We start from the raw sequence: 115,343 nt of genomic DNA, 5'->3' as shown, positions 1-115,343 counted from the left end.
CATGAAATCAGTCGGCGTCATGGGCGACGGCCGCACCTATGATTATACCATCGGCATCCGGGCCGTCACCTCAATCGACGGCATGACCGCCGATTTCGCCCGCATCCCATGGGATATTTTACAAAAAATTTCCGTGCGGATTGTCAACGAAGTCGATAATGTCAATCGAATTGTGTATGATATTACGAGTAAGCCACCGGCTACGGTGGAGTGGGAATAGTAGCAGGAGAGATTGAAACCCTTATGCACCAAGGGTTTCAGCTCTTCTTTTGTAAATCATTGCACCGGGATTGCACCAAATTTTTCTGATTTAAAAATCCTACGGTGTGTTGATTGCTTGGTGAGTGGTCGAGGTTTGTTATTGAATGGCTCATTTGAATAACACCTTTTAGTTTTGACGCTACTTCAAAATTACTGTTTGGATATAAATGTCCGTAGGTTCCTAGAGTTGTTTCAATGTCTTCATGCCCAAGTCGATCTTTAATGATTAAGGGATTCTCACCCATTTGAATCAATAGTGAAGCATGGGAATGTCTCAACGCATGAATTTTAATCCGATGAACACCGGCTAATTTTGCATAGCGAGTAATGGCATAGCTAATCGTATGCTTTTGTGTTGGCTCGCCATTGTAACTCATGACAAAACCACTTGGTGCAACATTGTTCTGTACCTCTCGCCATTCTTTTAGGATTGACAAGGTATCTTCATCCAAAACAATATGTCGGTTGCTGGCTTTTGTTTTCGGCTCCACAAATTCATAGTGTTGTAGATTCTTATAAAACAACGTCTTATCAATTTTCAAAACCGCTGTCTGAAAATTAATATCCTCCCACTGAACGGCAGTTGCTTCACCAATCCGTAATCCAGTCATAAACAAAAACCACAGAGACACATAGAGAAAGTGTTGATAATAATCTTCTTTGTAAATACATGAAATGACCTTCTCAAACTCTTCCTTCGTCCAAAAATCAATCTTAGTCTTTTGCTTCTTGACATTTCCGATGATTTTCGACGCATTCTTCTGAGCCAAACCTAATAAAATGGCTTTATCCATTGCCAAAGAAAAAATTCCTTGAACATTCCGGATATACGATGCACTCAATGTTTTAAATAGTTGAGATTGCCAATTTTGAACATGGATAGGCTCAATCTTATCCACTGGCATCTTATAAAAGTATGAGAAGTGCTTTTTGATTGAATGTAGCCGATTTTCATAGGTTCGGATTTTTACTTGTGACTTGTACCAAGGTAAAAAGATTTCTTCGATATAATCTTTAAACAGCATGCTAGTTGGTGTGCCCTCAGAGGCTGTTTCAGGCTCTTCAAGCAACAATTTGGAATAGACTTCCCTTGCTTCTTTTTGAGTCTTAAAACCGCTCCGATACTTTTGAATTTTCTTGCCATTGATATCATAGCCAAGATTCACTCTAAAATAGTACAAGCCATTTTTGTCTTTTTTAATCGCATCATTACTCATTGTTTTTACTCCTCACGAATCGTTGGCGTAAAAACTAATCGTCGTTGTCGGAATCGGCCAGCTGGATACCGAGAATTTCTTCCACGGCTCCTACAGGTACACGGTCCAGCTTTTTCGAGCTATAATAGACGTGCCCTTTTTGAATCATCAATTCTTTTGCTTTTTTAATAATATCTGCCGCAAAAGAATTCCCATATCCAAGCTGCACCAAATCTTTTTTTGTTACTGTAATCATTGGACTCCTTTCCATGCAGATTAAAACTTCAATATTCACCTCTGATTATAACAGGTCTTTTGACTCCGCCTCAATCTGCATAAAGCACCTTATTATTTTTTTAGTTATCTGATTTACGCTGTTACTACTAATTTTTAATTACACTATTGTAAAATGGCACACCAAATAAACTCTCATCCATCATTTTGCACTTCTCAAATACTTTCTTCTCGTTTGTTAGAGTCCTTAGAGCTAGTTCTAAGGAAACATAGGGATTTCACCTCTCCTCAGTCCTCGAGGAGCTTTGCAGAAGTATCATTATCACTCAAAATCATCCTGGCATTTACTAACTAGCAATTAGTATGAAGAGATCATGTATCGCTCCTTCAATCTTTTGATTAAATTCATGGCGCTGAAACTCTTATTGCTCTTAATTTAAGTGGGTTGCTCTAACAAATGTATTCAGTTTTCAAGGAACATTTTTGTTGCTCATAGATTAAATATCCACGAAGTCGGAAAATGAAACCAAAATAACGGAAATTTTTCTATTTTAACTCACCTTTTGTAAAAATCTTAAGAAAGTGATGTTAAAACTCAATCTACTGAAAAAAGAAATTTTAATAGATTAAGCTATCTTAAAATTCCCTATACTAATACCAGCAATTTAAGTAACTAAAAAAGACACAGAAAACGAAATTTTCTTTTAACTTTTTCCTAAATGTGTTGAAAAAAACGTAATAATGCGGAAATATCTCTGTTCTTTCTTAATATCATTCATATATCTGGATTAGTTTGATTGGTAATATTTCCCCTTCATCTATAACAAACAATCTGAAAGGACAAAAAAGACACAGATTTTTGAAATTTTTTTAATCCTTCGAAAAATCATTAAAATTCAATCAACATTATAGAAGATAGCCGTTTTGGAGCACACTAAAAAGGTAGTTAGCTGCTAGGCTAACTACCTTAATTTTTACCAACCATTCCTAGTCTTCACCTTTTTTCTACCTTCTCATTTTAACCAACTAAATGTAGACTGCTATCTTTTCGTTTGAATAAACCAGACATTCAAACCCGAAATGAGAAAAGGTGGTTCCATAAGAATCAGATGAATAAAATCTTCTTGTTTCATTCCGGAACTATGATAGGACATAACTTCAAGAAATAGGCTATTACAAAACTTCCTACGAAAATTGGAGTAGTTCAAACTCCAGTCCATGAAATCCGTCGCTAGTGGACTAAGCATCGAGTAAACAGCTTGATTAGTTCTACAGTAATTGACAGTCCCCAAGCTTTATTTTCGTAATCTATTACATATCTTAATAGTTCATTTGAATCCTTATCTGCCAAAAATATTACTAGTAATAATCGGTTTACCACTCCACCTACTATACTTTAAGTTGATAGATTTCCTTTTGTCCTTACATTGTACAGCTCAAAAGAATTTGGATTTTCTTATTATAACAAAATTGAGTATACTCTTTTTATTGGGAGAGCTTGATGGGTATAGAATTTTTCTCCATAAATTTTCTAATGTGTTTTTTCAATTTTAAAAACTAACCAGAAACGTAGAGTCTATGGCAAAATCTAGGAGTAAATCACCCCCCTGAGTTTGTAAATCCCCCGATTAGGTAGTTAAAATAATCGAAACTTAAAAGATTTATCAGCTTTGTACTAAATAGTAATAAAATTGATACATTACAAACTTATTTTAAAAAAGATCAAAATGTTCAAATGCTTTATAGATTCCACCTTTATTTGGAGTATCAGTGATATATGTTGCTAATTTTAATAAATTTGGATTAGAGTTTTCCATTGCTATCTTAATTTCAACTGCTGCAAAAAGATCAATATCGTTACTACCATTTCCAATTCCGACAGTATTAATTTTATCGATTTCCAGATAGCTTAGTAAAAAATCGATTCCAAGTTGTTTAGAGGTGTGTGGCGGTAATATCTCCCCGCTATTCTTCCCTAAAAAAGCTATAGTGCTTGGTGAAATTGTGTAATTATAAAATAATTCTTCTAGTATTTTGTCAAAAGGAATTTTTTTTGTATGAAATTAACCTTATAAATTTTTTCTTTCATAAAGTCAACTTCGCTTATATCCTTAAACAGGGCCCCTTTGTCATTTGGAAGAAAACGACCTATTATTTTAAACTTTTTCTTCATTGTTTCATTAACATAAAGATACTTCTCCCCAGCTAAATAGAAGGAAATTCTACTGTTATTTAAATAGCTTGATAAATAATCAATCTCTTGAGCAGAAAAAAAGTTTTCTTTTATCACCTTTTTATCTACTTCAATAAATGCTCCTCCTGCCCCGATTACTCCGTCAACATCAATTTTATCTAGTATTAAATTGTACTCAGCTTTTGAACGACCGGTACATAAAAATATCTTGTTCCCTTTCTTTCTCGATTTGGATAAAGCCTCTACAGCACTAACAGGTATTCGACCAAAGTAATCGGCCAAAGTCCCATCAATATCAATAAAAATAGCTTTGTTATACATACAATCATCCCCTTGAAATTGTGGTAAATTTAGTTTAATCTGTATAGTAACTATACAGTCAAGGAGAATTTGTTATGGATAGTACTTTATTAACCATTAGCGAGTTTGCATCATTTTCTGGAGTTCCAAGGAAGACCTTAATATTTTATGACAATCAAAATATTCTTAAACCAGCGAAAAAAACAGATAAAGGTTATCGATTTTACGAAAAAAATCAAATATATCTACTTCAATCTATAAAATTGTTACAGGCTTTGGATTATTCATTGGCAGACATTGTTAGTATTTTAGACAAGGAGGTTAAGTGGGATTATGAAGAACTTTTAGACTCACAATTGAAAGTAATTGCGAAAAAAAAAGTTCAATTAGACAAGTGGGAAAGGATGATCTATCATCAAAAAGAGCTATTTAGTTCATCAATGCCCGATTTAGATTTTCCAATAATAAGGGAAGAAACAGTTCCTATTAAATTTTCGCCTTTAAAAACTTATAATCCTAAGAAAATGAGGCTATCTGAGACATTCCATATTTTTTCTAAACACTATTCTCCCGACTTTTTTTTAGAAGACAATCGTGCCATGATTTATACGAGCAATGGTACATGGAATTTCAGCTTTTTCAATTCAGGCAAAGTGGTAGAACAACTTCGCAAAGATTGTGTTGTTGTATTCTCTGATAAAATATCATATTCCCAAGATGTATTTAATTCTTTAGAAAATACGTTTAAAGAATCTTTAAACGTATTAGTTGAAAAAAAATTCTTTATTGAACTTTTTTTTACAAACAATCGACCAGTGAATAGCAGAAGCTTTATATATAAATTTACTTTTCCTATACATGAGAAGTTAAAAAATTAGGTAGCTTTACAATTAAATAATGTATAAATACTAATTATTAGTCTGTGAAATACGTCGTTCACAGACTAATATACAACGCAGTTGGTTTTCAGTTTCACAATACATTTTGACTTTCTTTTGTTTATTTCAATTTATTATTGTTCCATTCAATGAAAACGATTATCATAGAAACTAACTTGATAATCTGAAGGGAGAAAAAAAATTATGAGTAAAATTGTTTTTTTCAATTCTTATAAGCTAAAAGAGGATGTCAATATTTCTGAATTTCTACTAGCGGTTGAAAATTTAAACGAAAATCATATCTCTAAACAACAAGGTTATATTTCATTCGAATTATTTTCAGACAATGATACATGGGCTGACGCAACTACTTTTGAGACAATGGAAGATTCAAAAAACTTCACAAAAGCTGTTGACCAAAGTGGAACCGCTAAGAAATTTTACTCATTTTTAAATCTAAACAGTTGTAAAAGTATTTTTTATAAAACTGAAAAGTCTTTCTCTTCATTAAAACCTAATTAATTGTTATCACTATACTTAACAGGCCTGCTATGTTATTGGGTAGGCTATTTTTTTGAATATTTTTAATAGCGATTCTATGGTCTCTTGGTTAAAGGTATCTATAATACCTGATTTTAACAAAATTCGTCTTTGATCCACTAAACCCTTCAAAAAAAGTAACCCACATAAAATCAACTGAATGATTGAAGCCGGAAGTACACCTACAAGGTCATACAACCAACTAATAAATCTAGAAACTTGAAAACTGTACGGTAAATTATTTGTTAAATATAAGACCATAATGAGACCAGCTCCTAAAAACCATAAAACTGAAAAAAATAATTGAACGCACTTAGTTGATGTCTTTTTATTTTTAGATTCCATCCTAAATCACTACCTTTCTTTTGAGTCAATGAATAATAAAAAAATAGATATAGCATCCTATAGATAATTTATTATGAATCATAAGTCACTTTTTTTACTTTGGCTATCTTGTACAGAGTATGGACTATCTTCATACGTCAAACCAGGGGCGTACCTTCAAATTAAAGCTGCTTTAGTCGGAACTTAATTAAATATATTTCCTTGCCAATAGTTCTCAATGTCTTGAAGCATCAATTGTGGGCTAGAAAAAAATACTCATAATCTTCAAAGATTCTAAGGAATCATTAATTCTTCTCGCTTCTATTTATTATAGTGACCTGTTTAAGAAATTGAAGCGCTTTATTAATAAAATAATTTTATAGAATGTTATGTAGTAAAAGAAATCACATTGTACAAAATCACAAATTAGAAGTATATCAGTTATTCTTTAAAAAATTATTTCTTGTATATACGAAAATTACTAATTATTATAATTCAAAAAATCTAAAGACTGAAAAATGGCCTTTTTTGAAGCTTCACTCGCCATATTCAATTGATAGCCATGGCCTACCTTTTCCTGTGAATCAAAAAACAACTCTTGAACAGGTATATTTTGCTCTTCTAGTTGATGGATATAATTTTTTGCTTGCTCAGTAAATGTCTGAGTATTACCATCAGTAATAAACATTGGCGGAAAATCATAGCTCATAAAGTTATTTAGGTTTAAGCTTTCACCTAACTCTCGATCGTTTTTCCAATTCTTTTCACCAGTCAGTCCCCATCCCAATTTTGCCATAATATAATTTTCGAAAACATTCCCTTCGAATGATTGAAATGCAGATAAATCATAGACAGCACTGTATAGAAGGATACTCTTGATATTCATATTTTTGACCGTGTCAATCTCTAGTTCTTCTGCATATCCTTTGTCATAATAGGCTGAGAGCAATTGTAAAACTAGAAAACCTCCAGCAGAAGAACCTGCAAGATTAATCTTGCTTGTATCAAATGAATACTTATCTGCGTTCTCCACAATAAATTTGAAAGCTTCATTCACTTGTTTTATTTGGTCAAAAACAGTTGCATTGGGTACAAGGTTATAGTCAATACTTACGAAAGCATATTGACTATCCGAAAGTGTGGGGCCAAAATATTTTGCCATCTCCTTTTCACCTTTAAAAAAACCTCCACCATGAACAAAAAATATCACAGGGAATTTTTCTGTAGACAGTTTTGGAAAATAGATATCCAAACTGCTATTAGGATAATTTTCAGAATATAAAATATTTTGTTCAACTGTAATGCTACTTTCTATAGTCGAATAGTTCTCCGGTTTTGTTAGATTTGCTTCAACAGGTACTAAATTTGCCAATGTAAACAATGGACCTGGCGTAAAATAAAGTATTCCAAAACAGATAACAATCAGCGTAAGAATCACTATAGTAATTCCTAATAAGATTTTTTTTACTATATTTCCCATAACGTTCTCCATAAAAACATTCTATAAAAGCACATAGGAATAGATAGTGCCTACTAGACCGCTTTTACGATAAATCCCATTAGCTTCTCTGACTATTTAGTTAGCTTTATAGGTATGTATACTAACCATTTAAAAAAAAATAATCTGATCTCTACCATTTCTTTTGGCACTATACATGGCCGAGTCTGCTCTAACCAATGTTTCACTCGAGCTCTCTAATAATTTCTTTTGAGTAACTCCTATTGAAACAGTAATTCGAATCTTCTCAATCTCCCCATAATCAATCTCTAAGTTCTTAATACTCTGCTCAATTTTATTGGCCAATGAAATAGCAGCGACGTAGTCTTCATTTTTAATAATGGCCACAAATTCTTCTCCACCAATGCGATAAAAATTAATTTGCTTATCTGAGAGGCTTATCATCACAGCAGCTGTTTCCTTCAAAATTTGGTCACCTATTTTATGACCATATGTGTCGTTGTATTTTTTAAAATAGTCAATATCAACCATGACAAGTGAATATTGAAATTTTACAACTTCTAAGCCATTAATATCCTTATGAAATTTCCGTACATTTCCCAGCTTTGTTAAATGATCTCTATCTGGTAATGAAAAAACTCTCTCGATATCCGCATAGATGAAGTATGTTATAAAACAAAGTATCAACCCAAAAACTAGAAATATCCCACTATACTGTAAAACTTGAACAATTCCATCTAAAAAAAATAGATTTGGTATCAAAAAAACTGCAATGATGTAGACTTGTAGAATAAGCAATTGAACTAAATCGGAAAAGTATTTTTTGATAAACGAAAAAAATGCTTGTAAGGAAACGATGAGAAATAGTCCAATTAAAAGAGGCATCCAAACAGACTGGTCAGCACTGTAAAAAAGTCTAGCAATCATAACTAATAAAATTGTAGGTAATGTAATTTCCCATCCCAAATATTTGATCAGAATTGCATACAATAAAAATCTAAAATCAACTCTAACATTCAGGAAAACGCTAGAGAAGTGTAGCATTACAATTCCAATGAGTGTTTCAAGTAAAATAAAAAGAACTATTTCTTTTTTTCGTGAAATAGATTCTAAATATACATAATTCTTCAAACGCATAATCAAATATATATTTAGACCAATAAGTCCTAAATTAGCAAAAATATTGACAAGCATGACAACCTCCACTTTTTGCACTACAGAATAAGCAAGGTTCTTATGCCCATAGCAGCAAAGTATTAATTGATGTTATCATCTAACACAAACAACTTCAAACAATCGATATTTTTTTGACAAAGGTCAGTAAGATTCTTTTTCATTCAGCAATTTTCTTCAATTAATCAGATAATCAAACTTGTCCTGACAATCAATATATAGAAAAATCATTAATTGGTAACAACTGCACTTTGACTATCCCAATGATTTGAGTTTCTTCAATAAATCCATAATCTCTACTATCCTCCGCCCACTCTCGATTATCCCCCAATACGAAATAGCAATTATCAGGAACGAATGGCTCCCCTGTCAGCACCTGCATTTTAAAATCTTTAGTATATTGCCCATTATTTCGCTGAGCTTCATTTATTAAGTCTATAATGTATGGCTCATCAATAATCTTATCATTTACATACAATACATCATCGGAGTATTCAATTCGATCACCTGGCAGGCCAATGACTCTTCGAACCTCTTGTTTATTCCGCCGTTCAAAAACAAGCAAGTCTAACCGCTTTATCTTATCAGTTTTTCGAGCAATTACTAAATCATCATCTCGTAAAGATGGCAACATACTGTAGCCATTAACTCGATTTATTGAAAAGAAAAAACTACTAATGACTATAGAAACAATCATCAAAATAAGGAAAATTAAACAGAAATCACAAATTTCTCGTATCATTTTTTTAAAAAAATTTTTTCTTCTAAAATTCTTTTTATGTTTGATCCCCCCCTTTTTTTTCTTTCTTAATGAGTCATGAGACAATTTTTTACAAGCTCTTTCATTTTGATTTCTTCTCTTATTTCTTGTGGTACCCGTTTTAAGACTTAAATTCCTTTTTTTAATAGTTACACTTTTCTTCTGTCTTATACTTGATGGTGCTTTTTTCTTTAAACCGCTACTTTTCCTTTTTTTTGAATGTTGTTTTTGCCGTCCTACTTTCTTAGGCAACACATTTTTCTGCAACGTTATTCTCCCTGACTAAATCCTTCAGCATCTAAAACTGTTTGATTAACTTTATAATAGTCAAATGCTGTTGTTTCATAAGTAATGGTGCGCTCGATATCATTTTTAAAATCGCCTACTAGCTGTGTATTTCCATAGAAATTATTGACTTCTAACGTTGCATTCATCCCTAACTCAGAGAGAGCAGCATAATAACGATTTAATGCACGCTGACCTTCAATCGTGTTCAAGGAACTGGCTTTTCTTGAAGAATAGCCAGCCAAATTAGTCGCTAAATAGCGAATATTTTGAACAGTCGCATCAGAATTCTCCTCTTGAGCAGCAGCCTTCTCTAGCTCTACCTGAAAATCTCGCAATAAGAAATATGCTCGCACGATGGCGTCCTCATCATCCGTTCCTAAATTAGTCGATTGATAAAAATTTGCATAAATGGTTCCAGCTCCGAGGCCACAGCCAAGCAATAAAGATAGAGCAAAAAAGAGCATCGCTCTTTTTCGTTTAAACCTAATTCTATCCCTTAGTCGTTGCCATCGTTTTCGTTTTATTCTATTTTTTGGAGGTCGTTTGGGTATTTTTTTCAATTTAAGGCTTTGTAAAATCACTTGGAATAAAAAGTAAAGTAAAATAATACTGCTAATTATCGTCGTCGCAACCCCACCAATAATCATCCACTCTAAGATTGTCATGTGTACTCCGCTCCTATAGTCACCTTATCTCGGTTTATTTTTAGTTTTCTTAGGGCGTTTCTTTTTAGTTACGACATTAATATTACGATGACTATTCTTTTTAATTTGCCTAATAACAAGAAAAATCACGATAACTGCCAATACGAAACTAACAACAATCATTGCAATTAATTTCCAATCAAGCCCTCGTTCCTGTGTAAGACCAACATCTCGTTCATTGTATTGGTTAGCATCCTCTACAGTGATTTCAAAATCCTCTGTAAACTCCCACGATTGATCGCCAACGTACACAAGCACATGAGCCGTATACATCCCTGCGGTCATAGAATCTCCTCCCATACTGATAGGATATTCAATAAAAGAGTACGGTGCCATCTGTAAAGAGGTGCTCCTAGATTCATACAGGACTTCACCACTACCCTGTTCAGAAATTTGTGCTTGTACAGTCATTCCAGTGACCATCTTCCCTTTAATATTTGAAAAATTAACAAAAATTGAATTTCTATAGTTTGCCTGCCCTGCATATGCGTTATTCCATGACATTTCAGGCAAAATCCCACTTACATCACCTTCCTGCAAAGCAATTGCAACGACATAAGCGTACCGATTTTTTACAACTGCTCCTTGGCCTGTAGTTCCTTTTGATTCATCTTCTGCTAAGATCATCTGCAAGCCACCTAAAATCAAACCTTCAAAAGTTGTCTCTGGCATTTGAACATTTAGTTCAACATCCTTAGTTTCTCCAGGAGCCAATTCAACAGAAGTGGGGCCTGTGACTAAATCAGTAAAACTAAAAGGCAAAGAAGCATCATTTTCAATTTCACTATTTGCATACTCAATAACGCCATTTCGATTCGTTTTTGCTCCATTCAATGCCATATTAACTGTAACTTTTTTTTCACCCGGATTGGATAATGTCACAATCAAAGTTTGCTGTTGGCTAGGTGCCATCATCAAATTAAAATAGCCACTATCTGCATTAATCTGATTTTCTGGCTCTTGAATTACATAAGTAAAACTCCCTCCTGAACTTTCAGAAGAGTCAGATGTTGCCAGTACTTCGTTAGACCAAATTAAGCTCGCTCCGAACAGAAATGAAATTGCCAATATCATTTTGAATAGAACCTTGCATGTGTCTTTAATCATCTCCAAAAAATCTCCTACTATAATATTTTATGTACAAAAATTGACGAAAGAAGTACAAGCTGATGAAAATGATTTCCATCAGCTTGTCAGAACTTCATTATCGTGTACCTTTAAATTTTGTTTATGCCAATTATGGATTCACGTTTGTATAGCCTGTAACAATACTCCAAGTAATTACCGCTTCATAATCACCCGTTAACATATTCGCAGCAGTTGTGTCTGGAATATTTAAAAATACAGAGTTTCCAGCAGTTGAAGTCGTAATACCTGCGTAATCTGTACTTTGACCATACTCAAGCATAAATTCGCCGCTACCTTCACCAGCATTGGCACTAGCAACATTTCTTGATACTCCGAATTCAAGATCAAAACTACCTAACATTGAGCTAGGGGCAGTTGCTTGCGTGTTACTCGGATTTGCAACAATTCCATTTGTGTAACTGATTGTAGAAGCTGTTAGTGTTTCTGTCGGCACTAATACACCATTACTATCAACTTGAGTAAATTGTTGAGTTAAATTGGCCGAGATAGTATATCCAGCACGGTTACCTCGAGCATCTTCAAATTGCACAAAATTTCCACGTTCAGTTTTTTTTGTTTCACCCGCAGGGTTTGTTGCATTTACAGCAATTGCTGCAGCCGCTTTTCTGATTCCCCTTTGGCCTGTTTTCACCTCTCCAAATTTAAGTGGAGAGACACGCTTAATTGCCAAATTTCCTGGATTAGGGTTAGGTGTAATTGGATCAACCGGGTCAATAATACCAGGGATTTCCGGATCGGGAATTGTTGGGTCTGTAGGGTCAATAGTTCCCCCTGTGATTTTTACAAATCCATCACCCGCATAAGATGGATCTGGTGTTGATGTAGCAGATGCTGCCGCCGGAAAAACTACCCCTGCCCCAATAGCTGCTACTAATGCCGCTGCACTTAACTTTCTAAGTTTCATTTTTTTTCCTCCTAAACATTTGTGTTTTTATACAAATGAGGTTTCCCTCAGTTTGCCAATATCAAAGTACTATTCGATTGGTCCGGCTGTTAATGTCCACGTTAAAGTCGTCGTATACTGAACCGGATAAATTTTTGTTGTGTCTGGAACAGACAATGAAATTGCAGAATTACTGTATGCTTGCTTATTAAAAGTAGAATCCATTACAGCATTACCAGTTGCATCAGTTAAAGCGGTCAATGTATTTTTTTGCTTAGAACCATTTTCTCCAGAAGCACCGAAGGCAATGGTCCATACTCCTGTTCCTTGACCAGCGGAAGCAGTAGCTACTGTATAAGCTGTCCTCATTTCGTTAATTGAAAGGGTTTCTCGGCTCACTGTCGGTAATCGTTCTAAATTATCTGCTGAGTTAGCCCATCCCTCATCAAAAGATAAAACAGCACCTTCCAGCTCTTTCTTATCCAAATCTTGAATAATTTTACTGTTAAACTGGCTATCTTGAGTAAGAGTCAGATTCCAACCATCTGCCGCTCTACGGCGATCTGTCACTTGGATATAATAACCTCTAGCAGAAGTCCCCTCATTGTGAAAAAGTTGTGCTAATGAAGAATAGCTTCGATTGGTTCCAGTAGTGCTGACAGAGCCAAAATTCAACTTAGACACAAAATCAATTCGAAGCTCTCCATCTGTCGATGGGCCAGGTCCAGGGTCTACCTCTTTTTCAGGGTTTTCTGGATCAACCGGATTAGTTACACCTGAATCTGTGACAGTGACACTACCTTGACCTGACCACTCGTTAGCATACGCAATATCGCTTCCAAAATAACAGCTAGTTCCTATTAGTATAAGGGTGACCTTTTTTAGAAATGATGTTATCTTCATGTATCCCCCTCCTTCTTTTTTCTTCTATATAGAAGAATCAAAAGAACAACCAATAATAGGACGCCTCCTAAAACACTAACATTGCGAATTGTTTCCCCTGTTTGCGGTAGCTTGCCTCCACCTTGAGTATTTGGTAATGTATCATTTGAACTTGAGCTAGTCGAACTAGAACTCGATGAGGTTGAGCTTGTTGAAGATGTTGTTGATTCCTCATAAAAAGTAATTTCTCCATCGTTTACGACTTGTCCACCAGCATTTGCTCCAACAAGCAAAGCACCACCAAAACTCCCGATTCCAATCACCCATAGTAAGAGGAGCACCTTTATTTTTTTTTTCATTTTTTCACTCCTCTATCCCTATGGGATTGCTTCAATTGACCAAGTAATCTCACCTGTAAAAGTACCTACATCGGTTATTTGAGTATTTGGTGGAGCATCATCAGCCAATCTGGCATTGGATGGATCTGCCAATAAAATGATTCCAGTCCGTTCAGTTGTAGTGGACCAAGTGTCAGAAAGAGCGAAAATCCCTGTCCCGGAGTCCTGTTGACGGAAAACTTCCTGAGCTTGTTCAGTTAAAACAACCTCATCAGTCGGATTATTACTAAGCCCTTTAACATATCGAACTGCATCACCTAGAATTGATCCTTCATCATTTTCCATTTCTTTTGTTAGTGTAGCTTTCACTACATAGCCATATTTGAGTCCTGCTCGAGTATCTGTAATGGTCAATCGATCACTGAGACTCGGATTCTCAACTCTCTGTGCACTTCCGTTATAAATCAAACTGCCAAAATTGATTTCTTTTGGATAAGAGCTGATAATCAATTGGCCTTTGACTTTATACTGAACCGTAACAGCCGCACTATTCAATTGAATGGCTGCTTCATTGTTTGGCGGTGTTATTGATTCATACCCAGCATTTTTGAGTTCTTGCACCTTTTCCTGAACGCCTGTATAAGCAGGATCTTTAAGATTAATCACATCTCCAATAAAAATGTCTGCTGGTATCGTTTGATTCTCACCAATCGTAATAGTATGCCCTGACATCACCTGATTCGTCTCATCCACAAACTCAACTGTCAGAATTGCTTTCGAGCCATAGTATAGATCAATGACCGTTCCATCTTTCACAGCAGTTCCAGATATATCGGTCAAAGAACCACTTATCAAATTCTTATTCACTTTAAAAAGTGCCAAATTTTGATTATTAAGCAAGTTACCTGATATTTCACTAATAATGGTTGAATAATCGTAGCCATCATCAGTATTCAAATAAAGAATAACTGGGTTGATACCATTGAAATTAGAATTAGCACTTTGGATAAAATCGTTATTTAGCGGCTGACCTTGATCATCTAAAAAGTTAAATGTTAAATCTGTTTTAATTGTCAATGAAGATCCGTTTGAAGTAGCTGGGTAACTGATCGTCCCTCTAATCCCATTCACCTTGTTGGTTGAATTAGTTGAAGCAACTCCTAGCGAGATATCCTTTTCTCCTTTAAGAAAAGTAGTCGGCTTAATTTTGTAAGTCAATGAAATCAAGTTGTTTCGAATGCTTCCTCCAAATAACTCTTTTAAGCTTGAATTATTTAAGTCATCATCAACTTTAAAATCAAGTGTATAACCCGAAGTACTTGTCCCTGTCCAAAGATCATCACTAAGTGTTTCAGACCCTTTAATCGTGTTTTTGTCATGCCCTTCGTAAACAATTAATTCTGTGCTACCAGCAACCAGTTCAAATCCAATTGGAATCGAATCTTTGATAGTATCCAAAACTGAAATCCCTGTTTGGGCAGATAAATCTATACTAATATCAATACTGTCATTTACTTTTGGATTGCTATCGCTAGCTGACTTCGCTAAGTTAATACCATCAGGAAAGACTGTAACATTCGTCTCTCCAGCATTAAATGCAGTAGAGTACGTACTCGATACTTCAACATCATTAATAAACTCCGTTGTATCTTGACCAACTTGAACTTGATAGGTATAACTAAATTTTTCTCCAACTTTAAAAGAGTTAACTGAATCAGTAAAAGTAAATTCTTCATTGGCCGTGCTTATCGTAGGTGTTGTGAAACCAGTATGGGTACTGCTGTACTTAAAACTACCATTAACATAATTTACAGTTGCCAAATCCTCTTTGATCTTCGTGTTCGTTAATGGGATTTTTTTCTTGTTAATATTTGAATTTTCGACCGTGACAGTGTATTCCAAGATTTCTCCTGGTTTCGCTACAGCAAATGTGTCAAATGAGCCACTCGTAGAAACATTGCGCACTTTGCGATCAACCACTATATCTGGTTCATTTGGCAGTTTAGTAATCATGACACCCGCTGGCGTTTGGCCAGTTCCGTTGGATCCAGTGAAGCCCCAATAGACTTCCCGATTCCCCAAACCAAATGCACCACCGCTATTAAACTCAGAGCCAAATGTTTTATCAATGTTTATATCAGACCAAGTCTGAGTGTTATACTCATACAGTGGATCACCTTCAAAGTTTGCATTATAAATTGGGCCCCAAGTGTAGCTTAAACTGCCTGTATCATCTGCTGTATACGTTCCAGAAGTGTTATTTGGCATCCAGCGAACGTTTAACTTTACCCATCTGCCAAACCAAGCATTTCCCTCAGTTCTTGTAGCAACTTGCACCGGACTCCTATGCATAAAGTCGGTAATTGTTTCGTTTATCGGCCGAGCAGTATTGCTACTACTCCAGCGGTTTCCTCTTGTAGCGGTTGTTGACATTGCTGCATGAGGCCACCCTAAATGTGTACTATCTATTGTCAATCCTCTGTTGGTCTGACCACTTGGAGCATAGGTACTATAATCCAGTCCGTACGAACCACTGTTATAGTTTGTATCCAATTCGACAGTTAAAGCATTATAAATCATGTTAACTGTCCCTCTGGCTGCGGGATATATCCCCATAGAGCCGATATTACCACTGCTAGTAAAACCACCCATGGCTTCAGTACCTTGTGGATCATTTTGTAAAACGAACGCCAAACCATCCCCAACCCCCGTTGAGGATGCACCCGTATTCGACAAGTAAACATAGGCTTCAAATTCGAAAGGCTGATTTAAATCTAGTTTTTGGTTATACCACAGTGCGGATTTCTGTCCGACTCGGGTACCATTATATAAAACAGCAACATTATCTCTAGTATTACTAATATAAGCAAAATTTGCTGCGGCCCCAGTACCCTGATAGGTACCTGGTAGATTAAAAGCATCTAGTACATTTACCCGACTGCCAACTGCATCTGGTGGTGTTACAGCCTGAGTAAAGGAATTCGGCTCAGTTCCTTTCGCTACATATGCCTTTGCGGACATAGCATTAGTAAGCATTAAACAAAGAAGAGCTGCCATCCCTAAAATATAAAATAATTTTTGCTGCCATTTTGTAAAGATTCTCATTTTATTCACTCTTCCCTCCCTAGTTTTGAATATCATTCTCCTTCCTTTGTAAAGTGAGCCCTTAAAATATCGTTGTCTTAGTTTGCCCAACAGCATCCCCCCTTCCAGCATCTTCCGTCTGTGTAAGTTCACAATCCTCATTTTGATGTGTTAAAAACTTTGAAAAAAGTCTTTCGAAAGAGCATATCCTTTCCTCCAATTTGTAATCAAATATGAGCTTTCTAAATTATTCTTTTCGATTTTTGTTCTTATTCGACTAATTATTTGTGACAATTGTGCTAGATTAGAAGCTTTGACCTCCCCCCATAGCTTGATAGATAAATCATCTCGAGTTATGAATGTCCCATTTAAAGAAGTTAAAATCTCAAAAATATCTTTTTCTTTTGCTGATAATGTAGATAAGAAAATGTCGAAATTTATAATCTTATTATTTTTTTCCAGATAAGCATCACTCGCAAAGTTATTGTCATAATTTGGATCTTTTTTTTCCGATAGTAATTCTCTTAAAATTTTGGTTGGACAATTCGCCCTGATTAAACCAGTTACTCCAACTCGTTTCCAACTTTCTGCATTTGGCTCTTCTTCATCAAAATCCTCTATTCGATAAAACTTAATTTTGTCGGAATTATCTTCTATAATAATTTTTGCTTCATCATCACAAATTGTTGAACTAATAAAGATTACTTCGAATAATGAAAAATATCTTGGCCCATATCCAAGTAAAATGCTCTCTAAAACATCTGTTGAGCAAAATACTTCATATCCTAAAGTCTTTAATTGCTGTTCTAATTGTGTTTCAGCCAATATATTCTTTGTGAGTATTAAAATTGACTTCAACCACATCTCCCCCTCCGTATTATTTAAGATTCACGAAACTATAATAAGAACCAAATTTTTATATTTTACAATTACAATTAAAAGTTATATTATAGTTGCTTGGACAGCTATGCTATTAATCCTTTGCATTAACATCTGTTATTTTTCTCAATTACCTTACAATTGAGAATTCAAAAATATTCGCCTTGATGAATCTGGCTTTCTTAATAACGACCATTTTTTTTGACGGCTTTTTTAATCAATTTGAAAAAGCTCATCGATTTTTGAGATTCCTTTGCGTCTTGTTTCCATTAGGGAACCAGCGTAGGTGTCTAATGTCATTTTTATTGAATGATGTCCTAAAATCTTACTTAAACTCGCAACGTCCATTCCCTGCTCTAAACATCTAGTAGCAAAGGTGTGTCGCAAAGAATGGAAATTAATATCTTGAAGTTTTGCCTCATTTAAACACTTTTTAAAACGATTGGTGATGGATCTCGGCTCAGTAAGGCCATTTTGTGAAGCTATCACATATTCCGATGTGGCAAAGCTTCTTTTATCCATAAGATAGTTTTTCAAATTTTTTGCAATAGGAATTTCTCGAATTGAGCTTTCTGATTTTGGACTTCCTATGATAAGTTTTGTTTTTGATTTTGTTGAATCAAGATTAAAAATTCTAGAGACCGTTCTTCTTATGTAAATTAGATCATCTTCAAAATCGATATCTGACCATCTTAGACCACTAATTTCGCCAATTCTCATACCAGAATACAAAGCAATTATGATTGGAGAATATTCCATTTTACTATGAGCGGTCTTTTCAAGTTTTTGCTGTTGTTTCGATGTTAAAGTCGGGACTTGGGTTTTCACTGTCTTAGGCAAAGGAATATCTTTGCATGGGCTTTCATGAAGATAACCTTGGCAAGCAGCATCCAATAAAGATTTTTTAACTAGATTAAAAATATTTCTAATCGTTCCTGCAGATAACTCTTTTTTTGTAATTCCACTAAAAAGGAGGTTATCATCTCGGCAGATAACTTTTTAAGGGGATAATTCCCTAATGATGGGCTAATATGTACTTCAATCAAACGAGTGTAAATTGATAAAGTTGTTTTTTTAACTCGAGTTATTTCAATATTATTAATCCAAAAAGATAACCAACTCGAATAGCTCTTGTAACTTTGTTTCAAATTGGGGCTAGCTTCTCTACTAATCTTTTCTGGTTCAGCTTTCTTTTCTATTAACTTTTTCTTTACGTCTTCATATTTTTTTCCATAAATTGAAGAATATCTTATCTTTCCAGAACTTGTTCTTGCGGAAATGTAACGTCCCTCCCAACGCCCATCTTTTCTCTTGTAGATGTTTTCTCCTTTTCTTACCATTGAAATCCTTCTTTCTATTGACGATGTTTTTGACGGCTATTTTATTAATTTAGTGCAAAAATCTTTATAAGTTGAGACTGATAAATAAAAATAGTTCAAATCCCATAATTATATTTGCATTTAAGGAAGTTTGTGCTATGATAATTATTGAAAACAGTTGTAATCAACTCGTCAAAAATTCTCAATTGTAAGGTAATTGAGAATTTAATTCTTAATATTCCACTAAAAATTTCTGATTGCCTTACTTCTTAAGTATATCGAGATTGGGCTTTTAAAGCGGTCCTTTCAAGTGCGATTTGAAGCCTTTCATTATCAAAACCAAATTTAAAACAAGCATAAAAGTTAGGACTGCTATCCTTACCTTTTATGCTTGTTTTGTTTAGAACAGTATTTATGATGAATAACCTTAACTAAAGCCAAGCTATCTCACTTGAAAATCTTCTCGAGTTATTATACTTTTTAGTCAAATAGGAGTGAAAAAAATGAAATATAACATCAATGTATTTGCCTTTGAAGATGAACTGTCTCATAAGAAAGCAATTTTTGAATCCATTTACAAATTTTCTAAAAATAGTCCCTACATTAATCTCGAAATTCAAGACAATGTTAATTACTTAAAACTTTATCACGATGATTCAAGCATAGCCTTCAAAGACAACGATATAGTTTTAATTGACATACATCTTAATACTAGTTTTACAGGAATAGAGTTGGCAAAAAAAATCAGAGAGAAAAATTCCAGACTTTTTATTCTATATTTAACCAGTGACGAAACATTGGTTTGGGATAGTATTAACACTCAAACTTATCCAACTGGCTACCTTGTAAAGGAAAGTGCTTCTCCCCCCGTATCTGACAACGTATTGTTTCCTTTTTTGAGAGATATCCAGAATATTATATTGAGAAGAATTGGAGACAAAAGCCTAGTTGAAATAAGAACGAGTAATCAAATAATACTCATAGATCCAATGAGAATTTATTATGTTGAAACCATTCCTGGCATTCCAAAAAAGACGGTGTTCGAAACGGTTGACAGTCAATTTACGGCGAATGAACGATTAAGTGATTTAAAACTGAAACTTGATTTTCCCTTTTTCTTTTTGAATCTTAAATCCTATATTATTAATACTTCTTTAATTGAATCCTTCAACAGAGTAGAAGAATCAATAACATTTAAAAATGGTAAAAAATTATTTTTAGGAAAAAAACAGATTACTAAAGTTAAAAATTCTATAAACTAAATCTTAAATCAGGAGGGATTCATTTTCTATGGCATATGCATCTATATTAAGATTAACGGTAATAATCCAACTCTTTATGTTGATTAGATGCGATTTTCAAAAAATTGTAAATAAAAGGCAAACTATTTTATTATGCCTATGCTTACTTTATGTCTTTTTGATCTCTTTTCTATCAATAGCCATTTGTCAGCTCTCTATCGTGTTATATACTTTGTTTAGATTTTGTATTATAAAACAGTCTTTTCAGTCCTGGCTTCCTTCAGCATTCTCTTTTCTTAGAAATAGCTTAACCCTTTCCATAACATGGTTATTAACTTATGATTTACCAAGATATTTTTTAGGAACAGAGTTCTATCAAAACAAGCTCATATTTTTAATTCTTGTAATTTCACAACTTATTTTGCTTACGCTCATTTCATTTTTAGCAAATTCTATTTATAAGCGGCTTAATCTAAGAAGGCTTTTTTCCGAAATCAAAAAAAAATATACTCATTTTGCGATTGGAAGTTTGCTAGTTTACGGAAGCTTATTTATGTTAAATCAATACTATCTATACACACTAGCGTATTCAGCTATTCTTTTGAGCTTTTTCCTATTGGTAGTTTGCTCTTTGTTTCTAGCCGCATTTATGGTAATCCTTGCGACCTTATATTCATCAGAACAACAAAAAAGCTACTTAAATACATCAATAGTATCAATTAATCAAAGCTATAATCAAATGCAAAATTTTAGACATGGCTACAAAAACATACTGATAAGCCTCTCCCATTATCTCGAAAAAGATGAACTGACCAACGCAAAATCTTACCTTCAAGAGATTATTCAGTATTCAAACAAAATTATTGATACAGATAATTATTCCCTTTTAACTAATCTAAATAATTATCCGTTGCAGGCTCTATTGATCTCTTTCATCAACAAGCTAGAGGAATCTCCATTTCAAATAGATTTTAACCTGAGTGTTGAAGAAGCTGACTATAAGATATTTTTCGAGCTGATTGATTTAGTAAGATGTCTATCTATTTTGCTAGATAACGCCTTCGAATCCATCGATCCAAGGGAAAAAAATTTGATCACTCTACAAATTTATCGAAAAGAAAAGAGAACTATTTTTGAACTCAAAAATACAGTTTTCGAAGATATTTCAGTCACCTCTACTCTAAAAAAAAATTTTTCGACAAAAAAAGGGCATTCTGGTAGAGGGTTATACTCATTGAATCAAATTATTTCCGATTACAGCAATATGGATTTTCAAATTGAAATTGTCGATAAAATGTTTTGTACAAAAATACTGTTAGAAACTGGCTACTAAGTATTTTTTGCTGACTTGATAATAATACAGTGATTACTGCTTTGGTCTCAACCATTCTCATTACACAGTGACATGGTATAAAAAATTACCACTAATAAAAAGAAGCTGCCTTTTTCAGGTAGCTTCTTTTTGGCGAGGTCTGTTAAGTGCATATTCTCTTATGCTTCACCCGAAAAAACTAATTTCTAATCTGCATACAACGATATAGCAACACATAGCTTCTTGAAAAAAGACATCCCCTTACCATCCACAGACTAAATTATTGTCAGCTAATGTCAGTTTTAAATAAAATTATCTTTAACTGATAGAGCGATCTATTTTTACTTCAAAAAATATTGTAATGCATAGATTACAATAAGATGAGCGGGATAAAAGTAATAAAATAGATTCTTCTCCCATTTTTTCCCTGATCCACCTTTTTTACCATTATATAAATAGATAAAAGGTAGGACCGAAAAAATCATAAACTCATTATCAAACGTTATCAAACTGTAAAATGTTCCAGGATAATCCTGCAAGTAAGTAAATACCATACTTGAGAATAGTAAGAGACTGAAGGCGATAATCCCAATAGAGATTCTCTTAAAGTTACCTCTAAAAAGGTAGAAGATGATTCCAATCACTATCTCATACGCTCCTCCTTCACTTATAAGTATTGGAATGAATAAGACAACTAGCACAAGAATATTACCAATTTTTGAGCCCGTAGAATGGAGTAGCCTGTCCAAAGCCCAGATAAAAGCAAAAAGTAACGCTAAAGTCATAAAGATGTTTTGACCTTGAAGGAGACTAAAGACATCAAAATCTCCGGTATATGGATTTTCAAAAGATGTTCCAATTAAAATATTTCTAATAATATTGATGAGGTGCATCAGTATTCCAGCTACAAAAAGTCGAATGAAATATTTCTTTTTATTCCTAGTATAAAAATAAGCTTCCACCATAAAAAAAACGAAAAGCGGTGCAACAAACCGGCCAAGTAAGGAAAACCATGCCGGAATTCCTAAGGCCGGCCCTAAATATGTAGTAACATGATCTACCACCATAAAGAAAAGAGCAATAATTTTTAATGAGAACCCTGATAACTTTTTCCCCATTTTAAAACCTTCTTTCATTTTGATTTTATAAAGAGTTAAACACAAAATTTGCAGAGATAACTCAATATTCTTAATGTAAACTATATAGCCAAATATTTTTTTGTATATAGGACTTTAGTAGGACTAGTTCGATATAGTTTATCCACACAATTATAAAAATATCGTAGTCAGTAGATTTTTTATAATACAACTAATTTGCTGTATGATGGCTCAATATTTAATAACTATTTCAAAAGAGAAACAATTTAAAAACTATTTAATCCGACCTTTTTTTGAAGGGCGGGATTCTTTTGTTTTAGGTCGAACAGGATTTTTTCTTTTACTTGGATACTTTTTCTTTTTCTTAAGTTGTCGCTTTTGTTGCTGTTTCTTTCTATTGTGCTTAATTAAGATGACTATCCCTCCGAAGAAAATCAAAGCAAAAAGAATTCCAATTATAACGTACAACATGATATTGTCTGTTTCTGTTGTGAACACTTGATTATTAACTTGCTGGGCTTGTTTGGTAGTAATATTAAAAATCTCATTAAAAACCCATTGGTTTCCTTGATTATCCTGAAGGGATAGCTCCAATAGATATTCTCCAGCCTGTAAAGGCTTTGTGGTACCAGTATCACCATTGAAAAAGAATACATCAAAAACAGATTCCGGGGCAACACTGCCATTAGTGATTTCCCTTGATAGCATCGGTGTATTAGAATTCTCTAGGTAAATATTACCCGTCATTGTGATATTTTTAATGGAAGTTGTAGTGGGATTTTCCAACTGTACCGTTATTGCTGCATTGTTTGTAACATTTTCAGGATTAATTCCTTTAAACACGATATCAGGAGTTACAGAATTATCGTTCTCAGACACTACTAAACCCAAAACATAATCATATTGACTGGATATTTGATTTTCGTTTTTATCTTCTTTGGAAAAATCTTTTTTTATATGTATACCAGCTAACTTAATACCATCAAATCCCTCTGATGGTACATTAATCTCGAAAGAAACCACACCAGCTTTTTGTGGTGGAATTTCTATCTCTTTAGGATATTGAATAAATTCTGAAATTGGCAGCTGATTTGGCGAGTTTTCAGGAATTTCTGAATTGCCATAATCAATTAACAGATTGCCATTTGTTTGTGCAGTATTCACTTCAACAAAATACTTTTGAGTTTCATCTGAAAAGTTATTCACTTGAACTTCAATGGTCTGTATTGAATTAGGTTCCATTCTCAAATCGAAATAAGAAAGCTCATTATTAACTTGATTTTCTGGTAAAATTGCTTTAATACTATAATCAACAGCGACTCCCCCAGTTGCAGCGACGGTTTGTACTGGGAGAAAAAACAAAACAAAAGCAATAATAAAAAAATGGGATTTCTTCAAATTACATCCTCCAAAAATAATTTTTCTAAATTTAAAAAAATAAGCTACGGCTAAAGTACTAAAGACTTCAGCCGTAGCTTTCGTTCAACCTACTTAAATAGCATTAATCGCTGTATAAGTGATGGTACCATTGTATGTTTTAGCTTCGATATTATTCGTAGCTAAAGTCAATTCTGGAGTCTCTAAGGTATAAGCTTTTGTTCCAACTGGAATTGTAGCTTCTTCGGTAATGACCGTTCCAGCAGCAGTTAGAACTTCAGTTGTCCCAATTTTTAAAGAACTACCAATTCCATCAAGTGTTGTCGCTTCTGCTTCAACTCTCCAAGCTGATGCCGCAATTGCTGCATCCCATTCTGCTGTAGCTGCAGCGATTTCATCATCAGTTGCTGTTTTCTCTACATCGGCTGCTACTTCGGCAATCTTGGCCTTTGCTGAAACAATACTCGCAGCACTAGGTCGAGCATCTTTGACAGTCATATCTTGATCATAAGTTCCTGTAAAAGTCGGATTCACACCAGCTAAGCTATCTAAGGTGTGTTCCCCAAAATCAATACTTGAAACCTCAACCAAATTGAAAGCTCCTGGGGAAAGTGGTAGGCCAGTTTCAGGATCAACTGCAAAATCTGTAATTCTTAATTGTGTTGTGCCATCCTGAGTACTTAAAGTTGTTTCATCAGCATGGACAGGGGTTGCCACCGCTAAGATTGCTAATCCAGCAATAAATGTAACGCCTAATTCTTTTTTCATGTTTGTTCCTCCGTGTATTTAAATATTTTTATCAAAAAAATGATAACAAGTTAAGTATCGGCATTGATTATTCGCCAATAGTATGTTGCTTGATATTTTCCAATCGCCGCATTTTCAGAAAAAGATAAGGTGATTTCTTCTTTTGGTATTCGATATTCAAGCCAGCCGCGACTATGTTCTGCTTGAGAAGTGAGAATCGTTTGATAGTCTTTTCCATTCTGATAAGAATAATTTTGAGCAATAAGACCATCTTTATTGTCTGTTTGAACTACTCCTGAACCTAACGAAAAATTTGCTAGTGGTAATGTATCAACTTGTTGATTTTCAAAATTACTGATTTTCAATTGTAAGCTCCAACTGCTAGATAATTGCCTCTGATCATAGATTTTAATTACTAAATCTTGAGCAGCTGTAAAATCTTGATTGCTTGCCCCTTGATTCTGTTTACCAAAGTCAAGATTATTGACTTCATAAATCCGTGGATTTTCCTCATCAAGTGGTAAAATTCTCAATGAGCTTTTACCTTCACTAGCGTGAGCAGTCAATGGGATAAAAAGAAGAATTAGAAAAATGATGCCATTTTTTGCTTTTTTCATTTATCACTACCTCGTTGATATTTTTTATGACCAATAAAAACGCAAAAACTTAAGGTAAATGCTCCTAAAAGTATTAGAGAATAATTTACTAGTTCATTGGTTTGAGGAAGTTTACCATGATTATCAAACAAATTATTTTTGTCATCAATTAATTCAATAGTTGCTTGGCTCTCAAAAGAATTCGAGGGATTTTCAGCTGCTGATACTTCGGCTATAGAAAATAAAATCATGACAAGGAGAAGGCCGCTGAAAACTAAATTTTTAAAATACTTCATAACTTCTCTCCTTCCCTACGGGGCATCCTGAATTGTCCAAGTGATAGTTCCACGATATTCGCCAGGTTTATCTTGATCACACAAGCTCAAGAGTAGTCCTTCGGAAGTTGAAAATTGATACTCTTGATTCATATCTAAAGCAACACTACTTAAATTTTCTATTATGTTATTTTGTTTGAATACAAATTGGTTTTCAGACAAACTATTATCATCAGAAGTAATTGCTGTAGCTTGAATTCTTATTTTGCTTGAGCTACTCTCCCTCACAGTATCTCTAGCCTTAACAGTCATCGATTGAATACGATTTTGTGGTGCTCTTTCAGACGGTAATTGCGTCAGACTATATTCCCACTGATAATCCGTTGAAATATTTTCAAATCCTTGATAACCCACAACTTGAAATCGAACCTCGTTAATTGCTGTTTCATTGTAAGCATCTGTCACTGTTACTTTTAAATGGTTTTCGCCACGAACCAACAGATTTTCTACTGCTAATAAATCAATTTTTGCTACTTGGCTCCAAGATATATCCACTCCCTTTGGGGTTGCTAGGATTTCTTCTTCAAACAGGTGTCCATTTAACTCTATCCGCATTTTCAATTCATCTGATACTGCATTATCGTCATGATAGCTCCAATTGAACTGCAATGTATCAATAAAATCAGTATAACTAGTTTTGCTTAAGTTAAGTAAATCAATCATTGGTGGAGAGTTACCTTCTTTTATCCAAAAATAATTTGATTCACTTTCAATTGTTTCAGTATCTGTTTCTGTCCCATAATGTCCAATTGCACTACTATAGAAGGAGCTCTTGGTTGTTTCTAAACCGCTCAGAGTAGGTAGACTGACTTTAACTACCAAATTCCCACCTTCTTTTGGGATTGTTTGATTAAGGTTGTTCAGCGTAATTACCCCACTATTATCAGCAGTTGCAATAGCTTCTGTTTCAGCTCCCTCCCCTAAAGAAAGTGTTACTTTAAAATTAGTTCCGTTACTTAAGTTAATCAAAGCAGGGTCAAATTTTCCTTGCAAACTAGATATTGTAAAGTCCCGATCAGATTGCTCTAAAGAAATCGTTGTTTCAATTATCAATTCATCGCCACTTATAACGTATTTTGAACTCAGTTCAGCATCTCTGGCAACTGTTATTTCATTATGCTTATTATCAAAGACTTCATTTGATATAGATACAATTTTGTCAACAGGCGTTTCACTAAAAATGAATCGGCTAGTTCCCTGTTTACTACCATTTGCTGAGGTGAATCCCCAGTATGCTTTGTTATCGTTGGTGTCTAGTTTTAGATTAGTTCGTAACGCTGTTTCTGGTATTAGGACTTGCCAAGTCTGCGTATCAGTCACTGGATTATACAGGTAATAATACAAACCAATACCTACTTCATACTTAAAATAAAACTCGTACCAAGTATCGCTTATAATTGCTGATAAAGATTGCGATCCTTGTGAAGTCTCTCCTCCATAAATATAATGTTTTAGCTTAGCGTATTCAGGAGCTAATATTCCTCCCCACTCAGTAAGTCCATTTACAAAGGGAACATAACTAGTAGAATTCCCTGGAAAAGTAAAAGCCATATGAGATTGATCATTATCCTTTAAACCTAAGTCGTAGTCAAAAATATTTGCTGCAAGAGCTTTATTGTTATACATATCAAACTCTACAGCAACTGAATTTTGAATTGCTTTCTCAACAGGGTTACGATAAGCTTGAAAAATGTTATCGCGGACACTCCTATTTGCCCCATACACACCCAGGTTTTGACCGTCTTCATTTGAAGTAGCTCTCGTAATTGCTCCAGTTTTTCTGGTGTCATTATGCAGCACAAATGCTAATCCATCGGTATTTGCTTTATCAAAATTAATAAATATTCTTCCAGCAAATTCCTTTGAAAAATCTACTCTATGTTCATCATTCGAAAAAATTGAAGCCCAATTCCTTTGTCCACTTAAGCGAATTTCGTCATAAGGTCGGTTATCATTCGTCCCATCTGTTGGATAATACTCGATAATAGCGTTTTGTGGTGATCCTGATCCGACTACGTTAGCTCCACCAAAAAAACCATCAAGTTTCTTTGCTCCATAAGGTATTTTTTCTAGACCTGCACCTGCCAAACCAATTCCTCTAGTTAAACCATTATTTTGTTCTTGATTGTTCAATGTTTCGTCAGAACTCATTGATTCATTTAGTTCTGATGTTGCTTGAACCTGTGATGAACTTTCGAAAGAAAAAAGTACCAAGCAACTAAATAAGCCGATAAAAAATTTCATTTTTCTGTTTGACAAACAATTAAACCTCCTTTCTAATAAGAAACAAACTCATTTTAATGAATTACCGTTTTTTCTAAATTAGCAAATTTCTCACACAGTTCTTTTGATAGAGCATAGCCTTTACGCCAGTTTGTTGTTATGCAATCTTCATCATCGGTTATCATTTGAAGTTTCCGTTTGATACGTGTAACTATTTGTGAAAGCTGAGCCAAATTTGATGCTGTAACATTTTTGTCCCACAAACTTCCTGCTAATTCTTCTCTTTTAAGGTAGTTCCCGTCTGATTGATATAAAATACTAAATACTTGACGTTCCTTTTTTGATAAACTTTTTATAAATCTTTGCGTATGCCGACGTTCCCAGTTAGCATCTATGTAACTAGAAACTTCTTTAGAATGTGCCTTTACTTCTTCCTTTGAAGCTAATTCTTCTCTTAAAGAGCTAAGAGACATTGATGTGTTCAAATATCCTGAAAGCGCCGATTCAAAATGAAACACTTCATTTTCAACAGATTCTTCATCTTTAACACGATAGAACCTAATGGTTGGCTGATCGATGTTTCCCAATAGGTGAGTGACCATCTGATTCGTGAGACTCTCTGAAAAAATTACAATCTCAAAAAAATTCTTCAAAATGAACTTTTCTTTATGTATTATCAAATCGATAGCTGAACTTGAGGCTAAAACTTCATAACCTAGAACTTCAATCTTCTTTTTTAACTCCGACTCAGCAAAAACACATTTTGTTAGAATCAAAACAGTTTTCATTTTTTCACTTCTTTCTTAATTAAAACTATAATTCTTACATTTATATATCGAATGATTAACAGAGAAAATTTTCTTTCTGACACTCAATTTTTTATGTTGATCAAAACGAATAAAGTACTTACAAAAACACCTAAAGATTTTATTCTATTTATCAAGGTGCAACACTCAAAATACTTATTAATGAAAACTAATATCCGTCACAACTGCTTTGTTAATAAAACAATACTATATTTTTTTTGTAGCTTCGTTCATTTGGAACCGTTTTCTGAGCATGTTGCGATCTTTTCGATTTTTTTTATTAAACATGTGCTAGTATGAATTATCAAAAATGTTAGGTTGTAAGATATATGCGTATATTTATATTAGATGATCAATTTATTGTCAGAAAAAAAATAAGCAAGATCATAATTGACCTTGCTTTACCATATGCTTCATTAAATGAGATAAACAATGAAAAAGAGTTTTACAATAGTTTGCATACTTTTGATATCCTCGATGACGATCTATTTTTCTTGGACATTGACTTAAACACATATTTTACTGGGATTGACTTAGCAGAAAAGATCCGTTTAAAAAATAAAAATTGCTTTATTGTTTTTATAACATCTTTTGATTCTAAAGGAATTGAAGTACTAAATCGAGACATTTTTTCTTTAGGTTATTTATTAAAAAATCAAGACAATTCTATTTTAAGTTCAACTATCCATAAAGTTATGAAAAAGGCGAATTTGATTTCACGAAAACGTCACAAAAGTGAGCGAATATTAATGTTTAATCAATTTGAAACTGATATCTTAATTCCAGAAAAAAATATCTATTATATTGCAACTGTTCCAGGCTTTAAACAGATGCTAACGGTTAAACACTGTAATGGTGAATGTATGGTTTATGGAAAATTAAGTACGGTTAAAAAAAAGCTTAACAACGAATTTTTTTTTAAAGGGATGAAATCATATATAATAAACATGGATTTATTAGAAAGAATTATTGTTAATGAAGGCAGTCTTCAATTTGCAAATGAAATCTTTTTGATAGTTGGAAAAACTGGAGCTCGCAAAGCGAAAAATTACTTAAAGGAGATTGGTCTGCGTGAAATTTGATTTACTTATTGCTGGCTACTCAATAAACTACTTATCTTTAATTTGGAGTATTTTTTTTAAAAGACTACTATCTCAGCGACAATGTCTTATTCTATCAGTTTTTTTGAGTCTAACTGCTTTTCTGGGAATTGTTACAACAGATCACTATTTATACTTGAATATCCTAATCTTTTTCTTCTTACAATACTTAATGATGCAACACTATACAAAAAATTGGTTATTACCTGCTATAGCGCTAATTTTAGAATATACATTAATCACATTTGTCTGGTTTTTTACCTACCATATTCCACGAAGAATCTATTTACTATTAAATTTAGCTTACAATCACAAGCTAGTCTTGATTACCTTAATCCAAATAGGCTTACTTATTTTATTTACTCATATTTTGAATCGATTGGACCTAAAGTATAATGTTTGGAATGCCTTAAACGATATTCATAAAAAGCATGTAAAATTAGGAACGGGCATCTTTATACTCTTTTTAGTCTTAATGCTGATTCATATAAATGTTGCCTTGAGAGGGAAGTTTACTACCTTACTTTTGATATTAGTATTAAATTTTGTTGTAACTACTCTGCTACTCTCTTTTTTGACCTTGTTCAAAAAAAATAACCAAAAAAAAAATTATGTTGATAATCTTATCCAATCCTTTGAAGAAGAGAAGGAAAATTTTCAGTTGGCACGTGAATATCGTCATGATTTACAGGGCATTTTGATTGCTTTTAATGAGTACTTTGAAAACGAAGACTTATTCGGAGCTAAAACATATTTGAAGGAAATAATGATTTCCTCAAAAGAACCCCTAAAAAGCTATCATTACAATCAAGTGAAAAAAATTCAAAATACTGCTATTCGAGGCTTGTTGATTGAATTTATTCGTCGTTGTGAAAATGAAAATGTAGAATTAACACTGCAATTTGAGAACTTAACAACACTACCTGCAATTTCACTGATAGATTTCATTAGAATTCTATCAATTATGATGAATAATGCCCTAGAAGCTGTCGAAAATGAATCTAATAAGGAAATTCAAATACTTTTTGAAAACAGAGAACAGCACCTGCTTATAAAAATCACAAATTATACTACAAAGAAAGTTGACATAGCAAGTGTATTGAAAAAAGGATACAGTACTAAAAATGAGCATGCTGGATTAGGATTATGGACTTTGAAAAAAATCTTAAAAAACTATCGAAATTCCAACTTTTTTTTATTCCAAGAAACTGATTACTTCATCGCAAAGATTATTTTGTCTTACTAACATACAATAAATTTAGGAATTCCACCTAGACTGTTTACCCTATTTATGATGGCCTCTAGGAGTGGTTATTCCTTCTATCCGATAATTGACAATTCAAAAAAAATTTTTCAGTCAGTATGTTTAACTTGTCATTGATTAGGTTGATTGCCGATTTGCAAAAAAAAAATAAAAGATTACTTTCCTTTCCACTGGCAATCGCAATTCTAGTGTCTCTGCACTAGGGGTATATCATAGTAAGAGCTCTACTACTTTTACGGTACAATTGGTATTAGAGTATTGATCTTATTGTTATAAATGAGTCGACTAACCCCTGAATTAGCTTACTCAAAAATCAACTGTTTTTTACAATATTTACGAAATAATTTGTATCATAAAAGAAATCGAAACAGTTTTCTTATAAGTCTTTGATACAAACTTGTAATCTCAGATGCTTATCTCTTAGACCACGTATAGAAATATCTTTTCACATCAAAAAAATCCAAAAATTAATCTTGCGACTAAAAATTAGGAAACTCTTGAAGAATTACTCTCCAAATTACTGTTGTATTCATTACAGGAATTTCGTACAGCATTGAACTTCGTCTTGTAGTTTGGAATGAAAAAAGGCTAAGAAGTTAAGCTTCTAACCCCACAGCCTTTTACTTGTTTATTAATTTGAATATTTACTTCTCCAACCCAACCAACTTCCGCTGTTTTAAATTCGCTTGGTCCGCAATATATTTCATCACTGTTTTGAATTCTTTAGCAGTGGCATTCTCTGAAAGGTCAGAAATGCTATCATTATATTTTTCAACAATCTTTTTCACTTGTTCTTTTTCAGTCATCTAGTTCATCCTCCAACTCTTCTTGAATATACTGCAGTGGTAAAACGAGAGCCACATTGTCAGCGGCATAATGGCTCTCAGAAACATTGTTCTGATAATCTTTGATAATAATATGCAACATAATCTCAGGATGTCTCAACTTAACCTTCTCAATATTTTCTCGGGATTTAAAGAAAGCATTGATAAAAATTTGCTTCGGAACATTCCGGCCTTCAGCGAGTTCTCGATCTTTCGTAAACTTCCAAGCAACTTTGGGGTCTTGGTACACATAGAAAATTGTAATGCTATAGCCTCTCTTTAAAGCTCTAGTAATATTTTTTTCAGCGCTTAATACCGCAAATGTGGCATCTAAAATAAAAGAATAGTTGTTTTCTAAAACATATTTCAGAGATTGCTCAACTAACCATGAAGCCGCTTTTTGAAAAAGACTAGAATTATTGCCATTATAGTCAGGAAATTGCGTTCTAAAGTAATCTGCATCAATCACCACATAATTAACATAATTTTCTTCTAAACCAGCCGCAACTTCGGTCTTGCCTGCTCCCGGACTGCCAGCCATGAAAATAGCATCTTTTTTATGTTTAGGTGATTTGCCATCAATAATTTTGCGAATAAAAAAATCCTTGTGTTCCTTCGCATAGTCCAAATAAATATCTTTATTCTCCAAAATTAAACCACCTTCTTTCACTGCATGTATGCTTATTATAAGGCATTTCAAAAGTAAAGTCAGTAACTTAAGTCGTGAGAGAACCCCCTACACAAACATGTGGATTATAAATCCTATCAAAGAGTCTCATTTTCTTGTCTGTAGCTGATAAGGATTCAGACTCCAGCAGCTTTTCAAATTCTCCAACAGAATCCCTTATTTCAAGTTCACCATTAGTCGCTGCAATATCCAACCGCATAAATCCATCCTCACGCTCCATGATGATGACATTCTGCCAGAATATTTCCATTGTCCTATACCAGTAGCTTTCCAAATTTTTAATTGTGTTCTCTTTCATCTCATACTCTTTTTTCTTAAAAATGAGCCACTTGACCTTTTTCTCAATCTCTAAATCCCAGATTTCACCGTAAATTGGCAGAGTATCGACGACTCCTTTTTCCCTGTAGGCTTTATCCCTAAAATTTTCGACTTTCTTTTTCGTTTCAAAAATGATATCGAGAAACCTTTTCGTTACTTTAAAATCTCCAAACAAGCTAAGCAGACGAACGGTCTCCTCTGTGAGGAACAGACGATTATATCCTTCGACGAATGAAAAGGGTAGTTTTTGCTCAGAGTGAACTTGCTGAACTCCCGTTGCATTAATGGTTGCTTTAATTGGTTGCTCTAATATCTTATTCTTTAAAAGATTCTTATTCGGGTTCGTGTCACGAGGGGGTACTCCCTCGTCGGGTGAGGGGCTCGTTTTACGAGGGGGTATTGATTGCTTACTGTCTGTATCCATAGCTACAAAAAATTTTACTTTAATAGTTCGATTATCATATTCGATAAAATCATACATAGTAGTGTAGTCTGTTTCCTCGATTAAGCCTTCAAGGTTGCGCTCGACCCACTTATCCCTGCCATCAGATGGAGTCAATCTTTCCCATAAATAGTCCACTTCATAGATATCAAATTGATTAATGAAAATTCGAGACGGTTTCCCTGGCACAGCTTCCTCTTCAATAAGTTGATTATCTAGCAACAATTTCTTTAAGGAACGGCAGCGAGTTTCTTTTACACCCAATTGGCTAGATAAACTGCCGTTAGTAAAATGAATATAGACCTCCCCTTTTTCATTATAGAGAGAATTCTTGTAGCTTAGATTTTCCCGATTATTCATCAACATATAGGCATACTTTGCCTCTAAGGGCAGTTCAAAGTATTTTGAGACTTCCCGCTGAAACTCATTAAAGAATGGTGTAAAGTTTTGTAATTCACCATCACGGACAGTTTTTCTAGCCATAATAAACACGCTCCTTCCATAAAAAAAGAGATAGGCGACGTCACCTATCTCAGAAAACTATTATTCCATTTTTAATTTATAGTTTAGTAATAAAAATGATTTTATTTATAGTGCCAATTATTTCTACTCGCAATTATTTTTGCATTCTTCTCCACGTCATATGCCTTTTCAGCATCTTTAAACAAGACTCCTTGTCCTGATTCAACAACAACATAAACACCTTGAATTTCTGCTATTGAAGCCAACATTATTTGAGACACGCCACATAATTTTTCGATTGATGTGCCAATTTTTTTCTGGATACGAACCTCAGAAAGTACCGTATCTAATTTTCTTATTAGCTCATCTTCACCGGAATAATGAGCCAACATTTTCTCCAATATTTTACCTTCAGAGGTTTTATCCAACCAAGCAAACTCCTTCACTTTGGCGATAAATTCCTCTGATACATAGTAATTCTTTTTTCGATTATTATTCATGTAAATTTTCCCCTTTCACAGAAAAATTTCTCGATGATAGAAAAGTAGTAATCGCTCCAGTAACTTGTTCAACAGTCCATTGTTGCATCTGATTATATTGACTAACGAGTAGCTGATATCTGATTTCAGTTTCAAATGAGTACTGTTCATGGGCAATCTGTTCAATCATATCCTGCATGAAATCCTGTCGACTTTCATAGCCTTTTTTCTTTGCTAAATTGGATAATTCTGCCAATGTTCCATCTTTTAATTTACGAACTTTTAATTCTTCCATAGCGATTTAATCTCCTATCATTTTTAAAATTTTAATTTTTATTTTGGTCTTGATTCTTCGTACTGTATTGTCATCCATTCCTTCTTTTTACGAGAGATATTATGTGCTAATTTGTTAATACTCTCGGTACAGTAAAGTGGCCAGATGAATCCAGAGCAAAGAAAAAAGCCGCCTAGTTTGGCGACTCATTGGTGTAACTATTTGTCTGAGGTATCTGCTTCAGTCTGTCGATACTCATCTTTGATTTTGAGTGTAATGCTGTTTATCTTTCAACTATACTAGTCGTTTTAGCTTACTTACTATATCTGTACTTGCTAGTTTAGCCATTGATAATGATCGTTTCTTTGAGCATTTTTTCTACAGTATGATTGCTGATTTTTTGCATTCGCTCTGCCGCTCCTGTTTTAGTGTAAGAGCATAAGGGAGATTGGGTCCAGACAAGCTGTCCCGCCTTGCAGCGCAAGGCATCCCCAAGGGCCCTGACTTAGCGTTTTCCCGCCCTATTTCCTACCTAAAATCATCCGGTTTTCGCTACAAGAGGGGTTGGTTTTCGACCCTATATTCTCTTACTCTTACTCCTAGATTTTTCGCTGAGAAAATTTTATAAAGATGAATAGTCAAGTACTTTTATATTCTTCTGCACTACGCAATAAGTTAGATGGTAGCTAACCTCTAAATACGTAAGATAATAAATTTTATCTGCGTCTAATTGTACTTTTTAATACATATTGGGCATTTTGACATACTCATAAGGATTGCTTTCTTTTCAGAATAGTCTTCTCCATCATAAACAAAAAGATTAATTCTTTTCAAATTAACAAGTAATTCAAATATATCTTCTAAAATTTCAATATCTGCAGCTAAACTGTGTCCCAAAATGGTTAATTCTTCCACCTCGCTATATGAAATTCCAATATCAATATATGAAGGAGAAAAATCATATTGCTCACCATAATTATTAGCTAGTTCAGAAATTTGTTTTAGTCTTTCGTTTTTTGCTACAAAGCTCAATTCTAGCGGTAGTTTTAGAGAATCAATACTCTTTATTACTCGATAACACATACTATCTCATATATTTATATCTAATAATATGCGATAATATATTTAAAATGATTATCAGGAGGAAATAATTCATGCGGATCAAAAAAATAGAATTTACCACTTCTATGAATAGTAAGGACTCTCTACCTTTCTTAACTAAATCTATTAATTTTTTTGAAACTAAAAATAAATTTGATAATAGAAATTATAATTTAAGCTTGTTGCTTGGAGAAAATGGAACAAGAAAAACAACAATTCTTAATTTAATTGCTGATTTATTCAACAACGACCATATTTTTAATAGTAAATATAAAAATGTTCCTTTTTCAATTTCCCTAAACAATCAAAATAAAGATGAAATCTTTTGTTCAAATAGTATATACGAAACTAACTTTGACTGTCACTATCTGACCACTTCACTCCTGAATAATGTCACGAACGAAATTACAAGCAACACAGAATTCATAGAGAATACATCTAGAAGTTTAGTAGAATTTTTACTAAAAAATAACTCTATTATGGACACATTAAAACTGGTTGATTATCCAATCCTTGAACTATTTATTGAAGATAATATTTATGTAGAATGTATAAGATATAATACAATACGAAATTCAATAAGAAATAATAGAACACAAGAAAAAATAAATAGTATCACTGATGAAACAATAACAAAATTGTGTCATACAGCTGACTCATTGGGCATAGATCACACTAAATCTGGAGATATTGTTGATGTTATTAATAGTATTATCCCTTCATTAAACTCAAGAATAAATAGATATTCAATTAATGTAAATAGATATGGAGTTCAAAAGAACTATAAAGCTCTCCCCTTTGATTTTTTTAAATACCATAACTCATTATTCCAGATTCTAGACTCTCTAGATATACCTGATATTTATTCTCTTAGTACAAGAAGACGTTTCGGAAATTTAAGATATGTTAGAGAAATTTGGTTTCCCTTACGTTTTGAAAAGATAATTTCTATTTCCCAGTTAAGTAGCGGGGAATTAAGTTTTTTATCTCATCTTTTAGAGTTAAATAAAGTACGAAAAAATAAAAATAGCATAATATTAATAGATGAACCTGAACTTCATTTACATCCTAGATGGATAAGGTTTTATACTTCTATTTTAGATACTTTTTTTAAAAATAGTAATTCACATGTTATTGTCGCTACCCATTCCCCTTTACTCGTCAATCAAGTTTTTGAAGAAAATTTAGTTCTTTTGAAGAAGAAAGACGGTATCTCTGAGCAAGTTTATGTAAATAAAAATCCCTTAGGTATGCGCATTGATGATTTATTAAATGAGGTATTTTATTTAAGTAATAATAATACAGCCCTAGAAGATTATAAACTACAATTAATAAAACAAATAAAAAATACAGAATCTCGTTTGGTTGCGATAGAAGAATATAATTCTCTTGAAGATTCATTATTAAAATTTGACATTTTTAAAGCATGTTATAAAGAAATTAAAGAAAGTAGAGGTTAATGATTTGGCACCAGATATTGAAAAACAACTTAATTCCTATGATGTATTTCTTCTAGATTTAACAAGATATATGAATCAAGTTAATGCTCAAATAAAAGATTTTAAATACATTGATTTAAAGACATCCTCTAAACTAAAAAAGACAGAAATAAATGCCATAAAAAGCAACTACAAACTAATGAGTATAAAACCTCCAAAAGATATCACTATTAAAAAATTTAAAAAAGATCTCCTTACATATACTCTGCCTGATAAAAAAAAATTTCCAGAATTTTCTAAGTTGTCTTGTAGAACAAACGGTATTTGGCTTGAAATTATTACTTTTATATTTAAGTGTGATTTACTTGATTTTTCCATCTTTTTTTCAGAAAATGAATATAAAAATATATTAAATACCAATAAAAATATTACTCATAATTATTTTAATAAAATATCAAGTCACATTAATAATGGTCACTCTGTAAATATTTTAAGAAATTTTTTTGATTACCTCTATGATTATACAATAGATTCATCTGTTTTTTTAGATACGTATAAACCATGTATAAATAAAACAACATTACGACGAGAAATAGCTGAAGAACAAAAATTTTGCCCTTGTTGCATGCTCTATGAAACATCCACTGGGAATAGTCAAATAGATCATTATATCCCTAGGAATTTAACACCATTCTTTTCGATTTATAGTAAAAATTTAATTATTTCATGTCCAGAATGTAATAGTAAACTAGTTAAAGGTGACACATTTTTATCTCCTATTTTACATCCAAACATAGACAACATTAAAGATAATATAAAGTATTGTTTAAATGATTCATCGAATATTGAAATATATCCTATACAGAATAAAGATAAAACAGTAAATTTCTGCACCCAATTCATGTTAGAGGATAGAATAAACGGAATAGAGCCATTTAGTGGAAAGAAAAAAAAATGTATTGATGATGAATTGGAAATTTTTAAAAAAATATACCTAGAACACAAAACAACTTTTGAAAAAGATTTTGATATTATTTATGATTACTATACTGAAAACAATTCAAAAGAAAAAGATTTTTTTTATAAAATTATTACTGACATAGCTTCTACTCTAACAGACAAAAACAGTGTATTTTACCAGACTATAACTCTTACATGAAATATATTTATCTATAAAAAAAGTAATTCTACATTTTAGTACAATAGAATTACTTTTTTATTTTAGATAAATTCAATATAATAATCTTCGTCTATAAATTCTCCGCATGTACTATAATTATAATCCCTTCCAATAGCTTCGTAATCAATATAATTAATTGAATTTTCAGGTATTATGATAAATCCTCCATCATATAAAGCATAACCTAATTTTTCTTCCACTGTGGAACCTTCATATAAATCATGAATAATAAATTCTTGACCGAAATTTTCTGATATAGCTTTTATTACTTCTCTTGGATAACCTAAGTATTTTTCAATTGATTCAAACTTTTCAATTAAAGACGGAACATATAGCATCATATTTTAAGGAAACTATATTGCCCCCTTTTGCTATTAGTTTTGCCTCTTGATAAGTAACATTCCCCTTGCGAATTATTTTGCTTGCATCTTTGGGATTATCATATCCTTCAACTTTTCCTTCACAAATGCGTTGCTCCATTATTTTCACTGCTTCATTGTATTGGTCTTTGGGAACTTCTAATTGCATTCCTCCATAACGGTATTGACCTCCATCTGATTTTTTAGCAAATGCCGCATTTACCGAGTTTCTGGCACTATTGCAATATTTAGTTTGAATAAAATCCAATCCAACAACTCTATCTGCACCGTTTTTTGCATTATTTTGTCCAACCTGTTCAACCTTAGAAAAAGGATGTTTGATACTATCTATAAGATTATTTGCGTATTCCGCCGCATGCCCATGTCCCATATTTGCACTTACAATAGAATTTATTTGTTTCTCATGTAAATGATCTCCTAATCCTGTATATATCGAACTGGCAGCACCAATTGATGCAGCAAAATCAAACTGTTCTGATGTATGTCCAAAAACTTTTATATCTTGGGATAGCTTTTTTCTGATATCTCCTGTCTTCAAATCATTGGTATATCCTGTATCAATTATACCCTGTATACCATCTGCTAATGCCTGAGCAAATAAGACATTATTTCCTAATTTAATCCTTTTAGATCTCCCATTGAAGTATAAAAATTTTAGTTCAGAGCTTTCTGAACTGATCTTTACTTTCCACAACCCCTCAAAAGGTAACATGATACTATTTGTTTTAAATTCCTTTGTATTCTCCTCTTTTTCTTCTAGTTGTTCATTGAAAAAGAGACCATCTTGAGTAAGTAAAAGACCATACTCTTGAAACTCAAGCTCTGTTTTGCTACGAACTGGAGAATAGCCAAAAAAGTCTAAATCTTCAGCCGCAGTTTTTTCATTAAACGAATCTACAGAATTTATAAACCACTTGGCTCTACCGTATGGTAAAGTCTCACCACTCAATGAAAAAGCATTCTCTCCGAGCTTTATCAGCAAATCTCTTATGACAGACTGATCATAATCGTGAGTACCTTCAATTCTTTTCTTCCAACTAAGATAGCTGATAAAATCAATTATGTGTTCTCTAAATAAAACAACTATAAATCCGATAAAAATAATCGTGAGTAGCAAAACTGACATATACCATTCTCCTTTTTAAAACCAACTATAAAATAACTCGTCTAATTAATACTTCTTTAGTCATGATATAGTCTGCTCTACATAGTCCCTTTTTCAATATTTAAAATGTTCGACATTAGTTAGAAATATGCTTGTCAACTATCAATCTATACACAAAATTGATTATGATCATGATTTTACCATAATCATTTTAAGTATGGGAATATGCATTTCATTTGAGAACTGATTAATTTTGAAAAAAGGAAAAAGGGAATAAATACATATATTATCCCCTTGAACATTGAAGCTTGTTATTTAATTTGCACAGATTCACACGACTCAGATTAGTTTCCATTGCACCACGATTGCACTTTATTTTTAATTCATATCGTTTTATTCGCTTTATATGCTTTGATAAACGTTGATTTTAAAGCATTTCGCTCCATATTCCCCACCAGAAAAATTGAGTGGGAATAGTAGCAGGAGAGCATCTCCCCTATATACCAAAGATCTCATCACCATTCCATCCCAACCCGACAATAATTATCTTCCAATGTTTATCAAAAAACCCCCAAGTAAAATCTAATAGATTTTACTTGGGGGTTTCAAATTTCTACGGTATCATTGAGTCTTTCTTAAAATAAGTTAAACTCGTCTTCTCTTTTTTTCTTCATAAAGTAAACACCGGCTAATAATGTCAGCCCTAATACTGTTGCCATCATGCTGCTTTCTTTTTCACCAGTTGCTGGTAAAGGTTTTTTGCCGCTAGTTACTGTTTTGGTGGTTGTGTTTGTTTTATTATCCACTGGGGTAGTAACCGTAGCATTTTCTTTCTCTTTAACAGTTAAGGTCATTGTTGTTTCAGCTGTCTGTTCATACGCAGTTCCCATACCAGAATAAGCCGTAAACTTAATTTGGTATTCTCCAGCTTCAACTAATGTGTTAGTTGCCGGATCATAAGGAATGCCGTCACCAATAATTTCAAATGAAATATACTCAGCATTGGTAGTTTCAGCCCAGCCAAGAACCATTTCTTCAGTGATAGTGTCCCCAATATACATTACTCTGTCTTCAGCTACAATTGTTGGAACTGGTAATTCTGCAACAGTCACGGTGATTGTTTTATTTGCTACGTTTCCAGCAGAGTTTGTGTAGGTGTAGATGACAGTATACGTACTACCCGGAACAGAAGTATCAATCGTTTCTCCGCCAACAACTGTATATTCAGTTACTGGTAAGTTATCGCCATCGACAACATCACTGGCAGTCGCCCAACCTAAAATAGTTTCGTCATCGACAACATCTCCAATGCCGACTACTTGGTCTGTAGCATTAATTGTTGCAACACGTTCAGCTACAGTCACGGTGATAGATTCAGTCGCAACTTCTCCAGCTGTGTTCGTTACAGTATATTCAACGGTATAAGCAGCACCCACTGTTGTAGTGTCAATCGAGCCCGCACGCATGACGCTAATCGGGGTAATCGTGTATGACTTAGTCAAATCTTCTGCTGAATCTACAGGATCTGAAATTGTAGCCCAGCTCCAGATTGTAGCATCATCAATCACTTGATCTTGATAAACTGTTTGGTCAGCGACAATGATGGTTGGTACTCTTTTTTCTACAGTAATATTAACTGTCTTAGACTCAATAACCCCAGCAGAATTTTTTGCACTGTAGGTTACTGGATAAACTCCTGCTGTTGTTGTATCTACATTACCTGTGTACGAAATTCCTGTATCAGTATTTCCATCATACGCTCCTAGTGTAACTGTTGAGCCATCTTTCCTAATTTCAGTTGCAGTAACGTTGGCCATTGGCTCAAAAGTTTGGCCTACATATAATGTTTGATCAGACGCTGTTAAATTCAAACCTTTTATCACATTAATCGTAACAACAGCTTCAGTTAAGGTTCCGTATTTTGTTGAATAAACTAATACAGTAACTTGATAACTTCCAGGCTCACCGGCATAAATTCCTCCAACAAAGTTCAGTACATAATCACTGCTTGGAGCGACATTTCCGTAAGGGTCTAATACAACAATGTTTTCGGTAATTTCTTGTTGATAATCCCCGCCCTGTGCGACTGTGACACTAAAAGGTGAGACACTTAGAAAACCAACATTTTCTGGCGCAACAAAAACTTCAACAGTTGCTGTAGTCGTTTTTCCTGCGGCGTTGGTAACTGAATAAACTACTTCATAAGGAGCATCGTCTTCGCCAGTCGGAACGCTAGTATCAACCGTATTCGAAACGACTTTGATTTGACTAGTAAGATCTGTCCCATCACCATCTATTGCGAATACACCCTCCAATGGATTAAATACACTCTTATACTCTAAAGTTTTTTGTGGTGCTACCTTAATCATTGGCGAATCAGCGTCCTCACCGGTCACTGGTGGGATTGGTAAAGCTGGTGCAGGTGTAGGAGTCTCCTCCGTTTCAGTTGGAACAACCACTTCCGCTGAAGCATCAGTTGAAGAATTGTTTTCAGCTGGTGTTACTGCAGATGGTGTGGTTTCTGCTACCTCTTCTTCAACTGAAGGAGTTGTTTCTTCAACAACTGGTGGCACTGTCTCTTCAGTAGAAGGTGTTGTTACTGTTGTGTCCGGTGTTGGTTCAGTTTGTGCTACTTCTGGTGTGGCTTGAGGTGTTTCAGCCGCCACGGCCGCCGAAGTTGTATCTGTCACTGGTGCTGTGGTTACTTCCTCCGGTTGTGCAACTTCTGCTGAATCGGCAAAAGCCACATGAGCATTTAAAAAAGTCGGCGCCAATAGTGTTACTAGAGTTAACCCAATCATCTTTTTACTTTTCATAAAAAATCCCCTATCCTTTTTTTGTTTTACCAATTATAACTTTAACATCTTTTCATTTTGATGGAAAGTAAATTTCAAAAATAAAAATCTTTTTGTGTTAAATAGATAATATTTTACTGAATCATTTAAAATATTGTATCTATGCGATTTATAGATAATCTTTTTTATGTTTATCCCAAAATATATTGTCGTTTTACTCGTAGCTGGTTTAACTCACGAACATATACTTCCCGTTTACCCCTACCTGTTATTAATAATTCCTAAATCATTTCATCATAGTCCCTTATTACCTATTTTGTTTTAAAAAGTTTTGCATCTGTCCTGTAAGGCTTTTATTGCCAACAGTAACATCCTTAAAAGCCCTACAGATTTATCCGCTTTGCTTTAACCATGCCTAATTTGAAATAGTCTGCCTCGTAACCTTAATGCTCGATTGAGTCTATTATGACTAAAATTTTTTCTGCTTCCGTATCAGAACTGGACTAATCCCCTAATTATTCTCATTTAAGAATATGTGCCTCTCTTCCCTAAATTTCAATGCTATACTGAAATCAAACCAACTCAGACAAACCCTTAGGAGGTCAAATTTGAAAAAGCCAATTTCACTGTTGCTCTTAGCGAGTTTAGTTCTAACAGGTTGCAAAAACACATCAGAACCAACAGAAAGTAATGCTTCGACTCACCAAAGTAATTACAATTTGACTACCAATTCGAGTGAAACGGCACCACAGCTCAGTCTTGTTTTCGAAAAAAGTTCGACAAATATGTTTGCAGGTAGTATTTTCATCTCAAATAGTTCAGAGGAAAATATCGACATCATTTTATCTGATACAGAAGAATTATACTTACAAGAGCAACAATGGCAACCCATTTTTATGGGCAAAAGTGCCATCTACTTACTAACCACAATTCAGCCAGGTGAAAGCTATCAAAATAATTTTGACTTTTCAGAAGCTGGCACCAGCCAAGCCTTCACCCCTGAAACGCAGTTCAAAATGATTTTTCATTTTAAAAGCCCTAGTAACCAGAAGGGCTTCCAAAAAGAAATTGAGTTTCAATTAAAGTAAAGTTAGCTATTCTCATGGTGTATCCCCATGAAAAGCTTTGGTTTGGACCATAGTTTTCTGTCCAAATCAAAGCTATCTCCTCATCAGCTTCTCTCACAGCAACCTTGAATAAAGGCTCTCCGATAAAATTTAACTAGTATGACTTCAGAAACCGTATTGTATTAATAAATTTTTCCCCAATCATGTATATTCTAACTTCGTTCTAATAATCAATTTTTTGCAATATTTTATCATCTGCGATTTCAATTATTTGAAAATCTTAGAGAATGAATCAGTCCTCTCCCCCAAAAAACATTCCTACAATTTTTCTTATTTAATCAAAAAAATAAGCATAAAATCTGAAATTTCACCATTCATCTCCTGCTTTATTACAAATAAATTCCCTTTAAAACCACCAATCCCCGTCTTCGAGAACAATTATTCGTTTTTTTCTTAGAATCGTAGTAAGATGGGCTCAAGTTATTTAAAGATGCGTTGAAAATAAAGGAGGTCACACAGATGAAAAAAATTGGTTTCTTAAGTTTTGGTCATTGGATGGAGCAAGGTTCTTTGGTTAAGACGGCAAGCGATGCTTATTTGCAATCAATTGAACTGGCAGTTGAAGCCGAAAAAATCGGCATTGACGGTGCTTGGTATCGGGTCCATCATTTTGCACCGCAAATTGGTTCGCCGTTTCCATTGCTTTCTGCGATTGGCGCTAAAACTAGTAAGATTGAAATTGGCACCGGCTTGATTGACATGCGCTACGAAAATCCTTATTACATGGCAGAAAATGCCGGCTTAACGGATGTTATTACTCAAGGTCGCGTGGAGTTGGGCGTTGGCCGCGGTTCACCTGAACAAGTTTTAGATGGTTGGCAATATTTCGGTTATGATTATTCTGAGGAAGAAATCAAAGAAATCGCTCGGCAAAGAACTTTAGAATTTTTAGACTTAATTGAAGGCAAGCCTTTCGCTGAGCCTAATCCTATGCCGATGTTTCCTCAAGCTCCTGGAAAACTGCGGATTGAACCTTATTCAGAAGGCCTGCGTCAACGGATTTGGTGGGGCGCTGGTTCGACAGAAACTGCCATCTGGGCGGCGCAACAAGGGATGAATTTGCAATCTTCAACCTTAGTGAACAATGAAACTAATGAGCCCTTCCATATTCAACAAGCCAAACAGTTGCGAGCTTATAAAGAAGCGTGGAAAAAAGCTGGTCATAATTTTGAACCTAGAACTTTAGTAACCCGTTCAATTCAGCCAATTACAACTGACTTGGATTTGCGCTTGTTTGGTCAAGAGGATGATTCTCAGTATGATCAAGTCGGCTTTTTAGCTTATCATCGCAATCCAACTATTTTTGGGCGTACCTTTGCTGGTGAACCAGACAAATTGGTGAAGGAATTAGCTGAAGATGAAGCGATTAAAGAAGCAGATACCGTGCTGATTACCATTCCCAATACTTTAGGTGTCGAATACAACATGCATTTACTTGAAACCATCGTAAAAGATGTGGCACCGGGCTTAGGCTGGCGTTAAAAAATTCATATAATAACAAACAAAAACCCAAGCAGCTCGCTTTAATGAGCAGCTTGGGTTCTTTTTGAAGAATTTTCATTTTCCGCTTTTAGCACAGCTAATTTTCCCATCAAGTCCTTTATCACCTCGGAGTTACGTTGAGCTTTATCTAATGAGAGCAATAAAGTATCGCAAACTGAATGGATGTATTCTTGCTCACTCAACTGGTTCAATGTCTGGGTAATTTCCTGAGAGTTCATCTCACCATTGTCTTTGAGAGCCTGCATAAGACGTAAAATCCCACTAAGGGAATAATTGGCATTTCGCAGTGTGCGAATTATTTTAAGTTGCTTCATCACCGCCGCATTATAGCTCCGATAGCCGTTCTCTTGACGAGGGACTTCTACAAGACCATTCAGCTCCCAGTTTCGCAGAGTATCAATGGTTATTTCTAAATAATCCGCCGCTTGCTTTCTTGAAAAGGTTACTTGTTTTTCTTGAGTTTGCTCCTGTAAATTATCGGAGATCAAATTAATGGCTTCTTGCGCCTTGATTTTTTCATTCCTCAACAAAACCAGATACTCAGCAAGCTTTTTTTCCGCGTCGACAAAATCATACTCCGCTAACTTTTGGATAACTTCCGTTACTTTTCTGCGTAAATTGCCATGGATAATTTCCACGCTGTATCCAATACGAATCAGCCGAATCAAGGTCAAATGATATTCTGTATAAACTCGATAACCATTTGCTTGACGCTTAGGTGGTGGCAACAGTTGCCATTCCTCATATTTTCTGACCGTGTTCGGATGCAAATCAACAGCTTGGGCTATCTGCATTGTTGTATAGGTGCTCATTTTCTAACCCTCCACTTAACCACCAGACTTCTCTTCTCATGATACCATAACCTTTGGAGGGATGAAGATGACACTTTCAACTGAAAAAAAATATTTAAAAACCGTTGTGCAAACCATCGAAAAGAAAATCGGGAATTTAGAATTATCCCTGCTGCAAAATGAGTCTGATTACCGTAGTATTAAAAAATATACGGTAGATTATAGTCATGAACTCGATAAATATGAAGTTTATCATCAGCAACAAAATCTAAAATTACTGGATTCCCGCAGCATTCTAGAGACGAAACAAACAGAAAAGCTTCATTACCAAAAACAAACGCCCTATTTTGCCAAAGTTGTGTTTCGTTTTTCAGATGAAGCCGAAGCTGACAATTTTTACATTGGTCGTTACGGTCTTTCAGATGATTTTGATCAGCAATACATCTATGATTGGCGGGCACCTATTTCCGCATTATATTATGATTTTGGAACAGGAGACAGCCACTACCAAGTCAATGGCATCAGCTTTACAGGTGAAAATTTAGAAAAAATCCAATTTGATATACAAGCCGGCCAACTGCTAAAAATGTATCCTGTGGAAGATGGCCTCAGCGATCTTTTTCTAAACGAGACCCTCAACAAAGCTAGCAACCACCAAATGAAAACAATTGTTCAGACGATTCAAAAAGAACAAAACCAGATTATTCGCCAAGCTCCTACCACTGACATCATCATCCAAGGAGTGGCCGGTTCTGGAAAAACGGCCATTGCCCTGCATCGCTTGGCCTATCTACTTTATCAAGAGAGGGAAAATCTAAAATCAGAAAATGTTCTGATTTTATCACCCAATAAAGTGTTTGCTAATTATATTGCCAGCGTCTTACCTGAGCTTGGCGAACACGATTTGCGCCAGCTCTCCTTTGAGGAGCTAGCACTAAAAAACTACAATCTGACTGTCCATCAGTCATTACAACAAGAGCTTAGTCAGGTTCTAAATGACCCAGATAGCTCAGAAAGTCAGGTCTATCGTTATAAGCAGTCTGAAAAATTTGCCCTAAGCCTAGAAATTTTTTTGGATAATCAGCGCTCAAAATTGTGGGAAACACCCCTGATTACCTCTGAATTGACAGCTTCAATTGTCGAATTGCAGAATATATTCTCAGAAGATGTGCCCCTCTTGCAGCTCATTCAAAAAGCCAGCGTTCTATTAACCAAAGGCTTTACTGGTAAAAAAAGGCTTCAGCAGCAACAGATTATCCAAAAAGAATTCACTAAACGATTAGCCTATTCAGATTCATTAGCAACCTATCAAAAGTTTCTAGCTACGCTGGATAAGAACTTTCACCTCAAGACTAAAATTGTGAAGAGCAGCGACTTATACCCGCTACTCTTCATCGAACATTACTTTACTGGACTAACAGTGGACAAATCAGTTAAATATCTAGTCGTTGATGAAATGCAAGATTATTCGCTGCTACAGTTTAAAATTCTCCAACGATTATTTACTGCCCGCAAAATTTATTGTGGTGACATTCAGCAAACTTTAATTTCTAAAGAAGAAGATTTTTTACAACAATTAGCTGGCCTCTTAGACCAGCCTAAGCTTTTCTTTTTAAAGAAAAGCTATCGCTCGACTTTTGAAATCGTTCAATTTGCCCAAAATTTTCTCCCGCCAAACACTCTTGAACCTCTTGATCGTCACGGAAAACCTGTTTCTCGCCTGCAAAGCTCACAGCCACTTCATCTGCAAATTAAAGAGCAGCTGCGACACTTTGAAAAAGGGCCCTGGCAAACTTGTGGCATTATTTGCCAAAATGCCAATCAAGTCCAAGAGCTAGCCACACAAATAGCTGATGATACTGTTCAGATTGTTACCGAGGATTCTAGTGCAATCACACAACCAATCGTATTAACTAGTCAACAGTTTGCTAAAGGTTTAGAATTTGACATGGTTATCTTACCCATGACTCAAGCCAATAATAGCGATTCGCATTTTCTCTATATTGCCGCAACACGGGCTTTACACGAATTAGTGTTACTGGAGGAAAGAAAATAAGGGGTCTGCTACTGTTTGTGTACTATTGAAATTTCGCCGTCAGATAGATATTGCATGAGATAAATCAACACAGCCTCGCCACTACCTATAACTCATCCAAAAGATAGCGGCGGGCTTGTTGATAACGCTCAACACGTACAAAATCTTGCGTGGTGAAGTCTTTTGTGTGGGCCGCTTCGATGCGCAAATCAATGCTAGCTAGCGTAATAACCATCGCCAAGTTATTTTTTTTAATCCGCTCTAAATACTCAAAGAGCGTCTCCTCTTCTCTTCTAGTTAAAACTACGACGGCATCAATGACTTTTTGTGGAATAGCAGAAGCCTTCAAGTCAGCTATTGTCAAAGATGTATATTCCAAAACATCATGCAGGTAGGCTACCGCTTTTTCATTCGGCTTGCTGCATAAGGTCGCCACCGCCTTCGTATGGATAAAATACGGATACCCTTGATTGTCCACCTGATTGTGGTAGGCTTCTTTGGCAATTCTTTCTGCGACTTCAACAAAGTCCACTTAAAACTCCTCCTTCATAAATTTAGCTATTTGAAAAATCAAACTAGATATTTATAAACACTTTCATTAGGACATTAATAAAGTTCTGGATGCTCCCACTGACAATCAATTCTACAGTTCTTTTGAAGAAAATAACCTGCTAGCATTTCTAAAAAAGACTAGTAAAATTATCAGTATATGTAACTTACTTAATTAAAAACTAGGAGGTTTCAGAATTGAAAAAAACATTTTACTTAATGCGCCACGCTCAGACGCTTTTTAATGTACGGAAAAAAATCCAAGGGTGGTGTGATGCACCTTTAACTGAACTGGGACGGGAACAAGCGGCCCTAGCTGGTGAATATATCAAAAAAGCTAACTTGACGTTTGATAAATTATACAGCTCTACATCTGAGAGAGCCTGTGACACACTGGAAATTATCAGCAATCAGCCTTATACACGCCTCAAAGGTCTAAAAGAATGGAACTTTGGACTTTTTGAAGGCGAAAGTGAAGACTTAAATCCGCCATTACCCTATCGTGATTTTTTTGCAAACTATGGCGGTGAAGAGGAAAAAGAATTCCAGCAGCGAACTATCCAAACCTGCGAGCAACTAATGAGTGATCCTGAGGTCACGACAGTTTTAGCCATGAGTCATGGTGCTTTTTGCGGTCAGTTCAGGAAATACTGGGACGACCACAGTATTCCCGAACTGCGCAGAGACGCGGACATTCCCATCAATAAAAAAAGGATTGGCAACTGTGCCATCTTCAAATATGACTATGAGGATGGAATTTTTTCTTTAAGCGCCATTATCAACGACGAAGCCCAAACTATATTCCTAAATCAATAGAATGAGCTCTCCTCTACAACCGACACTTACTTAATTGACTTCGGTGACAAAAGTCCAGTTTAGCGTGGCTGTGTAATTGTCATGCGTACTGGCCCCGAAGGTGTGAATCAATATGCTTTACTGCTAAAAAATTTATCTTAATATGCATATGCTTTCTCAAACAAAATAATTAACCTTTATTATTATATAACATGTTTTTCAATAGAATAATTTCATCTGATTAATATATAATCCACTTGTAGCATACATTATTTATAATAAAAATCAAGTTTCTCATTACTTGTACAACAATTACAAAAACTTCCAAATTTATTATTTTTTTGCCAATTACTTCCCAGCAAAATAATTAAATAACTAAATACATTAAATGATAGCCGTAAATAGTAACGGTCATTGAAATCAAGACCGGCAAGATTATAAACACTATTGAAAATAGTCAAGAAAACTTGTTATCCCGACTCACAAAAAATCTTTAATTATTCTTTATATTCCTGTGATTTTTTATTACAACGGACGGTTAATGTTCATATAATCAGCTTTAAGCGAAATCTCAATTTTTTTAAGCTGATGCGGAATTTATCTTACGTTAGCAAATCAGCTCCCAAATCCATTTTTATGAATCTGACTATATTGCTACATCGACACAACCCAACAAAATAAAAAAAGACAGTTAAAACTTGAGAAGTGCTTTCATGATTTAATCTCTTTTTTTCAAGAGCGTTCTTCTTTTCTCGATTTTTTGTTCTATTAATTTAAAGAGAGCGTGACATCTACCTAAATAGCAATAAAATATTTTTCTCTCCATTAAGACCTATATAAAACTATTTTTTGAATTCTATCTCACCTATCCCCAAAAATAATATCGTTATCACCATGAAAATTTCAGTTTTCATGGTTTCATTTATGCTAAAATATTACTGGGAGGACGAAGAATGAAAAAAATTGATGGTTTTACTCTGAAAATAATTGCAATTATTGCTATGTTAATTAATCACATCGGCGGTGGCTTTGCCCCGTGGATTATTCCCCAGTCTGTGGGCATGTATGAGGCAACACTCTGGATTGGCCGCTTGACCTTTCCCATCATGGCCTTTATGGTTGCAGAAGGATTCCATTACACCCGTAACAAGTGGAAATATCTCGGTAGGATGGCGCTATTCTGGGGAATTTCTATTTATCCCTTTTACCTGCTATTCCACTCCACCTCAAGGGAGTTTCAGCTTGTCGACTTAGTTAACAATATCTTTTTCACCTTGATGATTGGACTTTTGCTGATAATCATCTGCGATATGGTCCAGCTGATTTGGCTAGAGATTCCTTTAGCCTTCGTGTTTGCCCTGTTGACTTATTTTTCTGATTGGGGCTTTATGGGGGTTCTGACTATCTACGGCTTTTATCGGATTAAAAATGACCTGCTGCGAAAAACGGTGCCAATCATTTATACATGCGCTATTTTCTTTTATCAGATGTACACTGAGCTGTATTTGGTCAATCCCCTCGGCTATCCGATGGGCATCATCATGACTGCATGGGGCGGTCTATTAGTTATCCCACTACTGCTGATGTACAATGGCAAACGCGGTTATTCTCCTGCTTGGATGAAATGGGGCTTTTACTTGTTTTATCCGGTACATTTAATTGTGTTGGTAGTTATCCGCAATATCTTTTTCTTGTAAACAATTGCATTTCTGAAAAGTTACGACACTGACAGTTGCTAGGTCAGTGTCTTAAAAAAGCCTAGCGTCCCCGCGCTAGGCTTTCATATCGTCATTCATTTTTTTACTCTTGTCCCTGTTCCTGCTCAGTAATTTGGCTATCAATCGCCGCCTGATCCACCTGATAATAGCTATAGGCCACTTCTTCTAGCGCTTTAATCTTCTCAATATCGCTTTCATAGGTGGCAACTAGTTCTGGATTGCCATAAAACTCATTGATTTCCCGGCTGGCATTCATCCCCAGTTCCCCAACTGCCGCGTAATATTTATTTAAAACGGTTTGGCCTTCTACAGTGTTGGCCGTACTAGCCAATTTACTGCCATAAGTGGCTAAACTAGTCGTCAGGTAACGAATATTGCGTGAGACTGCATCTTGTTCCGCTGACTCACTACCAGACGCTTGAATTTGCGTTTCAAAATCTCGTAACAGCAGATAAGATTGAACAACCAATTCAGAATCTGTTTCTGATAAATTGGTGGATTGATAGTGGGTGGCGTAAGCTGTACCGCCACCAGTAACTCCTGCCAGTATGACGAAAATAATCATAAACTTCAAAGCTGATTTACGGCCAGTGGTCAGCTCTTTGCGCATCTGCATTAGACGACGACGCTTCTTCTTATTCTTCGGCTTTTTTTTCGGTAGGCTGCGTAATTTTTTGGCTCGCAGGATAAATTGAACCAAATTAAAGACCGCTAATATGCCTAAAATAATGGTGACGGCGATGCCTATAAGTATTCCCCATTCTAATAATGTCATCGGCTATCCCCCATCTATTTTACTCATCGCGCTTTTTCTTTTTGCGTTTTGCAGCTTTTTCTTCATCTGCTTGTTTCTTTTTATTTTTCTTAATTTGTCTAATCACTAAGAAAATCAGGCCTAAGAGTACTACCACGCCAGCAACGATTGCGGCAATTAAACGCCAATCGAGACCACAATCTTGGACTAAGCCGACGTCAAGAGCATTGTATTCCTCCGATTCTGCTTCAGTTATCTCGAAGTCCTCAGTGAACTCCCAGGTCTGACCACCCGCATAGGCAGTCACATGGGCGGTATACATTCCAGGCTCCATGCGGTCACCATTCATACTGACAGGATAATTGATATAGCTGTTCGGCGCCATACTCATTGCAGTGCTGCGAGACTCCCCTCACTACCAGATTGAGTGATTTGAGCATCTAGAGTCAAGCCCGCAACATATGTCGCAATAACGTTTGATATGCTAATATAGATAGTATTTCGATAATTCTGAGTAGCTGCAAAAGCTGATCTAAATTGCAAATCAGGTTGCAACTCCACATCACTTTCTCTCAACAAAAAAGATATAGCATAAGCATACGCATTCTCTACCCGACTACCACCGCCTGTATCAGAACTACTTTCTGAAGAATCGACTCGCGGAGTCAGAGTTAAACCACCAGCAATAACACCTTCATAAGCTGCTTCCGGCATTTGAATCAATACTTCCAATTGCGTCTCACCGCCACCTGGTATTTCGATTGATTCGGGACCCGTGACAATATCCACAAAATCATTAACTAGAGAAGCATCGTTTTCAATATTGTATTCACCGTATTCAATTCCTCCGCTACGATTAGTTTTAGCAGAGTTATAGGACAAGTCCAACGTAATCGAATCGGAATTACCGTTAGTAATATTAATTGAAACTTTTTGCTGCTGACTAGGTGTCATCATTAAATCAAAATAACTAATTCCGGTATTGATTTGATTATCAGGAAATACTGGTTCAATAGTAAACCCATTTGAACTAGTGTCAGTGGTTGTTGCTTGCACGCTCTTTGCATTCCCAAAAGAAAAAAATAAGCTTAATAGAAAAAATAACCCTAATACTTTACAAAATTTGTTTTTTTTGCACATCATCATATTATTTACCCGCCATTTTATTATTCTAATATTATTTTATCAATCAAATAGCTATAATTCAATCATTTATGCACTTAATTTTCATTATAAATAGAGAAACTGATGGAGAGGCCCCATCAGTTTCATAAATATTAAAATAGTTGCTTTTAATTAAGGTGCTGTTGGATTATAAGTGTAGTTCATAGTCCAAGTAATTTCAGCTACATAATCACCGATTGCCATATTTGCAGAGGTAGCTGCTGGAATATTTAAGTTAACTGAGCTTCCTGCAGTTCCTGAAGTAGAGCCAGAATAAGTATCACTTTGTCCAAATTCTAATGTGAATTTACCTCCGCCTTGACCTTCAGCTGCAGTCACAACTGTTTGAGCATCTGCTAGTGTCGGATCAGCAGTAACTTGGCTACCATCATTGTACAATGTGAAAGTTGATGTAGGAACCAAACCACCTGTGGTATTAGTAGGATCATCTGCATCAGGACGAGTAGCAATTAATGGATTGGTATAAGTTAATGATGAACCGGTTAATACTGCGCCAGGGTTTGTAGCACCTGTACCTTGAGTAAACTGTGTAGTTAATTTAGCAGTAATATTATAGCCTAAGTTTTCACCAGTCAAGTCTCCCCAAGTTACAAGATTACCCCGAGTAACTTCAGTTGTTGTTGTTTGCCAAATGTATTCGTCGCCGGTAGTAGGATCAGCTGGGTCATAGTCTGGATTTACAACCCATTCAGTTGTATAACCAGTGAATGCAGCTGCTGGAACTTTTTGAGCCGCACCGGAAACTGAAATGGTACCAAATTTAAGCTTCGAAACATACTCCATACCAATACTTCCAGGATCATCTGTTGGAGTTTCAATATCAGGATTATTTGGATCGATACTTTTATCTGGATCTTCCGGATCGATAATCGGATCAGTTCCTGGATCAATGGTACCGGCACCAACTGTCACAGTTCCACTATTTAGAATTGAATGTGATCCACCTGATGCACTTGCTGCAACTGGCGCTACTGTTGCTACTCCCAATACTGCTAATAAAGCAGCTGCACTTAATGTTCTTACTTTCATTTTTCTTCCTCCTAAAAAATGTGTTTTTTTTATTTACAAATGGGTTACCCCAAAATGCCAAAGATTAAATTGTGTTACGCTGGTCCAGCTAATAGAGTCCATCTTAAAGTGGTCGTGTACTGAACCGGATAAATTACTGTGTTATTTGGTACGCTTAACTGAATTGCGGAATTACTATACGCCTGTTTGTTAAAGGTCGTATCCATCACTGCTTCATCATCTGCTGTTACTAATGGTGCTAAGGTTCCTGTGGAGTTATTATTTTGATAGCCAGCGTTTGCTGACCCGCCAAAAGCTATGGTCCAAACACCTTTACCGCTACCTTCTCCAGCCACAGCGACAGTATAATTTGCATTCATTTCTGAAATCGCAATAGCTTCATTCGTGATAACAATATTTGCCGGATCTTCGCTGCCATTGGTATTGGCCCAGCCATTAGTAAATGATAATGTTGCCCCAAGCAATTCTTGTTCTTGTGTATTCTGGATTACATTGTTACTAAATTGACCTTCTTGACTCACCTGCAGCTGCCAACCTGAAACATCTTCCCGGTAATCGCTAATCTGCACATAATAGCCTCGTGGTTCAGTATCTGAATGGAACAGCTGTGCTAAAGAATTATAAATTCGATCAGTGGTCCCAATTCGTTCTAAGCCAAAACCTAAATCAGAAATAAAATCAATTCTTAAAGGTCCTGTCGTTGAGTAGCCGTCACCGGGATCAACAATTTCAGTTGGGTTTTCCGGATCGATTAAATCAGACGTTTCCGTTCCGACAACGGTGACCGAACCACTATTTCCTAAATCATGTGACGCTGATGTTGCTTGCGCTGATACCCCGCCAACCATCGCTGATGAAAGCAATAAAAGGGTTAAGACTGTCAAGCGTTTGCTTACTCTTTTCATGATTGGCCCTCCTCTTTATCTTTTTCCTTTTTCCTGCGATAAAGTAGAAGAAGTAGCAATGCTACAATTACAGCACCACCAATTAGGCTGTAATTACGAATCATTTCACCTGTTTGCGGTAGTTTTCCACCTGTTGAAGGCAGTTGATTTGAACTGCTAACAGTTGTACTGGAATCTTCATAAAATGTAATGCCACCTTCAACTGTTACCTGCCCACCAGCTCCATCAGATGCTGCCACCTTTTGCATCCCTCCAAAAAAACCAAGCAACAAAACAAATAATCCAACGAAGAGGACTAATTTTTTACTTTTCATTTCATCCACTCTTCCCTCCCAACCTTACTGTTCCCTTAAGACATCACTTCCTGCAGCAGTTAATGAAAAATTCATTCTTGTGTTTCTGCAGAAGTCAGACAACCAACAAGCAGCCTCCCTTCAATGAAATGATGAGCCTCTTTAGTTACATAAGAGTTGTATATTAAGTGTGAATAAACACACTTGATAACTTTATAAGCTTATATTATTTATATATACATATACATTTTAACTTATTTGATTATTTTTTTAAACAAAAAGCGTAAAAAAAATCAGTAAGAATGATTCAAAAACAAAAATAATGTTATATTAATTTTTTTAATCACAATCCATTTTTGTAGACTCCTGAGGAAGGATGTCCTCCCTCAGGGTTTACAAATGGGAAATTAAGGAGTATATGTCAAGGTCCATTCTAGCGTACCGCTGTATGAACCTGTCCGTTGAGCATCACTAGGCAGAGTCAGCTGCACACCTTTTTCACCATCGGACCAGCCTTCTACAACAGTACCGCTACTTGGAAGCGTAAAGCCACTTGTTACATTGTAGTTTTCAATATAATCTGCAGAAGTATAGACGCCATTACTTGCTGATAAAATATCGATTCCCGCGCTAGTAATTGCTTGCGGCGTACTTGCAGATGAATTCTGATAGTACATCATTTCAGATAGAGTGCGATTATTCACAGTATCAGTCAGCGGAGTAACCTCCCGAACTGATAAATCCCAAGTTAAACCATCTCCACGAGTATCCGTGACAACAATATCTGTCGAGCCCGGAGCTGTCCATTCCGGATCTGCCGGTGTTTCACTAGCATCATAGACCCTTCTATCCGGCCAATAAGTTTGTGTGCTGCCCGTCACTTGCTGATTACCAAAATCAAAGACATCGGTCACTTGTGACAGGTAGAGATAACCCATGACACGAATAGTTGCTTCTTTAGTCAGTGTACGTTCAGTAAAGTCCCCAGTATAAGTAGCTGTATAACTACCTAGTACATCAGCTGGGCCACTACTGCTGGTTGCGTTCACATCGCTTACGAAGTTGCTACTGATTGTTCGGGTAATATCGCTAGGATTTTCCATCCCATCTTCAGCTCTGATTGTAAACACATTTGTTTATGCATTTACTTCTGCTTCAGTCGCGACACCGGCTTCAGCTAGAGTCATCTGCCCATCATTTGCATAGAGGGCGAAATCGAGTTCGTCTGAAATTACTGTGCCATTTGGTACTATCACGATATTCACAGGTAAATTACTTTCATTTACTGGTGTAGTCTCATGATCTTGGATATGGTAATTTATCCCAATGGTTCGACTGTATTCCCCATTTTCGGTATCTAAATCAACTTGAAGGGAATCTAAATCTGCTTGACTTAAATCAGTTGTCAAGAATGGTCGTCCAAAGATATTTTGGATAGTTTGAACTGCTTCGTTATCCGTTAAAGTTTTGGCTTGATCTTCCGTGACAATCACGTTTCTACCGGTCAGTTCAAGTTCATTCGAGAAGACAATGTCGATAGTGTAGCTGTATTCATTGGCGTCACTTGTCGTAACTGTTGGTGACGTTGTGTTGTCGTCAAAGAATCCAACACCCATCTTCCAATACATTGAATTCGAATTATCTTGCTCACCGATTGTTTCATCTAAGGTATTATCGGTTTTCGTCGAATCAACCGTCCCGCTTCGAAGCCATGAACCTGTTGGGTCGTCTGGGTTTAAGGTTAGTGTTGGGTAAATTGGATCTGAACCCAATATAGGTATAACCAAACGACCGGAAGTCTCCTCAACCCCTGCTGCCCAGGTAGCAATAGCTTTCAAATCTCCAGTTGGTGTCACTTCATCAAAACTTTTAGCTAGTGTAACATCATGACTAATTAGTCCAGTTCCAGCACTTAGCAAACTAGTTAAATCATCAGGATCATAATCTCCTGATACCGTATAATCAATCACTGATCCAGGAATCATAATCCCAAATTCTCGATGATTAGAAGCAGTGGAACTGGCATTGGTAACCAAATCATTATCTCCAACAAAAGTTTTCCCACTAGAATCATCTATCCCCATAAAGTTTATCGGTGTAATATCACTCGCCATACCTGTTTTTGGTGTGGTACCATTGGCTTCGGTTGCTGTAAATGTCAATACTTGATATGCATTTGCAGCACCAAAGTAACTCCCGTTTGAAGCTACCGTATTAGAACCACCAGACTGCATATGCCAAGTAAGACGATCTGTGTCATTTGCCATAGTAATTCCAGAGAGATTAATTTTTCCATTACCAGCCGGGGAATAAATTCCACCTTCACCATTTACAGTCAGGTTTCCTAATGAGATAAACGCTCCAGAAGAAGTGACACCAAGTCCTGAACCATCTTCAATAGTGACATCCCCAAATTTGTCATACTGATTGTAGTGTAAGTTTTCAGTAGCACTAACACCGTTTTTGATACTGCCATAGCCGGCAAGCGCAGTAAAACCATTTTGAACACTTAGATTGGTAAAGTTCACTAAACCAACAGTATTAGAAGAAGTCCCAAAAGAAATGTCCTTCTCAGCGTCCGCTATATCTGCAACTTTTACAGCATACCCAGTGAGCGAGTTTTCCAACAACTCTGTACCAAGTTTTACATCAATCGTCTTTGGTGTCGAGGCTACTGAGCTGTTGTAGGAAACAGTATTGTTCATACTATCATTCGCATTTCCCCCAGATAATGATCCAATCTGTCCTACTCTTAAAACATTGATGTCAACGGACTTCCTTAATGTATTCGTGTTTGTAGGAATATTGCGATATTGAGTGGCGTAAAGATTCCCAATCGTAGAGTCCGGTGCATCAATATTCATGATAATCTTTCCTGATCGAGAACTATTCCCTCCAGTATTACTATCCGGACCACCATCTCCATATATATTAGTGCCATTTAGAACATTGCTTCCTGATTTGGTATAAATATTTAGAGTTATGGTACTATTTTCATCTTTCCCTATAGTGTTAATATCGGTGTTAGTCCAACCATTTCCAGACATTGAGCGCCCGCCTGTAACACTAGTCCCCGAAGGCATAGCGAAATCGTCACTATTTCTCAAATCAAGTGTCAATGCAACATCCCCATAGATATGCCCGCTTTGAGTAGCGCCTCCAGAAAAACCTCGAGAGCCATGACTTGGATAGCCGTTAAATTTCCCACCAGTAACAATTGTATTGGCATCGCCAAATACATAATGACTGGTTGCACTATTTTGCATACCATAGGTCCCACCAATAGCACAGTTAATAATTCCACCTGTACAATAGGCAGTCACATCCCCAAACATCGCCCAATCTCCCCAGCCACCGCCAGAGTAAAAGAAGTTAATTTCACCATTGTTCATGATAGCAGTGGAGTCCCCATAATGACGAACCATCCGGTAGCCCGACCCTTCAAGAGTATCTACTAGTCCACCATTTAAAGTGATGGTGCTGTTTCCTTCATGGATACCGCCGAAGTTTGATCCGTAGGTCCAACGAGCCAACACATTGTTATGAGTTAGATTGGAATCTCCATAAAGGTACGCACCATATCGCTCACCTTCCGCTTCACCAGTTCCTCCAACAATATCAAAAGCACCATTAGTAGCATGTGTTCTTTGACTTGTAGACGAGCCCGTAGCAGTAGATACTATATACTTGAAGTCCTGCATGGCATTGGTTGCTGCATTATTATAGTAACTATCATCAATTGTTTGGTTCCGAACAAAGTTGTATCCGCCAGCCTTTTCATCTTGACCTGCACCGTAAATAATTCCGGTGGTAATGGATGTATTTCCTTCGATATATCCCCCATAACCGCCAGCTCGCATATAGCCAGTTTGATCGGCTGCGTTAGACATACTTCCGCCTAAAGCATGGGATGTTACATTTCCATAGACTCGATTGGTTGCAGCTGCTTCTGCTCTTGAACGCCGTTCTTCTGGAGTGTATCCGTCGTAGGTGGTGGCGTATACTCCGTTGTCAACATCAGTCGAACTCAAATTTGTGTATTCAGCTACCCCAATTGCACCTAGCCCACTTTGTGTCAATTTTGATGATTCTGTCGCACTTGTCCCATTGTAGCCTTGGATAGACGCCCCTCCTCTGTATCTACCAGCTCTAGTGACATTCAAGATGTCCGCATAGACGACACCACTCACTCGATTTACACCACTGTAAAAGAAATTACCTGAGCTATACAAAGAAGTATCTAAAATGGTTGAAACTTGTCTACGGTTCGTATCAGAACCAACATTAGAAGTATAACCAACACCGGCAAAGTGCGTACCACTATACCTACCATATCCAGCATAAAGGGTACTAATATCCCCATTGACTGTTCCATTATACGTACCACCATAAAAGTTTGTTACATTAAATGAGGATGAGGTGCTTCTGATAAAGTTTGAAACATTACCGCCAACAGTACCAGATTGAGCTCCACCATAGATATTGGTTACAGAGTTTGCAACATAAATTTTTAAGCTAGTGTTTCCTGTAACTTTAGCTCCGGGTTGCCCCCCATAGATACCAGTAATACTCCCACCAACATTGTGAATAGCCACATTTGTATTACCATTGACATCATAGGAATCATTCCCACCTTTGATATTTGCGACCGTTGACCTTGTGTTATAAACCGTCACATAGGTATTTCCATTAAAGCCATTTGCACCAGAGCCACCAGTAATATTATTTATCGCATTACTGGTATTATTAACGGTTAAATAGGAATCTCCCGTGAATTCACCCCAGTTATTGCCGCCGTACAAATTCCAAGTACCAGTACCAGTTGAAAAAATGGTAACAGATCCATCTGCTGCCGTCCGAGTATCACCTGTTCCAGGATTTGGAACTAATGTACCATCACTAGAACCACCAAAAACATAAGCTGTTCGGTTACCCCAAGAGCCGCCACCGAGATACAAGTTGTATCCATTGGCCGCTAAGTTCGTCACATTGGAGTACCAAATATTTCTTATTTCTACATCTGTCCCAAAATTTAAAGTCGTACATGATGCAAAGGTCAACCGATTGCTCACCGAGGTACTAGGCTCAGATGTGGCTGGAGTGTCGTTCACATTATCCGCTGTATTTCCGGTAATCGTTAAGCTGCCGATTTTATTTTGCAGAGAATAAAAACTAACTTCAGATGCGGTTGTTGGGACAGTTGTTCTTGCCCCGATTGAAGTCGGCAGCGTTGCAACTGCTCCTCCCACATATAAAACATAGTCTAATTTAGCATCTCCATTTTCATAAAGGTCGAATAAAGCTTGTTGGAAATTTGCTACAGAAACAGTATACGAATTTTCTTTCTTATAGGAATTGCCGTCGTAACTATACACAATCAAATTCCCTGAACTTGGTGCATCAGCAGCCGTTGAAATGGAAGGGACTCGAGTCATCGACTTGGTCGTTTGACCATACTCATACATATCGGTTGAGCCTTCAGCACCTTGATTAGCAGTTACCGCTGTAAAGACCGCTTCATCCCCTGCATAAAATCCTTGTCTTAACAATGTCGCAGGTGAGTACGTGGTACCCACAACTAGTTCATTAGGATGCAAAGTAGTTAATGCATCAAATCTCGAAGTTAAGTTCCAACCGACAAAACTTGCGCTGTCGGTACTTTCAAATAACGGCAGTTCCATAGTCTCGATTGCCTCTAAATCCACTTGTACTACTCTTTCAGTCGTCCCATCATCAAAAGGATAGTCTGCTGTCGTCCGGAAAGTTACAGTTGCAAAATCATCTCCATTAGCAGCCTCGGTTACCTCCGTCTCTTGAAATACATTGGCAATGCCTAGCCCACCAACGGCCAGCATGATTGCCAAAAAACCAACGATAATTCTTTTCAGTTTCATTATTAACCCCCCGTACACATTTTCTTCAATATTTCCTCACAGTCATGCTTAACCTGCGCCTAATTTTTTGTGTTGCAGATAAAATGCCATCCCGGCAAAAGATGCTGCAAGTCCGACAAAGCCCGTCCAATAAATCCAATTATGATTTTTAGGAATAAAAGAACCCGTGTCACTGTTACCTTGAACAATCCTTTCTTCAAGGGTAAAAGTTTGGCTTAATTCCCAACGTAAGTTATAGGTTGTGCCGTCCCTTGCTTCGTATGCGCCATCTTCTGCTGCCTCTGAGTACACGACTGTCTCAACGAGATAGTCGCCAGCTGGTAAATCTGAGTCAACCTCAACTGGATAATTAAAGGTTGAGGCTGGAGCAATTTTCATGCCTGACTGCTCAGAAGTGAAGGATACATCCCCTCCTTCTAGTGAAATGTTCGCCTCTACTCGGACATCTTGAGCATATGCGTTTGCTTCATTGTTTAGTTCTAGTGCAATCACATCCTGATTCTTGATGTTTTTGAGTGCCATCCCTCCTAAAGTAATCTCCGGTGCAACCTCTGACTCATTTTCATTGAGCAGCAGGGCAATCACGTAGCTATACGTATTGGTGACAACCGATTCTCTGGATTCTTCATCGACTGAGGAATCCGCGGTAGCCTCCTCTGATTCTTCTGTTGCTTCAGTGTCTTCGGTAATTTCCCGAATTTTCAGGCCGCCTGCGACGACCCCGTCAAAATCGACATCCGGCATCTTGATTGTGACCGGTACATCGATGGTTTCGTTGGCCTTTAATTCAATCTCCTGCTCCACTTCGACAGCGTCGCGAATATCAAAGGGCACCAAATCTTCATTTGGGTCAGCCTTTTCGTACTCCACCATTCCGTTGTAATTGGTGGTGGCGGGATTCACTTGAATGGAAATCACTCGATCTTGGTCCGTTGGATTGTTCATCACCACGGTAACCGTTTGTTCCTCGCCTTTTTCTAATAACAAATCAAAGTAATTCACGCCTGTCGTAATTTGATTGTCAGGCAATAATGGGGAAACCAATAAATTCAGTCCCGCTGAAGTGGCAAAAACCCGTTGGCCAGTGCCCAGCAAGCCGCATAAGACAATCGCCGCCAGCAAAGCCCGTGACCAAAACTTTTTCTTCACTCCACATTCCCCCTCTCATTTCAACTTTTAAATATCGCCTAATTCTGTCAACGGCCAGATTCGATAGGTGACGACACCTTGGATATTACGGGCATTGACCAAACCGTAATCCCGACTGTCACCGCCATCATCTTCTGTAGTGTCGGATAAAACTAAATAACTCTCTGATGGGATATTGCTGAAGCCCTGCAGCTCTTCAATCACATTTTGATTAGTCGTTGTGAAAGAATATGTCCCGGACGGTAATTGACTGGCATATGTCTGGGGTCTGAGGGAAATCATCTCGTCTAGTGCACCATTGATAAAAATGGTTTGATTTTCCACCCAAATGCTATCCCCTGGCATGCCAACCACCCGTCGTATGTACTCTCCTGAAAACTCTGAAGAAGATAAATGGAAAGCCAACAAATCATAGCGCTGAATGCGAACTTGTGAATCTACTGCAACTTTTTGATTTTCTTCGACTGGTGCCATTGTATTGTCAGCGACTGTGACTATGTCATAACGAATCGTTGTCGCCACAATCAACATGATGACTCCAGCTAGTAAAATGCAAGAAAAAATCGTTAAAACAAAGCGCCTGTCGATTGGAATTACGAGTTTGCCAATCGTAATCTTGGCACCTTTTTTCCCCATCTGCTTGCTTTGACTACGCTGAGGCTGGTGAGAACGAGCTGCTTTTTTTGTAGTGGGCTTCGCCCTTGTTTTTCTTTGTTTAGCTAACGCAGCTTTCCCTTTGGATGCATTAGTTATCGGCGTTGAAACAGCTGCCTTTTTTGAAGAAGCAGCTTTTGATTGTTGATCTTTTATTTTTGGTTTAGCTTTTTGCGATGGTTTTTTTCTAATCGCGCCTAGGTCTTTTTCTGACGGTCTTTGATTGTTTGCATTTTTTCCAGCGAGCGTTTGTTTTCTGACTGCCGTTGATGGCTTCAGGCTACTGCCAGAAAGCTTTTGCTTTGTTTTATTAGGACTTCCTACTCCCTTAGCCTTTTTCGACATCTTCTGCCCCATCATGGCACCCGCTTTACTCGATATCATTCCTGCTTTTTACTTATCACTCCTTAACCTGACCTTCACTCAATTTAAAAATGAGCAAAACATCACAATAACAGCTTTTCTGTTACTTAAATTAGTTTTTTTGAACAAAAACTAACGTTTAATATTAATTCAAGTGTTTATAATCTTTTATAACAATATTTTTATAAAATAAATCGCTTATATTTATAATATAGAACTTACGTTTTAGAGTGTCAAGTCAAAAAAGAGGATTATTTTTTTGCAATATAGGAAAAATAACAAGATGAAGCCATTAGCTTTAGTTATAATCTGTTGAATGCAATCCCTACAGACTGTTCTAATCGACTTTTTAGAAATAACTAGTTTAAGATAACCATCATTATAATTTACAAAATAAAAAAATTGCTTTACGCTTTCATGAATTTCTAATTTTTTGAGGGGAGATTTTTTTGAAATGCGGATTGTTGATAGTAAAAAATAATCACAAAAAAACGATAGTATCTCAATTGCGACTTTTAAAATCAGATATCACTATCTATTTTTAAAAAGCCAGTTATGAGTTACTATCGTTTCTTTTATTTGATTTATTTTTACTTTAGCGGTTATTTCCCGGACCGAATTCAATCGTCCATTCAAGGCTACCGCTATAATCACCCACTATTTGTTGGCTAAAAGGAACTACTAATTTTATTCCCTTGTTGCTGCTCTCGCCCCAACCGTTAGTGACCGTCACACTTTCTTGATAGTCAGCAGAGCCATGCAATCCGTTACTACCTGAAATAACTGGTAGAAAATCTGGAGTAATTGGTGTTTCAATAGGATCTACATCACCGATTGCAGGCATTTGGAAGTACAGAGTATCTTCCAAATCTACTTTACCATCAGATGAAGTCAGCGGATCTTTTTCCTTAACAGATAACTTCCATGTTTGATTGTCTCCTCGAGTATCGGTGACGACAATATCGCTCCAGCCTCGTTGACTATTTGGGTCTTCCTCGCTAGTAAAACCTCTTAATGTAGGCCAATGTGTTTGCTCATTTAGCGAAGTTGTTTGGCTGCCAAAATCAAAAACATCCGTCACTTGCGACAAATATATAGAACCCATAACTGTTACCTCTACTGTTAAATTGAGCTCCTCACTGTCAGTGCCTGTCAACTTTTTGGCCGTATAAGTGACTGGAATACCGGTTAAGACCGGACCATTCTTGACATCCTCAAGGAATTTTGGATCCATAGTTGCCGATTGATTGGGACTATTATCAGCGAAAATTACGACCGCTTTTGTATAAGAATCCAATTCTGCTTGATTGGCTAGATTTCTTGCAGCTGCTAAAACAATTTGAGTATCTTCTGCGAATAAAGCAAAGTCTTTATTTGTCGATATTTTACTTCCATCCGGTACAATTATCACGTTCCAAGTTTCCCGGATAAATTCTTCTCCTGGAGCCTCAGCTAATGTATTAGTTACTTGATAAGTTATTGGGAAAACTTTTTTCAATTCGTCTTTACCTAGACCATTTCCAATCTGCTGCAGCTGTTCTGCTGTTAAGGAATGAGTCAACAGTGGTCGCCCGACAATTTCTTGCTCCGCAAATACATCTTCATTGGAAAGAACTTGTTTAGCTTGTTCATTTGTTAAAATAACGTGTCGACCAGTCAGAATCGACTCTGCACTAAAGACAATTGTTACATCATAGCTGTACTGATTAGCCTCTGGGTCTTTAGTCATATCCATGGTCCATTCTGTTGGATTGTATAGATTAGTCCCAGCTCTCAAATCATCAACAGCTTGTTCATCAATTATTTCATCCAAAGTATTATCGACTTTACTAGAATCAATAGTTCCCTTTCGCAGCCAAGAACCTGTAGCATCCTCTGGTGAAAAAGTTAGCGTAGGTATGATAGTGTTACTACCATCTAAAATTGGAATAACTAACTTCCCTTTAACTGATCCATTCTCAACACCAGCTTCTTGAGTAGCATAAGCAAACATTGGCGGGTCTTTTGTTATTTTAGCTTCAGTCACATCGTGGCTAATCAGACCTGTACCTTTACTGAGTAATTTTTCTACCTCTGCATTCAAGTCATCTGGTCCATAGTCCCCTTCAACTTTGAAATCAATCACAGATCCAGGAATCATGATACCCCATTCTTTGTTTGTATTGGCTGAGGTAGTTTTACCAGTAGTAGTATCCGCATCCCCAACAAAAGTTTTCCCTGTGGCTTCCTCAACTCCTGAGAAGTTGAAGGGAGTCAAACTACCGGCCATATTTTCAACGATAGGATCAGAAGTGAAGGTCAGCACTTGATAGGCTGAGGAAGGGCCAAAGAAATTCCCATTAGAGGTTACTCGCCGACTGCTTAAATCGCCACCTTGCTTGTGCCACACTAACTCAGTTTCGTCGTCAGCAACTGTTAAACTGGTCAAATTAATCTTACCTGTACCAGGTGGAGAGTAGACAGCAGTTTGCCCCTCCAACGTCATTTTACCAACCGAGATTAGTGCATTCGCCGTGTCATTTTGGATACCAAAACCAGAGTCATCTCGAACCACTACATCACCAAAATCATCGTAAGTATTATAATGGTTTGCAGCTGTGGCACTTCTTCCATTGGCCACTTTCGCATTATCTCCTGAAACTAAAGCTTTAAAACCATTAGCGATTTCTAGATTATGAAAATTGACTAGACCAAGTCCAGTAAAGTTAATAGCATATGGATCTACGTTAGCATTTTTTTTCAGTTGTTCTTGGTTTTCTTTATGGACCTCGTCAATCGTTACATTATAATCACAATTGTAGCCGGTGGACTGCCCTAACTCTACGCCAAGCCTGACGTCGATTTCTTTACCTAAGTTAGTGCTGGCTTGAGCTCTAGAATTAGTCAGATAATCATTCGTAGCGGCACTTGTACCTGATAGACCACCAATTGTTTTTGCTCGCAGAACATTGATGTTCACATCTCTACGTAAGCTGGAGTTGACGCCTATCCCATTCAGATTGTTGTATTGAGTTGCATAAATATTATTGATAGATGAACCTGGAGCATCAATATTAATATTGATTTGTTCTACAAAAGAGCTGTCTGCATTGCCTCCTCCATCACCATATATTTTAGCGTTGTTTAGTTTATTATTCCCTGGAGAAGTATAAATATTTAAGGTAACTGTTGACTGATTATTGCTATCTTTGCCAACCTGGCCAGCATAAGGTTCATAAGGCCTACCAGCAGAAATACTGACATTATCTGGCAAAGTAAAATTAGAGTCTTCCCTCAAATCCAAAGTCAGAGTACAGTCTCCATAAATTTTACCTGCTTTCGAAGCCCCTCCACTTATTTTTTTAGTACGATCATCACCATCAACATGACTAGGGTACATTACACCAGATAAATCTCCACCAGATATTGTTACATTTGCGTTTCCGTGAACTGTGTGTGTCCCATCCCATCCAAATGTTCCACCTAAAGGACAGTTAATATATCCTCCCGTGCAATGAGCATAAACATCCCCGTATATGTGGTCGTCCGCCCAGCCGCCACCTGAGAAAAAGAAATTTACTTCTCCGTTTGACATGTTAGCATAGGCATTGCCATAAATTCTTTGCCCATCATAACCCGCTCCCTCTAAAGTATCAACCATCCCACCATAATTATGAATGGATGTATCGCCTTGGTTAACTCCACTAAAAGAACCGCCATAAGTCCAACGGGCTAATACATTGTTATGAACAGTTTTAGAATTCCCTTGTTGGAAATATGCCCATAAAGTAGGTGGGGTACCTCCTCCTCCAACTATGTCAAAGCCGTAACTCCCATCATGAGTTCTTTGGGAGGAGGCTGACCCTTGAGACGTGCTAGACTGAAATTTAAGCGTATCGTCTGCAACTATGCCGTATTGTCTATATGCTCGTCGACCAGTTACAAAATTATATCCACCAACTCTAGTCTGATCCTTACGCCTAATTCCAGAAGTAATTGTTGAATTCCCTTCGTAATAACCGCCCCAACCTGCTCCACGGCAATAGCCATAATAATCAACGGCATTGCTCATTACTCCTCCCAGCAAATGAGTATCCAAGTCCCCGTATACTCTATAAAAATTATTTCCATTTTTGGCTGACTCAGCCAGAGCTCGCCGCCCCTCTGCGAAATCATCGTTATCATAATTAGAATTACCTGATGCTCCTAATATGGCAGATGTATAACGGACAGCTTCGGAATTCCCTCCACCATCAAAGTTTATAAAAGCTCCTGCTGCATTGTCACTAGTACGATTTTGAAGAACACCGGCCCTGATGGTATTAGTTACGTTCGCAATCATTGTACCGGAAATTCGATTAAGCCCCATTCCTTGAGCCCAACCTGATGAAAAATTGCTTGTGTCAACTATATTCGTGACTGCCAATTTGTCGGATTTATTGTCGATATTCCTAGCAATTGTCCCGGTAGAGCTACCGCCAACAAATTTGTTATCATCAACTCCATAATATCCATAATCCCCAGCACCTCTTATCCATTTTCCATATCCACCAACAAATGTAGTCACATCATCTTTATTATGACCTGAAAGACTAGCTCCGTATATTTGATTAAAAGATAATGCTGAACTGGTATCTTTACACCAAATCCGTGTATTGGTTTTTCCGCTAACTATCCCTGCTTCTGTTCCACCATAAATTTTAGTAATCACAGCTCCATTATTGATAATTAGTCGTGTGTCACCGCTGACAGAGCCCTTATTGCCGCCACCGCTGATTTTAGCAATTGTTCCTGACGCATTTGCGATAACTACAGTGGTGTCTCCTGTGACGCTCCCAGTGTTGGAACCACCATAGATATTCCAATCATATAAGCCGGTAGAAATAATTGTAACTTGGGCATCTTTTTGTATTTGAAGATCAGCTGAGCGGTTGGTTCCGCCGTATACGGTAGTAGCTGCTTGACTCCAAAAACCATTACCGATTGTTAACGAGTGACCGTTTGCACTGTAAGTTGGAATAGACGACACATCAATATTACGCATTTCAATATCCGTATTAAATTCTAAATTCCCGCCGAACGATAACCTTGCTGTCCCATTTTGATTAGATGTAGTCAGAGAATTAGGCCTTGCTCTAGCAGGCGTTTCGTTGACCTCATCAGCCATAGTACCGGTAAGCGTGATACTTTTTGCCCGTCCTCCCAATGAATAGAAGGTAACATCATTTATACCAGTCACATTAGTGTTATCGTTCCCGATAGATGCTGGAATTGAAGATATTGCACCACCCGTAAAAATGACATAGTCTAAATCTTTATCATCTTTCAAATAGATGTCGTACAAGGCGGATCTCAGACCGGTTGCATTTAAAGAGTATTCAGCTTCTAGTGAATATTGTGACCCATTGTGACTATACAGCATTACCGTATTAATTTTTGGTGTGGTTGCAGCCGTTGATAAAGAAGGCATTCTTGTTTTCGGGCCATAGTTTGACTCAAAAACATCTGTCGTACCGGCTGCTTTTTGCTCTTTATAGACTGCTGTGAACACTGCCTGATCACCCGCATAAAAGCCGGCCCGCAGCAAATCTTGAGTCTTATATATTTTATCTTTTTCTAAGGAATTTTTTACTTCTTGATTTTCACCATCTCCGTATGTCATCGAATTAACCTGCCAGCCAAAGAGACTTTGGGAATTATTCCATTTGAAAATAGGCAGATCAAATGTTTTCAATGCTTCTTCGGTGACAGTCACCACTTTTTCCAGTTGACCATCCTCAAAAGGATAGGCTGCATCTGTCTTAAATGTGATTTGAGCAGACTGCGAATCCGCCTGTGGATCCGCCGCCTCCGTAACCTCTGTCTTTTGTAAGACCCGACCAATTGCCAAGCCACTGACTAATAGCAACAGTGTTGCCAAACCAACGATAACCTTTTTTGTTTTCATCATTACCCCCCCATACTTATTGAAACCACGACAGTCGCTTTCAAACAACTCAACAGCTGAAACTCACTATTTATTTTGCAAACTCTTCTTATAAATACTCCGAAACTGTGACCAGGTTATTCTATGTGAATCTCTCGAAAATCAGACCTGTTCAATTTCCTTGTTTTAGTCTTTAATATTATGAAGATTATCAGTAAGTTTCAGGCAGTTGATTGGGTCAGCTAATGCCGCAGCTTTCTAACCTTGACTCTCTTTTTTTGGAGTCGTTTGCCTAAATAAATGAAGCCGCCTGTTAAACCGCTAAAAAGCAGCAAACCAATATATTTCCATCCATTACTATTGTGAGCTTCAGTCCCAGAATTCCCTTTTATCACTCGATTTTCCATTGTAAAGGTATCCTGGAGCTCCCACTTAAACCGATATTTTTCTCCTTTTCCGTTGGTAAAACTTCCTTGATCATCTTGATACCCATAGATGTCGACATCGACTTGATATTCTCCCATTGGAATTTTTTCTTCTATTAAGACTGGAAATGAAAAAATTGTAGCTGGGGCAATCTGCCGGCCGCCATCGTCTTGACTGATTGTCAGTAAACCATCTTGGTGGGCAATCGTTGCTTGGATATAGGCGTCATTTAAATAGGCATTGGTAACATTTTTAAAAGATAAGTCAATCGCATCCTTTGACAATTCCGTAGACAAATCCGCTTTGAAGAATTCAATATCTGGTGCTACTTCCTTTTGGTTTTGACTCAACAACAAAGCTACCACGTAGCTGTATTCATTGCGGATAGCTAAGCCGTTGGATTCTGAGGTTTCATTTGAAGACGGTTCAGTAGCTGCCGTCGATTCTTCCGTCGTAACTTCACTAATTTTAATGCCACCAGCGACAATACCATCATAAGTTATGTCCGGCATCTTGATTTCAAAGGGAATCTCTTTCAGTTCCTCTGGAGCTAATTCGATTGTTTCTGGTGCTTTGACAGCTTTACGAATATCAAAGGGAACCAAATCCTCTGCTGGTGCTTTTGGCTCATACTCAATTTTCCCGTGGGAATTGGTAGTAGCTGGATTGATTTCAAGAGTCAAGGTTCTCGGCCTTGAGGTTGGATTATTGATGAATAAGCTTGCAGTCTGCTTTTCACCAGGCTTTAACAGCAAATCAAAATAATTAGCCTCTGCGATAATTTGATTTTCCGGTAATTTCGGCATCACTTCTAACTCGAGACCAGAAACACTTGCTAAGGCCTTGCTAGGCAAAATGCCTCCGAAAAGCAGGCAGAAAAATGCAATAGCAAAGCAAAGAATGCTGATGGTTTTGACTGGCCAAAACTCAACGCCTGTTTTTCGGCCACACTTCTTAATTTGTCTCAAAACAAAACCACTCCTTCAATATTTCGTCTGGGGATTGTTCCAAAACTACGACTATCGTTTAGATTATCGACATCATCTGAAAGTAATAAATAATTATGTTGCGGTAGATTTTCAAAAGTTCCCAATTCTTGGGCTAGGCTGTTGTCTGACATTTTTAGTGCCAGAGTTCCCGTGGGAAGTTCATCAGCCTTGTTTTGCGGACTGATTCTGATTGTTTCTTCAAGGGAATGATTGATGAAAATACTGTTATTTTCCTGCCACATACTATCTCCTGGTAAGCCAACCACACGGCAAAGATAGGTCTGTGATTGATCGCCGGTGCCAACCCGAAACACAACTTGATCAAAAAGATTTATCTCTTTTTGCCGTTGAATCACAACGGCCTGCTGCTCAAATTGTTCGTTTGAAATAAAGCAAATGCCAAAATGAAACCAGATGCCAATACCACTAACAATCAGAGCAGCACACAAGAGGCTGATGATGGTTATCTTTAAAGAAGAAAGCTGACGCCATCTTTTAGTACTTTTTTTGATACGTTTACGACATTTAGCACCTTTTGCAGGCTTGCTCTGAGCTTTTTTTTACCTGGCTGGCTTTCTTTATTGATTAATTTTGTTTTATTTTTAAGGGGTATCGTCTGTTGCGACTTCCTCTTCATCCTTCTTTGAGAAACAGCTTGAGACTTTTTTTTCATTCAAACCACCTCGCCTCGCTCGCCTGTCAGCCAGTTAATTTTTAGGCTTCCGTTGTCACCTGTTTTTTTAAGGACTCCTCGTTAATGTTGTAAAGCTCATAGACTTCACTTTGCAAAGCTGTAATAGCTGCTAGTTCCTGTTGATAAATTTCCCTAGTAGTAGCATCTGTAACCACCAGATTGCTTTCTTGATTTAAGTTATTCCCCAACTGTGCAAGCTTGGTGTAATAGCGATTCAATAGCAGCTGTCCTTCTTCTGTTAAAGAAGGGCTACCGCGATAACTACCAAAACTGCTGAACTTGCGGGCCAATTGATTCACCGTCTCGTTGACTTCTGCATCAGCTTTATCGGCTTCAAGCTCTGTCAACGACTGATTAGCAAATACAAGAGCCCGTATCCCGAGGCAATACAATGCGTATCGATTTCGTTTAAATTGTGGGCTTGATAAATTCGGCCAAAAATCGCTGAACCACTAGCGATAATTCCGACAGTCAAGAAAACAACCAAGCCATTTTTGCAGCGTTTTTTTTCCTTTAGAATCTTTTGCAGTTTTTGCTTTTTTACCCGCTCACTTTTTTTATTTTTACACTTTTTATTTTTCAACCCATTGATTTGACGCTTTTTTTGTATGAAGCGGAAAAGCAACCCTAAAACTAAGCCGCTGGAGACAAATGCAAGAGATAATAAGGCGACAAACAACCAGTCTAAATTACTCATGAGCTCGCCACCCGTCTAACTGATTTCAACCATTTTATTTTTCTTTTTTTGTTTAATAATTGCCTGTCGATTTCTTTTTTTCTTCTTGTTGTTTAGATGGATGATAAGGGCAATCACAGCAATTAGCCCAAAAATACCGGCTACTATGAACGCAATCAACCACCAATCAAAGCCTTGTTCTTGGACGACATAAATATTTTGTTCATTTAATTCATTAGCCAATTCTTCGGTGATGGTAAATTCTTGCTGCCAATGCCATTCTCCTTCTGTTGCGTAGACATCCACTGTTGCGACATAATCTCCTGACCGATACGTAGCACCTGACATGGAAACTGGATAAGTCATAAAGGTATTTGGCGCCATTCGCATTCCTGTATTGCGGGCTTCGTAGAGAATCGTATCGGGATCCTCTGCGGCTGCAATCGTGGCATTAACGGTAACTTTATTTATAAAAGTGGCCGTAGTATTAGAGAAGTCAACATAGATGGCGCCGCGGTAATTATTCAGTTCGGCATAGACATCATTTAATTCCAAATGGGCTGTCACGGGTGTCTCCGTCTCGCTTAATACCATGCCTACCACATATGAAAATTGCTGAGTAATCCCTTCTTTTTTGTCTTCGGGATTTTCTTTTGGCTGAAAGCGAATACCACCAGCAATCATCCCGTCAAATTCCTCCGCAGGCATCGCAATCGCTAATTCTAATGGGACTGTGCTTTCTGGCGGAATGATAATTTCCGCTGGCCCAGTGACAACTTCTTCAAAGGGATAGACTAAGGATGGATCATTTTCCAAACTGGTCAGACCATACTCGATGACGCCGTTTTGATTTGTTTTGGCACCAGCTATTTCAATATCCAAAGCCATCTCTGTTGACCCCGTATTCGTAAAATCGATATGTACTGTTTGATTTTGTCCTGGCGACATCTTCAAATCAAAATAATTGACTCCTTTATTGCGTTGGTTTTCCGGATGAACTGTCTCGTAATTAAACCCGCCTGTTTCCTGCGTGCTATCTGCTGTCGCCTGTGCCCGCTGACCGAATGAAAAGCCAAGGCTAAATACGCCTAAAATCAATAAAATTTTAGATTGAATTTTCATCAGTTTACTCCTCTCAGCTTCCCAATGACAGCTGACACGAAGGAGAATTCCTTCGTATCAGCCCATAGGGAGTCTACAAAATGCTTAGATTGTGTCTGTAATTGTCCAAGTAATAGTTGCATCGTAAGTTCCGGCACTTAGTGATTGCCCAACAGGAACTCGCAATTGAACATTTTCATCTACTTTAGTACTGTCAGTATTGTTGCCAAAAGTAATATGGTAGCGTCCTTTACCGACACCGTCTGTTCCATTTGCTGTTGCATTTGCTGAACCAGCATGAACTTTTAAAACTTCTACTGCAGCGCCAGCTGTGCTTGAATCTGCTCCTTGTACAAGTTTCAGGTTGCTTGCTAAGGTATAATCCACACCGCTAGTTCCCATTGAATAAGTTGAAGATGTGTTTAAACCAGTATTTGTATCTACTACATTTTTTTGTCCTTGAACACCTAGAGCTTTGTAATCAAGCTCAGCGCCTCGAATCATTTCACCACTTGTCCCTCTTGTGAATGGTGTTGAGATTTGAGCAGTGATTTTGTATTGCCGATCTGTGTAGTATTTTGCATCGGCTCTGGCATCTCTAAACTCAACGAAGTGAGGCGTTGTCCACGTGTCTGTTCCGTCAGTTGCTTCAAAAGGTACTGCGGAATATATTTCTTCTGTTGGTGTTAAATTCACCCCATAAGGTGTGCCTGTATCTAAGCCGTCCTGATCTGTAAATACTAAATCTGTTGCTGAAATAATCATCAATTTTCCTGTAGACGGATTAGGTGTTGGTTCATCAATATCATCACCTTTTTCAGGATCAGTCGTTTTACCAGGCGTTCCACCATCATCTTCTTCCAAATAAGTGATTGACCCTTTTGATACATATGGGTCAGCTACTTCTGTTGGTGTCGATGCTGCTGATGCTCCCACGGGTACTACTAGACCAGCAGCGATTGCTGCCACTAAAACACTTGCGCCAATTTTTCTCGTTTTCATTTTTCTTCCTCCTAATTTTAAGTGAGTTAAATTTATGGCAACTCAGACAAAGTCCAAGTTAACATCGTCGTGTATTCGACTGATTGCGGTTTAGCTAACACCGGTACTCTCAAGCCAACCGAACGATTGAGTAAAACGGGTTTATTCGCAAATCGGTCATCCAATATATCTGTTTCTGTTAAGGTATTACCAATATTTGGTAACTCTTGACGACTACCGCCAAAAGAAATCAGCCAAGTTCCTGCGCCAGTTCCTTTTTCCGCTGTTGCGACTATGTAGGAGCTGCCCGGATCGACGGTAATAATCTCAGTTTGAATTTTTGGTGCTTTTGAAGTTGAGGTGGAGCTAGCCCATGAGTTATCAAAAAAGAGGGTACTGCCCCGCAACTCGACATTTTCATCATTGATGCTGTGAAATTGTTTTTCCTGATGCAAGGTTAAGGTCCATCCCTGCTCCTCAGGTCGAAAATCGCTGATTTGTAAATAATTCGCTCGAGCCGGTGTATCAGATATAAAGTTTTGTGCAAAGGCGTGGTAAACTGTCTCGCTTTCTGAAACTGTATGACTGCCAAAGCGTAACTCTGGAACAAAATCAATTCTCAAGTTGTCGCCAACTTTTTCCGATTCACCAGGATCAACAGGGTTTTGAGGATATTCCGGATCAAATATGTCTTCGCCTTTTTTAACGGAATCAATCGTTAGACTGCCCTTCCCGCCAACCGCATCAGCAGCTTCAGCTCCAACCGGTAACACAAAGGAAATGAACAGGATGAGCCAACTTGCTTTAAGAAGTCTTTTCATGGTCGTCCTCCTTGCTTTTCCGGCGCGCAGCTACTACAAAAAAGATAAAAATTAAAACGCCACCGCTTAAAATCATACTGCCTTTTACTAATTCACCGGTCGCTGGCAATTTTTGATTTGATTCGGGCTCTTTCCCACCCGGATCTTCTTTCACTGCCGTTTGAAAGGTGATACTTCCCCGACTTTGAACCGAACCGCCATCTGCATTTACCAATAGCGGCTGCAAAAAAATGCAACAAGCTAGCCACCCCAGCATAAAAATTTTATGCCCCATCAACCAAAACTTTCTTTTCATCCTTCAGCCCCCTTTGTTACAAACCATTTTTTTCCATTAACAACCCTCCTTTTCTTAAAAATGTCGGAGCTTCTATTGAGAAGGAGTTTGCAAAATAAACAGATGAATCTGCACCATTTTCTGATGCTTTCTAAAACGTCTACACATTTACAATATATGTTTTTTTATTTTTGTTTTTTTCCGTAAACCAATGAAAAAAACGCCATAAAATAACGAAATCTAAGTAAATATCGATGATTTTATAATAACCTCTGTTACTATTTACACCCTTATAATAAATCGCTAAAATAGCTTTGTCAATCATTTTTATGTAAAAATTAGTTTAGTTTTGACGAAAAATAGCTGAATAGAATCAGAAATAGACTATTCTTTTAATTTTATATATAACATATTATCATTTTTTATATTTATCATTTCAGTATCAATCAATAGCCAAATTATTTTATATTGTTTTTCTATTTGTTGATGTATTCATCATTTGGCAACAAAAAAAGCCTGCGAAATAATAAAAATTTCGCAGGCTTTTTTAACCTGAATAAAGATATTTTTTACTTTTATTTTTTTGCTGAATTTCAGACTAGTATTTTTCTAATCAAAAAATTTTTATAATTTGCGGAAATTATTGGAAAAAGGAGTAGTCCACAGTTACTCGAAAAATTGTAAAAGTAGCTAAAAAATTGTATTCCATCAACATAATGAACTCGTTACACGTAAAATCACAACAAATAAGATATTTAACTTATTTCGGCAAAATTCTTTGTATTTTTAGTTTGTATCATAACAAATTCCCTAAAATCTACTCCTATTGCTTCCGTAACTTGGCAAGCCCTAATTGTAGTAGGCCCGCAAAATAATCTTTTTGAAAAGTTTCTGCTAATAAAATTGTAGGTAGCGCAAAATAAGGGAATACCTTTGTTAGTTTTTGTTCTATCAGAGTTAAATCAGCTTGGCTAAAAGCTGATTGATTGAGATAAAGAATAATTTTTGCAGGATCATAGACGCTGATGACCGTCTGAAGTGTTTCTGAAATCTGAGCTTTCAATTGTGAGCGGCTAACAGGAAATTGTGCTCGTTGAACAAAGGGCAAATGTTTGATTTCGCCGCTTAAGCCATGGGTGCCATGAAAAATTTGGCCATTGATGACCACTGCGGCCCCCGGTGGAAAATTCTTCGGATAGTAAAGCGCCACAGTAATCGCCTGTGGCTGCGACTGGCTTAAAGCCGCTGCATTGATATCATTTTCGATGAGGACATCAACGGCAAAGGTTTCCGTTACTAGCTGGCGCAAATTTATATCCTGCAAGGGCGCAAAGTCCATAATTTGCAGCTTGTCGGCGATTTCGGCGCCGGTGATGCCAAAGACAATCAGTTGAATTTTAGGAAAGCTTTCCAACAGCTGTTGGATATTTTCTAATAATTTTTGCGGATGCAACTCATCTGAGGTTAGGCGTTTTTGCTGTAAGGTCTCGCCAAATAAATTGACCACTGCTAGATTGGCAACAATCGCACCTGCTTCTTCGACAAATTGAAAAATCAGCAATAATCGCCGCTCAGGATTGTACTGATATAAAGTGGCCTTGCGCCCGCCAGTTGTTTGGGGCGTCTCTTGGATACTGATTTCGCCGATTTCGATCAATTCAGCGACAAGCTTATTGATACTGACCACGCTGAGGCCCGTTTTTTCTGACAATTGACGGGCAGACAGTCCTGCGCCGCTGATTAAAAGCTGGCGCAAAAGGCCTAAATTATGCTCTTTGACACTGCTGGGCTTGAAGGATTCCACAACTTTGCCTTCTTTCTGATTAGTTTTGCCATTAACTTTTACTACTATATTAGAGACTAATTTTGAATTCTTTTTCATAGGCAGCTTGGCGTTCTTGCCAAGCTAGGCTTTCTGCTGGAGAAATCGGCCGCAGCACGCGACAGGGATTGCCCAAAGCGATAACATCAGCGGGAATATCTTTGGTGACAACCGAGCCTGAGCCGATGACGACATTATTGCCGATGGTGACGCCGGGATTGACAACCGTATTGCCACCAATCCAAACATTGTCGCCAATTTTAATTTTATTGCCGAATTCTAAACCGGTATTTCTGACGGCGGCATCAATGGGATGTCCAGCGGTATACAGGCCGACCCGTGGGCCAAACATGACGTTATCGCCAATTTCAATCGGCGCCACATCCAACATAATACAATCATAATTGGCATAGAAATTTTCACCAATAGAAATATTTTCGCCATAGTCACAGCGAAAGGGTGCCACAAGGGTCACATGCTCTCCACTGGTTCCCAAAAGCTCCCGGCGAATTTCTGTCCTGCGCTCTTTTTGCTCATAGGTCAGCCGATTGTATTCATCCAACAATTTTTGACAGCGGGTAAATTTTGCGGACAGCTCTGAGTCTCTTGCTAAGTATAACTCACCAGCAATCATGCGTTCAAATTGATTTTCCATTGACAAACTCCTTACAAATATTTAGTCATGCGATGTCTTCTGGACGGAATTAATAGAAGACTTTTGGAATTATTTTTTTATGCCTAAGCTACACGGTCAGCTCAATTAGATTGCCTTCAGGATCTTGAATGACTGCTTCATAATAGCCATCGCCAGTCGTCCGAGGACCATTCAATAACGGAAAGTCGTCTGCTAAAAAACGCTCCACCAAAGTATCAACCGCCGCTTTACTGCCAAGGGAAATGGCCAGATGAGCATAGCCTAAACTATCCGGCACTCGGCCAGCCAAGTGTTTTTTTGTCGTGAGTTCAAGACGACTGCCGGAAGCAAATTCGAGAAAATAGGATTGAAAGCCGGTTTTCTGATTGTGATAGAGCTGATTGCTGGTGGCATTAAAATAATTCACATAAAAATCTTTCATTTTTTCAAGGTCGCTAGTTGCTAACGCAATGTGTTCGATATGCATGGTCTGTCTCCTCCTAATAGTCTTTAAAATAGGTTCCCTTATCATACCACTCTTTTTAAACTTTGTTAATAAAGTTTCTAAAAAAATTTTTTAAATCTAAAATTTTTTTTAAGCTGATTTCCGTCTTGGCTTTAACAAATTTAACTTAATTTTTACTCGAGGGCAAACTGACAAAATGTCTATTGAAAAACTTGATTTACAAGTGGTTCCCGTTGATTTTAAGCAACTAGCTAGGATTAGGCTGGCAACTATTTTTATCCCACACGCTTCAGCTGCAGTAGTCGGCTGCAACCTATCGCCAAAAGAAAGCGATTTATTAAGTCTTTAAATAAAAATGATTCTTATGATAAAAGCATTTTATTTAACTAAAATTGACAAAGTTGATATAATTTTTTTGTAAAGATATTTTTTAAGGTTTTTAGCTGAAAAATTGACGAAAATTGAGACCCTTGATTTTTAGTCTTTTGCTTTTAAAGTGCCCTTCTGTTGGTTGCAGATTTGGCTTTTAGCGGATGCCTCAAAAATAAATATTTCCCAAAGGTGATTTTGACATCAGGTTGACAGTTTAATAGCCACTCCTTCTGGTAAAGGACACAGTAATTACAAAACTGTGAGCAAGAGCAATTTAATTTGCTCTAAGATGATTCTCCAACAGTCATCCGTCCACCCAGCAAGGCTTGCAAAGAGCTTGGCCATTTAACTCTATGTTGATTGATGTTTCAGTCTTCAGAACACGCTACTAGGAAATTCACGAAAAAAGGATGAGCAGAATGAAAATTGTACTATTATCAGCGTCAAATTTTGGCAACAGAGCCAAGCTAGCCATTGATCAAGTCCAAAGTGAACTGATGGTCAAGCATCCCCAAAATGAAGTGACGGTTTGCGACCTGCAAAAGTTGAAATTAGTTTTTAGTGATGGCCGTAATTACCAAGAGTATAGCGGGGACACTAAGGCTTTGATTAATACTCTGATGGAGTGTGATATCTTAGTGATTGCCACCTCCATCTGCCAAGCGTCGATTCCCGGAAGTTTGAAAAATGTTTTTGATCTGCTGCCCCGTAACGCTCTGTTGCGGAAAACCGTCAGCTTGATTGTTTCTGCCGATTCTGCTAGACATTATCTAGTAGCTGAAACCCAGTTGAAGCCCATTTTGAATTATATGAAAGCCAATCTGCTGCCGAGCTATGTCTTTATCGAAAAGGCGGATGTGATTGGGACGACGATTGTCAATGATGATATTCTCTTTAGAATTGACAAGCTCGTTGAAGATACCATGGTCTTGGCGGAAACCCAAGAGCATGTCTGGACACCTCATGAAGTAATTTTCGATTATTAAAAAATTGCCGCAAACAAGCCGTTTTATGCGAAAAAAACAAAAAGTTGCTCAATAAATAACTTTTTAGTTTTTCCGCTAGCAGCTATGTTTGGCGGCTTTTTTTGTTTCTTCTATATTAATAGTAAAACAGGACACTTTCTTTTGTCTATTTTTTAAAAAGTGCTACACTTATCTCACATTAAGAAAGAAGACGATAATATGGCAACTTTAACGCAAGCAATGAAAGATATGATCGCAGCTCAATTAAGTTTTTTGGCAACCGCCGATAAAAACGGCTATCCACAAGTTGGACCTAAAGGCACGATGCGGGTTTTAGACGACAATCATTTGATTTACAACGAACACACTGGTAAGCAAGCTTGGCAAAATGTTCAAGATACTCACCTTGCAGTCGTGGCCACCGTTGATCACCCTGCCTTTAAAGGCTTCCGCTTTGAAGGTCCGGTTGAAATCCATCAAGGTGATGAAATTTATGAAGCGGCTAAAGAATTTGCAGCGGCCCATAAATTGCCGGTGCCAGTTGCGGCCAATGTGATTGCAATTGAAAAAATCTACAAACTTGATGCGGGTCCTGAAGCCGGTAACTTGATTGAAGGTTAATCAAATAAAAAAGCGGAGCTAGCAATTTTGCTGAGCTGCTCTTAGCTAGGAGGATCAAATAATTACTCCTAGTTAGAGGCAGCCGCGCATTTTGCTAGCTCCGCTTTTTATGTTGTTTTAATGGACAAAGCCGAATTTATCAAAGGGATAAAAACGGAAGCTGACGACTCCTTCAATCTGCTCACGGTCAATTAGACCGAGGGCGCGACTGTCGCGAGAATTGCCACGGTTGTCCCCCATTACGAAAAACTGATCAGCAGGAACTTCCTTTAAACCGGCCATTTCCTCAGCCACCACATCATCAATGGTGACAATCTGGGTGCTGTCTGGCAGCTGTGCTGAATAAATAATTCCCGGAATATTTTCGGCATCCACTTCACCGGCAAAAATATAAAGATTGTTGCCCATCACATAAATACTATCGCCAGGCAAAGCCACCACCCGTTTCAAATAGGTTTCAGAAGACTCCCCTGGGAAAAAAGTAATAATGTCATAGCGCTCAACTTCACTATTTTTATTGGTAAAGAGGCGGTCACCGGTGGCAAAGGTCGGCGACATTGACTCGCCGTTGACAAAATGAGCCCGGATATTGACGGTAAACCAGATACAAAAGACCACGACCGCCAAGGTGAATAAAATTTCAGCCCCATATTGGAGATAACGAATGGCTTGATAGCCCTTCGTTTGGGTGAGGCGCTTGGCTTTTCCCTGTGGCCGCTTTTTCTTTGTAGCGACTTTTTTGCCCGCCGCAGAATTTTTAGACGGCGCTTGGACAGGCTTGCGGGGGCGCTTTTTCCCTGCAGAGCTGCTGGTTGACTGTGGTCTAGCAGCTTTTCTGTCAGTTGTTTCCCGCTGGCTAACCTCAGAGCGCTGATTTTTCAGCTGGCGTTGCTTTTCTTTTGCTCTTTCATTGGTCGCTGCCTTACTATCTGCTTTTTGCGAAGTTTTTTGCAGAGTTCTCGCCGGTTGTTGGCGTCTTTGCTCCGTGTCTTTATTGGCAGTCGGCGGCCGTTTTTGGGCAGTACGCTCTTTAGGAGGAGTGTGCTTTTTTGATCCTTTAGCTTTCTCCATCTTGTCCTCCTCTTTTTTCAGTAATGATTTAAGTATTGCCCTTTCAAAAATTAAAGTCAAGGGACTCTAGCCGAATTCTCGCAAAAAAATTACAGCTTTTTTTACAACTTTCGGAAACTAGCTTGAGCAAGTTATTTTTTCTTTGCTTTAGCCGCAGATTTTCCCTGAGACTTTTGCTGCTGTTGTTTATTTTGCTGCTGTTTAGCTTGCCGTCTCGCTGCTACCAATTTTTTACGGCGACGACGTTTATAGGCTTGAATACCCAGAGTCAAAAGTAGGGCTAGACCGATACCGGTAAAAATAAAGCCCCAAATCGGCAGTCCTGAAGCTTGGCTGGTGACCAAGGTCATGCCGTTAATCTCATCGGCCTGCTCTTGGGAGATACTGAACTCCTGTTCAAATTCCCAGTCGCTATCGGTATTATCTGAGACCGTCAAAACCAAGCGGTAGTCGCCGGCCATCAACGGCTCCTGCTCCCAATCAATCACAAAATCAAAGGTCGAGCTGGGAGCCATTTGTAAATTGGCGTCGCTATCGCTGCTGCGGACTAACTCACCACTACTGGCATCGTAAATTTCACCGTGATAGCTCAGCTGACTGTAGCTGGCCATCGTCGGATTTTCCAGCGTCGCCACGACACTCGGCCGATTATTAGCAGCGGCCGGCGCAATATCAATTAAATTCAGCTCATGCACGACTGGATTGTCATTTTCGGTCAAACGCAGTCCCAACGCATAGCCTTGATCAGCAGAGCCTTCTTGTGACTGGGTAATCTGAATCGCCGCCAAGATTTCCCCGTCAAATTCTTCCGCTGGCATCGTGATAGTCAGCGGAAAATCAACTGTTTCATTGGCAGGCACCGTGACTTCATTTTCAAAATCAACGATGTCGCCAATCGGATAAGGATAATCATTGCGGGCACTGTCGGCAGCCTGCGTGTAATCAATTAAGCCGCGGGTGTTGGTGTAGGCCTGATTGACTGAGACCTGATACGTCATTTCCCGATTGGAATGATTGGTCACTCCAACAGAAATTGTCTGCTGCTCACCAGCCGCCAGCCGCAGATTAAAAAATTCATCCTGAGTATTAATCTGATTTTCCGGCAAATGTCCCACCACTGAAAAACTGATTTGACCAGATTCGCTACTGTCCTCAGTGCTTGATGCCGTCGTTTCTGTGCTAGCTTGACTACTTGAATCCGCCGTCTCGCCCGAGCTCGCTGCCAGTGGAACAGCTGGACTAGCCAAAAACAGACCAAAAATAATCGCCCAACCAACAAAATACTTAAATCGCTTCATTTTTTTCTCCCTAAATACAATTAAAATCACCAGATTTGATATTTTCATTCTCAATTATTATAACATATCAATTTATTTTAGTTGTGGGGGAGCGCTGGGTTTCTGCTGGTTTTTTAACGATAAGAAATTGGTATGAACTACGATTGATTTTTATCCCGAATAGCCAACGTAATCATGTTGACGACCGAATAAGTTTATTGAACTGAGCCCAAACTCCCTTGCTTTGCAGTAAAGTCCTTCTGTGAAGATGGAGTGCCTTAGCTGCTGCCTCAAAACAGCAGCTCAAATAAGAAGCCTAGGCTGAATTTTTTTTGCAGTAAACATCATTTTGACATCAAGGCGCTAAGGCCCAAGCGCCTGAAGAGAATTGCTGTAAATAAACCAACTTTTCGCTTTTTTTCGCCCTTGTAAAAAAGCGCTCAAATGTTTGTCTCAATTGCCAAAAGACTTCCTGCACTGACCAGTTTTCTTGGCCATTGAAAAGATGACCGGCTGGCTCTTCAAGCATATTTTCCGGTGCAGTCGCTGTCTGATGCGACTGCTGCGCTCTCGCTACTTCTTTTCGGGAAAAGTCATCAAAAAGCCACGTCACCTTCGTCTCCACATACTTTGCCCCGATAATTTCTGTATAAAGCTGTACGCCGTTGCGCTCAAAAAGTTTCAGGGCAATCAAATCTGCCATTGCTTGCCGCACAATTTCAGGGGTCAGATTTTGATGGCAAAGCTGAATAATAATGGTTTTGCGGCTGCCGTCCGCATTTCTAAATTGTAAATGTAGTTTGCGCATGATGTTTACTCCTTTTTCGAGAAAATAAAAAGCCCTCACTATATACACAACTTTAGCAGTGAAAAAATCAACAGGCAGTGGAAAAAATTTTTCTTTCTATAATAAATGGGATTGAGCATCAATAATTTCGGGCAAAATAAAAAACCTGAGACAGCTGCCTCAGGTTTGAATATTAAACTTTTAAAAAATTATTCTGCGTCGACGGTTAGTTTAACATTGCCTTCAATTGCTTTTGAATAAGGGCAAATGCCTTCTGTTTCCTTCATGTATTTCAAGGTTTCTTCCTTTGAAAGGCCATCGATTTTACCGATTAAAGTGACTTCCAAGTGCAAGCTGTTGAAATCAGGCAAGTCGCCAAGTAACGCTACTTCTGCCCGCACGCTGCGGTGTAGGTCGCCGTGGCCGTCTCTTTCTAATGGGAAAACCATTGCGCCGTTGAAGCATGCAGCAAATCCTGCGGCAAATAATTCTTCTGGATTGGTATAGCCTTCTTTTTTCGTTCCAGTTGTTTTGACATCCAAGAATCCAGTGACTGACTTGCTTTCACCTTCGCGGCCGCCCTCATTAATTACCGTTGAAACTGACATTTTTTTTGACATTCAAAATCATCCTTTCTTGATTTGCTTACTCTATTAGTCTAACACTTTTGATTAGCAGCCAGAAACAATCTGCCCGCTTGAATAAAAAAATTTGCCTTTCTTGTGAAAATAGTTCAATTTTGCTTAAAGGAAAACTTTTTTCGTGCTAAAATTAAAGAAAAAACGAAGGAAGACCTATATGGAATTAAAAACTTTAGATGGTGAAATCGAAATTATTGGCTTTCCCTTGGAACGCTTAAAAGAAATCTGGAGCATCGCCTTTGGCCCGGAGGCGGATTTGGAATGGATGAAATTTAACGGTCCGTATTTTCACGACCCCGTTGAAACGTGGCAGGATTTTTCCAGCGGCTTTGGCTGGGATTCAGTCGGCAATCCCCATCGGGCAGTCATTGTTTATCGAGGAAAAATAATCGGGCTGCTAACTGCTCAATGGCAAGATGGCGGGTTGCAGCGCTGGTTGGAATTTGGGATTGTCCTCTACGACGGCAGTCTTTGGGGTAAAGGTATCGGCAAGCGGGCCGTGCCAATCTGGTTGGATTATCTTTTTGATTTGCATCCTGAAATTGAACACATTGGCTGCACAACTTGGTCTGGCAATCCAGGTATGATGAATTTAGCCTTGAAATCCGGCTTAAAATTAGAAGCTCAGATTCCCAAAGTTCGTTATTATCAGGGAGAGTTTTTTGATTCAGTGAAATACGGTGTGCTGCGGGAGGATTGGCGAAAGGTCTAGCCTCTTGTAAATTTTTAGATTAATTTTTGCAAGGAATCTTATTTGATGCTGTCAAGAGAATCCCATTTTTTAAACAGCGACTTTGACGGAGCTGGATTAGAAGCCAATTTTTCAGGTTATCGGCGAATAACCAAATAAACCTTCACATAAAAAGCTGAACTGTTGAAATTGTGGACATCCCTCCTGAAAATTTCAGCAACTCAGCTTTTTAATTTTCCTCTGGTTGATATTCCAATAAATCTCCCGGCTGGCAATCCAATGCCCTGCAGATGGCCTCCAACGTTGAAAAACGAATCGCCACTGCCTTGCCAGTTTTCAATTTGGAGAGATTGACATTGGTGATGCCGACCTCATCCGCCAAATCCTTCAAAGAAATTTTGCGATCAGCCATCACTCGATCTAGACGAATCACTATTGCCAAGCGGCTCCCCTCCTTACACTGTATCTTCGGCCAGCTTTTGCAGCTCGATGCCATAATGAATCACCCCGGCCACCACATATAAAATCAAGCCATAAATCAGACCGCTATCCAAGCCGTATAGAATATCATAATCTTGATCAAAGAGATTTTGCAAGAATTTTGTCACAAAAGGATGAACAAAACCGGCAAACAAGCCCGAGCCGATTAAAGTAAAACTAATCAGCTTTAGCTTATGCAAGTATTGCTTTGAAAAGGGAGATTCCCCTTTGGCCAGCCCTTGAAAAATGGTTCCCCCTTGATAAAAGACAAAACTATTCGCTAAAAATAAACATAGCCCAGTGGTGCCATCAATCCAGTGCTGCAACTCTGCTCCACTGCCGCCCAGTCTCATCCCAGCGCCCTCTGACCGCAGAATCATGAAAAACTGTGGATTAAAATCAAAAGAAACATCCCCTACGTGAAAAATATTTAAAACAAGCAGAAGGACAAAAATAATTTGCATACCACAGAAAAAGCAGAAAATCCGGCCTAGCCAACGGGCAATCCTCTGAAATTTTTTTACTCCCATAATTTTCTCCCCTTTTAATGCAACTTTAAATTACAGCTACCTTCGTTTTAAATTACGTCATCTGACAGTTTTTGCAATTCTATGCCATATTGAATAATCCCGGCTCCGACATACAGCATCAGGCCAAAAATCAGACTGCTCTGAATTCCGTAAACTACATTATAATCATTGTGAAGCATCCCCAAAATCACTCGGGTTAAAAAGGGCTGAATGTAGCCAGCAAATAAACTTGAAGCGATTAAAACATAACTAACCCGTTTCAACCTCGTCAAAAATTTTTGCGTAAAAGGTGAATCTCCATCAGCTAAACCACGAAAAATTAATGCCCCTTGATAAAAGATAACACTATAAACGAGTAACAGTAAAACTAAGCTAATAGCATCAAGTATTACACCAACTTCCGAATCACCCGCAACGCCCGTACTACTGCGGGCCTCAGAAAACGTCATCAGCATAAATTTTGGCTCAAAACCAAAGGTGATTCCGCCAATTTTTAAGTATGCCAAGACTGCTGGTACAATTAATAGCAATTCTAAACCACTAAAAAATAATAACAGCCATTCCAACCAAAGGGCAATCCTCTGAAATTTTTTCACTCCCATAATTTTCTCCCCTTTTAAACCAACTTTAAATTACAGCTAGCTTCGTTTTAAATTACGTCATCTGACAGTTTTTGCAATTCTATACCATATTGAATAATACCTGCTACTGCGTACATAATCAGGCCGATAAAAAGACTTGGCCCCACGCCCAAGGTAATCAAATAGCCATTTGGCATTGCTAAACTTTGTAAAACCGAATAAAGTACGCCAGCGTACAAACCTTCAAGCACCAATAAAAAACTGATGTTGCGGATTTTCCGTACAAACCAGGGACTAAAAGGTGTTTCTCCCAGAGACAAGCTATAAAAAATTTCCGAACCAAGATAACAAGAGGTAATTAAGGCGAAATTTGACAGAAAAATACTGCAGAAGTCGATGATCTTCATCGCTAAATTATCCTGTTGTAACGAATTAACATCAGCAGTGAACAACGTGTAAGTTGCCGGTTCGTAAAGGTAGGCGCCACCTTCGTCAAGAAACATGAAAATAATTCCCGTCAGTGTTAGAAAAACTAGCGGCACAAGTTTCACTAAATACGTAATCAGAAAAAACCAATAAAGAATCCGAGCCACCTTTTGAAATCCCTTGATCCCCATCTCGCTCCCCTCCTCAACTCTAATTATACTAAAATGATTTATCCAAAACAATAACTAATTATCGTTTTTCGATAATTTCTTTTTTGTACAGGGTTCAACGCTACTCATAATTTTTGCCAATTTTTCCTTATGCTAAGAAATTTTAGTTAATTGCTTTTGAGTTTTTTTTTCGTGTTATCTATCGGACAAAATTTAAAAATTATTTTTTCGGTTAGTAGCCGCTTTTCACTTAAAGAGAAGCTTTTTGGGAAAAATTCCTTAACCAAATCAGCATGAATAAAAAATGTGCTCAACAAAATGGAGGAACAAGTAAATAAAATCGAAGAAAATTTCAAACTAGCTAAATAAATCAGTAGAAATTATTATCAGCGAGCCTCCTTTGAAAAGTCTACAAGCAAAAAAGCACTGAAAAAAGCTAATGTAGTGATTCCAAAAAGTTAGACTAAAAATCTAACTTTCGGGATTACTACATTAGCTTGGGATTTTTTCAGTGCTCGCTGATTATTCATTTATTGAGTAATCCCATAAGGTTAACGCCCGACGGAACTCTTCTTTTAAGTGTAAACGCCGGTAGCAGGTAAACTCAGTTTGGTTATCCTTTAGAATTTTCCGCAGCTTCATCGGATTGAATTCCGGCATCAAGTTATTTTTCATCACAAACTGGCGGGTAATCTGCCACTCAAAGTAATAACCAAAAGGCTGACAAGAATAGAGGGTGCCATTGATTTCCTGTTGGGGAAAACGGCGATGAGTGTGACCAAAGACCACCAATTCAAGATTGCTGTATTGGTCAAACAGCGCGCCGGTTGCTTCGCTGCCTAAAAAGCCATTAAAACTATTCCAGCGCTCATAAGGCTTTTGCTGATAGACAATAAATTCTTTTTTCGGTACAAAATGGGTCGCAATGATTACTTCTTTTTGCTGTTGAGCTAAGTCATCCAGAACCAATTTCAGTTTGCGTAAAATTTCCCGATTGATAGTCGGATCATCGGCCTCCCGATGGATAAATCGGTCGTACCAATAAAGATTTTTAGTAGCCAAATTTTTAAGCGGGTCCTTTTCCACCGAAAAAGAATAGTCATACCAGCCGCTAAAGGCCAGCAAAACCAGTTTGTCATTTAAATTCTGATAGTCTAAATTCAAAAAATGCCGGTCCGGATAATCCTCAATCTGTTCAGCCACATCCGGCATTTCATGATTTCCAAAATTAAAGGTCACCGTAATTCCGTGCTGCTCGATAAAAGCCACCGTCTGCAAAACCTTCTGCACTTTATTCGCCGTGTCCCCCGCCAAATGCAGATGGGTCACCCCCGACTCCTGCAGCACATCCGCCAGCATCGTCAAATCCATCTCATCCAGCTGATTAATATCCATATGTAAATCCGAAAGAATTGCCAATCTGCTTGTTGTCATAGAAAAAGCCTCCGTGATAAGTATAGCTTAGAGTTGGGGAAAATAACAAAGGCTTGGTTCTAAGAATTTTCTAGCGTTTTCCTGCTCGATGATTCTAGCTGTTGCTCGTTTTTACAAAGGCAGTATAATTAATTATGAGAAGCCTGAAGAGAAGGACTCTTAACCACCGAGAAAGGAGCAGCAAATGGATTTAAAAGTTATTGCTGTAGCTGGTCTGATCACCTTTGCCAGCTTTATCGGCTATGGGTTCTTTTTAAAATGGACTGACGGGCTTTTTTGGTCGCTATTTTTCAGCCTGCTCTTTATCAATAACCGTCAACAAGAACAGAAAATCGGTCAGCAAATTGCCCAACAAATCTGGAAATTTGCACCACCAGCCTTCATCGCTTTTCTAATTTTAACTGTGATAGCTTTTTGGTGAGGGCTGGTAACTTTAAAATTAGACGTGCGTCAGGCGAAAAACAATGAAATCTTTGAAAAAATGTGACTGCCAAGGAAATAGATAACTAGACACGTTGAAGCCAAGTCATCGATGTAAGGAAGTGGTTGCATATTGACTTTTGGAATAAAAAAGCCCATTACTCACCTCAAAACAAAGGTCGAGTAATAGACTTTATATAGGTAATTATTAACAAGTCAAAATAAATCAAAACGAAGCCAAATCATTAATCGGCAGCAAGCGCATCTTCACCACACCAAGGATTTGCTCCTTATCAATTAATCCATATTGACGACTGTCGCTGGCAAAGGAGCGATTATCGCCTAAAACCAAATAACAATCATCAGGAATTCTATTTTCGCCAGTAATCTCAACCAGCCGAAAATTTGCTGTATAATTTCCGCCGTTAGCCAGAGACTCGTTGATTTCATCGATGATAAAGGGCTCGCTGATGATGCTGTCATTGACATAAAGCTCACCGTCAACATACGCAATATCCTCACCCGGCAGTCCAATCACCCGTCTAACTTGTTGGGTATTCCCCCGCTGAATCACTACCAAATCCATTCGCCTCACGCTAGTCGTTTTACGGACGACAACAGTATCACCATCCCGTAAAGTTGGAATCATGCTGAAGCCATTTACCCTAGTGATAGTAATAAAAAAGGAACCAATCAAAACAAAAACCAATAAAGTCCCTGCAGAAATAAGCAACAACTCTTTAAAATGAATAATAAATCTAATCAGCTGAGGCTGTTTTTTATTTTGCTGATTTTTTTGTTTCTGAGTTCTCTTTTTAGCAGTCGTTTTTTTGACAGCCAATGGGGTTGCGGAATTCTTTTGCTGATTAGGCTTTTTTTCGATTCTAGTGGGGGCGGAATCTTTTTTAGTTAACGCTGCTTTTCCAGCAGCGCTTTGTTGTTTCGCTAACTTTGCCGCTTCTTCTCTAGTTTTCACTAGACTTTTTTTAAGGCTAGCTTGTTTAGCTCCTTTTTGTCTTACCTTAGCCCTAGTATCTTTAGCTGTTACTTGACTTTTAATTTGCGGCTTTTTTGTAACCCTAGCTTGGCCCTTGACCGGAACTGCTTTTTTTATTTTTACTTGGGCCTTGCCTTGAGTATCTTTTTTAGCTTTTGTTTGCCCTGCTTTTAAAGTATCCTTTTTAGAGCTTGCTTTGTCATTACCCTTAACAGGTCTTTTGGCTTGTTCACGCCTAGCTGAGTTTTTTTTAGGGTGATTCTTGGATTGACTCGTTGTTTTTTTCGCCTTATTCATTGCCTCCACTCATTTCGGTTTCCAAGGCATCTTTATTTACTTGGAAGTAGTCGAAAGCCGCATCTTCCAGAGTAATCACTCGTTCGATGTCACTAGAATACTGAGCGACTAGTTCAGGATTGCCATAAAAATCAGCTGCTTGACGAGTCAAGTTAAGGCCCAATTCCCCGAGTGAAGCGTAATATCGGTTCAAAACTGTTTGTCCGTCTACTGTATTTAAAGAATTAGCTACCTTGCTTCCATAACTTGCTAGACTAGTTGATAAATATCGGATATTGCGATTGATAGCATCTTCCTCCTCCTCTTGATTCTCGGCTAATAAAAGTTGCTCCTCGACTTCTCTAACCAATGAAAAAGAGCGAGCAACTAAATCCGCATCGTCAGACGAAAGATTAGTTGACTGATAGAATATCCCATAAGCTGTCCCACTGCCGAAAATCAAGGCTGCAAAAAAGAGTATCACTACTTTTCGAAGACTAGCTTTTTTTTGTTGCTGAATTTTTTTTTGAGCTTTTAAAAACCTCATGCGCTTCTTTTTATTTTTGGGTAATCGCTGGGGTAATTTTTTTAGCTTACTTTTTTTCAAAAGAAACTGCAGGATAAAATAGAACATAAAAATAATCAAGATAATCATGGCAGCAATGCCAATCATTATCACCCATTCCAGAATTGTCATTGCGTCCCCCCTGTATCTTTACGTGGCATATAATCATTTTTTACGCTTATCTTTTTTATTTTTTTTATTTTGTCTGCGGATTCTTCTCACTACTAAAAAGCCTAGTAGTACAACAGCTAAAAAGCCGCCAACTATTATAGCAATGATCTGCCAGTCAAATCCTCGGTCTTGTACCAAGCCGACATCTCGCTCATTGAACTCATCGGCCTCTTCCTGAGTAATTTCAAACTCCTCGGTCCATTCCCAACTTTGATCGCCAACATAAGCATTTACATGAGCTGTATAAGTTCCCGGTGTCATGCGATCTCCATTCATACTAATCGGAAAGTTCATAAAGCTATTAGGGGCCATTCGCATCCCCGTTTTACGAGATTCCCACAGCACCTGACTACTGCCACTCTCTGAAATTTGAGCTTGAACTGTTAAGCCATTTACATATGTAGCGGCGATATTTGAATAATTTACAAAAATAGTATTCCGATAATTTTGCTGTTCAGCAAACGCTTCATTGAATGACAACTCTGGGGCAACCTCTACATCGCTTTCTCGCAATAAAATGGACACAGCATAACGGTAGCGGTTACCCACACGAGAACCACCACTGGCATCATCTGATTGAGCGGCTTCTTCTTCTGGCCGTTGCATAACGAGTCCTCCCGCAATGACTCCATCGAATGAAGCTTCCGGCATTTGAATCGTTAATTCTAGTTGCTTAGTTTCACCAGCTGCTAGTTCGACTGAATCAGGACCTGAGACAATTTCCGTAAAATCATAGGCCAAAGAAGGGTCATTTTCAATACTATTGGCAGCGTATTCTATGACACCATTACTATTAGTTTTTGCACCATTTAAATCCAAATTAACTGTTACAGATTCCTCACTGGGGTTACTCAAAGTCAAGGTAATCGTTTGTTGTTGCCCAGGTGTCATCATCAAATCATAATAGCCGAGACTTGTATCAGTCTGGTTTTCTGGAAAATCAACTTGATAGTTGAAACCAGTTGCTGTGCCACTATTTTCTTCTGTCGTTGCCAATCCATTTAGAGGCAAAGCGAGCAGCAAAAATATGCTAGTTAAAAAAAATTTGACGAAACTGATTTTACCATGTTCTTTTTTTGTCATCTTAGTCACCATCATCCACTATATGTATTTCCTAGTTGATAGGAATATGTACCACTTTTTTGAATTAACAAAGAGCAAGTGGCTGCGTCACAAGTCTATTACTGTATTGACTCATATCACAACCACTTACTAAAATTTCAACTCAAACCTGAGCTTCGTATTATGCCAATGAAGCGATTGTCCAAGTAACTAATGCTTTATAATTTGCTGCAGTCATACTTGAAGCAGTTGCAATCGGAACATTTAAGACAACGGCTTTATCAGCTGTGTCTGCTCCCCCCCCCAACCGCAATATTTGCATCCGTTTGAGAGTAACTAGCACTTTGACCGAATTCAAGCGTGTATTCACCAGCACCAGTTCCATTTGTTGCTCTGACAACTTCCACTGCACCACCAGTTCCTGCCACAGTATCTTCCATAGATAATTCAAAAGCAGTATTTGTCATGGTTCCAGCAGTAGCTGGATTATCAAAATCTGTTTCTAAAATCCCATTGTTAAATGAAATAGAAGCTCCATCTAATGTCGCAGTTCCTAATACTTCTGCACCTGTTCCGTCAGTAGTATAACTAGTAAATTGTTGCGTTAACTCTGCTTGAACGGTATAGCCAGCATTGGTACCTCGGATGTCACCAAAGACGACCATTGCCCCACGAGTCACTTCTACAGGTGTCCCATTTGCCACTAATTGATTGACTGTTTGCGCAGCGGCAGGTTTATTAATTTGTGCACGACCAGTTTTGATTTCACCAAAATTCAAATCCGAAACATTTTTAATCCCTAATTGGCCTGGATCAACACCCGGAACTAAACCGCCAGGGTCAATTTCTTCACCAGGTTTTTCTGGATCGACAATTGGCAAAGTAGGATCTAAGGTACCAGCAGATACAATAACACGGCCAGTTGAATCTAGTGAATGAGTCGTACCTGCTGCACTTGCTCCCACTGGTGCCAAAAGTGTTGCCCCGATAGCTGCTACCATTGCAGTAGCACATAAACTTCTTAATTTCATTTTGTTTCCTCCTATAGTTTCCTTTTTATTTACAAATGGGTTTCCCCAAATTGTCAAAGATAAGTGGTATTAGTTTGTCGGACCTGCTGTTAATGTCCAGGTCAAACTTGTACTGTATTGCACTGGATAGATTCGTGTACTCTCAGGAACTCGCAGTTGAATCGCTGAGTTTGTATAAACTGGCTTATTGAACGTTGCGTCCATAACGCTTTGTCCTGTTTCATCAAGAACAGCAGTGAGCGTATTAGCAAGACCCTCTTGATTTTCCTCAGAAGCTCCAAATTCAATGGTCCAAGTTCCTTTGCCTTGAGTGGAAGAAGCGCTCGCTACCGTGTATGCTGAGCCGATTTCTTGAATCTCAATCGTATCTCTTGTCACAGACGGCTCGTCACTTATACCTCCTGAATTTGCCCAGCCTTTATCAAAGGACAAAACAGCCCCATTTAGACTTTGCTCATCCATTTCTTGAATGACCTCATTGTTAAATTGAGTATCTTGCGAGAGTTGTAATTCCCAGCCAGTTGCTGCTGCTCGAACGTCAGTAATCTGCACATAATATCCCCTTGCTTTTGTCTCGCTATGAAACAATTGGGCTAATGAGTTATATAGACGATCTTCTGTAGTCAGCTCATGTTGGCCAAAACCTAGACTTGAAATGAAATCAAATCTAAGTGCACCATCAGTTGATGGTCCCGGTCCTGGATCGACATCATCCCCTGGAAATTCAGGGTCAACAGGATTTGTTACTCCAGAATCCTGAACCTCCAGTGAGCCATTTTGATTAACGCTATGACTTGCAGCTTCTGCTCTATCAATACCTATACTCATTCCAAGGAGAAGAACCAGACTGCTTAAAGCAATACGTGATTTAACTGTCATCAGTCCGCCTCCTTCTCTTTTTTGCGCCGGTAATAGAGTAGCAGCAGTATGGCCAAAATAACCCCGCCGCCAATTAGGCTGTAATTACGGACGACTTCGCCAGTCTGAGGTAATTTGCCACCAGTGTCTGGCAAAACTTCACTTGAAGATGTCGCTGGTGCTTCTGTCGAAGTTTCATAAAATGTAATTTTCCCATCAACTGTCGCTTGTCCTCCAACAGCATCTGTAGCCAACCCAGTCACTCCACCACTTAGACAACCCACAAACAGGATCACCAGACTAAGGAGAAACTTTGAACCTATTTTTTTCATTTTCCCCTTCCTTTCTATGGTCCTGCTGTGACGGTCCAAGTAATCTGGCCGTTATAACTGCCCAAATTTGAAAAAGTGGTTTCGCTAGGATCCGCAATCAGCTTCAAGCCTTCACTATCAGCTGTGGTTCCCCAGCTATCGGTAATCACTTGATTCCCACCTGTTGCATTCACAGCAATGGTTTGGGCTTCCTTCGACAAAGGAACTTCTTTTAAGTTTGCATCAACGTAAACTAACGCATTAGACATGACAGACTTTGTTTGATCATTGGTCATCTCTTTTGTAAGAGTCGCCGTTAACGTCCATCCACCATCAACCCTTGCGCGATTATCGCTGATCACTAATTTTTCTCCGTTTAAGTTAGGATTGTCTCGTCTTTGAACTGTTGCATCAAAGACAATCGTGCCAAAATCAATTGAGCTTGGCGCTGATTCAATCGCTAAAATACCTGAGAAGAGATAGTTAACTGACTGTGTCGTCTCCGTAAAGGTCACCGTCTCTGGATTTGGTCGGCCAGTTGTTTCCAACGTATAGCCTTGATTGGTCACTGAGGAAATCTTCGCCAGCACTTCCGCATTTGTTGCTAAATTGATTGGCTCAGTTGGTCTGCCTGCAATTTGAATGGCAGTCTCCAGAACCTTGTTATCGCCATCAATAAAATTCACCGTAATCCGGTTGTCATAGACCGTAATCGTGACATCGACAGTCGCCGAATTACCCGCTTCATCCGTCAGACGAACTTGAATCGTTTTGTCACCTGTTGTCGCAACAATTGTTTCAAAATCTGGTGTGCCCACAAATTCCACTGTCACATCAGCTGGTACCGACACATTATCTTGAATATTGGTCACAAAATCTCTTGGATCCATCGCTTCTAAATCAGCTGCATTCAAAATGTTGATTCTTTGATTTGCTGGATCAGCCGTTGGAGCCTGATCATCGCCAAAAGTAATCGTAACTTCTCTAGAGACCGTTCTGCCATCAACCGTCAGCGTTAACGTAATTGTTTGAGCAATATTGGTCATTGAACTGCTAGCATCAACTCCGCTAGTATCAATAGTAAATTTTGACTCATCCGCTTTGACATCAGAATCTGGTGTCAAATTAGTTAAGTCCGCTGTCATATCCAATTCCCAAGCCTTCATGTCATACTTTGTGATTAAATAATCCCGTAGTGTGTTATTAGTCACTTGGGTATTCCATTCAGTGATGTTGCCAGTGGCTGCTAAATCCGACTCAATAGCTAAAGAAGCTGTCGCATCAATGCTGGCATCATCTAGAACAATCATTGGAACAAACACATTGTCCGATGAATTACCCGCCTCATCGTATAACTTGATTAAGTAATACTTACCAACATAAGGACTGGTAGAGGTTGTGGTAAAGCGACCAGTTGTTGTCAATTGGTCATCAAATGCTGTGTCAGCAATTGCCCCTTGCGCGAAAATATTCTCCGGCGAAGTAGTTTCATCACTGTAACTGATTAAAAATTGTTTTAGCCAATCACTGTCCGTCCGATTATCCGTATAGAAACTGCCACCACCAACATTGGCAAAGCCCCAGCGCCCGGTTCCGATTGGCTGTGTCATGTCAGTAATTGTCAAATCAAAGGTTGTTGTTACTTTTTCACCGACATTAATGCCTGCATTGACATCAGAAGCAACCGTGATTGTGTAAGTTCCTGCTCCAGAAGTCTTGTTAAAGCCGCCATAATCTTCAATACTGAAATACTCAGGGTTCGTTGCATAGTCATAGTTGGTAGTCGTACCTTGATAAGTCACCGCTAATTCCGGATTTCCTTTGCCTAAAATATAAGCATCAAAAGCCGCATCTGATAAATTTTGACCGTAATAATCATCTGTTCGTCCAGTATTGTCAGTTGCCGTCAACGTAGCCGTATTAGCTCCAACTAGAACAGGTACTGCAACCGTTCTTTCTACACCACGAGCAGTTGTCAATGTTAAATTGACAGTAATCGTCCCTTCAGTTGCTGTGCTTGGCAATGGTGTTTCAAAAGTGACCGTGACTGGTTCATCAAATGAATCATTGTTAGTATCAACTACTAAATTATCCAACATGCTTGTGCCAGGATTTGCAAAAACCGTTTCGATATCGCCATTAGGTTCAATTGTCAATCCGGATTTCGGTGTCGCAGAAGGAATCCCTTCATATAAAGTTTTTGCTTGGCTAGCATTGCCATCAACGATAGAATCATAAACTTTTTCACCAAAAGCATCGGTTTCATAAGTTAAGGTCGTTTGCGTTGCATCCAAATCAAAGACCATATACCCGTTATCAACACTAGCTGAATTATTGACATAACCATTTTGAACATTTAAGACATCGAAGCTGCTGTTTGGTGTGCCATAAACATCAATTGTAAAAGTGTTACCATTGAATTCATCTGATGTTGGATCTTTTGGTGAGATGCTTAAGTTTTGCCCAGAACCAGATATGTCGAAGTCAGAGGTAACATCTGCACCAGAAATTTCATTGGTTACCGTGATACGACTTAAATCAACATCAAAATCGGTTGATGGTAAGGTTGTGTCGATGACAAAACTGTTGTCACGGAACTGAATGTCATTATTGGAAACAGTTTGAACAATTTGATAGTGCAAATCTTGGTAGCCAGATTCTGCGTGAGTAGCGCTGTTGGTAACACCTCTAACAGCTGGTTGTGCATGACCAATACGGCTAATTGGCCGTGAGTCATAGTAAACACCTAGTGCACCAGACGTTTCATTTGGTGGAAGAGGACCTTTAGTAAAGCTTTGACTTAATGTAGTTCCCTCAAATGAATAGGAGTATGTGTGAAACAATTCATATTGATCATCGCCTACTCCTGTAGTCTTTAAAAGACCATCACTAAGAACGTACCCAACTCTACTGTTATTTGGAACATAGAAATTTGAAAAATCATCATCTGATTTTTCAACTGTAAAGACCTTAACATTATTGATATTCCTCGCATTCCACAACCCCTTATAATTAAGAGGTAATTGCGTCTCAGCATCATAAAACTCCCAATGGTAGTCAGTTGTTGCACCTGGACTAATAGAACTAGCCCAATACCCTTTTCCTAAACTAGTCTGTAAAAAAGACATAAATAAATTCCCAATTGGAAAATCAGATACTGCCCCTTCTGAAAACAAATATTTACCATCATTATCTTTATCTTTGTATAATGGGCCATGGAACGTCATTCTATACCCTGTAACTCTATCTACAACTAACTTAACATCAACTGCTCTACCTTGATAAAATCCAGCATTATGAATAGTGACAGACCGTTCTACGTTAGATGGATATTGTGAAGCCTGGAAAACATAACTATGAGATTCACCTGGAGTGGAAATCCAACCTGCTTTTTCCATATCGTAAGTTGTGACATTCAATGGCTCATAGCTGGTATCCTTATTTAATTGAAAATACGCTCCATACTCTGGTGGTAATTCGTCATCAGCCAACCCAGTCGTACTATTAATCAAGTTAACACCAGGGGCATCTTCCAAGGCCAAATACCCATCAGGTGTTGGCTCTGCCTTCGTCTCTGTCGTCTGCGCTAAAATAATTCCCCCAACGATTGCTGCTATTAAAACGGGCAATAACAACAACCCAATTTTTTTCTTTTTCACTCGTTTCAACTCCTTTCGTTAGTGCTAGGGGAGTAGCACTAGAATTATTTAAAAACCCTTTTATTTAGAGATACTTAACAGCAGACATGAAAATTGTTCTGCCGTTCCCAACAACAGCACCCCCTTTCAAATGTTTCCGTCTAGTCTGAACTCTGACTAATCTCCAAATTTTCATCAAATAAAGTTTCTGACAAAGCGTAGCCATCCCGCCAATTGGACATAAAAAGGTCAGGGTCAATGCCGCTTTTTTTCATTTTGAATTTGACCTTTTTCACAAGCTGAGACAATTGGGAAAAAGTCGAATTGTCCCCTTCCCGCTGCCAGATATATTCGCTTAAATCATTGCGATTAATGAAGTTGCCCGGTTGTTCTTTGAGAATTTCATACAGCTGCTTTTCTTTCGGCGAAAGCCGATTCTCAAAGGAAAAACGAATAACCGTGTCAATCGGCTCTTGTTCGTGAATGCTCCGTTCTGACTGCAGCACAACGGTAATTTGTTCGGCAAGTTTTTCCCGCAAATCACTTAGGGAAATCTCTGAGTGCAACCAATTTTTTAAACCAAGTTTCTGCCACTGGGCAAACTCCTCCTCTGTCGGCAAGCTCGTATCGCACCGGAAAAAGCGAGTCCGGTCGAATTGCCGCTGCCGCAAAATCTGTTCAATCTCTTTGTCTGGCACTGTTTCACTGAATATGATTAACGGAAAAAGTTCAAAAAAGCGCTGTGCCTCTTTGCTTCTTTTCAACAATAAATCAAGAATTTCAATCGAAAAAAAAACTTCATAGCCTAATTTTTTTAATTTCACATCGATTTGGCTATCAATGGTGCTACTCCTGCTGAGAACTGCAGCACGACTCATGCAATCACCTCCACTTCTGGATTTTCTAAAAAAAGGTAAACTCATTTAACTGCCTTGAATATTTAAGATAATTTTCACCAAACTATTCTAAACTAGCTTGTAACGGCAAGCTTTCCAGCAATTTATTGAGTCAGAAAAATATCTTGTAACAATCAGTTATAAGATAAGGAGCTGAAACCCTTGCTGGAAGCATGTTTGACAAGCCATGACGGTAAAATTGACGACAAAAAGCCAGTCAAATTTTCTTTTGACTGGTTTTTAGCTGTTATTTATTTATCTGATAAAGCTTATCCAATTTGCGAATTTCCTTCACTCTTTGCTCCATCAGAGACTCACTATAAGTGTCCAATGTCAGCTTGATGGACTGATGACCCAAAATCCGACTCAGACTGGCGACATCCATCCCGCTTTCTAAACAGCGGGTAGCAAAGGTGTGGCGCAAAATATGAAAATGAATGTCCTTCAATGGAGTCTCAGCCAGCATTTTTTTAAAGCGGTAATTGATAATCCGCGGTTCAGTTAAGCCATGTTTACAAAAAATGACATGATTAGATTGGCTACTGACTCTTTCTTCTAGCAAGAGCTTCCGCAAAATCTTTGGCATTGGCACAAGGCGTCTGGAAAATTCGGTCTTTGGCGCTGTAATAATCACTTTTGTTTTCTTTTTGGAGCCATCCGTGTTGTGAATTCGATTGACCGTTTTACTGACACTGATTAGATTGCTTTTAAAATCAATATCCTCCCATGTCAGGCCGCTGATTTCACCAATTCGCAGACCCGAATACAAAGAAATCAAAACAGCTAGTCCATGAGTGGATTGACTGCTGATTTTTTCAAGCTCCCCTTGTTCAGCACGACTTAATGGCTGGTTTTTTTTATATTTCTTTTTCGGCAACTCAATTTCAGTGATAGGATTTACCTTCAGCCAACCGTTTTTCTCTGCCAGTGTATAACTTTGTTTGACAACGCTGAAAATCAATTTAATGGTTGCTGGACTCAGCTTTTGACTGACTAAATCGGCAACGAAATCCTGCAATTGCTCTTTGGTTAATTGATAAAAAGTAAAATTTCCCAGATAAGGAGCAATATATGTATGAATTATTCGTGAGTAAGTATAGTAAGTGGATTCTTTAATCGAATGAGCGACCGAATCCAAATAAATTTTTTCCAAAAATTCGCCATAAGTGCCTAAGTAACCGGTCGTCTCCTCAATTAGCCGCTGATTTTGTTTAATACGAGTCAGCTTTTCCTTTACTTCCAAATATTTCTTCCCATAGACTGATCCATAATAAGCTTTTTGGTCCAAGCGATACTTTAAATAGCGGCCCTCCCATCGACCATCTTTTCTTTTATAAATATTTTCTCCACGTCGCATCATTATCACCTTTCTTTTGACCAGAATCTTGACGGCATTTACTCCCAGTAATTATTAATTCTCATTTTTTTAGCAAATAAAACAAAAACATCCCTCCAAAATAAATTCGACTGCCAACTCTTTTTTCCTCCTAGCTAAACCCCTTATTTATCACAGAAACATCTTTTATTTAAAAAAAGTTTTTTTGGAATAAAATCACTAAAGAATCAACTTTTATTCAAAATATATTAATTTTATATTATTTTAAGATTGACAGTTAAATAAATTGGATTTAATATTTATATATAGAGTTTATTTTAGAGAAAATACATTTATCTTATAACTGATTGTTATAGGAGATAGACAAAATTATATCTGCTAAACTTATTTTTATTTGATTTTGAATAGAAATTAAAAAAAGAAGTGGAAAAGTGTCTCTCTTGAAAAAAGTATTCAAAATAAAACCACTAGAACTCAGCTCATTTGCTGTTTTCTAGTGGTTTTATTTAAACTAAGCTTTTACAGCCAAAATAGGTGTTTGAGACTTTGATGGCCCAATTTCCCCAAGAACTGGCCTTTTTATAGTGTTTTGCCGTTTCATAATACTCCACCATCAGCTTACAAATATCAACCGCTTGAAAAGGATTTTGGGCTAAAAAACTTTCCTTGGCGAAATATTCTTCACTGAGGGCCACCATCCGCTGATTTTCCTGGAAGTAATGGGCCTTGAGAATTTGATAATACAGATAGTTCGGTTCATTTTTTCCCATATAAACATTTCCTAAAGACTCTTCAATCACTTTTTCAGCCTCAATAGGCTTATCCTGCAAGATTAGTGCTGAAGCGAAGGTATACAGATAAGGCCTGATTGCCAGCATAAAATAACTTGAATGACGATTTTTTTTTAGTTCTTGTCTTAACTCTGCTTCACTGACAAGCTGAGAATTAGTGTGGGAAAAGAGTAGAATTTTTCCAATCATAACTCGACTATTCTCTCCCGCAACTACTTTTCTTGGATTCGCTAATTGTTCCAAGAAAAAAATTGCTTCCTCCAAAAAACCATAATAGAGCATACATTGCCCATATAAATAATTCCAACGCCCCAGCAAATGTTTTTCAGTATCTATCACAAGCTGTAACTGAGCACGAATTTCCGGCAAATCTCTTAAAAGCGAGGAACGCTCACCTAACTCCCAATTGATTTCCGCCTTTTTCATAGTTAGCTGCAACGTATCATAATCATCATCAGAGCTCAACATTTGCAGATATTCATCAATCAAAGCCTGTGCCTGTAGGTAATCTCCTGCAGATTGCGCTTCGCAAATGACTAAGTACAAGGCAACCTTCTTCAGATCAAGAGGGATCAGAGCATTTTCACGGACTAATTCTAAGCAAAATTTAACGATGCCGCTGTTATTTTCTGGCTGGAGTAAATGCTGATAGGTATAGGCCAGCAGCTCTAGTGTTAAATATGCATTTTCAGAAAAAAGCATTTTTTGACTTTTTGCCAAAATATCCGTCAGTTTCGCCTCGTCAAAATCAAATAAACTGCGCTGACCGTCTGACAACAACTGTCGTTGATCACTGAATATTTCTTTGGCAAATTTTTTCGGCAACTGATAATAATCCGTCAAGCTAATTTCTAATTCCAACGAGGCCAGACGGTGGCCATTTTCAATATTTGACAAATGTGTCGGTGAAAGATGCAATTCAGCCGCAGCTGTCTTTAATTTTTTTCCCTCCTTCAATCTCTTCCATTTACATAAATACCCATACATTTCCTTCTCTCCCTTCAACAAAAAAAGCTCATGATGCCAACAACATCAACGAGCCAGTTCCGATTTTACTTTATCCCCAAAGCGATTGATACTCAATAATAATAACCGATTGTAAAAAATGCTGACTCTCCAGCTTCATCTGCTATAAAGATAATCATAAAATCATAATATGTAAATTAATTATCACAAAAAAAATATTATTTAATAAACATTCTTTTTTATTCCTTTTTAACAAAAAAAATTTAAAAGTATATACAGATGTATATTTTACTCGCTAATTCGTTCTTTTTTTAGATTTTTTTCTAAATACTTGACTGAGAGGATTTCGAAATGATGCACCGCTATTTACCACAAGAAATTTTCGTTACTCTTAATAATTGTCAAAATTATATTTTTCCCTGTGTTTTTAAAATAGCGCGAAAAAAAGCACCACTGAAATTAAAAAAAATCAGCGGTGCTTGCGTTTTAATTATTCTCTTGTTCTTATTCTAAACATTTTGCAGTTGGAAACAAAAATTAAATCACCCCCAACACAACCATACCCAAAATAATCACCAGTGCAATGGCAATCGGGGAAATAATTTTCAAAATCAAGGCGGAAGCACCTGTGCCGACGTTTCGTTCCAGTTGATATTTCGGATCATTGCGGTCCCGTTGAAATTGATTCAACGTCCGGGACCAAAACAGGCCTCCCGTTGCCCGCATCACAAAGGCCAACCCAATTAACACTGCGCACATAAATAAAAGCACCAGTACAATTGACAATTTTGCTGCCATCTTCAAGCCTCCTTCACGCTAAAACACCTTCATGCAGTTCATTTATCAAAAAAATTCCACAACATTAATCTATTAGAATCCAGAAATTTATAAAAAAACAGCTCAATATAATTTAAAACCGTTTATCTCGGTTGGCATCTTGAATCCCGTGTTTAACCGCCAAACGAATCAGAAAATAGAAAATGACTGCCCCAATTGCATAATAAAATAAAGCAAAAATTGTTCCCAACATAAGCTGCACCCCTTTTGTTTTAATTATACCATATGAATCCCCTTACAAAACGTTGCAACGCTGTATATGACGGCGAGCTGTTTGATAAATTCAAGTTTTTTTATAACAGCTGAATACTATTTTCAAATAGTGTATGCTTAACTTAGAGGAACTTTCAAGATGGGGGACAAAATAGGATGATAAAAGAGCTAACAGCAGAAGCTGACATCAAAGCCGGTTTAAAGCTTGTCACAGAGGTCTTTGATACCTTTCAGGCACCGGATTATGGAGCGGCTGGCATTGCCAGTTTTAAAAGCTTTATTGACTTTCAACAGCTATATCCTCAAATTATTAGCGGCAAAATCAGTTTGTACGGTTATTTTATCGACCAACAAATAGTTGGTCTATTAGGTATTAGAAACCCTAATCATATCTGTCTACTTTTTGTGGCGGAGACTTATCATCGCAAAGGGATTGCCAGAAAACTTTTTGCTAATTGGCTACAGGAACATTCAGCCAATCCTGCAACAGTCACTGTCAACTCTAGTCCTTATGCGCTGGCCACCTATCAAAAACTAGGCTTTGAAGGTGACACTACTGTTATTGAATCAGATGGCATCAAATTTATTCCCCTCACATTGACTTTGAACAAACAGTAATTGAAGCAAGCTTTAATACAGTGAACTCAAAAAGGCCTCGGATGAGAACATGCTAATCGTATGTTCATCATCTAAGGCCTTGTTTCATTTTAATGGGTAGCTCGCCATTCTTCTCTGGTAATCGCCCACTCTAAATAATTGACCGGTACTCCGCGGAATATTCGATAATTTTTGAAATAACCCGCCTGATTCATGCCGATTTTTTGCATAACGCCACCGGAAGCCGGATTTTTTTCGTTATACAAGGCATTGACCCGAATCAGCTTGAGTTGCTCAAAGGCTAGATACAATAGCGCAATGCTGGCTTCAGAGGTATAGCCTTGATTCCAATATTGGCGATTCAAGACATAGCCCAATTCGCCGGTAACTTTTTGTTCATCCACCCGCAAATCAATCGTGCCAATCAAGCGCTTGGTCGCCTTCAAAACAATGCCGTATTTGCCAAAGGGCTCCTTCATAAAATAATTGGCAATTACCTGCTGGGTATCCTGCAGCGAGTCATGCTTCTCATAAATAAATAAAGTCGTTTCATCATCGCTGGCAAAAATATGCATATCACTGGCGTCCATCAGCGACACGGGGCGCAAAATCAAGCGTTCTGTTTCAATCCGCTGATTTTCAGCAAAAATCAAATTGTAATTGACGAGCTCTTCCATCTGGTCACCTACTTTTATTTATTTATAAAAGCATACCACAGATTTGATTAAGCTAATAATTTTTCCACAAAATACGTAACTTCACTCAAGGGCTCTTCTGCCAGCATCCGCACAATTTTACTGCCGATAACCACCCCATCACAGCTTTGGCGGAAACGTTCGACATGCTCTTTTTCCGATACACCAAAACCGGCTAAAACCGGAATCTCACTAATTTCATGGATATATTTTAAATGGGCATCTAAATCAACCCGATAATTACTGCCAGTGCCGGTGACGCCGTTGACAGTCACTGCATAAATGAAGCCTTCACCAGAGGCCACCAAGGTCGCAATCCGTTCCTTTGTACTGGTGAGGGTCACTAGCGGCACGAGAGCAACGTCGCTCTCATCTAAATAAATCGTCACCAAATCCCGATGCTCATAGGGCAAATCAGGAATGATTAGGCCTTTAACATCCGTGTTTGCTAGTTGTGCAATAAATTTTTCTAAGCCATAGGCGTAAAAGGGATTGAAGTAGCCCATTAAAATCAAAGGGACCGGTGAATTGAAATTTTTTAAGACTTCCAAAATTTTTGCGAGGCTGACCTGCTGAGCCAAGGCCCGCAGACCGGCCTCTTGAATCACTGGTCCATCAGCAACGGGATCAGAAAAAGGGATGCCGACTTCAATCGCCGCCGCCCCGCCTTTTGCCAAGGCGGTAATTTCAGCCGGTAACTGTTGCAAACTGCTGGCCCCTGCCATTAAATAGGGCACTAAAATCGTTTCACCAGTAGCTTGTTTTCTTTTTAAAATAGTCGTTAATGATTTCATGCTTGGGCCTCCAAACGTTCTTTAATTTGATTGACATCCTTGTCGCCTCTTCCGGAAAGGCAGACAATCATCACTTCATCCGGCTGCATCTTGGCCGCTTCTTTGACGGCATAAGCAATCGCATGGGCACTCTCCAAAGCCGGAATAATACCTTCTTTGCGGGATAATAATTGAAAAGCGGCGACCGCTTCGTCGTCAGTAATCGAAACGTATTCGGCCCGTTTAATATCATGCAGATAAGAATGCTCTGGTCCGACGCCGGGATAATCTAAGCCGGCGGAAATCGAAAAGGCTTCTTTAATTTGTCCGGCATCATCTTGAAGCAGATGCATTTTGGCGCCATGCAAAACGCCAACCGAACCCACTGTGATTGGTGCCGCATGGTCACCGGTTTCAATGCCTAAACCAGCAGCCTCAACGCCAATCATCCGCACGTTTTCATCTTCAATAAAAGGATAGAACATGCCGATGGAATTACTGCCACCACCGATACAGGCCATCACCACCTCTGGCAATTTGCCTTCTACGGCTAAAATCTGCCGGCGGGACTCGCTGCCGATCACACTTTGATAATCCCGGACAATTGCTGGAAAAGGATGGGGACCTAAAGCTGAACCCATTACATAATGGGTGTCTTCCACATTTGCCACCCAATAGCGCAAGGCTTCATTGACCGCATCTTTTAAAGTTTTACTGCCGGACTGGACGCTCTCGACTGTTGCGCCTAATAATTCCATCCGGAAAACGTTGAGGGCCTGTCGTTTGACGTCGACTTCACCCATAAAAATCACGCATTCCATCCCGAACAAGGCGGCGACGGTCGCTGTCGCCACGCCGTGCTGACCGGCGCCGGTTTCAGCGACAATTTTATTTTTTCCCATTTTTTTGGCCAGTAACACTTGGCCTAGCGCATTATTAATTTTATGGGCACCGGTGTGATTTAAATCTTCTCGTTTCAAATAAATTTTGGCTCCGCCGGCGTAATCGCTCAAGCGCTCAGCAAAATACAAAGGATTTTCCCGGCCAACATATTGTTTTAAGTAGTAGGCTAATTCAGCTTGAAAAGCCTCATCTGTTTTTGAAGCTTCATAGACTTCTGTTAACTCTTTGACGGCATACATTAAAGTTTCTGGGATAAATTGGCCGCCGTATTCGCCGTAAAAACCCTTCTCATCTGGTTGTTGATACATAATAATTGCTCCTATTCTTGACTGGCTGCTTGAGCCTGTTGTAAAAATTTTTGAATTTTTGTTACATCCTTAACGCCGTTCGTCTCAACTCCGCTGGAAACATCCACAGCAAAAGGGTGAAAATATTTTTTAGCCCCTTGAACATTATCGACAGTCAAGCCACCGGCAACAAAGAGCGGTTTAGCTGGTAAGTCGGCGAGTTGAACCGCCGACCAATCGAAGACTGCCCCGTTGCCGCCGACAAATTCTTTGGCGGGGGCGTCTAACAATAAATAATCATATTCTTCTTGATAAGCTCCACTAGGTAATTTTCCAGCAGCGACACTGAAGGCCCGAATGATTGGTAAAGGAAAACTTTCTCGTTTTTCTATTAGTTCCTGTGGCAGTTGACCGTGAATTTGCACGACATCCAAGCCGGCAGTCTGGCTGATTTCCTGTAATTCAGCCAAACTAGGAGAGACAAAGACGCCGACTTTTTTGATAGTTGCCGGCAGATTTTTCGTTAATTCTGCCGCTTGTTCTGGCGTCACCCGCCGTTTGCTTTCAGCAAAGACAAAGCCAATGAAATCGGCGCCGTTTACGATAGCGGCGTCAATCGCTTCTGGCGTTTGTAAGCCGCAAATTTTCACTTGCATCAGACCTGCACTCCTTTACGCGCCACTTGCAGCTCTTGAACTTTTGCTTGGGGATTTTGGGCCCGCATCAAAGTTTCGCCGACTAAGACGGCTTGATAATTGTCGGCAATTTCTTTGACATCCTCACTCGTCTTAAAGCCAGACTCGCTGACAAAAATCTGCTGATGTGCCGTGCTACCTAAAGCGACACTAGTCGATAGGCTGACTTCAAAGGTTTTCAAGTTGCGATTGTTGACGCCAATAATCGCCTCAGGCAAGGTCAGCGCTACCGCCAATTCCTTTTGGTCATGGGTTTCAACTAAAACTTCCAAATCCAAGTCTAATGCTTGTTGGTACAACTCCCGCAATTTTTCTTCAGAAAGGGCTGCAACAATCAACAACACCAGACTGGCCCCGGCATTTTTAGCACGAATTAGCTGCTTTTGGTCAATGATAAAATCTTTACAGAGGATTGGCACCTCAACAACTGCGGCAATTTGTTTTAAATCAGCGATTGTTCCTTTGAAGAAAACCGGATCTGTCAAAACGGAAATAGCTGCCACGCCGGCTTTTTGATAAGCCTGCGCCTGAGCCAAAATATCAACATCCACATTGATATCCCCTTTTGAAGGGGAGGCCCGTTTGACCTCGCCAATGACCTGCACATTTTCTGGATGAGCTTTCACATATGCTTTAAAAGATGGTCGCTGTGGTTGCGGCTGTAAAATTTCCAACGGCATTTTTTCAACTTCCAAAACTTTTTCGGCTAATATTTTTTCTAAAAAATCCATTTAAGCGACCTCCCTTTGACTGCCAACTAGCTGGCGCAATTTATCATAGGCGGCGCCACTGGCCACGATTTGTCCAGCTAATTGAATGCCGGCCGGTAAATCTGCCACCAAGCCGCTAGCCACTAAGCCCAGGCCAGCGTTTAAAATAGCGGTGTCGGTGTACACGGAAGTTGTATTTTTTAAGACACTTTCCAAAATCACGGCATTTTCTAAAGGACCTGACCCTTGAATGGCGGCGATTGGTGCCCGCTGAAAGCCAACTTCTTCTGGTGTAAATTTATATTCGGTGACCTGATTTTTTTGATAAAAGGCATAATGATTTTCGCCGGATAAATTAGCTTCGTCCATCCCACCGGCACCGTTGACAACAATCCCTTGGCGCCGGCCGAGTTTGCCAAAAGTTTCAGCCGTGGCTGCCAACAAATCCCGTCGGTACGTGCCTAAAAGTTGCGTGTCCAGTGGAACGGGATTGGTTAACGGCCCAATTAAATTTAAAATCGTTGGCGTACCCAACTCTTTACGAACCTTCATGACGTGGCTCATCTTCGGATGCATCGCCGGTGCAAAAAGAAAAGCGATGCCGACTTCATTTAAGAGATAGCTGATTTTTTCTGGTGTAATCGCCAGTTGAATGCCTAAAGTTTCTAAGACATCGGCACTACCAGAACGACTAGAAATGCTGCGGTTGCCGTGTTTCGCCATGGGAATCCCCGCCGCCGCTAAAATAAAAGCGGCCGTAGTTGAGATATTAAAACTATTGGAACGATCGCCGCCAGTGCCGCAATTGTCCATAGCGGCTAGCGGTGTCTGTTTAATCTGCAGTGCTTTTTGCTGAATCGTCTCAGCTAAGCCCGCCATTTCCTCTGGCGTTTCACCTTTGATTTTCAGACTGGTGAGAAATGCCGACAGCTGGGCTTCGCTTAATTGACCTTCAAAAATCAAGTTGGCAACTTGAGCCATCTCTTGGCGGGTTAAATTTTCCTGACGATATAATTTTTCAAAAATTGTTTGCATAATCCAATGCCTCCATCTCTGTTCGTTTTAAAAATTGGTCAATCATGCCTTGACCGCTTGCAGTGCCGATTGATTCGGGATGAAACTGCAAGCCGTATATCGGTAGGCTTTGGTGCTCCAAAGCCATAATCGTTTGGTCGTCTGTTGCCCGAGCGGTAATTTTCAACTGACCAGGAAAGCTACTTTCTTCGGCAATTAATGAATGATACCGCATCACACTAGTCTCTCTTAAGTCATTAAACAATCCCGCCTTTTCAAAAGTTAGTTGACTGATTTTCCCGTGGCGAATCTGCGGCGCCCCCACCACTTGACCGCCAAAGAGTTGCACGATGGCTTGATGCCCTAAGCAGATACCTAAAATCGGTTTGAGCTGATAAAATTTTTGCAAAAGTGTCGGCATCAGACCAGCCTCTTCTGGTCGGCCGGGTCCGGGGGATAAAATAATCCCATCCGCCTTGGCAGCCATTTCTAAGAGTTGCGGGTGGTCATTACGCAGAACCACCACCTCTCCACCGACTTGATGAACGAGGTTATAAGTAAAGGAATCATAATTATCAACGATTAAAATCATCGGTGTACCTCCAATAAAGCTTTAGCTTTTTGCAGCGTTTCAAAATATTCACTGGTCGGGTCGGAATCGTAAACAATCCCTGCTCCAGCTTGCACATAAGCTTTCTCCTGATGGACCACCATTGTGCGAATCGCAATGGCGAAGTCCCCTTGATCATCTTGGGAAAAATAACCCACCGCTCCAGCGTAAATTCCCCGCCGCACCGGTTCAAATTCATAAATTCGCTGCATCGCGCGAATTTTCGGCGCTCCGCTGACGGTCCCTGCCGGTAAAGTAGCCTTCAACGCATCCATCGTTGTTTTTCCAGCAGCTAATTTTCCAGTGACTAATGAGACGATGTGCATCACATAGCGGTATTTTTCAATAATCATCAGCACCGGCACTGTCACCGAACCCACCTCAGAGACACGACTTAAATCATTGCGTCCCAAGTCAATCAGCATCATATGCTCGGCCCGCTCCTTTTCATCTGCTAGCAATTCCTCTGCTAAACGTTGATCCTCAGCTTTATCTGCTCCCCGTTTACGAGTTCCGGCAATGGGATTGGTGGTAACAATATCTTCTTTGACACTCACCAAACTCTCCGGTGAAGAACCGATAACTTTGGTGTCGCCAAAGTCTAAATAATAAAGATAGGCTGAAGGGTTGCTAATCCGCAGATGGCGATAATAATCAAAGGGTGGAATCTTAAAATCTGTCGTCAGTCGCTGAGAGGGGACCATCTGAAAAATGTCCCCAGCTTTGATGTAATCTTTGACCTTCTTGACGGTTGTTTCAAATTCTTCTTGTGTGAAATTGCTAGTAAAATCAAAATGAAAGTCCTGCAAATAGCTCAATTCCGTCGGAGCAATTACTCGCAAATCCTGTTGAACTTTTTCAAGAGCATTGCTCAGATCGGCTGACTCCCGTTGCGAATAGCAATTGTCCTCAACTAAAATAATTTCTTCTTTAGCATGGTCAAAAATTAAAAATGATTCATAGAGATAAAAATGCAAGTCTGCTATGCCCAATTCGTCTTGGGGCAGTTGACCAATATCTTCATAAGCCGCAATCACATCATAACCGGCATAGCCAATAACGCCTCCTTGAAAGGGCAATTCTTCTGTCAAACCTTGCTGGGTGATGACTATTTTTTCTAATTCCTTTAAAGGGTCAGCAGTCGCAAAAGTCTCTTGATTGATCTGCATCAGGCCATCTTTATAAGAAATATCTTTGACTGGATTCCAAGCAATCACCGAATAGCGACTTTTTGACTGGTCGCGGGGAATACTTTCCAACAAAGCTTTATGCCGGCCTTGAATGCGTAGGTAAGCACTGATGACGGTTAAATTATCGGCGGGAATACGTTCTAGTCTTCTCATAAGTTTTTGCTCCTGATTGTTAAAATTTAATTTAGTGATTGTTTATCTATCAGTTTTCAATTTGTGAGAGGTGTTCTTCTTTTAAACAAAAAAGCCCTCAGACTCACCAAAAATGGTAAGTCTGAGGGCGAATAGCTCACGGTGCCACCTCAATTAAGCGAGTCTTTTCCCACAAAATTAGCAGTGAAAATAAAAAAGCCCTCAGCTCAACAAAATCGTTGAACTGAGGGCGAAGATTCACGGTGCCACCTCATGTGGTGAAAGACAAGCTTTCCTTTATCGATTGTCAAACAACAATCTTACTCTGTAACGGGAGTTCCCGAAATCACCTACTTGCTTCAATGATTTGCTCGAAAGTCCATTCACCAAACGCCACCTGCTGATTTCCACCGCCATCAGCTCTCTGAAAAGTTTATTGTCTGGCTACTTCTCTCTCTTAACGCGTCTATCAAATTAAATATTGATGTAAGTTTACCGTTTAAAATGAGAGTTGTCAAATCTTTTTTTAATAAATACAGAATCTTTTGCCGGCTAACTCGCAGACTTTTATCTCCATCCCATATAAACCAGCTAAAACCTCCGGCTGAATAATCTCGGCCGCCGTTCCGCTCGCATGGATTTGCCCCGCCTTAATCGCCACGATATTTTCCACATAGGTCGCTGCCACATTAATATCCTGCAGCACTAAGACAATCGTCTTGCCAAAGTCCCTGACTAATTTTTGCAGAGTTTCCATCAAGTGCTTGCTCTGAGCAATATCTAAATTGTTCAAAGGCTCATCTAATAAAATATATTCTGAATTCTGTGCCAGAAGCATCGCAATGTAGACCCGCTGCAGCTGCCCTCCAGATAATAAATGAATCCGGGTGTCGGCTAACTCTGTCAAATCCAAGGCTGCCATCGCTTGATCGATTAACTTTTCATCTTCATCAGTAAACCAAATTTTACAATATGGCAGCCGTCCATAACTGACTAAATCTCGAGTCGTCAGCTTCAAAGAGGCCCCTTTATTTTCCTTTAACAGGGCTAACTTACGGGCTAGTTTATTCGATTTCCACGCACGAACTTCACTGTGGTCCAAATAAATTTCCCCGACATCTTCTTTTAAAAGACGATTCATCATCGTCATAAAGCGGGTCTTGCCAGCGCCATTTGGTCCAATCAAAGCTGTCAGTTTGCCGGCTTCAATCGGCAAAATCACTTCTGACGTCACTTGGCGATGCCCCTGCTGCAAATTTTTACTAATTTCAATCATGGGATGCTTCCTCCCTGCTTAATTGAGAATCATTTTCAACATTTGCTTTTAGTTTAGGAGAAATTCAAACAAATTGCAAGGCTTTTCAAGAATTATTTTCTAACTGCTTGATAAAAACTTTCAGTTAATAATCAGAATTAAGCAACTGTTGTTCTGATTATTAGGCGTCTACATATCAGCGCTTTTTCAAGAAGAATTTGTATTGATTACAGCACACACACTTAACTGAGTCCACTAAACCCTGAGTTTATCTACTCCTACCTTATAATGTATTTAGCTACATCAAATTAATTAAATTCCACCTAGTTCATTGCTGCAAATTTTATTTCACTAATTATTTCTGCTTACAAAATCAATAATGCCAGACATTTATTATTTAGACCAATGAATCAAAAATCTTTTTCACAAGCAAACACCCGCCAAATGTTGGTCTGGCGGGCTTCTTTTTATAATGGTCATTATGACGACAATCTCCTTAACACTGTGAAAAACCTTCATATTTTTTGAGAATTTAAAATGGATGTTTCAAAAAAATCAGCTGCCAGAACATTTTTTTTGCCATATATGAATTGTAAATAAAAAATCGTATCTAACGTTACTTCTTGTCGGTTAAATTCTTCTTTTGACAGATTACGAGTTACATATTTAGGTAAAAATGCTAGTTCATTTATCGGGTTTAATAAACGGATAATTTCTTTGGGACTCTCCAGCTCTAATGAAACTGTCACTTTATCTTTATCAGGGAATTCTTTAAGAAAAGCTGCTCTGTATGTGCATTTTTTATCAGTTAGAATCATTCTATACTCTTCTCGTTGTGTGAAATTACTAGACCCTTTACTGATAAGATCAAATGACATTTCTTGTTTATGCACAAAATAATCTCTGGATATCTCGATTTTTTTGTCAAAAATATAAATACAATCCAATTGATTACTTAAAAGCATATTGAATAATTCAGCTTCCTCCTTTAATACAATTTCTACTTTTAAATGAGGATTTCTCCTTCTAAAATTATTGATTTTTCCAGTTAAAACAAACTCCAATATGCTAGAAATAGTGCCCACTCTTAAGGTACTATTCGTTTTAAAAATTTTCTTATGGAGTTGTTCTTCCTTTTCTAAAAATTCTTCTATAAACTCAAAAACAAGATATCCCGTTTCGGTTAAGTGTACCCTCCCACCTTTTTTAAAATATAGAATGCCATAATTATCTTGCAAACTTTTTATGTGATAACTAACGGTACTTTGAGAATAACCTAATTTTTCAGCCGCTTTTGAGATTGATTCCAGCGAAACTAGATAGTAAAACGAGGTTAAAAATATTATATTCATTCTTATCATCACCTTTTTTATCGATTTATTCGATAGTATATATTGAATTTGTTGTTACTACTAGCTCGATTTATTCATTATACTAAACCTATACTCTTTAAAGAAAGCAGGTTGATTTATTATGGCAAGATATGTATCCCAAGTATTTTCTAACAAACCACTAGATACCGATTATTATAGTCAAAAATTAGCTCGTGAAACAGATATTGCTGATTTGGCTTTTGATTTCTATCACGAATTAATTGATTATACTGTTCTGGATGTTCGTAGCGAAAAAGATTTTAAAAAAAGACATATTCCTGGCGCAATTTCCTGTCCAAAAGGCCTTTTCAAAGAAGATCATCCTGAAATAAAGTCTAATATCGTAGTTTATTGCTGGGGACCATCTTGTAATGGCTCAACAAAAGCAGCCTTACGCCTTTCAAGTAAAGGATATAATGTGAAAGAACTAATTGGTGGACTGGAATACTGGGTAAAAGAAGGGGCACCCGTAGAGGGAACCGAACTTGAATCTTCTTTATATTGGCAATTTGATAGTTTAAATGAGTTATAACACTTTTAAGTATTTGAGGATATTGTCACATTTTTTACTCTAAACATTTACTGAATTTGTCCACTTGATATAACGTGATATATATGAACTAGTTTCTTTTGAAGAAATTTTAGGGAAAAAGCGTTTTATTTGGGCTTGTTTTATTGTTTATTCAGTGACTGTTAGAGTGTCTTTCTTATCGATAAATTTTAAAAGTTCCGTTCTTATGTTTCGGGAATTGAGATGCTGCGTTTTAGTAAATCCACCAATGTTGAGTTTTGAATAAGGGCCCCAGCACGATAATTCGCAATTGAAAGTGTTCTCACAGTAATTGAAAACTCTTTATATGATTGGAAATAGACTTTGAATTTTTTCTCAATTTTGAATCATAGACTTTTAAGCCAATAAACATTTTGATTGCTTCTTAAATAATTCAGTTTGAGTATAGCCTATGTGTGTAAGCTGAATATACGAAATCTAAATTAACTATGTTGTTATCATAGCTATCGGTCTAATTGACACGGCTATCCCTATTTGAGAGTATTTTTAAACCCCAAGAATCATTATTTTTCATAATGCTGTCTGCTAAAATGTGGACGGCTTTTTTGATTTTTTTCTATCTACTAAAGCGTGAGTTTGTGTACTCAAAATTATTTTTCAATTCTATTTAAACTGACTTTCTTTCATTAACACTTTTGATAGAATAACTTTGAGGAGTGATTTCTATGCAACCAATTATCTGCAACTCAGATGACTTTTTTTCTTTTAGTGATTCTATAATTACGAATTGCTATTTAGATAAAGAATTTTTGAATTTTGAATTTGTCTTTTGCTTTTTAAATAATCAAGGTAAACCAGCAATTTACTCATCAGAAGGCTATCCAAAATTGATAATTCAGCTGAAAAAGCTAATTCGCTGGACTGATCTTGAACAAGATAGAACCCTTTTCTCCAATTTTGAAAATCATCTTTCAGAATTAGTTGGTAAAGACTTTTTAGAGTTTTCACATAAAGATGGTTTAGGAAAAATTCTCTATAGTATTGGGGAAATAATTTTTGAAATGCAACATTTCCAAATTATTGTCTTTCCTACTAACCTCTTTCTATATAGATATCTCACTGAATTTGAAATGAATACTTTACCACTAGATAGGTTTCCAAAAACCAATTTACCAGTCTCTTTTCATTAAATTATTCATTTTTTAGTCAGCAAAAGCTTCCAATCACTCACAAAGGGTGAGTTAACAGTCTTAGTGTGATATAGTTTTTGTAAAGGAATCCTGCCTATGTCTGATGGAATTCAATTCTTGCTTATACTTTCTTTACTGGCTGTCCTTTTCATAGTAGCTAAATCTTTTGCTAAAAGAAGCAATCAAATTAATAAGGAAACAGCTTACTATTTTTGGCAATTGATAGCAATAATAGCTTTGATTTTAATAACTTTGATATTAATAGTCATTATTTATATTCTCTTCATATGGCAGCCAGCAGTTATCGACCTAAAATAATTCCTTGTGTGTAAAGGCTTCCGACTATTTAAACTAAAATTGCAGTACTAACGTTTCCCTCACGCCATATTTCAAAATTAATTCTAGGAAAGTGGGAAAATACAATGATTCAAATTACAGAAGAAGATATCGCTAAATACATAGATTACGTTGATACAAATCTTATTGACATAGAACAAGTGATAGGTCACTGTTTTTTTTGTGGCGAGTACCTAAATCAAGTAGAATTACCAACAGGGCCTGAAAGAAGAGTTGTTTGTGCAAAAGACCGTGATTCATTTGTCAAATATTTTGAGGAATTAAAAGACGAAGGCGAAATAAACTAACCTCTTTTATTATTTGCTGTTACTCTAATAACAAGCGATTTATTGGTATTAGTAGACAAAAGCTTCCTTCAATTTAGATATTATTTTTCTGTTTTTTTGTTTTTCTACATATTCTTTTAGAGCTTGTCTATATAACGAAGGCACCTCTATTGCATCAAGTGCACCTTCGGTTGTCCCTCTGAATAAAGCTCTGAGAACATCAATTATTACCCCAAACGGCAGCAATAATACTTTTACAAACATAGAGCACTTCATTTAAATGGATAGGCTACACTAGACTAGACAGAAAAGATGTGGTGTGTAAACTAGAAGGAAACACACTGGAGGGAACATCTTATGTCAAACAGACAACGCCGAACATTCACCAAAGAATTTAAACAACAAATG

The 115,343-nt window shown here is 37.8% G+C and carries 109 protein-coding genes, 1 pseudogene and 1 other annotated feature (1 of these 111 running past the window's edge); of the genes and pseudogenes, 23 read left to right on the top strand and 87 right to left on the bottom strand.

The genetic code is table 11. The annotated features are described in order from the left end of the window. A protein-coding gene (gene guaA, locus ACYSNU_RS00550) for a glutamine-hydrolyzing GMP synthase (RefSeq protein ID WP_461735308.1) crosses the window boundary here: on the top strand, window positions 1-220 show its end. 1,334 nt of this gene lie to the left of the window's left edge; only the last 220 of its 1,554 coding nucleotides appear in the window; its start codon lies off the left edge, out of view; it ends in the stop codon at window positions 218-220. A 37-nt stretch (window positions 221-257) separates the two neighbouring features. Here guaA and ACYSNU_RS00545 read toward each other — a convergent pair whose 3' ends face one another. From ACYSNU_RS00545 to ACYSNU_RS00530, 4 genes are all read right to left on the bottom strand, one after another. Beyond that, window positions 258-1,478 (bottom strand): site-specific integrase, encoded by a 1,221-nt coding sequence (locus tag ACYSNU_RS00545; protein ID WP_461735307.1) that lies wholly within the window; start codon window positions 1,476-1,478, stop codon window positions 258-260. A 34-nt stretch (window positions 1,479-1,512) separates the two neighbouring features. Further along, window positions 1,513-1,713, bottom strand: a complete 201-nt coding sequence (locus ACYSNU_RS00540; protein ID WP_461735306.1) for a DUF3173 domain-containing protein — start codon at window positions 1,711-1,713, stop codon at window positions 1,513-1,515. A gap of 1,690 nt (window positions 1,714-3,403) precedes the next feature. Next, entirely contained in the window at window positions 3,404-3,679 is a 276-nt protein-coding gene (locus ACYSNU_RS00535) for an HAD family hydrolase (protein WP_461735749.1), read from the bottom strand. Window positions 3,680-3,717: 38 nt separating this feature from the next. Beyond that, window positions 3,718-4,206, bottom strand: coding sequence for an HAD hydrolase family protein (locus tag ACYSNU_RS00530; RefSeq protein WP_461735305.1), 489 nt, complete (start codon window positions 4,204-4,206; stop codon window positions 3,718-3,720). Between the two features lie 74 nt (window positions 4,207-4,280). Here ACYSNU_RS00530 and ACYSNU_RS00525 point away from each other — a divergent pair, with 74 nt between their 5' ends. Together ACYSNU_RS00525 and ACYSNU_RS00520 are read left to right on the top strand one after the other, a co-directional pair. Beyond that, complete coding sequence (locus ACYSNU_RS00525) at window positions 4,281-5,063, top strand: MerR family transcriptional regulator (RefSeq protein WP_461735304.1); 783 nt, start codon at window positions 4,281-4,283, stop codon at window positions 5,061-5,063. Window positions 5,064-5,267: 204 nt separating this feature from the next. Next, the gene (locus ACYSNU_RS00520) at window positions 5,268-5,585 is read left to right on the top strand and encodes an antibiotic biosynthesis monooxygenase family protein (protein WP_461735303.1); all 318 of its coding nucleotides are present in this window, start codon (window positions 5,268-5,270) and stop codon (window positions 5,583-5,585) included. Window positions 5,586-6,408: 823 nt separating this feature from the next. Here ACYSNU_RS00520 and ACYSNU_RS00515 read toward each other — a convergent pair. The 12 genes from ACYSNU_RS00515 to ACYSNU_RS00460 all read right to left on the bottom strand — a co-directional run bounded on the left by ACYSNU_RS00515 (window position 6,409) and on the right by ACYSNU_RS00460 (window position 18,866). Then, entirely contained in the window at window positions 6,409-7,407 is a 999-nt protein-coding gene (locus ACYSNU_RS00515) for an alpha/beta hydrolase (RefSeq protein ID WP_461735302.1), read from the bottom strand. 129 nt (window positions 7,408-7,536) lie between these two features. Then, window positions 7,537-8,580, bottom strand: a complete 1,044-nt coding sequence (locus tag ACYSNU_RS00510) for a GGDEF domain-containing protein (protein ID WP_461735301.1) — start codon at window positions 8,578-8,580, stop codon at window positions 7,537-7,539. 190 nt (window positions 8,581-8,770) lie between these two features. Next, window positions 8,771-9,586 carry a signal peptidase I gene (gene lepB, locus ACYSNU_RS00505; RefSeq protein WP_461735300.1) on the bottom strand — a complete coding sequence of 272 codons (816 nt, stop codon included), beginning with the start codon at window positions 9,584-9,586 and terminating at the stop codon, window positions 8,771-8,773. A gap of 2 nt (window positions 9,587-9,588) precedes the next feature. Then, window positions 9,589-10,272, bottom strand: a complete 684-nt coding sequence (locus tag ACYSNU_RS00500; RefSeq protein WP_461735299.1) for a hypothetical protein — start codon at window positions 10,270-10,272, stop codon at window positions 9,589-9,591. A gap of 24 nt (window positions 10,273-10,296) precedes the next feature. Next, on the bottom strand, window positions 10,297-11,418 hold the full coding sequence (locus tag ACYSNU_RS00495; RefSeq protein ID WP_461735298.1) for a DUF916 and DUF3324 domain-containing protein: 1,122 nt from the start codon (window positions 11,416-11,418) through the stop codon (window positions 10,297-10,299). Between the two features lie 130 nt (window positions 11,419-11,548). Beyond that, window positions 11,549-12,364 carry a WxL domain-containing protein gene (locus ACYSNU_RS00490; protein ID WP_461735297.1) on the bottom strand — a complete coding sequence of 272 codons (816 nt, stop codon included), beginning with the start codon at window positions 12,362-12,364 and terminating at the stop codon, window positions 11,549-11,551. 69 nt (window positions 12,365-12,433) lie between these two features. Then, complete coding sequence (locus ACYSNU_RS00485) at window positions 12,434-13,246, bottom strand: WxL domain-containing protein (RefSeq protein WP_461735296.1); 813 nt, start codon at window positions 13,244-13,246, stop codon at window positions 12,434-12,436. After that, window positions 13,243-13,584, bottom strand: a complete 342-nt coding sequence (locus ACYSNU_RS00480) for an LPXTG cell wall anchor domain-containing protein (RefSeq protein WP_461735295.1) — start codon at window positions 13,582-13,584, stop codon at window positions 13,243-13,245. Before ACYSNU_RS00480 ends, ACYSNU_RS00485 begins: the two co-directional genes overlap by 4 nt. A gap of 18 nt (window positions 13,585-13,602) precedes the next feature. Next, a complete protein-coding gene (locus ACYSNU_RS00475; protein ID WP_461735748.1) occupies window positions 13,603-16,668 on the bottom strand; it encodes a hypothetical protein in 3,066 nt (1,021 codons plus the stop codon). A 150-nt stretch (window positions 16,669-16,818) separates the two neighbouring features. After that, window positions 16,819-17,505 (bottom strand): winged helix-turn-helix domain-containing protein, encoded by a 687-nt coding sequence (locus ACYSNU_RS00470; protein ID WP_461735294.1) that lies wholly within the window; start codon window positions 17,503-17,505, stop codon window positions 16,819-16,821. A 234-nt stretch (window positions 17,506-17,739) separates the two neighbouring features. Next, window positions 17,740-18,366: a site-specific integrase gene (locus ACYSNU_RS00465; protein ID WP_461735293.1), complete on the bottom strand. Its 627-nt coding sequence runs from the start codon at window positions 18,364-18,366 to the stop codon at window positions 17,740-17,742. A 68-nt stretch (window positions 18,367-18,434) separates the two neighbouring features. Further along, window positions 18,435-18,866 (bottom strand): tyrosine-type recombinase/integrase, encoded by a 432-nt coding sequence (locus tag ACYSNU_RS00460; protein ID WP_461735292.1) that lies wholly within the window; start codon window positions 18,864-18,866, stop codon window positions 18,435-18,437. Between the two features lie 482 nt (window positions 18,867-19,348). Between ACYSNU_RS00460 and ACYSNU_RS00455 the strand changes: the two genes are divergently transcribed. Both ACYSNU_RS00455 and ACYSNU_RS00450 read left to right on the top strand, forming a co-directional pair. Next, complete coding sequence (locus tag ACYSNU_RS00455; RefSeq protein ID WP_461735291.1) at window positions 19,349-20,107, top strand: LytR/AlgR family response regulator transcription factor; 759 nt, start codon at window positions 19,349-19,351, stop codon at window positions 20,105-20,107. A 28-nt stretch (window positions 20,108-20,135) separates the two neighbouring features. Continuing rightward, window positions 20,136-21,419, top strand: coding sequence for a GHKL domain-containing protein (locus ACYSNU_RS00450; protein WP_461735290.1), 1,284 nt, complete (start codon window positions 20,136-20,138; stop codon window positions 21,417-21,419). Window positions 21,420-21,739: 320 nt separating this feature from the next. On the opposite strand, the gene ACYSNU_RS00445 is transcribed toward ACYSNU_RS00450, so the two are convergent. The 7 genes from ACYSNU_RS00445 to ACYSNU_RS00415 all read right to left on the bottom strand — a co-directional run bounded on the left by ACYSNU_RS00445 (window position 21,740) and on the right by ACYSNU_RS00415 (window position 28,561). Then, window positions 21,740-22,516, bottom strand: coding sequence for a TraX family protein (locus tag ACYSNU_RS00445; protein ID WP_461735289.1), 777 nt, complete (start codon window positions 22,514-22,516; stop codon window positions 21,740-21,742). 252 nt (window positions 22,517-22,768) lie between these two features. Beyond that, window positions 22,769-23,893, bottom strand: a complete 1,125-nt coding sequence (locus ACYSNU_RS00440) for a DUF916 and DUF3324 domain-containing protein (protein ID WP_461735288.1) — start codon at window positions 23,891-23,893, stop codon at window positions 22,769-22,771. Window positions 23,894-23,986: 93 nt separating this feature from the next. Then, window positions 23,987-24,640: a hypothetical protein gene (locus ACYSNU_RS00435; RefSeq protein WP_461735287.1), complete on the bottom strand. Its 654-nt coding sequence runs from the start codon at window positions 24,638-24,640 to the stop codon at window positions 23,987-23,989. A 50-nt stretch (window positions 24,641-24,690) separates the two neighbouring features. Continuing rightward, window positions 24,691-25,236: a WxL domain-containing protein gene (locus ACYSNU_RS00430; protein WP_461735286.1), complete on the bottom strand. Its 546-nt coding sequence runs from the start codon at window positions 25,234-25,236 to the stop codon at window positions 24,691-24,693. Next, window positions 25,233-25,511 carry an LPXTG cell wall anchor domain-containing protein gene (locus ACYSNU_RS00425; protein ID WP_461735285.1) on the bottom strand — a complete coding sequence of 93 codons (279 nt, stop codon included), beginning with the start codon at window positions 25,509-25,511 and terminating at the stop codon, window positions 25,233-25,235. Before ACYSNU_RS00425 ends, ACYSNU_RS00430 begins: the two co-directional genes overlap by 4 nt. 15 nt (window positions 25,512-25,526) lie before the next feature. Further along, a complete protein-coding gene (locus ACYSNU_RS00420; protein ID WP_461735284.1) occupies window positions 25,527-27,809 on the bottom strand; it encodes a hypothetical protein in 2,283 nt (760 codons plus the stop codon). Window positions 27,810-27,847: 38 nt separating this feature from the next. Next, a complete protein-coding gene (locus ACYSNU_RS00415) occupies window positions 27,848-28,561 on the bottom strand; it encodes a winged helix-turn-helix domain-containing protein (protein ID WP_461735283.1) in 714 nt (237 codons plus the stop codon). Window positions 28,562-28,908: 347 nt separating this feature from the next. Here ACYSNU_RS00415 and ACYSNU_RS00410 point away from each other — a divergent pair, with 347 nt between their 5' ends. Continuing rightward, entirely contained in the window at window positions 28,909-29,661 is a 753-nt protein-coding gene (locus ACYSNU_RS00410) for a response regulator transcription factor (RefSeq protein WP_461735282.1), read from the top strand. Further along, the gene (locus ACYSNU_RS00405; RefSeq protein ID WP_461735281.1) at window positions 29,651-30,925 is read left to right on the top strand and encodes a GHKL domain-containing protein; all 1,275 of its coding nucleotides are present in this window, start codon (window positions 29,651-29,653) and stop codon (window positions 30,923-30,925) included. The genes ACYSNU_RS00410 and ACYSNU_RS00405 overlap by 11 nt, the downstream gene beginning before the upstream one ends. Window positions 30,926-31,587: 662 nt before the next feature. On the opposite strand, the gene ACYSNU_RS00400 is transcribed toward ACYSNU_RS00405, so the two are convergent. The 6 genes from ACYSNU_RS00400 to ACYSNU_RS00375 all read right to left on the bottom strand — a co-directional run bounded on the left by ACYSNU_RS00400 (window position 31,588) and on the right by ACYSNU_RS00375 (window position 35,513). Further along, window positions 31,588-31,749, bottom strand: a complete 162-nt coding sequence (locus ACYSNU_RS00400) for a hypothetical protein (protein ID WP_461735280.1) — start codon at window positions 31,747-31,749, stop codon at window positions 31,588-31,590. Beyond that, a complete protein-coding gene (locus ACYSNU_RS00395; RefSeq protein ID WP_461735279.1) occupies window positions 31,742-32,416 on the bottom strand; it encodes a zeta toxin family protein in 675 nt (224 codons plus the stop codon). Before ACYSNU_RS00395 ends, ACYSNU_RS00400 begins: the two co-directional genes overlap by 8 nt. A 67-nt stretch (window positions 32,417-32,483) precedes the next feature. Beyond that, complete coding sequence (locus tag ACYSNU_RS00390) at window positions 32,484-33,698, bottom strand: replication initiator protein A (protein WP_461735278.1); 1,215 nt, start codon at window positions 33,696-33,698, stop codon at window positions 32,484-32,486. Window positions 33,699-33,799: 101 nt separating this feature from the next. Continuing rightward, entirely contained in the window at window positions 33,800-34,177 is a 378-nt protein-coding gene (locus ACYSNU_RS00385; protein ID WP_461735277.1) for a hypothetical protein, read from the bottom strand. After that, entirely contained in the window at window positions 34,170-34,451 is a 282-nt protein-coding gene (locus tag ACYSNU_RS00380; protein ID WP_461735276.1) for a hypothetical protein, read from the bottom strand. Before ACYSNU_RS00380 ends, ACYSNU_RS00385 begins: the two co-directional genes overlap by 8 nt. 705 nt (window positions 34,452-35,156) lie before the next feature. Beyond that, a complete protein-coding gene (locus ACYSNU_RS00375) occupies window positions 35,157-35,513 on the bottom strand; it encodes a hypothetical protein (RefSeq protein WP_461735275.1) in 357 nt (118 codons plus the stop codon). A 71-nt stretch (window positions 35,514-35,584) separates the two neighbouring features. Between ACYSNU_RS00375 and ACYSNU_RS00370 the strand changes: the two genes are divergently transcribed. After that, complete coding sequence (locus ACYSNU_RS00370) at window positions 35,585-36,991, top strand: AAA family ATPase (protein ID WP_461735274.1); 1,407 nt, start codon at window positions 35,585-35,587, stop codon at window positions 36,989-36,991. Between the two features lie 4 nt (window positions 36,992-36,995). After that, window positions 36,996-38,129, top strand: coding sequence for an HNH endonuclease signature motif containing protein (locus ACYSNU_RS00365; RefSeq protein ID WP_461735273.1), 1,134 nt, complete (start codon window positions 36,996-36,998; stop codon window positions 38,127-38,129). Between the two features lie 62 nt (window positions 38,130-38,191). Here ACYSNU_RS00365 and ACYSNU_RS00360 read toward each other — a convergent pair whose 3' ends face one another. The 3 genes from ACYSNU_RS00360 to ACYSNU_RS00350 all read right to left on the bottom strand — a co-directional run bounded on the left by ACYSNU_RS00360 (window position 38,192) and on the right by ACYSNU_RS00350 (window position 42,451). Continuing rightward, on the bottom strand, window positions 38,192-38,350 hold the full coding sequence (locus tag ACYSNU_RS00360; RefSeq protein ID WP_461735272.1) for a hypothetical protein: 159 nt from the start codon (window positions 38,348-38,350) through the stop codon (window positions 38,192-38,194). A 112-nt stretch (window positions 38,351-38,462) separates the two neighbouring features. Beyond that, the gene (locus ACYSNU_RS00355) at window positions 38,463-39,656 is read right to left on the bottom strand and encodes a hypothetical protein (RefSeq protein ID WP_461735271.1); all 1,194 of its coding nucleotides are present in this window, start codon (window positions 39,654-39,656) and stop codon (window positions 38,463-38,465) included. A gap of 614 nt (window positions 39,657-40,270) precedes the next feature. Further along, window positions 40,271-42,451: a bacterial Ig-like domain-containing protein gene (locus ACYSNU_RS00350; RefSeq protein ID WP_461735270.1), complete on the bottom strand. Its 2,181-nt coding sequence runs from the start codon at window positions 42,449-42,451 to the stop codon at window positions 40,271-40,273. A gap of 587 nt (window positions 42,452-43,038) precedes the next feature. On the opposite strand from ACYSNU_RS00350, the gene ACYSNU_RS00345 reads away from it, so the two are divergent. Next, on the top strand, window positions 43,039-43,518 hold the full coding sequence (locus tag ACYSNU_RS00345; protein ID WP_461735269.1) for a hypothetical protein: 480 nt from the start codon (window positions 43,039-43,041) through the stop codon (window positions 43,516-43,518). Between the two features lie 498 nt (window positions 43,519-44,016). Further along, window positions 44,017-45,039, top strand: a complete 1,023-nt coding sequence (locus tag ACYSNU_RS00340) for an LLM class flavin-dependent oxidoreductase (protein ID WP_461735268.1) — start codon at window positions 44,017-44,019, stop codon at window positions 45,037-45,039. A 41-nt stretch (window positions 45,040-45,080) separates the two neighbouring features. On the opposite strand, the gene ACYSNU_RS00335 is transcribed toward ACYSNU_RS00340, so the two are convergent. After that, entirely contained in the window at window positions 45,081-45,872 is a 792-nt protein-coding gene (locus ACYSNU_RS00335; RefSeq protein WP_461735267.1) for a MerR family transcriptional regulator, read from the bottom strand. Between the two features lie 67 nt (window positions 45,873-45,939). Between ACYSNU_RS00335 and ACYSNU_RS00330 the strand changes: the two genes are divergently transcribed. Beyond that, on the top strand, window positions 45,940-47,907 hold the full coding sequence (locus tag ACYSNU_RS00330; RefSeq protein WP_461735266.1) for a HelD family protein: 1,968 nt from the start codon (window positions 45,940-45,942) through the stop codon (window positions 47,905-47,907). A gap of 85 nt (window positions 47,908-47,992) precedes the next feature. Here ACYSNU_RS00330 and ACYSNU_RS00325 read toward each other — a convergent pair whose 3' ends face one another. Further along, window positions 47,993-48,418: an SRPBCC family protein gene (locus tag ACYSNU_RS00325; protein ID WP_461735265.1), complete on the bottom strand. Its 426-nt coding sequence runs from the start codon at window positions 48,416-48,418 to the stop codon at window positions 47,993-47,995. Between the two features lie 215 nt (window positions 48,419-48,633). Between ACYSNU_RS00325 and ACYSNU_RS00320 the strand changes: the two genes are divergently transcribed. Next, complete coding sequence (locus ACYSNU_RS00320; RefSeq protein WP_461735264.1) at window positions 48,634-49,251, top strand: histidine phosphatase family protein; 618 nt, start codon at window positions 48,634-48,636, stop codon at window positions 49,249-49,251. Between the two features lie 932 nt (window positions 49,252-50,183). Beyond that, the gene (locus ACYSNU_RS00315) at window positions 50,184-50,927 is read left to right on the top strand and encodes a TraX family protein (RefSeq protein ID WP_461735263.1); all 744 of its coding nucleotides are present in this window, start codon (window positions 50,184-50,186) and stop codon (window positions 50,925-50,927) included. A 103-nt stretch (window positions 50,928-51,030) separates the two neighbouring features. Here the strand turns inward: ACYSNU_RS00315 and ACYSNU_RS00310 are convergent, their stop codons facing one another. The 22 genes and pseudogenes from ACYSNU_RS00310 to ACYSNU_RS00205 form a co-directional block, all read right to left on the bottom strand. Beyond that, complete coding sequence (locus ACYSNU_RS00310) at window positions 51,031-51,723, bottom strand: hypothetical protein (protein ID WP_461735262.1); 693 nt, start codon at window positions 51,721-51,723, stop codon at window positions 51,031-51,033. A 19-nt stretch (window positions 51,724-51,742) separates the two neighbouring features. Further along, a pseudogene (locus ACYSNU_RS00305) lies at window positions 51,743-52,842 on the bottom strand (DUF916 and DUF3324 domain-containing protein). A 156-nt stretch (window positions 52,843-52,998) separates the two neighbouring features. Beyond that, entirely contained in the window at window positions 52,999-53,916 is a 918-nt protein-coding gene (locus ACYSNU_RS00300) for a WxL domain-containing protein (RefSeq protein WP_461735261.1), read from the bottom strand. 74 nt (window positions 53,917-53,990) lie between these two features. Then, window positions 53,991-54,821, bottom strand: a complete 831-nt coding sequence (locus tag ACYSNU_RS00295) for a WxL domain-containing protein (RefSeq protein WP_461735260.1) — start codon at window positions 54,819-54,821, stop codon at window positions 53,991-53,993. Beyond that, complete coding sequence (locus ACYSNU_RS00290; protein WP_461735747.1) at window positions 54,818-55,135, bottom strand: LPXTG cell wall anchor domain-containing protein; 318 nt, start codon at window positions 55,133-55,135, stop codon at window positions 54,818-54,820. Before ACYSNU_RS00290 ends, ACYSNU_RS00295 begins: the two co-directional genes overlap by 4 nt. Window positions 55,136-55,521: 386 nt before the next feature. Then, entirely contained in the window at window positions 55,522-56,244 is a 723-nt protein-coding gene (locus ACYSNU_RS00285; protein WP_461735259.1) for a WxL domain-containing protein, read from the bottom strand. Between the two features lie 6 nt (window positions 56,245-56,250). After that, window positions 56,251-61,008 (bottom strand): beta strand repeat-containing protein, encoded by a 4,758-nt coding sequence (locus ACYSNU_RS00280; protein ID WP_461735258.1) that lies wholly within the window; start codon window positions 61,006-61,008, stop codon window positions 56,251-56,253. Window positions 61,009-61,056: 48 nt separating this feature from the next. After that, complete coding sequence (locus ACYSNU_RS00275) at window positions 61,057-62,157, bottom strand: DUF916 domain-containing protein (RefSeq protein ID WP_461735257.1); 1,101 nt, start codon at window positions 62,155-62,157, stop codon at window positions 61,057-61,059. Window positions 62,158-62,184: 27 nt separating this feature from the next. Further along, window positions 62,185-63,156, bottom strand: coding sequence for a signal peptidase I (gene lepB, locus ACYSNU_RS00270; RefSeq protein WP_461735256.1), 972 nt, complete (start codon window positions 63,154-63,156; stop codon window positions 62,185-62,187). Window positions 63,157-63,769: 613 nt separating this feature from the next. Then, a complete protein-coding gene (locus tag ACYSNU_RS00265) occupies window positions 63,770-69,100 on the bottom strand; it encodes a WxL domain-containing protein (RefSeq protein WP_461735255.1) in 5,331 nt (1,776 codons plus the stop codon). 221 nt (window positions 69,101-69,321) lie between these two features. Then, window positions 69,322-70,473, bottom strand: coding sequence for a DUF916 domain-containing protein (locus ACYSNU_RS00260; RefSeq protein WP_461735254.1), 1,152 nt, complete (start codon window positions 70,471-70,473; stop codon window positions 69,322-69,324). Then, window positions 70,470-70,943 (bottom strand): signal peptidase I, encoded by a 474-nt coding sequence (gene lepB / locus ACYSNU_RS00255; RefSeq protein ID WP_461735253.1) that lies wholly within the window; start codon window positions 70,941-70,943, stop codon window positions 70,470-70,472. Before lepB (ACYSNU_RS00255) ends, ACYSNU_RS00260 begins: the two co-directional genes overlap by 4 nt. Window positions 70,944-70,963: 20 nt before the next feature. Next, entirely contained in the window at window positions 70,964-71,167 is a 204-nt protein-coding gene (locus tag ACYSNU_RS00250) for a hypothetical protein (RefSeq protein WP_461735252.1), read from the bottom strand. Between the two features lie 41 nt (window positions 71,168-71,208). Continuing rightward, the gene (locus ACYSNU_RS00245; protein ID WP_461735251.1) at window positions 71,209-71,535 is read right to left on the bottom strand and encodes a hypothetical protein; all 327 of its coding nucleotides are present in this window, start codon (window positions 71,533-71,535) and stop codon (window positions 71,209-71,211) included. Then, complete coding sequence (locus ACYSNU_RS00240) at window positions 71,532-71,885, bottom strand: hypothetical protein (RefSeq protein WP_461735250.1); 354 nt, start codon at window positions 71,883-71,885, stop codon at window positions 71,532-71,534. The genes ACYSNU_RS00245 and ACYSNU_RS00240 overlap by 4 nt, the downstream gene beginning before the upstream one ends. Window positions 71,886-71,900: 15 nt before the next feature. Continuing rightward, window positions 71,901-72,986, bottom strand: coding sequence for a DUF916 and DUF3324 domain-containing protein (locus ACYSNU_RS00235; RefSeq protein WP_461735249.1), 1,086 nt, complete (start codon window positions 72,984-72,986; stop codon window positions 71,901-71,903). An 84-nt stretch (window positions 72,987-73,070) separates the two neighbouring features. Next, window positions 73,071-73,967 (bottom strand): WxL domain-containing protein, encoded by an 897-nt coding sequence (locus tag ACYSNU_RS00230; protein ID WP_461735248.1) that lies wholly within the window; start codon window positions 73,965-73,967, stop codon window positions 73,071-73,073. Window positions 73,968-73,999: 32 nt separating this feature from the next. Next, window positions 74,000-74,767 carry a WxL domain-containing protein gene (locus ACYSNU_RS00225; protein ID WP_461735247.1) on the bottom strand — a complete coding sequence of 256 codons (768 nt, stop codon included), beginning with the start codon at window positions 74,765-74,767 and terminating at the stop codon, window positions 74,000-74,002. Then, complete coding sequence (locus ACYSNU_RS00220) at window positions 74,751-75,062, bottom strand: LPXTG cell wall anchor domain-containing protein (RefSeq protein WP_461735246.1); 312 nt, start codon at window positions 75,060-75,062, stop codon at window positions 74,751-74,753. Before ACYSNU_RS00220 ends, ACYSNU_RS00225 begins: the two co-directional genes overlap by 17 nt. An 802-nt stretch (window positions 75,063-75,864) precedes the next feature. Beyond that, window positions 75,865-76,845 (bottom strand): ROK family protein, encoded by a 981-nt coding sequence (locus ACYSNU_RS00215; protein WP_461735245.1) that lies wholly within the window; start codon window positions 76,843-76,845, stop codon window positions 75,865-75,867. A gap of 49 nt (window positions 76,846-76,894) precedes the next feature. Next, window positions 76,895-77,518, bottom strand: a complete 624-nt coding sequence (locus ACYSNU_RS00210) for a sugar O-acetyltransferase (RefSeq protein ID WP_461735244.1) — start codon at window positions 77,516-77,518, stop codon at window positions 76,895-76,897. 88 nt (window positions 77,519-77,606) lie between these two features. Continuing rightward, window positions 77,607-77,984, bottom strand: coding sequence for a VOC family protein (locus ACYSNU_RS00205; protein WP_461735243.1), 378 nt, complete (start codon window positions 77,982-77,984; stop codon window positions 77,607-77,609). Window positions 77,985-78,754: 770 nt separating this feature from the next. Between ACYSNU_RS00205 and ACYSNU_RS00200 the strand changes: the two genes are divergently transcribed. Beyond that, window positions 78,755-79,321, top strand: coding sequence for an NADPH-dependent FMN reductase (locus ACYSNU_RS00200; protein ID WP_461735242.1), 567 nt, complete (start codon window positions 78,755-78,757; stop codon window positions 79,319-79,321). A gap of 198 nt (window positions 79,322-79,519) precedes the next feature. Further along, window positions 79,520-79,921 carry a pyridoxamine 5'-phosphate oxidase family protein gene (locus ACYSNU_RS00195; RefSeq protein ID WP_265456029.1) on the top strand — a complete coding sequence of 134 codons (402 nt, stop codon included), beginning with the start codon at window positions 79,520-79,522 and terminating at the stop codon, window positions 79,919-79,921. A 117-nt stretch (window positions 79,922-80,038) separates the two neighbouring features. On the opposite strand, the gene lepB (ACYSNU_RS00190) is transcribed toward ACYSNU_RS00195, so the two are convergent. From lepB (ACYSNU_RS00190) to ACYSNU_RS00175, 4 genes are all read right to left on the bottom strand, one after another. Beyond that, window positions 80,039-80,992: a signal peptidase I gene (gene lepB, locus ACYSNU_RS00190; RefSeq protein WP_461735241.1), complete on the bottom strand. Its 954-nt coding sequence runs from the start codon at window positions 80,990-80,992 to the stop codon at window positions 80,039-80,041. Window positions 80,993-81,123: 131 nt separating this feature from the next. Next, window positions 81,124-82,290 carry a DUF916 and DUF3324 domain-containing protein gene (locus tag ACYSNU_RS00185; RefSeq protein WP_461735240.1) on the bottom strand — a complete coding sequence of 389 codons (1,167 nt, stop codon included), beginning with the start codon at window positions 82,288-82,290 and terminating at the stop codon, window positions 81,124-81,126. Window positions 82,291-82,624: 334 nt separating this feature from the next. After that, window positions 82,625-83,077 carry a DUF2922 domain-containing protein gene (locus ACYSNU_RS00180; RefSeq protein WP_461735239.1) on the bottom strand — a complete coding sequence of 151 codons (453 nt, stop codon included), beginning with the start codon at window positions 83,075-83,077 and terminating at the stop codon, window positions 82,625-82,627. Between the two features lie 188 nt (window positions 83,078-83,265). Further along, window positions 83,266-83,676 carry an Ohr family peroxiredoxin gene (locus ACYSNU_RS00175; protein ID WP_265456036.1) on the bottom strand — a complete coding sequence of 137 codons (411 nt, stop codon included), beginning with the start codon at window positions 83,674-83,676 and terminating at the stop codon, window positions 83,266-83,268. Window positions 83,677-83,854: 178 nt separating this feature from the next. Between ACYSNU_RS00175 and ACYSNU_RS00170 the strand changes: the two genes are divergently transcribed. Beyond that, the gene (locus ACYSNU_RS00170) at window positions 83,855-84,409 is read left to right on the top strand and encodes a GNAT family N-acetyltransferase (RefSeq protein ID WP_461735238.1); all 555 of its coding nucleotides are present in this window, start codon (window positions 83,855-83,857) and stop codon (window positions 84,407-84,409) included. Window positions 84,410-84,617: 208 nt separating this feature from the next. Here ACYSNU_RS00170 and ACYSNU_RS00165 read toward each other — a convergent pair whose 3' ends face one another. From ACYSNU_RS00165 to ACYSNU_RS00145, 5 genes are all read right to left on the bottom strand, one after another. Next, the gene (locus ACYSNU_RS00165) at window positions 84,618-84,830 is read right to left on the bottom strand and encodes a helix-turn-helix domain-containing protein (protein ID WP_265456038.1); all 213 of its coding nucleotides are present in this window, start codon (window positions 84,828-84,830) and stop codon (window positions 84,618-84,620) included. Between the two features lie 13 nt (window positions 84,831-84,843). Next, window positions 84,844-85,398 carry a hypothetical protein gene (locus tag ACYSNU_RS00160; protein ID WP_461735237.1) on the bottom strand — a complete coding sequence of 185 codons (555 nt, stop codon included), beginning with the start codon at window positions 85,396-85,398 and terminating at the stop codon, window positions 84,844-84,846. 47 nt (window positions 85,399-85,445) lie between these two features. Next, a complete protein-coding gene (locus ACYSNU_RS00155) occupies window positions 85,446-86,000 on the bottom strand; it encodes a hypothetical protein (protein ID WP_461735236.1) in 555 nt (184 codons plus the stop codon). 47 nt (window positions 86,001-86,047) lie between these two features. Beyond that, a complete protein-coding gene (locus ACYSNU_RS00150) occupies window positions 86,048-86,596 on the bottom strand; it encodes a hypothetical protein (RefSeq protein ID WP_461735235.1) in 549 nt (182 codons plus the stop codon). A gap of 501 nt (window positions 86,597-87,097) precedes the next feature. Then, the gene (locus tag ACYSNU_RS00145) at window positions 87,098-88,009 is read right to left on the bottom strand and encodes a metallophosphoesterase (RefSeq protein WP_461735234.1); all 912 of its coding nucleotides are present in this window, start codon (window positions 88,007-88,009) and stop codon (window positions 87,098-87,100) included. Window positions 88,010-88,193: 184 nt separating this feature from the next. On the opposite strand from ACYSNU_RS00145, the gene ACYSNU_RS00140 reads away from it, so the two are divergent. After that, a complete protein-coding gene (locus tag ACYSNU_RS00140) occupies window positions 88,194-88,430 on the top strand; it encodes a hypothetical protein (RefSeq protein ID WP_461735233.1) in 237 nt (78 codons plus the stop codon). Between the two features lie 225 nt (window positions 88,431-88,655). On the opposite strand, the gene lepB (ACYSNU_RS00135) is transcribed toward ACYSNU_RS00140, so the two are convergent. From lepB (ACYSNU_RS00135) to ACYSNU_RS00085, 11 genes are all read right to left on the bottom strand, one after another. Next, entirely contained in the window at window positions 88,656-89,723 is a 1,068-nt protein-coding gene (gene lepB / locus ACYSNU_RS00135; RefSeq protein WP_461735232.1) for a signal peptidase I, read from the bottom strand. Beyond that, window positions 89,716-90,399 carry a hypothetical protein gene (locus tag ACYSNU_RS00130; RefSeq protein WP_461735231.1) on the bottom strand — a complete coding sequence of 228 codons (684 nt, stop codon included), beginning with the start codon at window positions 90,397-90,399 and terminating at the stop codon, window positions 89,716-89,718. Before ACYSNU_RS00130 ends, lepB (ACYSNU_RS00135) begins: the two co-directional genes overlap by 8 nt. Before the next feature lie 33 nt (window positions 90,400-90,432). Beyond that, complete coding sequence (locus ACYSNU_RS00125) at window positions 90,433-91,521, bottom strand: DUF916 and DUF3324 domain-containing protein (protein ID WP_461735230.1); 1,089 nt, start codon at window positions 91,519-91,521, stop codon at window positions 90,433-90,435. A 260-nt stretch (window positions 91,522-91,781) separates the two neighbouring features. Continuing rightward, a complete protein-coding gene (locus ACYSNU_RS00120) occupies window positions 91,782-92,531 on the bottom strand; it encodes a WxL domain-containing protein (protein ID WP_461735229.1) in 750 nt (249 codons plus the stop codon). 69 nt (window positions 92,532-92,600) lie between these two features. Further along, window positions 92,601-93,410: a WxL domain-containing protein gene (locus tag ACYSNU_RS00115; protein WP_461735228.1), complete on the bottom strand. Its 810-nt coding sequence runs from the start codon at window positions 93,408-93,410 to the stop codon at window positions 92,601-92,603. Then, window positions 93,410-93,721 carry an LPXTG cell wall anchor domain-containing protein gene (locus ACYSNU_RS00110; protein ID WP_461735227.1) on the bottom strand — a complete coding sequence of 104 codons (312 nt, stop codon included), beginning with the start codon at window positions 93,719-93,721 and terminating at the stop codon, window positions 93,410-93,412. Before ACYSNU_RS00110 ends, ACYSNU_RS00115 begins: the two co-directional genes overlap by 1 nt. A 14-nt stretch (window positions 93,722-93,735) precedes the next feature. Next, window positions 93,736-97,359 carry a mucin-binding protein gene (locus ACYSNU_RS00105; protein ID WP_461735226.1) on the bottom strand — a complete coding sequence of 1,208 codons (3,624 nt, stop codon included), beginning with the start codon at window positions 97,357-97,359 and terminating at the stop codon, window positions 93,736-93,738. Between the two features lie 140 nt (window positions 97,360-97,499). Continuing rightward, complete coding sequence (locus tag ACYSNU_RS00100) at window positions 97,500-98,216, bottom strand: winged helix-turn-helix domain-containing protein (RefSeq protein WP_461735224.1); 717 nt, start codon at window positions 98,214-98,216, stop codon at window positions 97,500-97,502. Between the two features lie 265 nt (window positions 98,217-98,481). Beyond that, a complete protein-coding gene (locus tag ACYSNU_RS00095) occupies window positions 98,482-99,591 on the bottom strand; it encodes a tyrosine-type recombinase/integrase (RefSeq protein WP_461735223.1) in 1,110 nt (369 codons plus the stop codon). 485 nt (window positions 99,592-100,076) lie between these two features. Further along, complete coding sequence (locus tag ACYSNU_RS00090; RefSeq protein ID WP_461735222.1) at window positions 100,077-101,348, bottom strand: helix-turn-helix domain-containing protein; 1,272 nt, start codon at window positions 101,346-101,348, stop codon at window positions 100,077-100,079. A gap of 516 nt (window positions 101,349-101,864) precedes the next feature. Next, the gene (locus ACYSNU_RS00085) at window positions 101,865-102,125 is read right to left on the bottom strand and encodes a hypothetical protein (protein WP_461735221.1); all 261 of its coding nucleotides are present in this window, start codon (window positions 102,123-102,125) and stop codon (window positions 101,865-101,867) included. 408 nt (window positions 102,126-102,533) lie between these two features. Here ACYSNU_RS00085 and ACYSNU_RS00080 point away from each other — a divergent pair, with 408 nt between their 5' ends. Continuing rightward, on the top strand, window positions 102,534-102,995 hold the full coding sequence (locus tag ACYSNU_RS00080; protein WP_461735220.1) for a GNAT family N-acetyltransferase: 462 nt from the start codon (window positions 102,534-102,536) through the stop codon (window positions 102,993-102,995). 89 nt (window positions 102,996-103,084) lie between these two features. On the opposite strand, the gene ACYSNU_RS00075 is transcribed toward ACYSNU_RS00080, so the two are convergent. The 10 genes from ACYSNU_RS00075 to ACYSNU_RS00030 form a co-directional block, all read right to left on the bottom strand. Continuing rightward, window positions 103,085-103,651, bottom strand: a complete 567-nt coding sequence (locus ACYSNU_RS00075) for a GNAT family N-acetyltransferase (protein ID WP_461735219.1) — start codon at window positions 103,649-103,651, stop codon at window positions 103,085-103,087. A 47-nt stretch (window positions 103,652-103,698) separates the two neighbouring features. Beyond that, window positions 103,699-104,463 (bottom strand): tryptophan synthase subunit alpha, encoded by a 765-nt coding sequence (gene trpA, locus ACYSNU_RS00070; protein ID WP_461735218.1) that lies wholly within the window; start codon window positions 104,461-104,463, stop codon window positions 103,699-103,701. Further along, window positions 104,460-105,653 carry a tryptophan synthase subunit beta gene (trpB, locus tag ACYSNU_RS00065; RefSeq protein ID WP_461735217.1) on the bottom strand — a complete coding sequence of 398 codons (1,194 nt, stop codon included), beginning with the start codon at window positions 105,651-105,653 and terminating at the stop codon, window positions 104,460-104,462. Before trpB ends, trpA begins: the two co-directional genes overlap by 4 nt. A gap of 11 nt (window positions 105,654-105,664) precedes the next feature. Then, window positions 105,665-106,288, bottom strand: a complete 624-nt coding sequence (locus ACYSNU_RS00060) for a phosphoribosylanthranilate isomerase (protein ID WP_461735216.1) — start codon at window positions 106,286-106,288, stop codon at window positions 105,665-105,667. Further along, window positions 106,288-107,058 (bottom strand): indole-3-glycerol phosphate synthase TrpC, encoded by a 771-nt coding sequence (gene trpC, locus ACYSNU_RS00055; protein WP_461735215.1) that lies wholly within the window; start codon window positions 107,056-107,058, stop codon window positions 106,288-106,290. The genes ACYSNU_RS00060 and trpC overlap by 1 nt, the downstream gene beginning before the upstream one ends. Then, window positions 107,059-108,072: an anthranilate phosphoribosyltransferase gene (gene trpD / locus ACYSNU_RS00050; RefSeq protein WP_461735214.1), complete on the bottom strand. Its 1,014-nt coding sequence runs from the start codon at window positions 108,070-108,072 to the stop codon at window positions 107,059-107,061. Next, window positions 108,056-108,643 (bottom strand): anthranilate synthase component II, encoded by a 588-nt coding sequence (locus ACYSNU_RS00045; RefSeq protein WP_461735212.1) that lies wholly within the window; start codon window positions 108,641-108,643, stop codon window positions 108,056-108,058. Before ACYSNU_RS00045 ends, trpD begins: the two co-directional genes overlap by 17 nt. Continuing rightward, a complete protein-coding gene (gene trpE, locus ACYSNU_RS00040; protein ID WP_461735211.1) occupies window positions 108,640-110,004 on the bottom strand; it encodes an anthranilate synthase component I in 1,365 nt (454 codons plus the stop codon). Before trpE ends, ACYSNU_RS00045 begins: the two co-directional genes overlap by 4 nt. A gap of 222 nt (window positions 110,005-110,226) precedes the next feature. Beyond that, window positions 110,227-110,453, bottom strand: a binding site (T-box leader). A gap of 56 nt (window positions 110,454-110,509) precedes the next feature. Continuing rightward, a complete protein-coding gene (locus ACYSNU_RS00035; protein WP_461735210.1) occupies window positions 110,510-111,259 on the bottom strand; it encodes an ATP-binding cassette domain-containing protein in 750 nt (249 codons plus the stop codon). Window positions 111,260-111,753: 494 nt separating this feature from the next. Further along, window positions 111,754-112,590 carry a LysR family transcriptional regulator gene (locus ACYSNU_RS00030; RefSeq protein ID WP_461735209.1) on the bottom strand — a complete coding sequence of 279 codons (837 nt, stop codon included), beginning with the start codon at window positions 112,588-112,590 and terminating at the stop codon, window positions 111,754-111,756. Between the two features lie 121 nt (window positions 112,591-112,711). On the opposite strand from ACYSNU_RS00030, the gene ACYSNU_RS00025 reads away from it, so the two are divergent. The 4 genes from ACYSNU_RS00025 to ACYSNU_RS00010 all read left to right on the top strand — a co-directional run bounded on the left by ACYSNU_RS00025 (window position 112,712) and on the right by ACYSNU_RS00010 (window position 114,956). After that, window positions 112,712-113,143, top strand: coding sequence for a rhodanese-like domain-containing protein (locus tag ACYSNU_RS00025; RefSeq protein ID WP_461735208.1), 432 nt, complete (start codon window positions 112,712-112,714; stop codon window positions 113,141-113,143). 704 nt (window positions 113,144-113,847) lie between these two features. Continuing rightward, window positions 113,848-114,312 (top strand): hypothetical protein, encoded by a 465-nt coding sequence (locus ACYSNU_RS00020; protein WP_461735207.1) that lies wholly within the window; start codon window positions 113,848-113,850, stop codon window positions 114,310-114,312. A 96-nt stretch (window positions 114,313-114,408) separates the two neighbouring features. Beyond that, on the top strand, window positions 114,409-114,630 hold the full coding sequence (locus ACYSNU_RS00015) for a hypothetical protein (RefSeq protein ID WP_461735206.1): 222 nt from the start codon (window positions 114,409-114,411) through the stop codon (window positions 114,628-114,630). A gap of 104 nt (window positions 114,631-114,734) precedes the next feature. Beyond that, window positions 114,735-114,956: a hypothetical protein gene (locus tag ACYSNU_RS00010; RefSeq protein WP_461735205.1), complete on the top strand. Its 222-nt coding sequence runs from the start codon at window positions 114,735-114,737 to the stop codon at window positions 114,954-114,956. Between the two features lie 48 nt (window positions 114,957-115,004). On the opposite strand, the gene ACYSNU_RS00005 is transcribed toward ACYSNU_RS00010, so the two are convergent. Further along, window positions 115,005-115,199, bottom strand: a complete 195-nt coding sequence (locus tag ACYSNU_RS00005) for a hypothetical protein (RefSeq protein ID WP_461735204.1) — start codon at window positions 115,197-115,199, stop codon at window positions 115,005-115,007. Window positions 115,200-115,343: the final 144 nt, after the last annotated feature.

The organism is Enterococcus sp. LJL120, from assembly GCF_054871765.1.
This window is presented reverse-complemented; position numbering and strand designations above follow the sequence as displayed.

What these genes read in the sequence shown, in the direction of transcription:
- ACYSNU_RS00175 (WP_265456036.1), bottom strand. Translation starts at nt 83,676, where the DNA reads ATGTCAAAAAAAATGTCAGTTTCAACGGTAATTAATGAGGGCGGCCGC.
- ACYSNU_RS00045 (WP_461735212.1), bottom strand. Translation starts at nt 108,643, where the DNA reads ATGATTTTAATCGTTGATAATTATGATTCCTTTACTTATAACCTCGTT.
- ACYSNU_RS00540 (WP_461735306.1), bottom strand. Translation starts at nt 1,713, where the DNA reads ATGATTACAGTAACAAAAAAAGATTTGGTGCAGCTTGGATATGGGAAT.
- ACYSNU_RS00495 (WP_461735298.1), bottom strand. Translation starts at nt 11,418, where the DNA reads ATGATTAAAGACACATGCAAGGTTCTATTCAAAATGATATTGGCAATT.
- ACYSNU_RS00015 (WP_461735206.1), top strand. Translation starts at nt 114,409, where the DNA reads ATGTCTGATGGAATTCAATTCTTGCTTATACTTTCTTTACTGGCTGTC.
- ACYSNU_RS00290 (WP_461735747.1), bottom strand. Translation starts at nt 55,135, where the DNA reads ATGAAAAGTAAAAAATTAGTCCTCTTCGTTGGATTATTTGTTTTGTTG.
- ACYSNU_RS00530 (WP_461735305.1), bottom strand. Translation starts at nt 4,206, where the DNA reads ATGTATAACAAAGCTATTTTTATTGATATTGATGGGACTTTGGCCGAT.
- ACYSNU_RS00400 (WP_461735280.1), bottom strand. Translation starts at nt 31,749, where the DNA reads ATGACTGAAAAAGAACAAGTGAAAAAGATTGTTGAAAAATATAATGAT.
- ACYSNU_RS00180 (WP_461735239.1), bottom strand. Translation starts at nt 83,077, where the DNA reads ATGCGCAAACTACATTTACAATTTAGAAATGCGGACGGCAGCCGCAAA.
- ACYSNU_RS00545 (WP_461735307.1), bottom strand. Translation starts at nt 1,478, where the DNA reads ATGAGTAATGATGCGATTAAAAAAGACAAAAATGGCTTGTACTATTTT.
- ACYSNU_RS00310 (WP_461735262.1), bottom strand. Translation starts at nt 51,723, where the DNA reads ATGACATTATTAGAATGGGGAATACTTATAGGCATCGCCGTCACCATT.
- ACYSNU_RS00185 (WP_461735240.1), bottom strand. Translation starts at nt 82,290, where the DNA reads ATGAAGCGATTTAAGTATTTTGTTGGTTGGGCGATTATTTTTGGTCTG.
- ACYSNU_RS00410 (WP_461735282.1), top strand. Translation starts at nt 28,909, where the DNA reads ATGCGTATATTTATATTAGATGATCAATTTATTGTCAGAAAAAAAATA.
- ACYSNU_RS00085 (WP_461735221.1), bottom strand. Translation starts at nt 102,125, where the DNA reads ATGGCAGCAAAATTGTCAATTGTACTGGTGCTTTTATTTATGTGCGCA.
- ACYSNU_RS00340 (WP_461735268.1), top strand. Translation starts at nt 44,017, where the DNA reads ATGAAAAAAATTGGTTTCTTAAGTTTTGGTCATTGGATGGAGCAAGGT.
- lepB (WP_461735256.1), bottom strand. Translation starts at nt 63,156, where the DNA reads ATGTCGAAAAAGGCTAAGGGAGTAGGAAGTCCTAATAAAACAAAGCAA.
- trpE (WP_461735211.1), bottom strand. Translation starts at nt 110,004, where the DNA reads ATGAGAAGACTAGAACGTATTCCCGCCGATAATTTAACCGTCATCAGT.
- ACYSNU_RS00090 (WP_461735222.1), bottom strand. Translation starts at nt 101,348, where the DNA reads ATGTATGGGTATTTATGTAAATGGAAGAGATTGAAGGAGGGAAAAAAA.
- ACYSNU_RS00140 (WP_461735233.1), top strand. Translation starts at nt 88,194, where the DNA reads ATGGATTTAAAAGTTATTGCTGTAGCTGGTCTGATCACCTTTGCCAGC.
- ACYSNU_RS00210 (WP_461735244.1), bottom strand. Translation starts at nt 77,518, where the DNA reads ATGGAAAATCAATTTGAACGCATGATTGCTGGTGAGTTATACTTAGCA.
- trpC (WP_461735215.1), bottom strand. Translation starts at nt 107,058, where the DNA reads ATGGATTTTTTAGAAAAAATATTAGCCGAAAAAGTTTTGGAAGTTGAA.
- ACYSNU_RS00450 (WP_461735290.1), top strand. Translation starts at nt 20,136, where the DNA reads ATGGCATATGCATCTATATTAAGATTAACGGTAATAATCCAACTCTTT.
- ACYSNU_RS00095 (WP_461735223.1), bottom strand. Translation starts at nt 99,591, where the DNA reads ATGCGACGTGGAGAAAATATTTATAAAAGAAAAGATGGTCGATGGGAG.
- ACYSNU_RS00445 (WP_461735289.1), bottom strand. Translation starts at nt 22,516, where the DNA reads ATGGGGAAAAAGTTATCAGGGTTCTCATTAAAAATTATTGCTCTTTTC.
- ACYSNU_RS00265 (WP_461735255.1), bottom strand. Translation starts at nt 69,100, where the DNA reads ATGAAAACAAAAAAGGTTATCGTTGGTTTGGCAACACTGTTGCTATTA.
- ACYSNU_RS00030 (WP_461735209.1), bottom strand. Translation starts at nt 112,590, where the DNA reads ATGAATATAATATTTTTAACCTCGTTTTACTATCTAGTTTCGCTGGAA.
- ACYSNU_RS00120 (WP_461735229.1), bottom strand. Translation starts at nt 92,531, where the DNA reads ATGAAATTAAGAAGTTTATGTGCTACTGCAATGGTAGCAGCTATCGGG.
- ACYSNU_RS00315 (WP_461735263.1), top strand. Translation starts at nt 50,184, where the DNA reads ATGAAAAAAATTGATGGTTTTACTCTGAAAATAATTGCAATTATTGCT.
- ACYSNU_RS00460 (WP_461735292.1), bottom strand. Translation starts at nt 18,866, where the DNA reads ATGGTAAGAAAAGGAGAAAACATCTACAAGAGAAAAGATGGGCGTTGG.
- ACYSNU_RS00200 (WP_461735242.1), top strand. Translation starts at nt 78,755, where the DNA reads ATGAAAATTGTACTATTATCAGCGTCAAATTTTGGCAACAGAGCCAAG.
- ACYSNU_RS00430 (WP_461735286.1), bottom strand. Translation starts at nt 25,236, where the DNA reads ATGAAAAAAGCAAAAAATGGCATCATTTTTCTAATTCTTCTTTTTATC.
- ACYSNU_RS00415 (WP_461735283.1), bottom strand. Translation starts at nt 28,561, where the DNA reads ATGAAAACTGTTTTGATTCTAACAAAATGTGTTTTTGCTGAGTCGGAG.
- ACYSNU_RS00155 (WP_461735236.1), bottom strand. Translation starts at nt 86,000, where the DNA reads ATGGGAGTGAAAAAATTTCAGAGGATTGCCCTTTGGTTGGAATGGCTG.
- ACYSNU_RS00235 (WP_461735249.1), bottom strand. Translation starts at nt 72,986, where the DNA reads ATGAAAATTCAATCTAAAATTTTATTGATTTTAGGCGTATTTAGCCTT.
- ACYSNU_RS00080 (WP_461735220.1), top strand. Translation starts at nt 102,534, where the DNA reads ATGATAAAAGAGCTAACAGCAGAAGCTGACATCAAAGCCGGTTTAAAG.
- ACYSNU_RS00150 (WP_461735235.1), bottom strand. Translation starts at nt 86,596, where the DNA reads ATGGGGATCAAGGGATTTCAAAAGGTGGCTCGGATTCTTTATTGGTTT.
- ACYSNU_RS00060 (WP_461735216.1), bottom strand. Translation starts at nt 106,288, where the DNA reads ATGCAAGTGAAAATTTGCGGCTTACAAACGCCAGAAGCGATTGACGCC.
- ACYSNU_RS00485 (WP_461735296.1), bottom strand. Translation starts at nt 13,246, where the DNA reads ATGAAGATAACATCATTTCTAAAAAAGGTCACCCTTATACTAATAGGA.
- ACYSNU_RS00195 (WP_265456029.1), top strand. Translation starts at nt 79,520, where the DNA reads ATGGCAACTTTAACGCAAGCAATGAAAGATATGATCGCAGCTCAATTA.
- ACYSNU_RS00330 (WP_461735266.1), top strand. Translation starts at nt 45,940, where the DNA reads ATGACACTTTCAACTGAAAAAAAATATTTAAAAACCGTTGTGCAAACC.
- ACYSNU_RS00115 (WP_461735228.1), bottom strand. Translation starts at nt 93,410, where the DNA reads ATGACAGTTAAATCACGTATTGCTTTAAGCAGTCTGGTTCTTCTCCTT.
- ACYSNU_RS00435 (WP_461735287.1), bottom strand. Translation starts at nt 24,640, where the DNA reads ATGAAAAAAGAATTAGGCGTTACATTTATTGCTGGATTAGCAATCTTA.
- ACYSNU_RS00280 (WP_461735258.1), bottom strand. Translation starts at nt 61,008, where the DNA reads ATGAAACTGAAAAGAATTATCGTTGGTTTTTTGGCAATCATGCTGGCC.
- ACYSNU_RS00475 (WP_461735748.1), bottom strand. Translation starts at nt 16,668, where the DNA reads ATGAGAATCTTTACAAAATGGCAGCAAAAATTATTTTATATTTTAGGG.
- ACYSNU_RS00350 (WP_461735270.1), bottom strand. Translation starts at nt 42,451, where the DNA reads ATGAAAAGTAAAAAGATGATTGGGTTAACTCTAGTAACACTATTGGCG.
- ACYSNU_RS00250 (WP_461735252.1), bottom strand. Translation starts at nt 71,167, where the DNA reads ATGAAAAAAAAGTCTCAAGCTGTTTCTCAAAGAAGGATGAAGAGGAAG.
- ACYSNU_RS00370 (WP_461735274.1), top strand. Translation starts at nt 35,585, where the DNA reads ATGCGGATCAAAAAAATAGAATTTACCACTTCTATGAATAGTAAGGAC.
- ACYSNU_RS00110 (WP_461735227.1), bottom strand. Translation starts at nt 93,721, where the DNA reads ATGAAAAAAATAGGTTCAAAGTTTCTCCTTAGTCTGGTGATCCTGTTT.
- ACYSNU_RS00230 (WP_461735248.1), bottom strand. Translation starts at nt 73,967, where the DNA reads ATGAAAACGAGAAAAATTGGCGCAAGTGTTTTAGTGGCAGCAATCGCT.
- ACYSNU_RS00205 (WP_461735243.1), bottom strand. Translation starts at nt 77,984, where the DNA reads ATGCATATCGAACACATTGCGTTAGCAACTAGCGACCTTGAAAAAATG.
- ACYSNU_RS00295 (WP_461735260.1), bottom strand. Translation starts at nt 54,821, where the DNA reads ATGAAAAGAGTAAGCAAACGCTTGACAGTCTTAACCCTTTTATTGCTT.
- lepB (WP_461735232.1), bottom strand. Translation starts at nt 89,723, where the DNA reads ATGAATAAGGCGAAAAAAACAACGAGTCAATCCAAGAATCACCCTAAA.
- ACYSNU_RS00160 (WP_461735237.1), bottom strand. Translation starts at nt 85,398, where the DNA reads ATGGGAGTAAAAAAATTTCAGAGGATTGCCCGTTGGCTAGGCCGGATT.
- ACYSNU_RS00100 (WP_461735224.1), bottom strand. Translation starts at nt 98,216, where the DNA reads ATGAGTCGTGCTGCAGTTCTCAGCAGGAGTAGCACCATTGATAGCCAA.
- ACYSNU_RS00425 (WP_461735285.1), bottom strand. Translation starts at nt 25,511, where the DNA reads ATGAAGTATTTTAAAAATTTAGTTTTCAGCGGCCTTCTCCTTGTCATG.
- ACYSNU_RS00480 (WP_461735295.1), bottom strand. Translation starts at nt 13,584, where the DNA reads ATGAAAAAAAAAATAAAGGTGCTCCTCTTACTATGGGTGATTGGAATC.
- ACYSNU_RS00385 (WP_461735277.1), bottom strand. Translation starts at nt 34,177, where the DNA reads ATGAATAATAATCGAAAAAAGAATTACTATGTATCAGAGGAATTTATC.
- ACYSNU_RS00020 (WP_461735207.1), top strand. Translation starts at nt 113,848, where the DNA reads ATGCAACCAATTATCTGCAACTCAGATGACTTTTTTTCTTTTAGTGAT.
- ACYSNU_RS00225 (WP_461735247.1), bottom strand. Translation starts at nt 74,767, where the DNA reads ATGAAAAGACTTCTTAAAGCAAGTTGGCTCATCCTGTTCATTTCCTTT.
- ACYSNU_RS00240 (WP_461735250.1), bottom strand. Translation starts at nt 71,885, where the DNA reads ATGAGTAATTTAGACTGGTTGTTTGTCGCCTTATTATCTCTTGCATTT.
- ACYSNU_RS00300 (WP_461735261.1), bottom strand. Translation starts at nt 53,916, where the DNA reads ATGAAAGTAAGAACATTAAGTGCAGCTGCTTTATTAGCAGTATTGGGA.
- ACYSNU_RS00490 (WP_461735297.1), bottom strand. Translation starts at nt 12,364, where the DNA reads ATGAAACTTAGAAAGTTAAGTGCAGCGGCATTAGTAGCAGCTATTGGG.
- ACYSNU_RS00220 (WP_461735246.1), bottom strand. Translation starts at nt 75,062, where the DNA reads ATGAAAAGAAAGTTTTGGTTGATGGGGCATAAAATTTTTATGCTGGGG.
- trpA (WP_461735218.1), bottom strand. Translation starts at nt 104,463, where the DNA reads ATGAAATCATTAACGACTATTTTAAAAAGAAAACAAGCTACTGGTGAA.
- ACYSNU_RS00170 (WP_461735238.1), top strand. Translation starts at nt 83,855, where the DNA reads ATGGAATTAAAAACTTTAGATGGTGAAATCGAAATTATTGGCTTTCCC.
- ACYSNU_RS00035 (WP_461735210.1), bottom strand. Translation starts at nt 111,259, where the DNA reads ATGATTGAAATTAGTAAAAATTTGCAGCAGGGGCATCGCCAAGTGACG.
- ACYSNU_RS00375 (WP_461735275.1), bottom strand. Translation starts at nt 35,513, where the DNA reads ATGTGTTATCGAGTAATAAAGAGTATTGATTCTCTAAAACTACCGCTA.
- ACYSNU_RS00380 (WP_461735276.1), bottom strand. Translation starts at nt 34,451, where the DNA reads ATGGAAGAATTAAAAGTTCGTAAATTAAAAGATGGAACATTGGCAGAA.
- ACYSNU_RS00520 (WP_461735303.1), top strand. Translation starts at nt 5,268, where the DNA reads ATGAGTAAAATTGTTTTTTTCAATTCTTATAAGCTAAAAGAGGATGTC.
- trpB (WP_461735217.1), bottom strand. Translation starts at nt 105,653, where the DNA reads ATGTATCAACAACCAGATGAGAAGGGTTTTTACGGCGAATACGGCGGC.
- ACYSNU_RS00515 (WP_461735302.1), bottom strand. Translation starts at nt 7,407, where the DNA reads ATGGGAAATATAGTAAAAAAAATCTTATTAGGAATTACTATAGTGATT.
- ACYSNU_RS00455 (WP_461735291.1), top strand. Translation starts at nt 19,349, where the DNA reads ATGAAATATAACATCAATGTATTTGCCTTTGAAGATGAACTGTCTCAT.
- ACYSNU_RS00010 (WP_461735205.1), top strand. Translation starts at nt 114,735, where the DNA reads ATGATTCAAATTACAGAAGAAGATATCGCTAAATACATAGATTACGTT.
- ACYSNU_RS00500 (WP_461735299.1), bottom strand. Translation starts at nt 10,272, where the DNA reads ATGACAATCTTAGAGTGGATGATTATTGGTGGGGTTGCGACGACGATA.
- ACYSNU_RS00525 (WP_461735304.1), top strand. Translation starts at nt 4,281, where the DNA reads ATGGATAGTACTTTATTAACCATTAGCGAGTTTGCATCATTTTCTGGA.
- ACYSNU_RS00390 (WP_461735278.1), bottom strand. Translation starts at nt 33,698, where the DNA reads ATGGCTAGAAAAACTGTCCGTGATGGTGAATTACAAAACTTTACACCA.
- ACYSNU_RS00130 (WP_461735231.1), bottom strand. Translation starts at nt 90,399, where the DNA reads ATGACAATTCTGGAATGGGTGATAATGATTGGCATTGCTGCCATGATT.
- ACYSNU_RS00335 (WP_461735267.1), bottom strand. Translation starts at nt 45,872, where the DNA reads ATGAGCACCTATACAACAATGCAGATAGCCCAAGCTGTTGATTTGCAT.
- ACYSNU_RS00145 (WP_461735234.1), bottom strand. Translation starts at nt 88,009, where the DNA reads ATGACAACAAGCAGATTGGCAATTCTTTCGGATTTACATATGGATATT.
- trpD (WP_461735214.1), bottom strand. Translation starts at nt 108,072, where the DNA reads ATGCAAACAATTTTTGAAAAATTATATCGTCAGGAAAATTTAACCCGC.
- lepB (WP_461735241.1), bottom strand. Translation starts at nt 80,992, where the DNA reads ATGGAGAAAGCTAAAGGATCAAAAAAGCACACTCCTCCTAAAGAGCGT.
- ACYSNU_RS00125 (WP_461735230.1), bottom strand. Translation starts at nt 91,521, where the DNA reads ATGACAAAAAAAGAACATGGTAAAATCAGTTTCGTCAAATTTTTTTTA.
- ACYSNU_RS00025 (WP_461735208.1), top strand. Translation starts at nt 112,712, where the DNA reads ATGGCAAGATATGTATCCCAAGTATTTTCTAACAAACCACTAGATACC.
- ACYSNU_RS00510 (WP_461735301.1), bottom strand. Translation starts at nt 8,580, where the DNA reads ATGCTTGTCAATATTTTTGCTAATTTAGGACTTATTGGTCTAAATATA.
- ACYSNU_RS00355 (WP_461735271.1), bottom strand. Translation starts at nt 39,656, where the DNA reads ATGTCAGTTTTGCTACTCACGATTATTTTTATCGGATTTATAGTTGTT.
- ACYSNU_RS00075 (WP_461735219.1), bottom strand. Translation starts at nt 103,651, where the DNA reads ATGGAAGAGCTCGTCAATTACAATTTGATTTTTGCTGAAAATCAGCGG.
- ACYSNU_RS00005 (WP_461735204.1), bottom strand. Translation starts at nt 115,199, where the DNA reads ATGTTTGTAAAAGTATTATTGCTGCCGTTTGGGGTAATAATTGATGTT.